This window comes from Rhodococcus sp. IEGM 1409 (genome assembly GCF_030056735.1).
Classification (GTDB): Bacteria; Actinomycetota; Actinomycetes; order Mycobacteriales; family Mycobacteriaceae; genus Rhodococcus_F.
Genome location: NZ_JASHKN010000006.1, coordinates 1 through 110955, shown reverse-complemented (window position 1 = coordinate 110955; position 110955 = coordinate 1). Strand labels below are relative to the sequence as shown.

Sequence of the window (110955 nt, the reverse complement as noted above, 5' to 3'; positions counted from 1 at the left end):
CGCCGGGACGGTTCGTGACCCAGCTCAGTGCGACCTGAGGGGGAGTTGCACCGATGTCGTCGGCGATCTGGCGGACCGCATCGAGGGTGGCCCAGTTCTGATCCTTGGCGGCGAGGTCGCCGAAGATGTGGTCGTTCATCGGATTCCCCGCCCCCGCACGGGTATCGCTTGCCGCCTTCACTCCCTTTTCGTACTTGCCGCTGAGGAATCCCGCAGCTAGCGGTGACCACGGGAGGATTCCGACGTTGTTGTGGAGTGCAGCCGGGCCGATTTCGAACTCGATCTCACGAGATACGAGGCTGTACTGCGGTTGTATGGTGACAGGCACCTGAACACCCATCGCTTTCGAAGTGGTGAGCGTGAGTTGCATCTGCCAGCCGGTGAAGTTCGACAGGCCGATGTAGTTGATCTTCCCGGCCCGTACGGCGTCGTCGAGGAAGTTGAGTGTCTCCTCGATCGGTGTCAGCGGGTCCCAACCGTGCAGCTGATAGAGATCCACGTTCTCACGGCCGAGTCGACGAAGCGAAGAAGTGAGGGCCCGGTCCAGATTGCGGCGGGATGATCCGACGTCATTGACGTCAGGGCCGGTTCCGAAGCGGGCCTTGGTGGCGAGAACGACCCGCGAGGTGACATTGTCCGGGCGGCTTGAGAACCAACGGCCGATGATCTCTTCGGATACACCGGCACCGTAGACATTCGATGTGTCGACGAGGTTGCCGTCAGCGGCGACGAATCGGTCCAGGATCGCGAACGCGTCGCTCACCTCGGTTTCGGTGCCGAACCCCATCGTGCCGAGGGCGAGGTTCGAGACGCTGATGCCGGTTCCTGGCAGGGTGCGGTATTTCATTTCCGAATCTCCATTCGTTACGAGAAGGTTGCCTATTCCTACGCTTGGGATGTGGGCATGTTCCATAGTTCGGCGACTGATGCGCGGCGGGGACGGGTCACCATGTAAGCGATGCTGTCGGCGATGTCTCCAGGCTGCAGCGGCTCGGGGATAGCATCGGAGGCTGCGAGCTCGTTCTTGATGGTGTCGTTGTTGTGCGAGACGAGTTCTGTATCCACAGCTCCTGGCTTGAGGACGCCGACGCCGGACGTGCTTTTTGGTGACTTCCTGCCGCAGCGCTTCGGTGAAACCGTTCACCCCGAACTTGGTCATGTTGTAGACGCCGAAGTTCGCTGACGCCTGTCGGCCCGCGGTGGAGGAGATGTTGACGATGTCGGCGACCCCACGGAGGTTGTCCTCTGCGGCGGTCAGCAGGTGCGGCAGGGCCGTGTTGGTCATGTAGAGCAGGCCCTTCTGATTGACGGCGATCGTTCGCTCTCACTCATCGACATCGGCGCCCCCGTCGGCTTCGATTTCGGCGACGAGGGTGTCGAGGCGGTCTTTGCGGCGGGCGATGACCGCGACGATGGCGACGGTTCCGGTCAACTGTGCATCCGCTGGAAGTGTTTCCTTTGCTGCTTGAATCGGTTCGTGCTTGCTTGTGCCTTGCAAGGCATTGGGCAACAGAGTGTTAGGCGGCTTCGATGCGCATGTCGATGTCGTCGGGCAGGCTTTCGAAAATGTTGAGGTCGGAGGTGATCTCGCCCATCTTCGTCAGGGTCGGGACGGAGCTGGTTGCCTCGTAGATGATGGTGATGCTGTCCATCGGGTTGTAGTAGACGAGGTCGCCGGGCTGCACGTCTGTGTAGAACGGGCCGGTCTCCGTCATCGGTGCGGGCAGTTCGGTGATGTATTCGATGCTTCCGTTGCGGTACCAGGGCAACGTCACAGGCAGGGTAGCTGCGAAGTCCCGCGAGACCTGGCTGTCGTTCAAGGTCGCGGTAATGACCTCATCACCGGCGGTGATGGTTATCTGCATACCATCCGTCGATGCGTCCTCGCCGGCGGCCGATGCGGACGAGGACGGCGATGCTGCGGTGGTGTCGTCGGGCGTGGGTGACGAGCATGCAGAGAGGGCAACCGCGGCGGTCGCGGCGAGGGCGATCAGAGTAAGCGATTTTTTCACGGTTGTTTTCTCGTTTCTAGTCGTTGTCGATGTTCATCAAGGAGGACAGTTCGCGGTGTGCTTTTACCTGGGAGAGCAGTAGGTGTGCTTTGTGCTCGACGCCGTCGACGACGTCCGCTCCGGCTACGAACCGCAGCGGTGGTGTATCGAGGGCTGAGATGGTGACGAGGGCTGCGCCGAGTTTGGCGGGGTCGCCACCTTGTTTGCCGTTCATGCTTTTCCACGCTGTGATGGTTTTTTCGGTGCGGTCGGCGTAGTCCGGGATGGACAGCTCGGGCCAGATGGAGGAGGCGCCCTCGACGAGTAGTTCGGTGCGGAAGAAGCCGGGCTCGACGATAGTGGTGTGGATGCCGTATGGCGCTACGTCGTACTGGAGTGATTCCATCCAGCCTTCGAGGGCGAACTTCGACGCGGCGTACGCGGCACAGAATTCTTGGCCGATGATGCCGGCGGCGGACGTAATGGTGATCACGTGGCCAGCTCGCTGGGTGCGCATGATGGGGAGGATCGCGCGGGTGACGTTGAGGGGGCCGAAGAAGTTGGTTTCCATTTGCTTACGAATCTGTTGGTCGCTGATCTCTTCGAAGTAGCCGGCGTAGAAGTTCCCGGCATTGTTGACCAGTACGTCGATGCTTCCGAATCGTTCGGTGGCTGCTTCGGCGGCGATGATCGATGCGGCGGGGTCGGTGATATCGAGGGAGAGAGCGAGGAGGTTGTCGTGTTCGCCGAGCGCTGTGGTGACTTTTGCGGCGTCGCGGGCGGTGGCGACGACGCGGTGTCCGGCGGACAGTGCGGCTGTAGCGAGGTCGACGCCCATGCCGCGGGCTGCTCCGGTGATGAACCAGACGTTGCTGCTCATGGTGATGGCCTTTCGGAAGAAATTTTGGTGACAGCTCCGGGGAACGGAGGCATGATTCGATTCAAGCCGCCTTCCCGTGTCATAGCGTGTCCCTGTCTAGAGGTGCCCTGGCAGAGACCCGCTAGGCGTGATGTGCGGGGGTAGTTTCGTTGTCATGGGTAATCACGACGGCATTGGTGACTTTCTTGTGACCCGGCGCGCGAAATTGACTCCGGGCGATGTGGGTTTGCCTGACTTCGGTGGTCGTCGGCGGGTGGCCGGGTTGCGCCGTGAGGAAGTCGCGATGGTCGCGGGCATCAGCCCGGAGTATTACAAGCGGTTGGAACGCGGCAGGGTGAATGGTGTGTCCGAGGCAGTTTTGGATGGCATCAGCCGTGCCTTGAAGTTGGACGAGGCCGAGCATGCCCACCTGTTCGACCTTGTGCGGGTCGCGAACGCCGGCGCTCACCCTCGGCGCCGAACCGCGGCCCGTAAACCGCAGGTGAGCGTGAGTATGCAGCAGACTATCGATGCGATGTCGACCGTACCGGTGTTCGTGCAGAACGGCCGACTCGATGCCGTCGCGACGAATCGGCTGGGCCGTGCATTGTTTGCTCCGATGTTCGATGACGCGCAGTTGCCGGTGAACGCTGCCCGCTTCGTTTTCTTGGATCGTCGTGCTCAGGATTTCTATCGGGATTGGGAGGCGAACACGCGTCAGATCGTGGCGTTGCTGCGTGCCGAAGCCGGCCGTGCTCCTTATGACCGTCAGTTGAGCGACTTGGTTGGTGAGCTCTCGACCCGCAGTGATCTGTTCCGGAAGCTGTGGGGCGCGCATGATGTGCGGGAACATCGCACTGGAATCAAGAGCGTGCATCACCCGGTGGTCGGTGATCTGGATTTGAGGTTCCAGGGAATGGACTTGTCATCCGACCGCGGCCTTCAGATGTTGGTGTTCTCGGCCGAACCCGGATCGGCCTCCCACAACGGTCTTCAGCTGCTATCGAGTTGGGTCGCCCCGATGAGCAACCCCGCGGACACAGACACTTCAGAATCCGCCGAGTCACCGGTATCGAGACAGCGCGAGTAAACCTGGTATGACCGATCAGGTGAACTGGAAAATCTTGCAATGGCTGGCGAAAAGTACACGGATCAGCAGAAGAAAGAATTCTTCCGGCACCCTCGCAGATCTGGTGTTGAAGGGAAAGTACGCCGCCTTGGGTTGTCCGAAGCCAGACCGGACACCATCCGGGTGCGCTCACACTGTGCACCCGCTGGCGGCACTGCAGACCGAGTACTGATTGTGGACCCGCGATCCCCAGGCTGAGCTGCCGTTGCCGTTGCGCGAGCTAGGATCCGGCTTCCTGAACGGCTAGATCCGAACGGTGAACGATCTCGTCGCCCTCGCATGGTTTGCCGATCCAAGGTGAGGACATCGCCTCCATCCAAGCACGAAACGTCTGGCGCAAGTGGAGGAGAACACCGCGGCAGACGCCGTCGAATTGACTGCCGATCAAGAACCACTGAACAACCCTGATATCAGCAGTGGGTGCCCGCCACAACGACGTGAACATGACCAGAATTGAGAACTGGCAGATGAGCAGGAAGGGTGGAAGATGAACGGTCACAAGGGTAGTGGCGATCGAGGCGACGATTCGGATGGAAAGATCGACCGCACCACCCTTTTGATCTTCGTGCCGATCATCGCACTGATCGTCGTCTTGACCTATCTGGAATCGCTTTAGCAACAACATTTTTGGGTGGTCCGTGCATCGGATCCGACTATCTTTGCCAGTTTCTCACGAATGCCGTTGTTCTGTAAGCCACCCTGCACATAAGTTATGCCGAAACAGTGGTTTGCTGGGCAGTCACATTTGATGCCGGGAACTGAAAGTGAACTTCTTGCTCGACAAGGTGCAAGCGAACCCGACGTTTTCGTCGTCATTGGCGCATGACGACGTTAGATCCGCGTACGAGAGGTATAGCGAAATGGATAGACACATGTATGCGCTGCGACGAAGGAGGCATTGGGAATGGATCAGATCGGGGACATGAATTCGACGCATAAGGAGGAACAACCTTCATCCGGCTTTGCTCTGGTAGGTGCTGCGGCGTTCGGTGTGGAGCCGCCCCTACTCACCATTCTGTTCGATCCGGATCATGTGGTTCGGTGGGCCTGGCGAACCGACGGACGCAACGCCGAGCGAATGGCCACGGTTCTTGTCGATGTGCCGTCGTTGCCGATAGTTCGGCTGCGCAGTCGCCAAGAGATCGAGGCTGTGCTCGAAGTCCTCGGCCGTCTGTCCTCAGATCGTCTGAGCTAGGCGAAATCCCAGGTCGTCGATAGCAAACGTAGGATGGCTTCGCCGCCTTACGGTAGCGCCGCAACCACGTGCGCTTTCGGCCCAACTGCCGCCGCGAAAGATCCGGTACGCGCCGTAGACCTCGGGGTCGTAGATATCCCAGCACCATTCCCAGACATTGCCGATCATGTCGTACAGGCCCCAGTTGTTGGGTGTCTTCGTTCCGACGGGATGCGCTCTACCCTCTGAATTGTCGCTGTACCAGGCAATCTCGTCGATCTCGCCGTAGCGGTAGCCGGAGGTGCCGGCCTTGCACGCGTACTGCCACTCCGCCTCGGTGGCGAGCCGGTAACCAGTTGCAGCCCGGTCCCACTGCGGAGAATCGGTGTCGACGTCCTGATATGCGGGCGTCAGACCGTCCGCGACGGACAGTGTGTTGCAGGTTGCGATGACGTCTTGCCAGGAAAGATCGACTGCGGGCTTGCTCGAATCGGCCGACGAATCACCGAGAAGCAGTGCCCGGGTCGTGAGATGGCGCGCGAGGCGGAAGGATTCGACTCTCGAGGTCCACGCAGTGCCCTTGCGGTCGTCCCGAAGATGCACTTCGCCGGCAGGGATCTCGATCATCAGCTCCGCTGCTCCGGTCATACGTCCATCATCGCAGAACGGTAGTTGCTCACCCGGGGAGACGCTCGAACGCAGCCTGCGGATCAAGGCCGGTGCGCATGCGCCATGCGGTCAGCGCAAGCCCGAGACACACCACCTGTGCCGGATCATCGAGAGAAACTCCCATCAGCTTTTCGATACGAGTCAATCGGGCATAGAGCGACTGGCGCCTGATCCCGAGCAAATCCGCGGTTCTCGCCTTGCCGCCCCGATGTGCGAGGTATGCATCGAGGGTTCGAACAAGATCTGCGGAATGTGCTGTGTCGTAGGCGATCAGCGAACCAAGTTGCTCCGTGACGAACGAGGACAGGGAAGCGGGTGTCGTGCCGGCGGCGAGCAGTCGTTGGACTCCGACGTCTCTCGCGAGGATCACGCCGGTTCGGGTGCCGAAACGCCGCGCGATCTGGACGACCTCGCGAGCCTGAGCGACTGCCGCCCCGACGCCGGACAGATCTTCGACCGGTGTCGCGACTCCGAGCGTGCGTACTGCGGAACCGCCGGGTCCGCGGCGTAGCAGCTCGTCGGCTTCGGTGAATGCCGTCCGAACTCGTGCGGGGGATGCGGCCGACCACCCGTGTGCGAGCACGATGACGTGATTCGCGGCAGTCCCGACCACACAGGAGCCGAGCACGGCCCGCACAGCGTTGCGCACTGGGTCCGCGAGCTCTCGAACCGGCGTTTGTCGATCGACGTCGACAGCGGCGACGAGGACATGTTGGCCCCCCGAAAGCGGCGTCCACCCGGCAGCTGTCAGTCGCTCGGACAAGTCGCCGTGCGATGCGAGCACTCCGCCAACCACGTCTGTGATCACCGACTGGGCGAGTGACTGACTGGGGCCGACATCGCCGTGGCGACCGAGTTCCAGAGCCACCGCCACGGCGGCGCAGTTGGCGACGGCGGTTCGGCGTGTGGTTGCCCGTCCGCTCAGGACGAGTCGACCGAGCGAGTTCGTCGGCCCGCGCACGTCGTGGATCGTCCGTTCGGTCTCGGACCGTTCTGCGTCGGTTGCGCTGCGCTCGACGGTTCTGCCATCAGCGTCGAGGAGATCGACACCGCACCCTGCGAGTCGTGACACCTTGTTGAGTAGTGCAGTCATGCCTTGGCCTGCCACCACGATCCCCAGAAGTTCTTGCCAGACAGGCTCGCCGGCTCGCGCCGAACCGAGCGTGCGGCGGAGTATGAGGTCGTGAAAGTCTTCGACCATCCGCTCGAAGGGCACTACTGCGTGCAGTGCCAGGAACGCGAGCCCGCGTCGGCGCGAAGCTTCGACGAGCTCGGGAGGGGCGGTGAGGAACGAGCGGCCGACTTCCATCGCGAGAGCGACGCATCCCGCGTCCGCCAATTGGTCGATGTAGGCGGTGAGTTGCTCGGGGGATCGCCCGTGGAGGCCGAGGCCCGTTGTCAGAAGGACCTCGCCTCCGGACAACAGCCCGCCCATCTCGTATACCTCGGACGAATGGACCCAGCGGACCACCGCGGTGTCGACGTCGCCCGCGAGCACTTCGATTGCCGCGGCCTTGAACGAGGGCATCGCAAGAACTTGTCGCAGAGTAGGCAGCATTTCTTCATCGTCCGCCAAGGGGGCACTCCGTCATAGAGCTAGTTCTGCCGAACTGACAGGTTGTCCCTTGTCGGGGTACTACGACCGTGGTCGGATTGTGACACGAGCCACATTCAAGGATTTTGGCCAGACTCCAGGAGCGCACATGAACCACCCGGCAGACACCGATGAGTATTTCCTCGGACTAGCGATCGAACAGGCGAAGATCGGTTGGGAGGAGGGCGGCGTGCCGATCGGCGCGGCACTGATTCATCGCGGCGAGGTGCTTGCAGTCGGACGCAACCGTCGGGTCCAGATGAACAGCGCCATCCGTCATGGGGAGACCGACTGCATCGAGCGAGCCGGTCGGCTACCGGCATCGGTGTATCGCGAGTGTGTCCTCTACACGACTTTGTCGCCGTGCTTCATGTGCGCCGGAACTGCTCGTCTGTACGAGATCCCTCGAATCGTAGTCGGCGAGAATCGCTCCTTCGAGTCGTCGGAAGAATGGTTGCGTAGCAGCGGGATTCAGGTCGACGTCGTCGACGACGCGGAGTGCGTGGCATTGATGGACCGCATGCTGACCGAGCGCCCGAGCCTGTGGCTCGAAGACATCGGCGAAGTTGTATGAGCAGCGCCGTCGAACCTGCTACGGTCGCAGGCGATTCGGAGAGTGCAGGCCACCCGGTCGATCCGGATTATCCCGTTACGCCGGTTCCGCTTCATGCACGAAAGCCCTTCTTCTCGCTCGCGGTGGTGTTGTTGGGGTTCACCATCTTCACGCCGACGATGTTGGCCGGAGCAGCGCTCGGTACCGCGTTCTCGTTCTGGAAACTGATGGTGGTGATCGCCGCCGGATCCGCCATCTTGGGGGTGTACGTCGCCATGATGGGGTTCGTCGGAGCCCGAACCGGACTGACAACAGTTGTGATGGCGCGCTACAGTTTCGGCACTCGCGGGTCCAAGCTCGCTTCGATCCTGCTGGGCGGTACGCAGATCGGCTGGTACGGAGTGATCATCGGAACGATCGGCGATCTCACCGCGCAGGCATTGGGCTGGGATTCCTATCTCGCTCGGGCGTCGGTGATGATTGCGGCGAGCATCTTGATGTGCATCACCGCCTGCTATGGCTACCGCGGGATGTATTGGGTCTCGCTAGTCTCGACGCCCTTGATCCTGGCGTTGGCCTGCTGGGTCGTGTTCCGGTCCCTCGAAGAAGTCGGTGGATTCTCCGGCCTGGTCTCGGTTCAACCCGCGACGACCATGACGATCGCGCTCGCGATCACCACGGTGGTCGGCACGTTTGTATCGGCGGGAACGCAAGCGCCCAACTGGACCAGATTTGCCCGTTCCGGATCACAAGCGGTGTGGGCCTGCGTTATCGGGTTCCTCCTCGGCAACGGATTGATGATCCTGTTCGGCGCGATCGGAGCGATCACGTTCCACGAGGGTGACTTCGTGTTGATTCTCTACAACCTCGGGCTTGTCGGCTGGGGTCTGGTCTTGCTGTTCGGGAATCTCTGGAAGAGCAACGCCGACACCGCATACGCCTTCGGGGTGGCCGGTGCCGAATTGTTCAGAAAACCCCGCAAGACTCCGTTCGTCATCGGTGGGTGCGTGATCGGCACTGCACTCGCTCTGACCGGTGTGCACAACCATCTCGTCGACTACCTGAGCCTGCTCGGAACATTCATCCCGCCGTTGGGCGGCGTGATCATCGCTGATTTCCTGTGCCGGTGGCGGCGCGGCATTCCCGAGGATTACACCCCGCGGCCGGTGCACTGGCGCAACCTCGCCGTTTATGCCGCCGCAGCTTTCCTCGCTTGGCTTTCAGGTGAGTTCGAGGTGGGAATCCCGCCGCTGATCGGGATCGTCGTAGCCATTGCGCTGACGATGTTCCTGCACAGGGTTTTTGGTGGTACCTCCACCAATCGGGAGGTCTCGACCTCCACCGTCTGAATCACGCTTCGGACACCAGCGAGCCCCCGGCGGTAACGACCGCGCCGGGGGCTCGTGTAATTGGTGGAAAAGGCCGATGACTGCAGACGATTCCGTCTCGTCCGTCATCGCAGAACAGGCAGGTAGGGTGCCTCGATACCCTGCTCTTCGAACGCAGTCAGTGCCGAGCGCGCAAACGCGCGCTGGACCGCCCATTGGCGCCCAGGCTTCACCTGCGCCGTCACTCGGATGGTAATCGCCTCGGCAGTAACCGAATTGACTCCCAGCATCTCCGGCTTTTCGATCATGTCCGCCCTGATCGGTTCGGACTCTGCAGCCTCGAGGACAGCTCGTGTCGCCACCTCGCACGCTTTGTGCACATTCGCGTTGTGGGCGATCGGGAGATCGAGAACCGCAGTGGCGTAACCCTGACTCATGTTGCCGACTCGCAGGATTTCACCGTTGCGGCAGTACCACAAGGTGCCGTTGACATCTCGAATCGTGGTGACACGCAAGCCCACTGTTTCGACGGTGCCGACCGCGTCACCGAGATCGACGACGTCGCCGACACCGTACTGATCCTCGAGCAGCATGAAGATGCCGGAGAGGAAGTCACGCACCAGATTTTGTGCACCGAAACCGATGGCAAGACCGATGACTCCGGCGGATGCGATGAACGGCGCGACGTTGATCCCGAGAATGCCGAGGATCTGCAGCACACACCAGACAAGGATGACGATGGACACCGTCGATTTGAGTACCGAACCGATGGTCCGCGCCCGCTGCGATCTGCGCTCGTTCACCTTGGCGTTCGGAGACTTGCGAGGCTTCGACATTCGATCGATCCCGCGGATCAGCGCGAAGCGCAGCACTACCGCGAGCGCGACGTAGATCGCGATCTCGACAGGTCGGTGAATCAGCCAGTCTCGGTTGGTGTCGGTCAGTTCCCATGCTTGTATTTCGGAAATCATCCCCATGCAGTCTACGGATTCCGGCCGATTCGGGCATCGGTGCAGGGCAGGCGGTCCAAAGCCGAACAGGCAGCTAGGCTTACGACATGGCTGCGTTCACTGGCATACCCGTTGCTGCACTCGATTTCTACGAAGACCTAGAGGCCGACAACAGCAAGACCTGGTGGGCAGCGCACAAGGAGACGTACGACGAGGTGGTTCGTCGTCCGATGGCGTCGTTGACCGCGGCGTTGGAAGACGAATTCGGCACGGCCAAGCTCTTTCGGCCATATCGTGACGTTCGATTCTCGAAGGACAAGATTCCGTACAAGACGCATCAGGGCGCGTTTGTCGGTCTCGCTGAGAGCTGTGGCTACTACGTGCAGATCGACGCGGCAGGGTTGATGGTGGCCGGCGGGTTCTACGCCAGCAGTTCGGAGACTATCGCGCGTTATCGTGCGGCTGTCGACGACGATGTTCGGGGAGCGGAGCTCGAGAAGATCCTGGCCTCCGTCGAGAAGGCCGGATTCACGATCGGCGGCGACAAGCTCAAGACGGCGCCTCGCGGGTACACGGTGGACCACCCGCGAATCGAGTTGCTGCGTCACAAGTCGCTGACCGCTGGTCGTACTTACCCGAGCCCGCCGTGGCTGGACAGCGCCAGGACATTGAAGGAAGTTCGCACGGCGTGGCGCGCACTGACGCCTTTGGTCGAGTGGTCGGGGCAGGTGCTCGGACCGAACTGACCGTTCGACAAAAAGTGTGACGCAGCCGTAGGAGAGTTCACCTCGAGTTCACCGAAACTCGAGACGCCTGGGGCTACCGTGATGTGTGTAACCCAAAGTTTCGGCCCCGCTTCGAGTCGCAGCGCCGCAGTTCGAAGCCATTTTCTCTCGATCGACATCGTGAACTACCCGTGTCAGTGGAGACCATCATGGCTATGTTTCTCGCACTCGTCCTGATCATCTCGGTTCTCGGAATCGTCGGCACCTACCTCGCGTTCAGTGCGGTCTACTTCGTCGAGATGCGCAAGCTCGACAAGTAGGGGGCTCGATTTGGCCTGATTCGACTATTTCTGGGCCGATCGCGACGACCCTCCCTGCGTACGCTGTTAGGGCATCCTTATCCGCTCGCAACAGTGGATGATTCATTTCTTCTGGAGGTTCGACACGCATGCCCGCTCAATCCACGCTCTTGCTTCCCGAGGGTTACTCCGACAACCGCCTCGTCTCGGACCTCACTCGTCGGCAATTCGGCTTCGGCGCCGGTATCGCCGGGCTGGGCGCGTTCCTGGCGGCGTGCGGTGACAGTGGAAGCAGTTCGGGTGAGTCCGAAATGCGTTCCGTGACGACACCTCTCGGAACTTACGACATTCCTGTCAATCCGAAGCGAGTGGTGGCAATCGATTCGAGGCTCGATCTCGAACCTGCTGTAGCGCTGGAACTTCCGCTCGTCGGCTACACGTACGCCCAGGCGACGCCGTGGGTGCCGATCGATTCGTCGGTACCGTTCCTGTCGGAGATCCCCAATCGCGAGCAGATTTTGGCGCTCGAACCCGACCTGATCGTGTGCCTCAACTACGAGAGCGAGTGGTGGCCGATGGCCGAGATGTCTACCATCGCACCGGTTCTGACGACAGAGTTCACCGACGACTGGCGTACCAACCTCTCGCGGCTGTCGGGCTGGCTCGGTCGAACAGCCACACTCGACCGATTGACGCTCGACTACGACAATCTGATTTCCGACATCCGCAGTCGTCATGCCGAGAAGATCGCGTCCAAGACCGTCGCAAGTGTCTCCTTCATGCCAGACACGAACACGCTGTACGTCACGAGCATCCGTACGTCCGAGAAGGGCGACAAGCCCAGCGACATGACGCTCGGCGACATCGGTGGTAAAACTGCCATTTCGGAAGGGCTTGATCCCGAGGGCGGCGTCAGCCTCGAGGGCCTCGACGTGCTGGCCGGCGTCGACGGCTTCATGATCACCGAAAGCGAGGACAGTGCGGCGTACCAGGCATTGGTGGCGAGCAAGCTGTGGCAGCGGCTCCCGGCAGTGCAGGCGGGCAACGTCACCAGTCTGGGCGGCTCCACGTTCTACGGTTCGATCTACACGATTTCCTACGTGGCGCAGGGTTGGGATGCCCTCTACAACAAAATCAGCTGAAAGCGTGCCGACTCGACCGATGATTTTCGGTAGCGCGGGCGGTCTAATCAGGTAGGCGTTGACCAGACCTGAGGAGATCGACGTGAAAACAGAGCAATCCCCAGAGCTAGTGCGATCCCGCGACGGTACGACCATCGCGTACGAACGCTCCGGTGCCGGACCAGCAGTGGTCCTGGTCGCCGGAGCGTTCTGTGACCGAGGATGGTTCGATTCTCTCGCTGCGGAGTTGGCGGCGGACTTCACGGTGTATTCGTACGACAGGCGCGGACGCGGGGACAGCGGTGACAGTCACGCGTTCTCGATCGACGACGAGGTGGAGGATTTGCGAGCAGTCGTCGCAGCCATCGTTGAAACGCCGCTGGTCTACGGATTGTCGTCGGGTGCTGCGCTGGCATTGGAAGCCGCTGCCCAGACTGTTCCGATGCGTAAGCTCGCCGTCTACGAGGCGCCGTACATGGACGACGACCAGCGGGACGAAACTGCCCAAAGTGATCTGGAGCGGTTGATTGCGGCCGGCGACAGGGAGGGTGCTGTGACCCGTTTTCTGGACCTGACCGGCGCGTCTCCGGAGATGGTCGCCGAGATCAAGCGGAGTCCCGATTGGCCCGAAATGTGCGCTATCGCGCACACCTTGCCCTATGACGTCGCCGTCTGTGATCACGGCTGTGAGTCGCTCGACTGGCTGGCCTCGATTACCGTCCCCACGTTGGTTATGTACGGCGGTGACAGTGGGCAATGGGCACCTGCTTCGGCGACGCGAATTGCCGCAAAAGTCTCGGGGACAAAGACTTTGGAGATCCCTGGCCAGGGTCACGGCGCCGCTGATGGCGCCATTCTCCCGGCTCTGCGTGAATTCTTTTCCGGTTAGTCGCTTGGCGCCGGCGAAAACGCCCGTCAACCTAGGGTTGACGTTTTCGTATGCGTCAACCTAGGGTTGACGCATGAGTAAACCAGTGGAAATGACCAACAAGGTCCGACTCGACGACCTCATCGACGCGATCAAAAAGGTGCACACCGACGCGCTCGACCAACTGTCCGACGCCGTGATCGCCGCTGATCATCTCGGTGAAGTTGCAGATCACCTGATCGGCCACTTCGTCGATCAGGCGCGCAGGTCGGGAGCTTCGTGGACGGAGATCGGCGCGAGCATGGGTGTCTCGAAGCAGGCTGCGCAGAAGCGTTTTGTTCCCAAGGCGCAGAGTGATCAGAAGCCGATGGATCCGAACGAAGGGTTCAACCGGTTCACTCCCCGGGCGAAGAACGTCGTCGTGGCCTCGCAGAACGAAGCCCGCGCTGCCGGTAATGCAGAGATTCAGCCTGAGCACCTGCTCCTGGGGCTTGTCGAGGAGCCTGCCGGGTTGGCTGCAAAGGCGATTGTCGCCCAGGGGGTGGAGCTTGGCTCCGTTCGGGCCGCGGTGGCAGGCGTACTACCGGCCCCGACTTCCGAACTGCCGGAACTCATCCCGTACGACGCTCGTGCGCGCAAGGTTTTGGAACTGACGTTCCGTGAGGCTCTTCGCCTGGGGCACAACTACATCGGAACCGAGCACATCCTGCTCGCACTACTCGAACTCGAAGACGGATCAGGTGTTCTGGCTGATCTCGGAATCTCGAAATCGGTTGCGGAGTCGTACATCGTGGGAGCTTTGGCCGTCATTCAGGATCAGTGATTCATCTGTGAGCCTGACGCAGAAGAGGGCCGCACCCTTGCGGGTACGGCCCTCTTCTTGTGTCACTGATTAGACAGCGCGCACATTGGTGGCCTGAGGACCCTTCTGGCCCTGGCCAACCTCGAACTCCACACGCTGGTTCTCGTCGAGCGACTTGTAGCCGTTGCCCGAGATTTCAGAGTAATGAACGAACACGTCCGGTGTTCCGTCGTCGGGAGCGATGAAACCAAAGCCCTTTTCGCCGTTGAACCACTTCACGATGCCCTGTGCCATACCGATACTCCCTACAAACTCGATCCGGGCCCTCACATCGAAGTCCCGATCTCGATATGTCTATCCTCCCATGCCGCGCAAGTCGAACGGTGGGCGACGTGCAGAAGCGAGTTGTCAGGGGCCGACGAGGAGGATGGGATACCGATCTTCGGCACTTGTCTGATCAATCCGCCGAAGGCCCCGATTCGTGGCTCGCATGCCGGTCTGCGGCCATAGACCAGCGCGAAGACGCCCGCTCGCTCGAGCGCAGCTGCGTTCTCGCGCTCCAATCGCTCGAAGTCGACAACGTAGGGACCCCATGCGAGCTGAGGGTGGGCTAACCTCTCATTCGCTGTGCCCTCGGCGCGCGCAGCAGACGCCGAGAAGGAGAGAGTGCGCACATGTACGGAACGATTCGCGAATCACCCAAGACTGCTGAACTTGTGGATCAGCTCAGTCGTCGTGGGTTCTTCGGCGTCGGCGCAGCGGCAGCGGCGGCCATCCTTGCGGGTTGTTCCATGTCGTCAGACGCTGCAGACGCTGCAGACGCTGCAGACGCCGGCGAGCAACGCCAGGTGATCAACGCGCTCGGGACCACGACGATCTCGGGGAAACCGGAAAGGATCGTTGTCGCCAGCGACTTCACGGATCTCGAATTCCTCCTGTCCCTTGGCGTTCACCCGGTCGCCTACGGCAATACGGGAGCGTGGGACCGCGGCGTTCTGCCCTGGCAGAGTGCCGCTGGAATAGCCGATCTCGAAAGCTTCGACACCGCAGGCGAGATCAACCCGGAAATCATCGCGCGGTACTCGCCGGACCTCATCATCGGAATGAAGACTTATCTCGAACCGGCGGCTGAGAAGCTCAGTCGGATCGCGCCGGTCGTGGCGTTGGACTGGACCACTTCGTGGCGTGATGGCATCGCCACGGTCGCGCAGGCCGCTTTTGTCGACGAGGCCGCTACTGCAGCGATCGCCCGGACCGACGCTCTGATCGCCGACACCGCCGCTTCGCTGAACGGTTTGGGTGGCAAGGCGATCATGATCGGCTCGATGTACGGCGACCAGTTGTATGTGCAAGGGGATGCCAGTGCGCCCGGAGTTCTGCTGCGCGAACTCGGACTCAATTATCGCGGATACAACGCCGATCAAATGGCTGCTCTGTCGATGGAGCAGGCCGGAGTACTCGCGCCCGCAGACATTCTGCTCAGCCTCGCGTCTGATCCGGAGGCGACGGCGAGGTTGGAGAACTTCGCAGTCTTCCAGAACCTCCCCGCGGTGAAGGCGCGAGCCTACGCGCCTGTCGAACTTCTGCTCTCGAATGCCTTCGTCGACAATTTCGGTCCACTGAGCGCCCCGTACGCATTGCCTCAACTCGCGGAGCTCTTGACCGGACTTGCGGCCGGTCAGGGAAAACAGCTCGCCTGAGCTCGCTTCCGGGCGTATGGACGCTGCGTCGGCCTAGCATCGAGGCATGGTGGACATAGATCTGACGGGCCGCGCCGCAGTAGTCGGCGGATCGCAACCGCTGCGAGCGATACTCGAAACACCCACTACCCCCGGCCCGTGGCCGGGGGTAGTGATGATTCACGAGGCCTTCGGGCTCGAAGAGGTAATGCAGCGGCAAGCCAAGCGACTGGCCGCAGCGGGGTTCTTGACGCTCGCTGTCGACCTGTACAGCGCGGGTGGGGCGAAGCGGTGCCTCGTGCCCACCATGACGTCGATGCTTCGAGGGCACGGCAAGGCGTTCACCGACATCGAAGTCGCTCGCAGTTGGCTGGTGGAATCCCCGGACTGCACCGGAAAGATCGGTGTCATCGGATTCTGCATGGGTGGCGGCTTCGCGATGGTCAGCGCCGGAGATTTCGACGCCGCCTCGGTCAACTACGGCCAGCTTCCGCGCAAACTCGATGAAGCCGTGGTGGATTCGTGCCCGATCGTCGGGAGCTTCGGAGGTAAGGATTTCTCGCTCCGGGGCGCGGCAGCGAAACTGGAGACAGCGCTGAACAATGCCGGTATCGCGAACGACGTCAAGGAGTACCCCACCGCCGGCCACGCGTTCCTCAACGACGCGGAGGCCGGCCCCAAGGTACTTCGTCCGTTGGAGCGAATCCTCGGAATCGGTCCCGATCCTGTTGCAGCGCAAGATGCTTGGAAGCGAATCGACTCGTTCTTCGAGCGTCACCTGGCATGATCAGCGACTGGTTCTCTCGCCTCCGTTGACTGCCAATACCTGACCGGTGATCTGCCGGGCACCCGGTGAGGCCAGGAAGTGGACGGCCGCCGCGATGTCGTCCGGTGTTCCGGCGCGCTTGGTGCTGGTGGATTCGATCAACATCGCGCGACGATCGTCCGTCAGAAAGTCTCGGAAGAACTCGGTGTCAGCGATGTAACCGGGGGAGACGATGTTCGCCGTGATGCCTTTGGGGCCCAGTTCGGCGGCCAGATCGATATTCCACGTCGCAACTGCGGCTTTGGCGGCGCCATACGCGCCCGCGCCCTTGTCGGCGGCTATCGATCCGATGGTGATGACGGCACCGCCGCTGGGGATTCGATCGCGAACTGCGGCTGTGGTCAAAACCGCCGAGATGAGATTGGAATCCAGATTGGCACGCCACGCGGCGGCCAGGGATTCCAGATCTGACGGTGCTTCGCGGTCGAAGTCCGTGTTGCCGCCGGCGCAGTGCACGACGACGTCGATGGTTCCCGGAAGCGAATCCTGCAGCCGCTTCAGGTCTTTCGGGTCGGAATTGTCGCACGTCACGGCGTGCACCTTGAAGCCCAACTCCTCGGCGGTCTTTTCGAGTGTTTCCGTGCGTCGGCCGGTGACAAATACTGTGTCTCCGTCTCGGGTGAACGCTTCCGCTACTGCGCGCCCGATCCCTGTTCCGCCGCCGGTTACCAGAACTGTGCGTGTCATGCCTACCTCCGTGAGCTACGTTTAGACCTATACGGAGAACGTATCATTTAGATCTAAACGAGGTGTGTAGTGGTGGGCGAATACAACCCGGACGACGCGGTGGACGCGGTTGCGTTGGCCTGGCTTCGCGAAAGGCCAGGCACGCCCGTAGAAGGTATCGGCATCGTGACCAGGCTGTGGATGTGCGCCAAGCTGCTGGGTGAGGATCGCCGACGGGTACTCGCCTCGGCCGGTGCGGACACAGCGACACTGGATCTACTCAGTGTCCTGCGGCGATCCGGCGAGCCGTATCAATTGACGACTCGCCAGATCACCGAGCAGACCGGAGTCACTGCCGGTGCGATCTCGCAGCGACTCGCGCGCGCGGAAAACGCGGGTCTGGTGGAGAGATCTCCCGCCGCGGAAGGGTCACGAATTGTGCTCGTGACACTCACTGTCGCCGGCCACGAACTGGTGGAGCAATTGGTGGACCGAGTTCTCGGCCGTGAAGCCGAACTGACGTCGATTCTTTCCGAGCAGCAGCAGGCCGAACTCACCGACCTGTTGCGTGTCTTTCTCGACGGTCTACGAGGCCAACTCGGAGACCCCGGCGTTGCACACGTCGGAGCTTGATCAGGACAGGTGCTCGAAGACCGCAGCCAAGCCCTGCCCGCCGCCGATGCACATCGTCTCGAGGCCGTAACGCGCTTCGCGACGGTCCATCTCGCGCAACAGGGTGGCCAGGATTCGTCCACCCGTGGCGCCGACCGGATGGCCGAGGGAGATGCCGGAGCCGTTGGGGTTGATGCGCGGATCGTCGGCCTCGAGTTTCCAGTTCTGCAGGACGGCAAGTGCCTGTGCGGCAAAGGCTTCGTTGAGTTCGATGACATCCATGTCCGCCAGGGTCAGCCCGAGGCGGCCGAGTGCCTTCTCCGACGCCGGGACGGGGCCGATGCCCATGGTTCGCGGCGGAACTCCTGCGACGCTCCAACTCGCCAGGCGTGCGAGTGGTCGCAGTCCGAGAGCACGGGCCTTGTCTGCAGTGGTGACGATCGCCAGCGCTGCGCCGTCGTTCTGACCGCTGGCATTACCTGCGGTCACGGTGGAGTCGGGGTCGATCTTTCCGCGCATGGGCCGAAGGCGCGCAAGCGATTCCATCGAGGTGTCGGCGCGCGGATGCTCGTCGGTGTCGACGAGCAGGGCCTCACCCTTGCTCTGCGGAACGGATACCGGAACGATTTCCTCGGCGAAGACGCCGTTCTTCTGTGCGGCAATGGCACGCTGATGCGACTGTACCGCGAGTGCGTCCTGATCCTCGCGGCTGATGGAGAACTCGGCGCGCAGGTTCTCTGCCGTTTCGATCATTCCGCCGGGGACCGGGAAGTCGCGTCCACCGGCCGTGACGCGGGCGCGAGCGAGACGATCGCTGAGTGCAACACCTTCACCCTTGACGCCCCAACGCATTCCGGTTGCGTAGAACTCGGCCTGGCTCATCGACTCGGCACCGCCGGCGAGGACCAGATCACTGGCACCGGACTGAACCTGCATGACGGCCTGGATGATTGCCTGCAATCCCGACCCGCACCGGCGATCCACCTGCATGCCAGGAACGTCCACGCCCAGACCGGCGTTCAGCGCCGCGATGCGCCCGATCGCGGGAGCCTCACCGTTCGGCGAGGCCTGGCCGAGGATGACGTCGTCGATCTCTGCGCCGGAAATGCCGGTACGCGTGACGAGTTCGGTGATCAGCGTCGAGGCGAGATCCTCCGGGGCGACGTCGCGGAATACACCGCCGAAGCGGCCTACGGGGGTGCGGAGCGGTTCACAGATGACAACGTCAGGCATTGGTTCTTCCTTGGGTATGCTCGGTCAGCGAGTGACAGCCGAGTGATTGTTGGACGACTGAGTGCGTCCGAGATCGACGGAGATGGCGTCTGCGGTGGCGACTGCGGCCGGAACCAGTTCACCGCGAACAGCTTCAGCGCTGTAGCGGGCGGCTTGGGTGGAGATGTTGACGGCCGCGACCACGTCACCGGTTGCGTCCCGGATGGGTGCGGCGAGCGAGCGCAGACCCTCTTCGAGTTCCTGATCGACTATCGCGAATCCGTCGGCGCGAATCTTCTCGAGTTCGGAACGCAGTCCGTCGGCGGTGGAGATGGTTTTGCCGGTCAGGCGGGCGAAGGACACTCGAGCGAGATAGGCGCCCAGTGCGTCGTCGGGTAGGCCTGCGAGCAGGACCCTGCCCATGGACGTCGCATAGGCGGGAAAGCGAGTGCCGATGGTGATGGAAACCGTCATGATGCGGCTGACCGGAACACGGGCCACGTATACGACGTCGTCACCGTCGAGGATCGACACTGACGTGGATTCACGAACCTTGGCGGACAAGGCTTCCAGATGTGGCCCGGCGATCTCGGGAAGAGACAGGCTGGAGAGGTAGCTGTAGCCGAGTTCGAGGACGCGCGGCGTCAACCAGAACACCGAACCGTCAGTACGTACGTATTCGAGTTCGACGAGTGTGAGTAGGAAGCGGCGAGCAGTCGCACGGGTGAGATCGGTGTGCCTGGCAACCTCGCTGAGGCTGCGACGTGGGTGTTCACCGTCGAAAGCCTTGATGACGGAAAGCCCACGGGCCAGCGACTGCACGTAGTCCGGGGACGGTCCCGGCGCTTGCTCGCTGCTGTTCTCACTCATGTTGTCTCGTTCTCCTCAGGTTCGGCCGAGAGGTCCGCGAGTGCTTGCTTTCCCAGCGCAAAAGCCAAGTTGCTGTTCGGCACACCCGCATAGACCGCGGTATGGAGAAATACTTCCACGAGTTCGTCGGGATCGATCCCGGCACGCAGCGCAGCGCGAATGTGCATGTCGAGTTCGTGTTCGTTGCCGACGGCGGTGAGGATCGCGAGAGTGAGGAGTCTGCGGGTGTGGTGATCGAGGCCGGGGCGTGACCAGATGTCGCCCCACGCCGTACGAGTGATGAAGTCCTGGAACGGGGCCGTGAACTCGGTGGCACCGGCGATGGAACGGTCGACGTGGGCGTCGCCGAGTACCTCGCGCCGTACGGTCATGCCTGCTGACACCGCGGCGCTACGTTGGGCAACTGCCGATGTGTGCGAGGCAATATGCGTAGCAAGTAGTTTGGTGACGCGCCCGGCCTGCTCGACGTTGGCGAGGTGTGCACCGGGATCAACGACGTGCAGTACCGCATCGGCGATACCGTCGGCGATTGCACTCAACGTCACCGGAGGTGTCGACGGATCCTGCTCGCCTGCGATGAGGAGCGTCGGAGCGACGATGCGGGCCAGGTCGGCGCGGCCGTCCCACACCGAAAGTGCCTCGCAGCAGGCGGCATAGCCCTCGTCAGGTGTGGCTTCGACCATCGCGACATGGCGGGCGACTAGTTCCGGATCGTTTTCGGCCAGTCCCGGCGTGAACCAGCGTGCGACCACAGCGGCCGCGATGGATGCAATACCGTCTGCACGGACAGCCTGGGCGCGATCGATCCACGGCTGAGCCGGGGCGAACTGCGAGGACGTACACATCAAGGTCAACGTCTCGACGCGGGTGGGGAGGTGCGCGGCGATCCACTGGCTGACGGCGCCGCCGAGGGAGAGCCCGACCAGATGAACGGATTCGAGTTCGAGCGAATCGAGGAGAGCGATGACATCGCCGGCGAGATCGGCGATGGAGTAGGGGCCCGCGGGAACCGGCGACTTGCCGTGACCGCGATGGTCGACGGCGATGACGCGGTACCGATTCGACAGCGCGTGAATCTGCGGCTGCCACATGGACAGATCGGATCCGAGTGAACCCAGGAGAACTACTGCGGGAGCATCAGGATTGCCGGTCTGTTGAAAGTTGAGCGCGACGCTCATCGAGATCCTCCTGTAGGGCGTTCGGCGAGGGCGCGGTCGACCAGATCGGGGGCGTGGCCCAGATAGTGTGCGGGGTCGAGTAGTTCGGAGATCTCCGCTTCGCTCAGGTGCTCGGCGATGGCGGGATCACGATCCAACCTGATTCCGGAAGTGGCTGCTGCTGTGACGATGTCGCGTGCCCGATCGGTGTGCGCGGACAGGGCCTTGGTGACACGCTCGGCGAGAATCAGGCCGCCGGTGATGTCGAGATTGCGGGCCATCGACTCGGTGTGTACTTGCAGACCGGTGAGGCTGACGGAAAGCTGGTGCGCTGCTCCGCCTGCCAGACGCAGGAGATCGGTGACGGTTTCCCACTCGGCGTGCCAGGGGCCTGCAGCGCGAGCGAATTCGTGATCCATGTTCGAGAGGGCTGTAGCGACCAGTGCGGGAGCACGTCGCGCTGCTGCGCGGGCGGTGATGGCCGCTACGGGATTCTGCTTGTGCGGCATGGCCGATGAGCCGCCCGGAGCGTTTTCGGCAACCTCGGACAGTTCGGTGGACGCCATGACGGTGATGTCGGTGGCGGGCTTGGATACAGCGCCGGCGACGATACCGAGGGTAGTCGCGAGTTCTGCGATGGTCACGCGGTCGGTGTGCCAGGGAGCAACCTGCCTGGCGAGTCCGAGTTCGTCGGCCAGTGCATCGGCGATCCTGAGTCCGTCGGGATACAGGGCAGCGAGTGTGCCTGCGGCACCGCCGAACTGAACCGGCAACGTGGACAGCACGATCTCGAGGCGAATCGCGGCGGCGTCGAGTGCCGTGAACCAACTGGAGGCCAAGAGACCGAACGTGGTCGGAAGTGCCTGTTGGCCCAGGGTTCTCGCGACCATCGGGGTCGATCGATGGATGCGAGCGAGGTGGGCGGCGGAATCGGCGGCACGTGTCAGGTCGGCCAGAACCACCGCGCCCGCACGCCGCGTCAACAGCATGAGGGCACAGTCCATGATGTCCTGGCTGGTGGCTCCCGGATGTACCACGGAGGCCGGCACACCTTCCTGTCCCACCCTTTCGCGAAGCATCTTCACCAACGGGATGACAGGATTTCCACTGGCCGCCGACGCCCGGCCGAGCGCCACGATGTCCAGACCACCCGGTTGTGAGAGTTCGGCCGCAGCAGCCGCCACCGCGGCGCAATGTTTCCCGTCCGCCAATCCGACTGTGGACATCGCGCAGCTCAGTGCAGCTTCCACGTCGAGCAACGCGGTGACCCACGCCTGGTCGGACAGGTGTTCCGCTACTCGGGTGGCCCCGAACACCGGATCGAACAGTGCACCGCGAGTGGGCATGTGTACTCCTCTTACAGCTCGAAGAAGGGCGTCTCGACGCCGTTCGCGTCCTCGTCCTGAACATAGACCGTCCAGGAGTACCCACCGTCGACCTTGGTTGCAACCAACTTCGCGCGTTCGGTTTCGCTCAGTGACGACAGGACCGGATCTGTTGCCTGTGCGTCGGCGTCCTCGGGGAAGTACAAGCGGGTGACCAGGCGGTCGAGCATGCCGCGCGCAAATACCGACACGTTGACGTGTGGGGCTTCGCTCACGTCAGCTTCGGTGGGCAGCGCACCGGGCTTGACCGTGTGGACCAGTGCGGTGCCCGTGGGATCCGCTGCGCTGCGGGCGAATCCGCGAAAACCGGCCGGAGTGAGGTCCACTGCGCCGCGGGGATCGTCCGGATGGTTGAAGCGTCCGAGGGTATCGGCCTGCCACGTTTCGATCATCGCGTCGGCGACGGGTGTACGGGCGCCGTCGATCACCGTGATGGCCAGCGTGATTCGTCCGGGGGCGTCGGTCGGGGCGGCGTCGGGGCCGTCCGTCCAGGGGAGGCCGATGTGCCAGTACGGACCGACGGTCTGAGAGGGCGTGACACCGAAGGGGGCGGTGGTGAAGTCGCCGGGGACGACGGGGTAACGCGGGGCGAGCGAAGCGACGGGGGATGTGGCCGGGGCGAGCGAAGCGACGGGGGATGTGGCCGGGGTGAGCTTTTCAGTCATCGTGGTCTTCCTCGTTCTCGAATACGGAGGCATTACGGCCGCGCAGGACGATGTCGAAGCGGAACCCGAGAGCCCAGTTGGGGACTGTGGCGTCGTAGTCGAAGACGCTGACCATGCGGTGACGTGCTGCTTCGGGTACCGCGTTGTAGATCGGGTCCTGGAAGAACATCGGATCGTCGGGGAAGTACATTTGCGTCACCAGGCGCTGCGTGAATGCCGTGCCGAACAGCGAGAAATGGATGTGTGCCGGTCGCCATGCGTTGTCGTGGTTCATCCACGGGTAGGCGCCCGGCTTGATCGTGGTGAAGCTGTAGTGGCCGTTCGCGTCGCTCACGCAGCGACCGAGCCCGTTGAAGAACGGGTCCAGCGGTGCGGGCCAGTTGTCGCCGGTGTGGCGGTAGCGTCCACCGGCGTTGGCCTGCCACACCTCGAGCAGTGTGTGGGGGACCGGCTTTCCGTCGCCGTCGAGAACACGGCCGTGGACAACGATGCGCTGTCCCTGTGCTTCGCCGCCGTTGGCAATGGTCAGGTCGTTTTCGCCGGCTCCGACACGGTCCTCGCCGAATACCGGCCCGGTGAGCTCCGTGAGGCGCTGGGGGAGCAGCTTCAGCGGTTGCTTCGGGTGGCGAAGTGAAGTGGTCTTGTAGTCCGCGAAATCGGCCGGGGCGTTGACGCCAGCCGGCCGCTGGTACCTCGGCGGTAGATGCAGCATAGGGAACCTCGTCGTTCGGTTACGTGAAGGTGTTCGCAATGTGTACATGTGTTGCGCTCTGCGAACAGGATAGTTCGTAGATGTGACCCAGGCAATGCCGGGGACGAAAAATGTTCGGGATGCGCACGAGGGTTCACAATACGTACGCCTCACGCTACTGTGATCGACATGATGGACAAAGTCATTCCCACTGCTGCCGAGGCCGTCGCCGACGTGCCGGACGGCGTCACGATCGCTGTCGGAGGTTTCGGACTCGTCGGCGTGCCGGAGATCCTCATCGATGCGCTCCTCAAGCAGGGCGCCACCTCACTCGAAACGGTGAGCAACAACTGCGGCACCGACGGGTTCGGGCTCGGAGTACTTCTGGAGAAGGGACGGATCCGCCGTACTGTCAGCTCGTACGTCGGCTCCAACAAGGAGTTCGCGCGTCAGTACCTTTCCGGTGAACTCGAAGTCGAACTGACGCCGCAGGGCACGCTCGCCGAGCGCATGCGCGCCGGGGGAGCGGGCATCCCCGCGTTCTTCACCCCGGCCGGCGTCGGCACCCAGGTTGCCGACGGTGGCCTGCCACTGCGTTACGACGGCAATGGCGGCATCGCAGTTGCCAGTCCGCCCAAGGAAACTCGCGAATTCGACGGCGTCACCTACGTGATGGAGCGCGGCATCGTCGCCGACTACGCACTTGTTCATGCTTGGAAGGGCGACCGGCACGGCAACCTCGTCTATCGCGCGAGTACCCAGAACTTCAATCCGGCTGCAGCAACGTCGGGTCGCATCACCATCGCGCAGGTCGAGCACCTCGTCGAGCCAGGCGAGCTCGATCCAGCCGAGATTCACACGCCCGGCATTCACGTTCAGCGCGTTGTCCACGTCGGCCCGGTGACGGTCGGCATCGAGAATCGGACGGTACGAGCATGACTTCTGTACTACCCACCAAACTCACCCGCGAAGAGATGGCGGCTCGCGTCGCGCGCGAACTCGAGGACGGGCAGTACGTGAACCTCGGCATCGGTATGCCGACGCTGGTTCCGAACTACCTCCCGACAGATATCACCGTCGTATTGCACTCGGAGAACGGCGTTCTGGGCGTGGGGCCGTACCCCACCGAGGACGAACTCGATCCCGAGCTGATCAATGCAGGCAAGGAGACCATCACCGTTCTCCCCGGTGCTTCGTTCTTCGACTCCTCCGCGTCGTTCGGCATGATCCGCGGCGGCCAGGTCGACGTTGCCGTGCTCGGTGCCATGCAGGTCAGTGCCACCGGGGATCTTGCGAACTGGATGATCCCCGGCCACATGGTCAAAGGCATGGGTGGCGCGATGGATCTGGTCCACGGCGCAAAGCGCGTCATCGTGATGATGGAGCACGTCTCGAAGAAGGGTGAGCACAAGATCGTCGAGGAGTGCTCACTTCCGTTGACCGGTAAGGGCTGCGTGCAGCGAATCATCACCGACATGGCCGTGATCGACGTGACTGTCGACGGTCTCCGTCTGGTGGAGACGGCGCCGGGCATCAGCGTCGACGACGTGGTTGCTGCCACCGGCGCGAAACTGATTATTTGACAGGTTGTTTCATCTCGGTACTCAGCCGCCGGGTCGTGACTTTCAACCGACCCGGCGGCTGCTTTACGCGCCGTCGTCGTTCAGTTCGCTCTCGACCGGAATCCAGAGTTCGAACCGTGCGACGGTGAAATTGTCGTTGTACTCGGTACGCATTATCTCGGGACCAGGCACGGAGCGAAAAGGGTTGGCCGGGAACCATTCCGTGTAGATATCTCGCCACAGATACTGCACAGACTCGATTGCCGATCCGTCGGCGGTGAACACGGCCCACGTGTGTGCGTCGACCGAAAGCGCGTCGAAGCCCGAGGGCGAGGTTTTGCCGGTGACCACTCCCAGGTAGTAATCCAGTTCTGTGCCTTCAGTTCTGGGATGCGCCAAATTGTCGACAACACTGACGATTCCCTCCGGTTCTTGATCGGACAGCTCGCGCAACCCTCGCAGCGCGACCTTGTCCACGGTGCGGGTGAAATCTTCGATGGCAGAATTGGGACCTTCGTGAACCAGCGGTACCCGGGTTTTGAATCCGACTACCGTCAAGGCAGGTTTGTCCACAAGCATGTAGTCCATCGGTGTGGCTCCTTCCAACGTCAAGTGAATGACAAGTTTCGGTTGTGATTTGAGAACGGCGGGAGCGCGTTTGACTGCGCCGGGACTCACTCCGTGAAATGTGGTGAACGCTCGTGTGAAGGCTTCCGCGGACGAGTACCCGTACTTCACGGCTGTCTCCAAGACTCCTGACCTGCTGACGGACAACTCGGCACCGGCCAGGGTCAGTCGACGTCGACGGATGTACTCCGACACGGGAATGCCGGCGAGGGCCGAGAACATCCTTCGAAAGTGATATTCCGAGGTGGTTGCCAGCCTTGCCATCTCGGCTGTGTCGATCTCGCCGCTCAGATTGCCTTCGATGTACTCGAGCGCGCGGTTCAGTCCGTCGATCATCGTGTCTTCCTGTTCACGGATTTCACGCTACGCAGATCACCTCGTTCGTACCCGACTATCCGTGCCCGAAAAAGTCGGGCAGGAAATGCATCTGGACAACTCAGTTAATCGTGATTATCTTGAATCGAACATTGATGGTTGACCAGGAGGCACAGTGAGCACCCGTTTTCCGCAGGCTGAATTGACCGAGGTGCCCGAGGACATCGCCACCAAGATTCTCGAGATCCAGGAGAAGTCGGGGTTCGTGCCCAATGTCTTCCTGATGTTCGCGCGGCGCCCAGCTGAGTTCCGGGCATTCTTCGCGTACCACGACGCGATCATGCTCAAGGAAGATTCCGCGCTCACCAAGGGTGATCGGGAAATGATCGTCACCACGATCTCTGCGGCCAACAAATGTACGTACTGCGTTGTCGCGCACGGCGCGATTCTGCGTATTTACGAGAAGAAGCCGCTGGTTGCCGATCAAGTTGCGGTCAACTATCGCACCGCAGAGATCTCCGATCGTCAGCGCGCGATGCTCGACTTCGCCACCAAGGTGAACTCCGCCTCGCACGAAATCGCCGACGCCGACTTCGACGCTCTCCGTGAGCACGGCTTCGGTAACGAGGACGCGTGGGACATTGCGGCGATCACTGCATTCTTCGGCCTCAGCAACCGAATGGCGAGTTTTTCCGGCATGCTGCCCAATCCGGAGTTCTACCTGATGGGGCGCGTTCCGCGGTCCTGATTCCTGCGCATCGAACACAAGCTCCCAACTTTTCGGACCGACCGGTCGTAACGCCTGGAACTCAGCCGACGAAGTAAAGGCTGTCCACGCCGGAATTGTCGTCTTCGTGAAGAAGGCCGAAAGGTTGAGCGCTATGTCGGAGAAGTCCATCGCCCATTCTCGGAGGGTCCGCTCTGCGGCCGCCGGTGCCGTACTCGCTCTCGGATTGGCGGTGGGCGGCACGGGAATTGCATCGGCAGAGCCGGAAACCGTGTGTACCCCGAGCGCGGATCCGCTTGTGACCTGCGGCGAGGAAGAAGTAGTTCCCACCACCGACGCCGACGCGGCGACAAGCACCGAGACCGCGCCCGAGAAGGCCGAAGCCGGCGCTGCAGAAGCAGGTACTGCCGGAACCGCAGGGACGGACGCCGCAGCACTGGCGGAAGCCGAAGCAAAAGCGAAAGCCGCAGCCGACGCCGCAGCGAAGGCCGCCGAAGCAGCCGCGACGGCAGGGGTCGACTCGTCAGAAGCGACAGACACTTCGGTGAAGGCGACCGAGGCAATGACTCAGGCGAGCGTCGAGGCAACCAAGGCGGCAGTCGAGTCGACCCAGGCCAAGGCAGAGGCCGGGGCTGCAGAACAGTCTGCCAAGGAAGCCGAAGAGGCAGCCAAGGTTGCGGCGTCCGCGGCGGCCGATGCCAAAGAGGTAGCAAAAACAGCTCAGGCAGAAGCTGACGCCGCCGCAGCCAAGGCTGCGGAACTCGAGGAAGCAGCGAAGGCCGCCGGTTCGGGGGCCAAGACCGAAGAGGCCGCAAAGGCGCGCGCCGAGGCTGATGCTCTGCAGGCCAAAGCCGATGACGCGAAGGCTGCCGCGGATGCGAACGCCAAACTGGTCGATGACAAGAACAAGGAAGCAGAGGAAGCTCTCAAGAACTGGGACTTCGCGAAGGCGTTCGCTGCAAAGGCCGAAGCGCTGGCAGCAGCGTGGAATGCCAAGCAGCTTGCAGTCACCGTGAGGGAGACTCAGAAGGTGGCCACCGCCGCCGAAACCACGGCCAAGGCAGCTGAGTCCGCGGCAGCCACCGAGGTAGAAGCTGCCACCGCCGCCCGTAAGGCCGCAGACGAAGCGGCTGCTACTGCGGCTTCTGCACAGAAGGACGCCGACGCTGCGGCGAAGGCTGCGCAGACGGCCCAGGCCGAAGCCGACGCTGCGGGCGAGTCGGCCACCGACAAGCGAGCAATCGCCGACGAGAAGGCTGCCGAGGCTGCCAAGAAGGCCGAAGCTGCTGAAGCGGCGAGCAAGAAGGCGCAAGACCTCTACCTGGCCGCCGAAGACGCGAAGGCCGCAGCAGACGCCGCAGCTGCAAAGGCCAAGGAAGCTCAGGCCGCTGCGGCAGCCGCAAAGGCCGAAGCGGATGCAGCGCAGAAGATCGTCGACGAGCTCAAGGCCAAGGGCGAGAAGGAGATCGACAACGGAACAGGCGTCGGCGGTGAAGTGATCATCGGTGAGCACACAGACGACGGTTCCGGAGTCACGAAGGTCGACGAGACCACGGCAGTAGTGAACAAGACCGGTGTCAAACTGGTCGGCTACTACAACAACAAGGGCGCCTTCGACGTCGTCGATTACTACGTCACCGACGCCGACGGTGATCCGGCACTTGCCGGAAGCCTTCCTCCGGTCGAGCTTGCTCTCGGTGACACTGCAAGTAGCACCAGCGGTAGCAGCAGTTCCAATCTGCCGGCTGTGCTGATCGGCGTCGGAGTCGTGGGCGCCGCGGCCGCAGCAGCTACGACGGTGGTCGTTCGTCGCAAGCGTCATGACGGTACGGGCAACACGTCTGCGTAACGCCGGTCTGTCCGCGGTAGCGATCCTCGCACTCCTCGTATCCGGATGTTCGGGCGAGAACTCGGGATCGCTACCTGACCGCTCGCCGGTGCAGTCGCACATCGCGGCTGCGCCGGCTTCGGTGAGCGTCGATCCGGCCGAACCCGACCGGATCGAAGTGAGGTCTGCGTCCGGTGTTACGTATCTGAGCAGTCCGTTGCACTCGGAGAAACTGATGCGTGGCGGCGAGAGTGGACAGCAGCTGAATCCGGTCGACGAACTGCCGGTGTGGTGGGGCGAGAGCGGACTGCCAGGAACGTCGACCACACAGACCGTTGTTGTCGTCGGGCACAACTACACCACTCGCGAAGCACCGTTCCGAGCGCTACGGGTAGTGGAGCCAGGTGATCACGTCCTGCTGGGCACACCGAACGGAGTGCTCGAGTACGACGTCGAAACCGTCGGGCCGCTGCACAAAGGTTCGCTGCTCGGCACTCACGAGTTGCGCGAATCCGTTCCGGGACGTCTGATCCTCGCCAATTGTGATGTCGTCGAGGGGGAGTCGACGCAGGACAACTACATCATTGTCGCCCAGCTGGCAACGCACTGAATCTGCGACAGTGCAACAATGGGTGCATGGATTCTCTCGGTCTTCTCTCGGAACTGGTAGCCCTCGACACGGTCTCCGGAGAGGCAGTTCCTCAGCGGAGAGCCATGGATTCGATTGTCTCGTTGGTGCTCTCGCATGCGCCGCAGGCAAAGGTGGAGTCGGACCCGACCGGCAATCACCCCTGGGCCTTGATCACCAACGAAGCAGCACCCTCGGCGGCAAGACTGCTGTTCGCCTGCCACGTCGACACGGTGCCGGTGGGCACTGTCTCCGACTGGGAGTTCGATCCGTATGCCGCGCAGGTCGACGGCGAATTGTTCCTCGGTAGAGGAACATCGGATATGAAAGCCGGTCTTGTTGCCGCTACTGCCGCGGTAGTCGACGCCTTCGAACGGGGAGTCCCGGTCGCACTTCTGCTGACGAGCGACGAGGAAATCGGATCGCTCGGTGCAGTTCGTTCGGCCGACGCCGTCGCTGATCTCGAGATCGGGGCCGTCATCGTTCCCGAGGCGACGGGCAATCGAATCAATCTGGGGCACCGCGGTGCACTGTGGCTCGAAGTGTCCGTCAAAGGAAAAGCTGCGCACGGGAGTACGCCGCAGCGCGGAACGAACGCCGTCCTCAAACTCCTTGACGTCGTCGACCGCGCTCGATGTGAGCTTCCGCTGTCGTCGGACGCGTTTCTGGGTGCCGAAACCTGGAACCTGGGCTTGGTCGGCGGGGGTTCGGCTCCGAACATCGTGCCGGACAGTGCACGTGCGGTGATCGATCACCGCACGGTGGGAGACGGCGCAGACCTGCTCGCATGGTGGCGCGCCCAACCGGAGGTCGACTCGGTCGAGACGTCGATTCACCTGGGAGGTGTGCGTACCGACGCGTCGGATCCGTGGTTGGCTACCTTGCCGATCCCTGTTGCAACCGAACCGGTTTCGTACTTCACCGACGCTTCGGTACTGGCCGCGGCCGCCCCCGGCGCTCCCGTCGTGATCTGGGGTCCGGGCACTCCCTCGCTGATGCATGCGGCCAACGAAAGCGTCAAGGTCTCGGAACTGGACGATGCAATTGCTGCTTACGGTGCGGTGGCCGCCGCTTGGCCGACGGTGGACTGACGGACAATCAGTTCAGGAGCAAGCGCAATGTGGGCTGTCGACTCGGAAGAGTTGTTCATCGCCTGATCCAGAAGGCGCACAGCTTCTTCCGCGATTCTCTCCTGCGGCTGCCCGACGGTGGTCAACGGCGGATTGCACAACTCAGAGAATGGGATGTTGTCGAAACCGGTGACCAGAACGTCGCCGGGAACGTCGATGCCCAATGTATGGCAGGTCTGCAACACGCCGAGTGCGATCAAGTCGTCGGCGCACACCAGAGCGTCGGGGCGAGTCTTGCCGGTCAGGATGGTGTTGGAGGCCGTGCGCCCCCACTCGATCGAGTACTCGCCGAGTTGTGTCCACTCGTCACGAGTTTCGATTCCCATTCGATCCGCATGGCGGAAGAATCCGGCCCGGCGAAGTTCGGTCGACGAATTGGTCAGCTCGGAACTGATGAAGGCGGCCGATCGCGCGCCACGCTCCGACAGATGCTCCATCACAAGGGATTGCGCGGCGTCGTCGTCGACACCGACCCAATCCGTTTGCGTATCCATTGCAAACCGGTCCAGTTGAACGACCGGAAGCGTTGCCGCGCTGGCTCGGACTGCTTCGGCACTCAATTCGCCGTGGCACGGGCTGATGATGATTCCGTCCACCTGCCGCGAGACGAGCGACTTGAGCCGCTGAGCTTCCACGTCGGGGTCGGAACGAGAATCGCACAGGAACAGTTGTAGTCCGCGCTGAGCAAGGACGTGTTCGACGTTGACCACCAGCGAAGTGAAGAAGGGGTTCGCGATACTCGGAACCACCATGCCGACAGTGTCCGTCCGATTGCGACGCAACGAGCTGGCGATGATGTTTCCCGAGTATCCGAGAGAATCTGCGGCTCGTTTGATCGTCGCGGCAAGCTCGTCCGAGACAGGGCGGGATCCGGACAGTGCCCGCGACACGGTGGCAGTTGACACCCCGGCCAGTTCCGCGACATCGCGAATGGTCGCCTTGCGCATGCGTCCCCCGTTTTCTGCTCGATTCGGCTCCGAGGTTATCGAACCGCACGGTCCAGTGTCCCGCATGTAACGCGATTGAGGCAATCGTTTACAAATTCGAATTGTGAAATCCTTGACACAACCCGGTGTTGATCGCATAACCTGCTAATTCATCAAGGCAATCGATTACATCGTGCGCAGATCTTGTGCATGGACATACAGCGCAAATCTTGCGCATGGAATGGGGTAGCTGAAGTGACCGCATCACCGCTCGGAGTCTTTCCGCCCAAGCCCTCGGCGTTGGCAGAGATGTTCACCGGCACGCCTTCTCTCATCGGGGCCATCCACCTCCCTGCCCTGCCGGGAAGCCCGCACTACACCGGGCAGCCGGTTTCGGAAATTGCACGCTTCGCTGTCGAGGAAGCACACGCGTACGTCGACAACGGTTTCGACGGTGTCATCGTCGAAAATCACTGGGACATACCGTTCCTGAAGCCCGGAGAACACGGATACGAGACCGCCGCCAGCATGGGAGTCATCACGGCAGCGGTGGTCGGCGAGTTCGGCAAGGCCGTCGGCGTCAGCATCCTGTCCAACGCCGGCGAGTGCGGAGTGGCCGCGGCGTGGGCGGCAGGCGCGAGTTTTGTGCGCGTCAATCAGTGGGCCAATGCCTACATTGCCAATGAGGGTTTCATCGAGGGCCAGGCCGCCAAGACGACTCGCTTCCGCCATCGCATCGGCGCAGACCCCGTCCGGATCTTCGCTGATGTGCACGTCAAGCACGGTGCGCATGCGATTGTTGCGGACCGGACCGTCGCGGAGCAGACCGAGGACGCCGAGTTCTTCGACGCAGACGTCCTGATAGCGACAGGTTCGCGCACCGGTGACGCCGCTTCGGTCGACGAAGTGTCCGTGATCCGCGACAACACGGTTCTTCCGGTGATCATCGGATCCGGCATCACGGCCGCCAACGTCGCAGCACTGATGAAGGAATGCGACGGCGCGATAGTTGCTTCTTCGGTGAAGGACAATGGACGCTGGTGGGGACGCGTCGCAGGCGAGAAGGTTCGCGAACTGTCCCGGGCTGCAGGAAAGTAACCATGATTGTCTTTTGTGGATACGCCAACAATGATGTGACGGTACATGTTCCACACGTACCGGTGCTCGGAGAGCGCGTGCAGGCAACGGCCATCAGTCAGATCGACGGTGGAATGAATGCGAATGCTGCGGTATCCGCGGCCCGAATGGGCGCGCAGGTGATCTTTGCCGGTGCCGTGGGCCCGGATGTGCGGTCCACCGAGTTTCTCGACACTCTCGAGGCTGACGGCGTCGACACCAGTTGGTCGCCGCGAGATGCGTTCCTGTCGACGGCGGTTGTTCTCATCGCTCAGGACGGTGATCGCTCCATCATCAGCCAGGACGACCCGAACGATGCCGAACGCATCGGAGTTGTCGTCACCCGATTGGCCGCTGCCGGCGGTGGACGGCTGTTCCTCGACGGATACCGTGCGGTCTTTCTCCCAGATGAATTGCCGGGAAGCGTAAGTCTGGTAATCGATCTGGACGGTTGTGAAAACAAAGCCGTGGCACTGCGCGCGTTCGCGCTGGCGGACCACGTCGTCGTGGGGCGTGCCCTGTGGGAAGGCGAGTTCGGGATCGGTTTCGATCAGTGGCAGACACTGGCCGCCGAGCACAACACCCACCTCCTGGTGACCGACGGCTCGCGAGGTTGGACACTGGCTACACCGGACGGCGAGGTGACGAGCGAACCGGCAGTAGTGGTCGACGTCGTCGATGCAGTCGGAGCCGGTGATTGCTTCGGCGGTACGTACATAGCCTTCATCGACGCCGGGCGCTCACCGGTGGACGCCGCACGACTAGCGGGAGCCTCGGCTGCTTTGGCTTGCGCCACCGCCGGACCCCGCGGATGCCCAACCCGAGATGAATTGGACAGCTTCACAGCAACATTGACCCCTCACACCCTTTTGGAGACTCGATGATGAAACGTGCTTTGCCTCTGGCGCTGGGAGCTGCAGTCGCGCTCACGCTCACCGCTTGTGACTCGGCGTCGTCGAGTGACTCGAAAGACGCATCGGGTGGCTCGTCCATCCCGCAGCCGACCCGGGTCGCCGAGAGCTGTGACGGGACGAACGGCAAGCTCAAGGTCGGTCTGGTAACCATCAACCTTCAGGCGCTGTACTTCAACCAGATCAACAATGCCGCGAAGAACGTCGCGGACAAGGCAGGCGTCGACCTGCAGATCATCAGTGGCAACGACGATTCCGTCGCACAGGCCAATGCTTTCGACAATCTGATCGCCGCCGGTGTCGACGCGATCATCGTCGACGCGATCGACACGGACGGAATCAAGCCGTCGGTGGTCAAGGCCAAGAACGCGGGCATCCCCGTCGTCGCGGTCGACGCAACCATCGACGATCCGGCACTGTCGACTCAGGTCGGTACGGCCAATGCCGAGGGCGGCGCGAAAATCGGAAACACCTTGGCCGACGTCGCGAACGACACCGGAACGGTTGGTATCGTCGGTGCGCTCAACAGCACGGTCCAGCTGGAGCGGCAGAAGGGCTTCACCGAGACCGTGACCGGCCGAGGAATGACCGTCGGCACCGTTGTGGACGGACGTAACATTCAGGAGAACGCCCAGACCGCAGCGGAGAATCTGCTGACCGGCGGCGGCGACATGAAGTACGTCTATGCAACCGGTGAGCCGGCCTTGATCGGGCTCGTCGCGGCGGTAAACAGTCAGAAGGCGCAGGATCGCATCGAGGCAGTCGGTTGGGATCTTTCGGATCAGGCGGTAGGCGGACTCAAAGCCGGTTGGCTTAAAGGCGTGGTCCAGCAGAACACCTTCGAATTCGGCCACGAGGCAATGAATTCGGCAATCGACCTGGCTTGTGGCCGCGGCGCTCCGGCGAACATCCCCGTCCCCACCCAGATCGTGACTCCGGAGAACGTCGCCGACTACATGTACTACTTGGAGAAGTAAACATGGCACCTCCACTGATCGAACTCTCGGGCATCACCAAGTCGTACGGACCGGTGAAGTCCCTTCAAGGAGTGGACCTTCGGCTGGCGAAGGGTGAAGTACTCGGAGTTGTCGGCGACAACGGCGCCGGCAAATCCACCTTGATGAAGATTCTCGCCGGCGCGGTTCAGCACGACGGCGGCGAAATGCGCGTCAACGGTGAACCCGTACGCTTTTCGACGCCGCTCGACGCGCAGCAGAAGAAGATCGGGATCGTCTACCAGGACCTGGCTCTGTGCGACACGCTCGACGTCGCCAGCAACCTGTTCCTCGGCCGAGAACCGCGAAAAGGTCCCTTTCTCGACCGGCATGCCATGCACGAGAAGGCGGCTCACATTCTCGCCGACCTGCATGTCAAGGTGAAGTCTACTTACCAGGAGATCGGGCAGCTGTCCGGCGGGCAGCGGCAAACCGTCGCGATCGCCCGCGCGGTCTCTTTCCGGCCAGACGTACTGATCCTCGACGAGCCCACCGCAGCGCTCGCCGTCGCCGAGGTCGAGTCGGTGCTCAAGCTGATCACGGACGTGGCAGCGGCCGGGGTGGGCGTCATTCTCGTGACGCACCGCCTGCAGGATCTGTTCCGCGTGTGTGACCGAATCACGGTGATGTACGAGGGGCAGAGCGTCGACGACGTTCCGATCGGCGACCTCAACATCGAGTCTCTCGTCGGACTCATCACTCGAACTCCGGTGCCGCAACGGACACCGGTAGCAGCACAGGGAGTCACGGCATGACCACTCTCGAGAAGACCCAGGCACCGGTCGAGCGAAAGCTTGCCGCAAAGCCGTCGTTGTGGGACAGCGTCAACAAGCCGACGCTTGCGATGCTCGCGGTGACGATTGCTGTCGCAGCCGTCTTCTCGGCGACCACGTCGTCGTTCCTGACGTTCACGAACCTGTCGAACCTGGCAACCCAGATCGCTCCGGTTCTGATCATCGCGGTAGCAATGACTTTCGTGATCACGGCCGGTCAGATCGACCTGTCCGTCGGTGCGATAGTCGCGTTCGTCGCGGCGATGAGTGCCGAACTGATCCAGGCGGGCGTCGATTCGTCCCTGGTCTTCGTCGCCGCCCCGGTGATGGGTGCGGCCTGGGGTCTGGTCAACGGTTGGCTGGCCGCCTATCAGGGCATTCCGCCGTTCATCGTGACTCTGGCGACGATGTCCGTGATTCGCGGTATCGCGCTGTACCGGACCGAAGGGTTCTCCGTTCCGGTCCCGGCAGACACCTACTTCGCGAAGCTCGGAACTGCCGAGTTCCTCGGATTCTCCGCCAGTGCGTGGATCGCTCTCGTCGTCGTGGTCATCGGAGCAATTGCGCTCAACCGCATGCGCTTCGGACGCTACGTCACCGGTATCGGCTCCAACGTCGAATCCGTACGACGGTCCGGCGTCAACACCCGTCGTGTGCTCATGATGACGCTCGTTTTCACCGGCCTTGCTGCCGGCATCGCGGGACTGCTGATCGCAGCTCGACTCGGCTCGGGTTCGGCCAATTCTGCAACGGGATTCGAGCTCACCGTGATCACCGCTGTGGTTCTCGGTGGCACCAACCTCTTCGGCGGTCGCGGCACCGTGATCGGTACCGTCATCGGCGCTGTCCTGACCGGAATCATCGCCAACGGTTTGACTCTGCTCGGCGTGAGCCCGTTCCTGACGCCGATCATCACCGGTGTTGTTCTGCTACTGGCCATCTGGATCAACATGCGCGGACATACACTGAGCGCGCTGTGGCGACACCTGCAGTTCGCACCGTCGGGGCCTGCACGGTCATGAGCAAGGTTCGTACCGTCACGGGAATTGTGGACAGCTCGGAACTCGGACTGGTTCTCCCACACGAACATCTGCATAACGACGTCACCGGTGCATACACCGAGGCACTGGATCCGGTTGTGGCGCAGCGGTTGGCCGGTCCGGTACGTGCCGAGAATGCCTGGCTTCTTCACGACAATCCGTACTACAGCCTCGACAATTGTCGAGTCGACGACGCAGCGGCCGTGGTGGAAGACCTTGCGGACTTCGCTCGCCTCGGTGGTCGGACGATCGTAGATCTGACGCCACCGGGGCTGGGCCGGGCGCCGGAGAAGTTGGCGGAGTTCTCGCGAAAGTCCGACGTGCGAGTGATCATGGGTTCGGGGTGGTACCTCGAGACGACCCATCCGGTGGAGGTCCACGAACTCGGCGTCGACGATCTGGCGGGTTCGCTCGTCGAGGAGTTCGATCCGGCAAAGGAATTGGCTCCGGGAGTGATCGGGGAGATCGGCGTCTCCCCGCTCTTCACTCAGAACGAGGCCAAGGCGTTGCGGGCGGCGTGCATCGCTCAGCGTGAGGTGGACGTGCCCCTGTTCGTCCACCTTCCGGGATGGCAGCGCGTCGGACATCACGTTGTCGACATCGTTGTCAACGAGATGGGTGTCGATCCGCAAGCCGTAGTTCTGTGCCACATGGACCCGTCGGGACACGACGCCGACTACCAACGATCGCTCGCCGACCGCGGAGTCTTCCTCGAGTTCGACATGATCGGAATGCCTTTCGACTTCCCCGGAGAGGGCCTTTCACCACATCCGGCGGAAACAGCTACTGCGGTAGCCGGTTTGGTGACTACCGGCCACGCCTCACAACTCCTGCTCAGTCACGACCTCTTCCTCAAATCAATGCTCAGAAAGCACGGCGGTAACGGATTCTCCTACGTACCACTCGCCTTCGCCGCACGGTTGGTGCGCGCAGGCGTAGATCCCCAGCAAGTGTCCGCACTGATGCGAGACAACCCGAGGTCGCTCTTCGAGCAGGCCGCGAAAGGAAACAGAAGCAGTCATGGGTAAACGAGTACTGATCGCCGGCGAGAGCTGGATGACGACGTCGACGCACGTCAAGGGCGTCGACGAGTTCAGTGTCCATTCCTACGTCGAGGGGGTCGGTCCACTTCGGGATGCGCTCACCTCGCGTGGCCACGACGTGACACACATGCCCGCACACCTGGTGCCGACGCAGTTCCCCGGTACCGCAGAAGCACTGTCGCAGTTCGACGTCGTCGTTCTCTCCGACATCGGAGCGAACTCACTGCAGTTGGCTCCCGGTGTGTTCGACCAGTTCCGCGCCGGCGAGGATCGCCTTGTTGCGCTTCGTGACTGGGTGAACGCCGGTGGCTCACTGATGATGATCGGTGGCTACCTCTCGTTTTCAGGATTCCAAGCACGAGCAGCTTTCCGCCAGACCGCGATCGCCGAGGTACTGCCGGTGACCATGCTGGCCGAGGACGATCGCGTCGAGACGCCGGCCGGGATTGTTCCCACCGTTGTCGATGCTGGTCATCCGGCTCTCGGTGGTGCCGGGGATTCGTGGCCGGCACTCCTGGGTTACAACCGCGTCGTCGCGAAGGACGGTGCTGCGGTTCCTGCCACCATCAACGGCGATCCGCTTGTCGCTGCGGGTGAATACGGCGCGGGACGGTCGATCGTCTTCACCTCGGACTGTTCGCCGCACTGGGCTCCGCCGGAGTTCTGTGAGCAGTGGCCCGGATACACCGACCTGTTCGACGGTTTGATCAGTTGGGTCGCCGGCGAATGAGTCGGTCCTCAGACCTGCTCGCGCGGCAGCAGAGTAACCTCGCTGCCGCGCGGGCGGTTCCATTCATCGAGGACACCATCGGCGGGACGTTGAGTGACGAGGGATTTCGCCGGTACCTCGTGATCGAAGAGGCATTCGTACTGACGGCCGTCAAGGTGTTGGGGTTGGTGGTCGCCGAATCCCCGACGCTCGACGACGCGCTCGACCACGTGACGTCGATGTCGAACCTGGTGGGCGAACAGCGCGAGTATTTTGCGCAGTTGCGTTCCCGATTCCCCTACGAGGGCGACGCAGCGGCTCTGGTCGAGGAGTCGTCTGTGCTGTCCACGCACGCCTTGACTCTCGCTCGTGACGAGGGCCGGGCAGCTGCCCTGGTGGGCATGTACGCCGCGGAGACCCTGTATCTGTCGTGGTGCCGGGAGGCTGCGGCCGTGAAGGTAGAGCGCGAACCAGCGTTGCAGGACTGGGTGGACATGCATGTCGCTCCGCCGTTCGTGTCTCAGGTGGCGGTGCTGGCGTGCGAGGTGGACACCATGCCCGAGTCCGTGACGGACGAGGACCTGGATCGTTGGTTCTCCGGCATGCTGGCCGCGGAGATCGATTTTCACAACGTGGCGGTGTGAGCCACTGCTGTGCGCCCTTATTAACCCCCGCGGTTGATAAAGGCGCACAGCAAAAGGCCCGTAGGTCGCTTTCGCAACCTACGGGCCTTTTCTTTGTAGCGGGGACAGGATTTGAACCTGCGACCTCTGGGTTATGAGCCCAGCGAGCTACCGAGCTGCTCCACCCCGCGTCGGTGTGAAACCAACAGTACACGACTTTTGGAGGTGCAATTACCACCCCCTGTCAGCGGTCGGAGTGGGCGCTTTCCGAGTAGTAGCCGCGGATGTGGCCGACTATGCGCTGACGTGCGAGTTCGCCGTCGCCCGCGTTGACCGCATCCACCAATCCGCGGTGTTCGTGACGAAGCCGCGTGCAGGTGCTCGGCCAACTGTCGATCTGCACGCCCGCAAGAACGTAGGCCTCGATCGACTCGCGCAGTCCGGTCATCATGGCTGCGATCACCTGATTGCCCGCCGCGTCGGCGAGCGCCACGTGGAACTGTGCGTCGAGTAGCAGGAATTCCTCGGCCGAGAGATCTGCGTCGTCCATCGAGTCGAGCAGTTCGACGGCCGCGCTGAGGTCGGGTGTCGGGGTCCGCGATGCCAAGGACTGCATGACCTCGGATTCGAGCACGAGTCGTGTCTTCACCACGTCAGAGACCGGAAAGCCCTGTGCTGCAACCTGCATCCGCATCAGCATGGTCATGCCGCCGGTGGGTTTGGCGACAATCATCGCGCCGGACGTCGGGCCGGAGCCAGTCTGCGCCTTGAGGAGGCCGAGTGCTTCCATGACCCGCAACGCTTCTCGGACCGATGACCGTCCGACGCCCAACTCTGCTGCCAGAATTCTCTCTCCCGGCAGGCGCTGGCCAGGAGACACCTCGCCTGAAACGAGCCGACGTTCGAGGTGGCTCAGTACTTGTTCCCACGCTCGCGGGCTCGGCTCGGTCGGCATGAGGCAAGAGCATAACCGGGTGGACGCCGTTTATGGGGTGGCCTGTCCGGGGATGTATTACTGTGGTCAGACCACACCGACAGATTGCGGGGAACCACATGCGAGTAGCGCTGTTCGCCACCTGCATCGGGGACACGATGTTTCCCGACGCCGCCAAGGCCACCGCCCTCCTGCTCACCCGTCTCGGGCACGACGTCGTGTTTCCGTCCGCGCAGACTTGCTGCGGGCAGATGCACGTCAACACCGGCTACCAGCCCGGAGCGCTGCCGCTGGTCGCGAATTACGCCGATACCTTCGGTGATGCGTCGATCGACGCCGTTGTCGCACCATCGGGATCGTGCGTCGGTTCGATCCGTCATCAACACGAGATCGTTGCCGAGCGCTACGGCACCGCGTCGCTGTGCGGGCAGGTGCAGACAGTGAAGGCAAAGACGTACGAGCTTTCGGAATTCCTCGTGGACGTTCTCGGTGTCACCGATGTGGGTGCGTACTTCCCGCACCGGGTCACCTATCACCCGACCTGTCACTCACTGCGCATGTTGAGAGTGGGAGACAAACCACTTCAGTTGCTGCGCAACGTCCGCGACATCGATCTGGTCGAACTCCCCGAAGCAGATTCCTGTTGCGGATTCGGCGGCACCTTCGCCATCAAGAACGCGGAGACCTCGACGGCCATGCTGGCGGACAAGATTCGCCACGTCGCGGACACCGGCGCCGAATTCTGCAGCGCCGGAGACTCCTCCTGCCTCATGCACATCGGCGGCGGGATGTCGCGACTGCAGATGGGCGCCAAGACCATTCACCTCGCGGAAATTCTGGCATCGGTGGAAAGCCGGGTGCACGCATGAGTGCCGTGACGTTGGGTCTGCCCAGCTTCCCGCCGAGGTCACCCGAAGGCACAGGGTTCCTGCGAGGTACTGAGAAGTTCCCCGTCGCAGCACATCACGAGCTGGCCAACGCGCAACTGCGACGCAATATCGGCAAGGCAACGCATACCATTCGTGCCAAGCGCATCAACGTGACTGGAGAGCTTCCCGATTGGGAGGAGCTGCGGGATGCGGGTTCGGCGATCAAGGCCGACGTCATGGCGCGGTTGCCGGAACTGCTCGAACAGTTCGAATCCGCAGTAATCGCTCGCGGTGGGCAGGTGCATTGGGCAGCGGATGCCAACGAGGCCAACGCCATTGTGACCGAGCTTGTCAGAGCCACCGGCTCCGACGAGGTCATCAAGGTCAAGTCGATGGCAACACAGGAGATCGGGCTCAACGAGCATCTCGAAACGCAGGGCATCACCGCCTACGAGACCGATCTCGCAGAATTGATCGTCCAGCTCGGCCACGACAAACCGTCGCACATCCTGGTTCCCGCGATCCATCGCAACAGGTCCGAGATTCGGGAGATATTCCTGCGTGAGATGCCAGATGTCGATCCGAACCTCGGGGAGAATCCGGCCGAGCTTGCCGCTGCTGCACGAAAGTTTCTGCGCCACAAGTTCATGACGACGCCGGTCGCCGTCTCCGGCGCCAACTTCGGTATCGCGGACACGGGCACACTGACCGTCGTGGAGTCCGAGGGCAACGGGCGAATGTGCCTGACGCTCCCGAAAACACTGATCACCGTCATGGGCATCGAGAAGATTCTGCCGACGTATCAGGATCTGGAAGTCTTCCTTCAATTGTTACCGCGGTCGTCGACGGGGGAGCGGATGAACCCGTACACCTCCCTGTGGACCGGCGTGACGCCCGATGACGGTCCGCAGGAATTTCACCTCGTCCTCCTCGACAACGGCCGGACCGCCGCGCTTGCCGACAAGATCGGACGGGAAGCCCTGAGCTGCATACGGTGCTCGGCGTGCCTGAACGTGTGTCCCGTCTACGAGCGCACCGGTGGTCACGCCTACGGATCTACCTATCCGGGACCGATCGGCGCGGTTCTGACTCCGCAGCTCGCGGGCATGCATGGCAAAGACGATCCCAACTCGACGCTTCCTTTTGCCTCGAGTCTGTGCGGTGCGTGCTTCGACGCCTGCCCGGTCAAGATCGACATACCGTCGCTGCTGGTCGAATTGCGGCATCAGAAAGTCGAGCAATCCGGTGTCACGGCAGAGTCTTTGGCGATGAAAGCCGCGTCTCTTGCGATGTCGACCGAGGGTCGATGGACGCTCGCTCAGAAAGCCGCCGGGCTCGGACGCGTCGTGGCCGGCAAGAAAGGGAAGATCTCCACGTTGCCACCGCCACTGAACGGTTGGACAGCTGCCAGAGACATCCCCGCACCACCCAAGCAGACCTTCCGGTCCTGGTGGGACTCCGACGAAGGCCGCGCGGCATTGGACGAGGCTCGTCGTGACAGGAAGGCGGACAAGTGAATTCACGTGAGGTGGTAATGGGACGCATTCGTGACGCCATCACCTTGGCGCCCGCCCGTGAGAGCGAGATACCGCGGAACTACCGGACTGGCAGAAGCATGTCCGACGAGAAGCGCATCGAACTGTTCGTCGATCGACTCGAGGACTACAAAGCGCACGTCTACCGATGTGCTGCAACAGAAATCGTCGAGGCTGTCAGCGGAATACTGAGCGCACACGAGCTGCGTACGCTGGGCATCCCCGCCGGACTCGACCGATCGTGGTTAGCCGGGTTCGACGGAACGCTGGTGGTGGACAGCCCGGACGTACCGGCTCCTGAACTCGAGAACCTCGACGCCGTTGTCACCGGCTCGAAGGTCTCCTGCGCCGAAACCGGCACCATCTTCCTCGACGCCGGTCCATCGCAAGGACGTCGTGCGTTGACGCTGGTACCGGACACACACATCTGCGTCGTGTATCGCAGCAGTGTGGAAGTGGGAGTGCCGGAGGCGATTGCGAAGCTGACACCGGAGCGCCCCACAACCATGATCAGCGGCCCATCGGCAACGTCCGACATCGAACTCGAGCGCGTCGAAGGCGTCCATGGTCCGAGGAATCTTCACGTCGTGATCGTGGACGGTTGATTCCCGTCGAGCGGGAACTCACAGGCAGCGGGCCACATCAGCGTCTAACGTCCCGGCCATGACACAACTCCTGGCAGGCAAGGTCGTTTTCATCACCGGTGCTGCGCGGGGTCAGGGACGCAATCATGCGATCCGGCTCGCGCAGGAAGGTGCCGCCGTCATTGCTGTCGACGTATGCGCGTCGGTGTCCGAGGACGTGGGTTACGCGGCCGCAACCGAAGCCGATCTCGATGAAACGGCGCGCCTGGTTCGAGCCGAGGGACGCGAGATCGTCACTGCTGTAGCGGACGTCCGTGATCTCGAGGCGCTCCGCGCGGCAGTGGCGTCGGGCGTCGAAAAGTTCGGCCGCCTCGACGTTGTGATCGCCAATGCGGGCATCGCAACGTGGAATCGTTTCTGGGAGATGCCGGAAGAGCAGTGGTCGACGCTCGTGGACATCAATCTCAATGGTGTGTGGCGCACGATGGCGGCGGCGGTTCCCTCGATGATCGAGGCGGGCAACGGTGGTTCGATCGTGATTGTCAGCAGCGCGGCCGGCGTCGCCGAAGCTCCCGGTTGCGCGCACTATTCGGCTGCCAAGCACGGGCTCGTCGGCTTGGCCCGCACTGCGGCAACGGAATTGGGAAGCTTCGACATTCGAGTCAACAGCATTCATCCGGGCGCAGTGGAGACCGAGATGGGTAACGACCCCAATGTCGGCAAGGTACTCACGGCGCACCCGGAGTACATGAATTCCTACAAGTGGCCGCTCACCTCGGTCCCGCGCACGACGGTCGAGGACATCTCCAATGCCGTGGTCTACCTCGCGACAGATCTATCCCGCGCGGTCACCGGGACGAAGATCGTCATCGACATGGGTCAGACGATGGCGTAGTCGGCGTAGTTGCGCTCAGAGGAGATTGAACTGCGCTACCTCGATGGTGTTCTCGACTGCCTCCGAGAGTGTGCGGATACGTTCGTCGGCGCCTGGCGCGGTCAGTATCGCCAGGCGATCGGCGTCGCCCATCGGAATGCTTCGCGCCAAGGCATACAGCCGAGAACCCAACGGATCCAAGGGATCAGGTGGGACGGGCATTCGTGGAGTCTGTTCGCCGGCTCGTAGTGCGAGCTTTCCCAACATTCCGTACATGAACTCGATGCGCTCGAGGAGTGAGTCGTATTCGTAGGCGGTGACGGGTGTTCCGTTGTTCTCGTCCGGCCACAGTGCGACCTCGGCAAGCGGAAAGGGATCGTCCGGCAGCCAGCGATTGACCCGGATGCGGCCTTCGGTCCGGCAATACAGCTGATACCGTCCGGCACCCATTGCGACATGGGACTCGATCCGAGCCAGAGTGCCGACGTCGTGGCGTGATTCGCCGCCACCGACCTCATGGCCTCGGGCGATGAGCACTACTCCGAACAGTGGGCCGTCGGCAGCTTCGAGGACGTTCTCGACGAGTGCGCGGTACCGAGGTTCGAAGATGTTCAGCGGCAACACCTCACCCGGTAGCAAAGCGGAGCCGAGCGGAAACATGGGGAAGATGGGCATCAGGGGATTCTCAACCTCGGAATCGGAGGGGCGGGGAAATCGCCGGGGCGATCGATTTCGGCGAGCAGGTGTTCGGACCACGTCAGTAGACCGGGGATGTCCAGGCCGTGTGGACTCTCGACTTCGTAGTGCCTGATGCGGTCGTGCCCCTGGCCGAGGAGTGAGACGGCGCCGGTGTCGTTGCCCCGAAGCAGATGTGTGAGTCCGACGGCCAGCTGAGCCAGTCCCTGCCACAGGTCGCGCTCCTCGGGCGGCGCGCTCTTCCACGTTCCTTCGAGAATCTCGTGTGCGTGAAAGGGCATGCCGTGGTCGAGGAGGCGCTGAGCCTCGGTGATCGACTCGTCCGGCGGCAGACGCACATCGTCCGGAATGCGCGGGACACCGCCCGCTGCGTCGCGTGGCAGTGGACGGCCGAGCCCGTCGCGGGGCCGCGAATTGAGGGGCTTCCCAGCGGCGTCCCGGTCACGTTCGGTCATACACTCAGCCTAACGGCAGCGCCTCGGACGAACCCGCCAAAAGTTTTTTCGGGTCGCCTGTCGATTTCGGGGAGAACCGTTCGTCGTCATGTTGTAAGGCAAGCAAGCCTGATGAAAAACAACAGACCAAGGAGTCAGTCATGAAGTACATGTTGCTCATCTACACCGCACCCGGCGGAGACACCGAACCCCAGTGCACGTTCGAGGACTGGCAGCAATACGACAAGGAAATGAAGGACGCCGGCATCTGGGTGTCCGGCGATGCCCTCGCCGACCTGACCACCACGACGACGGTTCGGGTCTCGCAGTCCGGGGAAAAGACCGTCACCGACGGACCCTTCGCAGAAACCCGTGAGATCCTCGGCGGCTACGACGTCATCGACGTTCCCGATCTGGATGCGGCGCTCGCGTGGGCCGCGCGGTGCCCCGGCGCGCGCGACGGTGGCAGCGTCGAGGTGCGTCCGCTGGCCGGGTTCGGGGACTGATTCGCCGTGGACGAGCAGGCTGAGAACTCCGTCGAGTCAGTGTTCCGGGAGGAACGTGGACGACTCTTGGCCTCGCTCGTCCGCCGTTTCGGTGACCTCGATCTGGCCGAGGAGGTCACCTCCGAAGCTGTCGAGGCTGCGTTGGTGCACTGGCCCGTGGACGGAGTGCCGGCCAAACCCGGCGCCTGGCTGCTGACCACGGCGCGTCGCAAAGCCGTCGACAGGCTTCGTCGTGATCAGGCTTATGCGGCGCGATTGGCCGTGATGCAGGTGGACGCCGATCGTGCCGACCCTGCGCCGCCCACGGTCGACGGAGAACTTCCCGACGAGCGGTTGCAGCTGTTCTTCACCTGCTCGCACCCAGCGCTTGCCGAGGACGACCGGATCGCGCTCACCTTGCGTTGCCTCGGAGGGTTGACGACGCCCGAAGTTGCTCGGGCCTTCCTCGTGCCCTCGGCGACGATGGCGCAGCGGATCGTGCGCGCGAAGAAGAAGATCCGTCAGGCTCGGATTCCCTTCCGAACTCCCAGCGCCGAAGAACTCCCGGAGCGTTTGCCCGGTGTTCTACAGGTGATCTATTCGGTGTTCACCGAGGGGTACGCCGCAAGTTCGGGTCCGGATCTGCAACGCGTCGACCTGGCGGTAGAGGCGATCAGGCTGGCGAGGATCTTGCGCGCATTGCTTCCCGATGAGCGCGAGATCGCCGGGTTGCTTGCGTTGATGCTTCTCGTCCACGCGCGTCGGGATGCCCGTACCGACGCCGGTGGCGGGATCGTGCTCCTCGAGGACCAGGATCGCGGGTGCTGGGACCAGCCGATGATCGAGGAAGGCAGCGATCTCGTCGTGGTCGCGTTGACCGGGGGAGCGCCGGGGCCTTACGGGGTGCAGGCCGCTATCGCCGCATTGCACGACGAGGCCGCTGATGTGGAGAGAACCGACTGGCCGCAAATCTGCGCGCTCTACGGAGTGCTGCTCACGCTGACTCCTTCGCCCGTCGTCGCCGTCAATCGGGCGGTTGCGTTGGCGATGCGAGACGGCGAGGAGGCCGGGCTGACCGCGCTGGAGGAACTGGCAGCGGAGCCCAAACTTGCCGACTACCACCCGTATCACCTCGCGCGCGCCGAACTGCTCGCAAGGTTGGGGCGGACCGACGCGGCGGCATCTGCGTACCGGCAAGCCCTGAAACTGGTTGGTACCGATCCGGAGCGGGCCTACTTGGCGCGTCGGTTGGGTGAGGTTTCCAACTGAGCGCCGCCTCAGATCAATTCGAGCCTTCGGGCCATGTCGGACACAAAAACACCTGTGGGATCGATTTTTCTGCGCATCTGGATCCACTCGTCGATTCGCGGATACATCGAGTGGAAGCTTGCTGCGGTAGTCCGAGAGTCCTTCGCGGTATAGAGGCGACCGTCGAATTCGAGTACCCGTTTGTCGAGGGAAGCGACGAACTCACCCAGTCCGGGCTTGATCGGGAAGTCGAAGGCCACGTTCCACCCGGACATCGGAAAGCTCAGTGGCGCTGCGTTTCCCTCGCCGAAAAGTTTGAAGACGTTCAGCGCTGAGTAGTGTCCCGAACGCTGGATATCGCGGATGATGCTCTTGAATTCGTCCACCGCGTCGACGGGTACCACGAACTGGTATTGCAGGAATCCCTTGGACCCGTAGGCACGGTTCCACTCCCCGATGAGGTCGAGCGGATGGTAGAACTGCGTCAGATTTTGGACCTTCCCGACGTAGTTGCCGCCGGTGCGGTAGTAGAACTCGCCGATCGCAGAGGCCGAAAGCTTGTTCATCAAGCCGTTGGGGAACACGTCCGGCGTCGTGAACAGTTGTGGCGCATCGAACTTCAACGGATTTTTCTGCAACTTCAGTGGAAGCTGGTCGACGGTCGCCAACGAACCACGCGTGATCGAGGCCCGGCCGAGCTTCGGCGGCGCACTGACCGCGTCGAACCAGGCGCTCGAATATGTGTAGTCGGCTTCGCTGCCGTCGCTGTGAAAAGCGACGGTTTCATCCAGACTCGCGGTCAGAGCGCCGTCGTTGACGAAATACGCCGTTTCGGTCGGCGTCATCGCGAGGGTGACGCGCAGGATGATCCCGGTCAGTCCGATTCCGCCGACGGTAGCCCAGAAAAGCTCGGATGTCGGGCCTTGCGGCGCCAGCGTTCGGATACTGCCGTCGGCAGTGAGCAGATCCATCGAGCGGACATGATTTCCGAAGCTGCCTTCGGTGTGGTGGTTCTTGCCGTGGATATCGCAGGCGATCGCTCCGCCGATGGTTACCTGGCGTGTTCCGGGGAGCACCGGGACCCAGAGGCCGAACGGTAGTGCCGCTCGCATCAGCTGATCGAGGGAAACTCCGGCGTCCATCTCCACCAGTCGGGTCTCGGCATCGATCTTGTGAATTCGACGGAAGGCAGTCATGTCGACTACCAAGCCGCCGGTGTTCTGCGCGTTGTCTCCGTAAGACCGACCCAGACCGCGGGCGATGACTCCGCGTCGGAGGTGCAACGGCTTGTCTGCATTGTCGTCTGCGACGCGGGCGACGGCCTTCGCGATCGCCTCTACATCAGGGGTCGAAACGACGTGCGAGGTCGTTCGGGCTGTGCGACCCCAACCGCCGAGGACGGTGGGCGCAATGATTGGCAGATCGGTGGCGTTGTCGGACACGAAATCCGAGGGTACCTGTTTGCGGACCACCCGGTCTGGAACCTTTGGTTGCGCCGGTTCGCCTATCGCGGGACGTCGAGATCGAAGTACAGGATCTCGGACCAATAGCCGAGGCCGAGCTCGCGTAGCGGTTCCTCGATGCTCTCCTGAGTCGGCGTGAACAGCCGCTCCCAGAAGCTCGGCTTGACGGGTGCGAGCGTGGCCAAAGCCGCTTCCATCTCGGCGTCGATGGTCGCCAGACCGGCCATCAGCGCCCTGCTCTGTTCGGCGAACGGTTCGTCGTCCATGTCGAAGATCTCGCCGCACTCGAGGACGAAGTAGTGGTCGGGCTCGGTGTGGCTGCGCAAGAAGCGCAGCGCTTCACCGGCCATCGCGCCGAGTTCGGGGTGGTCGATGCGGCCGAGGAAGTCTTCGAGCCGGGCGATGCCAGGACCGCACGGCGCGGTAACCGCGATCAGGTCGGGAGCGTCGTCCCAGATGATCGACTGGTGAGCGAAGGGATTCACGGACACAAGGATCCTGGGGACCAGCGGTATCGCGTACGACCACTCCGAGACTCCCTTGAGGCCCCGGGCACGAGCAGCAGCCGGATTCTCATACGGGGCAACAGGGGTGGTGTAGAGATAGGTGCGGTTGGCCACTGGCCGATTCCTTTCTGCGGTCGGCGCCACCTGATTCAGGCGGCGCCCACCATCCTCAATGCCAGGTCTCCGTACAGTTTTCCGATGTCTTCCGGCTCCGTGTAGTTGCCGGCTGGGAACCATCGGCACACGTCGACGCACAGAGACATCAAGGCAAGAGTGACGCCTTCGGCGTCGGGGATCGTGAAATCACCCGACTGGACGCCAGCGTCGACTACCTCCCGAACCACCCGCGTCGTGCTGCGGCGAAGCGCGACGACAGTTCGGTAGTGCTCGGGTGTGAGTGCAGTGAGTTCGTACTGGACAACGCGAGCGAGTGAATGGTGCCCGGCCTGCCAACTGGCGAAGGTGCTGATCAGTTCCTGCAAGCGAATGGACGGTTCTTCGCCCGGTCGGTCGGCGCCCTCGACCACTTTCAACGCTTCGGTGTGGCCTTCGAAGCTGATCGCGAAAAGCAGCTCTTCTTTCGAGCGGTAGTGCGGGTACATGGCGGCGGGACTCATGTCGAGTCGCGCAGCGATGTCACGGGTGGTAGTGCCGCCGTAGCCGGCAGAGGCAAAAGCGTCCACGGCTGCCGCGCGGATACGGGCCGCGGCTTTGGAGGGGCTGATCACCACGTCAGGTGAATCGCGCACGGTTTCCTCCAGGTGTGACGGATTTCGATGTTGACAATATCCCGCTCTCGATTCACTATAAGCAGATGCTTAGATTCTAAGCGGATGCTTAGGAACATCGTTACGTGTGGCATTGCCACGCCGAAAGGAAGCAACTCGTCATGCGTCGCACTCTGTACGGACCCGATCACGAGGCATTTCGCGAATCTGCCCGCGAATTCGTCAACCGGAACATCCTTCCGGTCGCAGAGAAGCTGATCGACCAGCGCTTCATCGATCGTGAAATCTGGCTCGAAGCGGGACGTAACGGCTTCCTCGGTCTCGAGGTTCCGGAGGCGTACGGCGGAAGCGAAGCCGGTGACTACCGCTTCAACGCGGTTCTGGCCGAAGAGCTCTCGCGTGCCAGTGCAGCTGTTGCCTCGAGCTTCGGCATTCACGCCGACGTTGTTGCTCCGTACCTCGTTCAGCTCACCACCGAGGAGCAGAAGCAGCGTTGGCTACCGAAGTTCTGCACCGGTGAGATGTTGACGGCCATCGGCATGACCGAGCCTTCCGGTGGATCCGACCTCGCCTCGCTCAAGACCACTGCGGTCAAGGACGGTGACGACTGGATCATCAACGGCTCCAAGACCTTCATCACCAACGGCTACAACGCTGATCTCGTGATCGTGGCGGCGCGGACCAGTCCCGAGAAGAAGTCCAAGGGCATCACGCTCTTTGCCGTCGAAACCGGCATGGAAGGTTTCGAGCGCGGACGCAAGCTCGACAAGGTCGGCCAGCACGAGTCCGATACCGCCGAACTGTTCTTCGAGAACGTTCGCGTGCCGTCCACCAACATCATCGGTGAGATCGACCGCGGCTTTATCCACATGATGGAAATGCTGCCGCAGGAGCGCGTCGGCGCTGCAGTGTCCAACATCGCGCACGCTGCTCCGATCCTCGAAGAGACGCTGCAATATGCCAAGGACCGCAAGGCTTTCGGTCAGCCGATCGGGTCGCTGCAGTGGAACAAATTCCTTCTCGCGGATCTCGTGACCCGCATCGAGGTCACTCAGGCCTACGTCGACAACTGCGTCGCAGCACACGCGGCCGGCGAGCTGACCGCCATCGACGCGGCCAAGGCGAAGTGGTGGACCGCGCAGGTACAGAACGAGGTCCTCGATCACTGCGTCCAGCTGCACGGCGGCTACGGCTTCATGACCGAGTACCGCGCCGCCCGCGCGTGGATGGACGCCCGCGTCACCAAGATCTGGGCCGGATCCAACGAGATCATGAAGGAACTCATCGGCCGCGATCTCGGCCTGTAATTTCGCAACTGCAGTCGATACGTCACTGAAGTCCATACGTCACTTCCCGAACCCGACGACACAGGAGCATCACCGCGCATGTCTGTTCTCGACAAGTTCTCTCTGACCGATCGAGTGGTCATCGTGACCGGTGCGTCGTCGGGCCTCGGGGTGGCGTTTGCGAAAGCCGCAGCAGAGGCCGGCGCGGACGTCGTCCTCGCAGCTCGCCGCGTCGACAAGCTCGAAGACACCGCCAAGCTCGTGCGTGACGCCGGCCGCGAAGCGTTGTGCGTGGCCACCGACATCGTCGATCCGGCACAGGTTCAGAACATGGTGGACGCAGCGATGGAGAAGTTCGGCCGCGTGGACGTCCTGGTCAACAACGCCGGCGTCGGAACCGCCGTTCCGGCAACCCGCGAGACCCCGGACCAGTTCCGCGCCGTCATCGACATCAACCTCAACGGGTCGTACTGGGCAGCGCAGGCCTGCGGCCGCGTCATGCTCCCGGGCAGCTCCATCGTCAACATATCGAGCATTCTCGGACTGACGACCGCTGGACTGCCACAGGCCGCCTACGCGGCGAGCAAGGCAGGCGTCGTCGGATTGACCCGCGACCTCGCACAGCAGTGGGGAACTCGCAAGGGCATTCGTGTCAACGCGATCGCGCCCGGCTTCTTCAAGTCGGAAATGACCGACCAATACAACGACGGCTACTTGGACGCGATGGCTCCGCGCCTGATCCTCGGACGGATGGGCGATCCGGAAGAGCTCGCGGCCACCATGGTGTGGCTCGCATCCGAGGCAGGCGGATACGTCACGGGCCAGACCATCGCCGTCGACGGAGGAATCACCATCACCTGACGCCGATGCCGAGATGTCGACGGCTTTGCCGTATAAGTAGCTGGTGACCTCTCGCGCCGAACCTCAGGAGAACTGGGAAGACCGTCCGCCACCATCCATGGCTGCGACGGAGCTTCTGCGTGACCTGCCGGTGACTGCCCGTGGCGTCCGCACCAGGGCTTCTCTGGTTGCAGCGGCTCGAACGGTGTTCGAGCGCGCCGGGTATCTCGACGCCCGTCTGACGGATATCACCAAGGAAGCGAACTGCTCCACCGGCACGTTCTACACCTATTTCGACAACAAAGAGCAGATCTTCGCCGCAGTTCTCGAAGTTGCGCAGGAAGACATGCTGCACCCCGGCATGGGTCGGGTTCGCGACGTCGAGAATCCGTATGCGGTTCTCGAATCGAGTAACCGTGCCTACCTGACCGCGTTTCGCCGCAACGCCAAACTGATGGGTCTGCTCGAGCAGGTTTCGCACATCGATCCGGCGTTCGCGAAATTGCGTCGGGACCGAGCCGAGACCTTCATTTCGCGTAATGCCCGAGCCATCGAACGCTTGCAAGCGGCTGACAAGGCAGACAGCTCGTTGGATCCGCTGCTGGCATCGCGAGCATTGTCGGCGATGGTAAGCCGTCTTGCCTACAGTTCGTTCGTCTCGGAGGAACCTGGCGCCGACGGTAACCCTGTCCCGTTCGAGGACGTAGTCAAGACAGCTACTCAGGTGTGGGCCAACGCCCTGGGCCTCGAAGGCGACCGCGGGTAGTTTCAGCCTTCGCCGCGGGCAGCGAACTGCTCCTCGAGGCTGTGGCGCAATGTCTCCTCGCTGTTCTTGACGGCGTTTTCGACGAACGGCCCGATCAAGCGGCCGAGTGCTTTGCCGGCAATGCCGCCGGGGAGTTTGTAGGCGAAGTCGACGGAGAGCTGGGTCTTGGAATCGTCGATCGCGGCGAACTCCCACGTGGAGGAGTTGGATACACCACCGAGCGAAGACAGCTTGATGATGCGATTCTTCTCCCACTCGGTGACCTCGAGCTTGGAGCGCAGCGTGCTTGGCCCGATCTGCATGGCCGCGTCGAACGTGGCGCCGAGCCCCTGATCGAACTCTCCGAACGGGGTGAACTCGGAAACACCGAACATCCACGTGGGGACGTTGCGGTAGTTGTCGATGTAGTCGAAGGCGACATCAACCGGCACGGCAGCAACCGCGGTGTGGCGAACATGGATCATGACTGGTCCCTGTCTTTCGGTGAACATCGACTGTAACCAATGGCGCCGACGTGTTCGGCGGCGGCGCAAGAGCGATCTACGGTATCGGTATGACGAACGAGCTTCCGGTACGCGGGTCCTGGCGCGATTACGAAGACCTGGGACTACCGAAACCGCTCGCCGCGGCACTGGAGGCGTTCGTCGAGCAGGGCTATCACGGGACGTCAATCCGTGACGTTGCGTCGCGGTCCGGCTTGTCTGTGCCGGGGCTCTACCACCATTACCCGTCCAAGCAGGCTCTGCTGATCGGTTTGGCGACCGTCGTGATGACGGAGTTGTTGGAGCGTAGCCGCGCCGCCGAACTCGACGCCGGTGGCGATCCTTCGGACCGCTTCGACGCGGTGATCGAATCTCTGTTGCGGTTCCATATGTTTCGACGCGAGCAGTCGTTCGTCGCTTCGTCCGAGATCCGCAGCATGGAGCCCGACAGTCGGGCGAGCTACATCGCGCAGCGCGACGAACAGCAGAAGCAGGTGGACCGGATCGTCCTCGACGGCGTCGGTTCGGGAGTGTTCGAGGCCGACCATCCCGAGGATGCCAGCCGGGCCGTGGTGACGATGTGCGTCGCCGTGGCTGTGTGGTACCGACCGGACGGTGAGCTGTCTCCGGACGAGTTGGTGGAGAGGTATCTGGGGATAGCGAGGCGCATGGTGGGGGCGACGCGGGTGGGGGAGTGATGGTGGGGGCGAAGTGGGTGGGGGAGTGACTGCTGTGTGCACAGTGTTGCGGTAGGCGCTCGCCAGCGTTTGGTATCGGCATCGACGGCCAAGTGGAAATAGACGTCTTTACGTGGGTCTGCGGTACACGACGCGTTCAACCTCGCTTTTGTTTGCCTTGGATAGTGCCTAGGTCGGTCGCATTCACCAGCGCGCGGACACGGTTTGCTGCGTTGCGAAGGCGTTCTGCAGCGATCGGATTCCGGACGGCCTCGGCGGCCAATGACTGTGCAACAGTGGTGACTTCATCGCCGCCGGGTATCAGTAGGAGGTCGGAGCCCGCCAGGAGGCTTGCAAGTGCGGTCTCTTCGAGTGACCGCCCACGCGTCGTTGCAGGGGAATCCAGATCGTCACTCACGACGACGCCGCGGAAGCCCAGGTCCTGTCGCAGTGCTCGGACCGTGATGCTCGAGGTCGTCGCCGGAGCGGTTGGATCGACAGCTTCGACGATGGCCGGTCCGACCATCATGCCGGAAACGCCGGCGTTGACGACAGCCCTGAACGGTGTGAGAGTTTCTGCGCTCCAGTCCTTTGCGGCGACGGCTGTGTCCTTCACTGCGGGGTCGTGTTCGAGTGCAGGGAACCCTGGGAAGTGTTTTGCGATTGCCGCGACTCCAGTGGTCTGGACGCCGTGAACGAAGGCCGCTGCGATGCGAGCGATTTCCGAAGGCGGTAGGTCGAGTGTGCGTTCGAACAACCAGGGATTGTTGCCTTCGAGGCGATCGAGTACGGGCGACAAGAATGCATTCACGCCCATCTCGCGGGCGGCGGACGCCACTGATCGGGCAACATTTTCGATGTCCGTATCGGTCATTTTCGTCAGTGCGTCGGCTGCGGGGAACTGGGGAACGAGCGCATGGAGGCGCTGGATACCCCAGGGTTCCTGATCGACCGCGACGAGCAACGGCGTGTCAGTGCTCGCCTCCAGGGCGCTGGTGAGCCCGCGGAGTGACCGACTGGTTTCTCTCTCGCGACGGGCTGGTGTCATCCTGCGCGCGACGTACTCTTCACGGGATTCGCCGAGTATGACCGCAACGGTTCCGGCGCGGAGTAGGTCGGCGAGCCAACTATCGACGTGGACCGCATCGAACGCTGGGAACATGACGGCGTGCGCGTCGCGCTCGAAAGCTGAGTGGTTTGACATCGAAATGCCCATTTCCGCACACAGGGGTGCTTGCTGCTGGCTGTTCAAAGCAGTGCAGGGCTCGCACCAGCTACGTCTGCACCGGCGCGGGGCGCGCCTTCGGGCGTACGGCTCGGTCGATCGTTTCCCAGTGCGCTGATTCTTGCCCTATTGACTCTTCCACGTGCGGTGATACGTTTAACCGCACGAGCATGGTGGATGGTATCCCCCGGTATCGGTACGCGCAATGATGCAGTGTGCAGTGTGGACCTGGCGGGCGTGCGACTGCGTGGACTGTTTGGCCTGCGATGTACACGATGTGTGCATATTTATGGTGAAATAGTGCTCGCACTGTGCATCGTTGTTGTGATGGTGACTCCGTAACGTGATTTGGACAACGCTGATTGCAGTACATGACGTGCCTCGCAACCCTATTGAGGGGCACGCGTGTGCAGATTGAGGACTCACAATGACTACGAACATTTCGGAAGACCCGCGGGCGCTGAGCCTCCAGCGAATTCGGCTTGCCCGGGTTGCGACATTCTTCGGATTCGCACAATTGGGAGCGGTCATGCTCACGTGGTCGACGAACACCACTGCGCTCCGTGCTCATCTGGGGTGGCAGGGGGAGGGCGGCGACTCGAATTTCGGGCTGGTGGCATTGGCGATCGGCGTCGGCGCTGCAGTCGGCTGCTTCCTCATCGGGCCGTTCGTCGACAGGTACGGTCCGCGAGCCACCTGTATGCCGACGATGATCATCTACCCGTTGATGTATATCCCGTTCGCGTTCTTACAGGGTATTGCCAGCGCAATGTTCCTCGGCGTGATGATTGGCTTGTTGAGAGGTGCCTTCGATACCGCCTTCAACACACACGGTGTGCAGGTGGAGCGTTACTACGGCAGGCCCATCATGTCTGCGTTCCACGCGGCCTATCCGGCAGGCGGATTCGTCATCGGCCTGGTGGCCAGTGCAATCGCCCGTCACTATGTCGAGAGCCCCGCCGTGGCCTACATCTCGATCGGTGTCACCATGTCGGTTCTCGGAGCTGTGTTCGGTCGCTGGCTGTTGACTCGCGATGAGCTGCTTCCCCCGGACGCCGCAGTCGCGATCGGGAAGCAATCGACAACCGGGAGATCGGCGTCGACGACGACTTTGCTGATCATGGCCGGATTCGGCCTCTTGATGCTGGCATCGATGCTCAGCGAAGGCGCAATTCTGGACTGGGGACAGGAGTTCGTCCGGCGCCATGCCGATACGAGCGCTGGTATGGCTGCGACAGCTGTGACCTTCTACTCCGGCGCGCAATTCGTGGGGCGCCTCTTCGGTGACCGGCTCGCCGAGTACTTCGGTGCGCGCGTCATCGTGGCCGTCAGTGGTGTAATCGGATTCGTCGGCGCCTTGCTTGCGATCGGGGGTGCGTCAGCTCCGTTCGCCCTGGTGGGATTCGTTCTCCTGGGGCTCGGGCTGGCATGCATGGCTCCGCTGATGCTCTCTGCTGCCGGCCGTCGTGACCCCGAGAACGCCGGAAGAAACATCGGAATTGTCAATGCGATCGGCTACGTCGGCATGCTCGTCGGGCCGGCTGCGATCACGCTCATCGTCGACGGATTCGGAATCGGCTGGATGCCGGCGCTGCCGGCAATCTTGCTCCTGCTCATCGCCGTCGGCGGTCCTGTATTGATGAAAACCGTTCCGCGATACTCGGAAACGGAACGTACGGGAAATGCTCCGAAGCCGGAGCATCACACGGTCTCCCACTGAGGTCGAACAAGGAGTGGCCCACGTGCGAGTACATCGAAATCCGGTGTACTCGCACTGGTGTCACTGAACGGAAGGAAATTCTGTTCGGGATTTGAGGAAGAAACAGGATGAGCACTGGCGGACCTTCGGAGTCGATCAGACGTTCTGCGCGAGCGCTGATAGTGGATCATTCGTATCGAATACTGTTGTGCAAGTATCGATCTAGATCCGATGAAACCTATTGGATCACGCCTGGTGGCCGTTGTGAAGAACGCGAGACCCCAAGCGGCACACTCGAGCGAGAGCTTCGAGAAGAGGTAGGGATCGAACTGCGCACGACGCAGCCGCTCGTCTGGCGCCAAACGATCATCGATCCAGAGCACTTTCCCGGATTCAGCGGCGTCGACAATTTCTATTTCCTGGTTCGAGTTCATGGATTCGAACCACGAGGGGCATTGACCGATGCAGAATTGCGCGATGAGCACCTACACGGTTTCAGATGGTGGACTCTGGAAGAGATCGAGAACTATTCGGGTTTGGCCCTTTTCGCGCCTCACGACATCGCCGAGAGACTCGATCTCACCCTTCGTTGCGGGTCGCCGTGCCAGGTAGTGTGTTTCGGCTCGGATTGATCCAGGTTGCTACTCGTACAGAATCAGGCCGCGCGATTGCTGGCGACACCGACCCTCTGCACAGGAGAATATGCCGTAACTGGGCAGCGACCCGTCGTAGACAACCCCGTGGACGACTCGTGATGCCAATGCCGTTCGAGGTCGACGCGGTTATGTTCGGCGCACCAGGACTGTGCCGTTGGTCGCAGAGTTGGTTCCAGACACGTGAAACATTGCGTGCGCCCAAGGGCGGTCCGAGTTCAGCAACGCATTCTCTTCGATCATCCTGTCGTCGTGATAGCCCTGTGGATCCTCGCCGAGCTCGACCAATCGTTGTCGCGCTGTCTCCGGTGCGGTGTCGACCCACACTGTCGCGTCGTACAACATCCGCAATGAACGGCGGATCGACCCGGCACCTTCCACGAGCAGCAACGTCGTCTGGTCAGGGACCGCGATATCGCGAGGCTTGTCGTGGTTCGGCTGGAAGGTGAATGGAAGCCCAGTTCGCCTTATCGGTTCAAGTAATTCCTTGGCGAGCAAGGTGTCCCAGCCAAAGAATGTTCGACTGCACGCGATGTCATCTGTGTGCACGATGACCACCCCAGTGCAGTTTGCCGACAACAGTGCGGCCAGCGTCGACTTGCCGGAACCACCCCTCCCGTCGATCCCTACGATTGCCGGGCCGCGCCCAACTGAACCAGACCGCAGAAGTTCCACGAATTGTGGGATGGCGAATCTATTCCAATCCGTATTTTCGTCATGCTCAGTGGGACGTTTCATGAACATCTACCTTGGATCGAACCAGCTCCGAGTGTGAATTGTGAACGGTTACTGTCCTCAGAAGTCGACTGTGACCCGGCTGCCAGTCCTGGCCGACTCGAGTATCGAGATGCTCACTGCCAGTGCGTTGGTCGCGTCGAGTCCGTCGACGACGGGTCGGCCGTCACCGCGCGTGGCACGGGTGAAGTGTTCCAGAGTGATGTCGTACGTGTGCCGGCGGTCTTCGACGTCGATCTCGTGCGATCCCCGGCCATCGTGCAGAACGACCGAGCCGATGGGTTCCGGAGTCATGACGTCGGCAGCATGAAGGCTGCCGTCTGTCCCGTGCACCTCCAGATACGTGGGTGCGAAGGGTGTAGTGAAAGTGTCGTGGAATCGTACGAGGACGTTGTTCTCGTAGAGAATCGACGAGGAGGCTGCATCTTCGGCTTCGGTCACCCAATCTCCTTGAGTCACAGTGATCGCGCTCGCCGTCAGTGCTCTGGTACCGAGTAGCGGATTCACGACTGAGGCGTTGTGGCAGGAAAGATCCATGACGGCGCCTGATCCCGGCGCGCTACCGAGTCGCCACCCTCGCAACCGTTCGGGTAGGAGCGACGTGTGGCGAACACTGACCGACAAGATGCGGCCGATGTCGCCGCGCGCCACTGTGCGTCGAATTGCCTGGTGCGTACCTGCGGCGGGCAGGTGGTGGTTGACACCTAGGACTATGCCGGCGGATTCGCAAGCGGCGGTCATCTTCCGCGCATTGTCGATGCTCGTCGACAGCGGCTTCTCGCAGAGAACGTGTTTTCCGGCTGCTGCCGCCGCGCACACCTGCTCGAGATGGTGATCATTTGCACTGGAGATGTAGACCGCATCGATGAGGGAATCGCTGAGCAGATCGTTCAGGTTGTTCGTTCGGTTCGATATCTCGTTCCGCTGTGCGTACTGCTCGGCGTGGTCCGCATTTCCGCTGTACACGGAACTGATGTGGTGGCCGGTCCTTCGCAGTGCGGGAATCATTCGCGTTTCGGCGATGTCACTCGCACCGACGATTCCCCAGACCAGATGCGGTTGTTCGCTCATCGAAGTATTCCTTCTCGGGCATCGACGATGTCGAATAGACAGCGACGGCTCCGGGTATTGGCCGACTCGACGTCAGGAGTTCGGCGCGGATGAAATCTGGTAGGTCAACCCTACGAAGTGGCGATGAATATCAACAGCGCCAAAACGTGCAAGCGTGAGCTGCTGATCGACCAGTGTGAGCAGGTGCGAGTGTTGAACCTGCTCTGGCCGTGAGCTTTCGAACGACCTGCACATCATGCACGGATTGGGCAGAATTTGACAGAAGTGCTTCCCTCTATGTGTCTGTTCGCTGGATCACTTCGCAGGAAAGCTAGGGCTATCAGTTTGATTTCATGCCTCACCTCGAAGGAGTAACCCGCCAATGTCGTTCGTTCTCAAAGCAGCAGTCGGCGAACCAGCGCAGCGTGCCAGCAATCCGGCGGTGGTCGACACTGTCGCGGGTGTGATCGCAGACATTCGTGCCAACGGTGACGACGCTGTCCGCAAGTACTCTGACCGTTTCGACCGGTGGTCACCGGATTCGTTCCGGCTCGACGAAGATCAGATCCGCGAGATCGTGAAGTCCGTTCCGACAACGGTCCTCGAAGACCTGCAGTTCGCGCAGCGCCAGATTCGCGACTTCGCGCAGGCACAGCGCGATACCATCACAGACCTCGAGGTCGAGACCCTGCCCGGCGTGTTCTTGGGGCACCGGAACGTTCCGATCGACGCGGCCGCAGCCTACGTTCCGGGTGGCAGGTACCCGCTGACGGCGTCGGCGCACATGACGGTGCTGACCGCGAAGGTCGCAGGCGTCGAACGCGTCGCGGCCACGACGCCCCCGAACGACGGGCTGCCGCCCCAGATCAGCATCACCGCAATGCATCTCGCCGGGGCCGACGAGATCTTTGTGCTCGGTGGCGTGCAGGCGATCGCAGCGCTGGCTCTCGGTACCGAGACGATCGATCCTGTCTCGATCCTCACGGGGCCGGGCAACGCATACGTTGCAGAGGCGAAGCGTCAACTCTTCGGTGAGGTCGGAATCGATCTCTTTGCAGGCCCCACCGAAACACTGATTGTTGCCGACGAGTACGCCGACCCGTTCACTATCGCAGTGGATCTACTCAGCCAGGCGGAGCACGGTCCGGATTCACCGTGTGTGTTGATCACGACGTCCGAGGCTGTGGGCAACGAGGTGATCAAACACATCGACGCATTGCTACCCGGTCTGGAGACGAACGCGATCGCCGGGCCCGCCTGGCGCGACCACGGACAGATCCACGTTGTCGAGACTCTCTCCGAAGCATACGAACTCGCGGACAAGTTTGCCTCCGAGCACGTACAGATCCTCACGCAGAATCCTCGTGAAGCGCTCTACAACATGAGCAACTACGGTGCCCTTTTCCTCGGGGAAGGAACGTGTGTTCCTTACGGCGACAAAGTGATCGGGACCAACCATGTACTTCCTACTCTTGGCGCTGCGCGCTACACCGGAGGACTCTGGGTAGGGAAGTTCCTCAAAACCCTCACTTTCCAGGAGGTGCGCGACCCGGCGGCGAGTGCCAGGATCGGCGAGATCGCTGCGCGACTGTCCCGATTGGAACGCTTCGAAGGGCACGCCCGTTCGGGTGACCTGCGTGCGGCGAAGTTCGGTGGAGCCGAACTGCCGTGGGGCGAGATCCCGGTGGCGGCAAACCTCAAATGACGATGCGCATCGAGCACGACTTACTCGGTGATCGTGAAGTGCCTGCGGAGGCCTACTACGGCATCCATACGCTGAGGGCACTGGAGAACTTCCCGATCACCGGTATTCCTCTCTCGGTCCACCCGGACATGGTATCGGCGTTGGCCGCGGTCAAGCAGGCCGCTGCTCGGGCGAACGCCGACCTCGGAATCCTCTCGCCGGAGCATGCAGCAGCGATCGAGCAAGCTTGCGAGGAGATTCGCGCGGGCAGGTTCGCCGACCAGTTCGTCGTCGACGTCATTCAGGGAGGTGCCGGCACGTCCTCGAACATGAACGCCAACGAAGTGGTCGCGAACCGCGCGCTCGAAATGCTCGGCCGCGAGCGGGGGCAGTACCAATTCCTCCATCCGCTCGAACACGTCAACATGAGTCAGAGCACCAACGACGTCTACCCCACCGCGATCAAAATCGGCTTGCAAGGTGCGGTCACCAGGCTTCGAGGTGCGATGGACGAACTTGCAGACGCATTCGCGGAGAAAGCAGCCGAGTTCTCCCACGTGCTCAAAGTCGGGCGGACACAATTGCAAGACGCGGTCCCGATGACTCTCGGTCAAGAGATCGTCACGTTTGCCGTGATGATCAAGGAGGACTCTCAGAGACTGGAAGAGGCCGCTCGGTTGATCTCGGAGATCAACCTGGGAGGGACGGCGATAGGTACCGGTCTCAATGCGCACCCGAAGTACGCCAGACGTGTGCGTGAGCATCTGGTGTCGATCACCGGTCTCGACATCTCGACGGCATCGGATCTCATCGAAGCAACCCAGGACGTCGGGGCCTTCGTCCAGCTGTCGGGAGTGCTCAAGCGCACCGCGGTCAAGCTGTCCAAGATCTGCAACGATCTGAGATTGCTGTCCTCGGGCCCACGAGCAGGGCTGGGTGAGATCAATTTACCTGCGGTGCAGGCGGGTTCGTCGATCATGCCCGGCAAGGTCAATCCGGTCATTCCCGAAGTGGTCAATCAGATTGCCTACCGGGTGGTGGGAAACGATCTGACCATCACCATGGCTGCCGAGGCGGGTCAACTGCAGCTCAACGCATTCGAACCGGTCATTGCACACAGCTTGTTCGAGACTGCAGAACTCCTCACGCGGGGCTGCACTGTGTTGCGCGAGCGATGCGTGATCGGCATTACCGCCAACGTCGAGCATCTCGAACGAACGGTCGCGGCTTCGATCGGTGTCGTGACCGCGCTCAATCCCTACATCGGCTACACAGCCGCGACGGAATTGGCGGCGGACGCGCTTGCTTCCGGTCGTACCGTCGTGGAGTTGGTGCTCGAACGCGGGTTGTTGGGCAAGGAGGATCTGGACGCGATCATGGAGCCTGTGAATTTGGCACGAACTGCGATCGTGTCGGCTCCCGATTTCGATCCGCTCGTCCCGTCGACCTGACCAGGTCTTCAGGGCGGTTGACACCGCACATGTGGGCGGTATCGTTTAGTGATACGTATAACTACTTGCAGTCCTGTTGCGTCAGGATTGACAGAAGCTGAGTCGGCACGGTTCAAGGACGTACAGCGTCAAGCCAGCCAGGAGACGGAAACCATGTTCGAAAAGACACGAATGGACAGTCATCCCCCCTGTAAGAGCAACTACGACGTCATCGTCGTGGGAAGCGGAATGGGGGGTGGAACGATGGCATACGCTCTCAAGGATTCCGGCCTCGATGTGCTCTTGATCGAGAGGGGAGACTTCCTTCCACAGGAACGTCAGAATTGGGACCCCCGAGCGGTGTTCGAGAAAGATCGGTACAAGAACGCCGAAAAATGGGTCGACACCGAAGGGCGGGAGTTCGCCCCCGGCACCTACTATTACGTCGGCGGAAACACCAAATTCTACGGTGGCTCGCTGGTCAGGTTCAGGAGAGAGGATTTTCAGTCCTCACGGCATCACGACGGTGAATCGCCGGCATGGCCGTTCTCGTACGACGATCTCGAACCCTACTACGCACGTGCCGAGCAGGTGTACAAGGTTCACGGCGACCACACCGACGACCCGACGTTGCCACGCGACGAACCGTTTCCGTACCCTCCCGTAGGGCACGAGCCGGCGATACAGCAGGTCGCCGACGACATGCGTAAGGCGGGTTTCACCCCTTCCAATCTCCCTCTCGGAGTCGACCTACGGCAGGGTGGGGCATGCATTCGATGCAAGACATGCGACGGGTTCCCTTGCCGTACCTTGGCGAAATCGGATGCCGATGTCTGTTGCGTGAGACCCGCACTCGATTCGGGCAACGTCGAAATCGTCACAAACGGGTACGTGGAGAAGGTGCTGACCGACGATTCCGGACGTCGAGCATCCGGCGTCGAAGTGACTCATCGTGGCGTCACCTCGACAGTACGGGCGGATACGGTCGTCATCTCCTGCGGCGCGGTCAATTCTGCAGCGCTGCTGCTACGTTCGGCCACGTCTGTCCATCCTGACGGGCTTGCAAATTCCTCCGGAATGGTCGGTCGTAACTACATGGTGCATATGAACTCGATCATGGTGGCCATCGACCCACTCAAGAAGAACAAGTCCGAGTTTCAAAAGACGTTGTACTTCAACGACTTCTACCTGCGCGGCACTGACGATCATCCGTATCCGCTAGGTCACGTGCAACTGATCGGGAAGCTCCAGGCGGAGATGATCAAGGGGCAACGGCCCTACATCCCCAAATGGGCGTTGAGCCTTGCCACGAACCGTAGTACCGATTGGTGGCTGTTCACGGAGGATCTGCCCAACCCTGAAAATCGTGTCACGCTGACTCCCGGAGGGCGTATCCAGATCGCGTGGGAACCGAATAACGTCCGGGCGCACGAGGTTCTGGTTCGCGAGACGCGAAAAATGCTTCGCAAGATCGGATTTCCGGTGGTCATCAGTGAAGGAACAGGGATAGAGGTCAACTCGCATCAGGCCGGAACCGTTCGGCTCGGTACCGACCCGGCTACATCGGTCCTCGATCCAAGTTGCCAGGCACACGATGTCGACAACCTGTATGTCGTCGACTCCTCCTTCTTTCCATCGCTCCCGGTGATGAATCCGGCGCTGTCGATCGCGGCGAACGCGTTGCGTGTTGCAGATTCGATCATCGCTCGAAGCGGCGACTCCGCGGCGGGTGTATCGCACGGCTCGTCGATCCCTGCATAAATCGCTCACCCCCAATTCTTTTCGATTCGAAAGTGAAGAACATGACTGTGCAAAAGCTCACCGGTGGCCAGATGGTGGTCGACATACTGATCCGTGAAGGAGTTGAAAAGGTATTCGCTATCCCGGGACACGGCAATACGGCGTTGCTCGATGCGTTCGTCGACCGGTCGGATGAAATCGAGTTGGTTCCCGCCATCCACGAGCAGGGCGCCGCACACATGGCCGACGGCTACTACCGCGCATCGGGCAAGATCGCGGCCGTCTGTACTTCCATCGGACCGGGAGCGACCAACACCGTAACCGGAATCGCGACTGCGTTCGCGGACTCGCAGCCGATGATTCTGATCACCGGCGCCGTTCACACGTACATGGAGAACCGCGGTGTACTCCAGGAGATCGATCGCCCGCACGGGAACAATTTCCCACGGATGGTCGAGCCGGTCGTCAAGCGCTGGTGGCAGCCCGGTCGACTGGAGCAGCTACCTTCCGCGATGGCTCAGGCTTTCAACACGATGCTCGAAGGGCGCAGAGGGCCTGTCCTGGTGGATATCCCGCAGGATCTGCAGGCTGAGTACGGCGACTATGTTCCGGAGTTGTACTCGCGCCGAGCTCAGACCCGGGCGACTGGTGATCCCGTCGCCATCGCCGAGGCGGCCAAGCTACTGGCGGGGGCTAAGCGTCCGGTGATCCTCGCAGGCGGTGGCGTCATCGCAGCCGAGGCCGGTGCGGAACTCCTCACACTGGCGGAACGTCTCGGCGCTCCCGTGACGCACTCCTTCCAAGGCAAAGGCGCATTCCCTGCAGACCACGATCTGTACGCGTGGCCGTGCGGCGACATGGGATCGATTCCGGGTAACGGAGTCACCAAGACCGCCGACGTCATTCTTGCAGTGGGTTGCCGGTTCAGCGATCGCATCACGTCCTCGTACCGCCCGGGAGTCACATTCGACATCCCTAACACGAAACTCGTTCACATAGACATCGACGGATTCGAGATCGGCCGCAACTACCCGGTCGAGGTCGGGATCGTCGGCGACGCCAAGACCTCGCTCGCGTCTCTGATCGACGAACTCGGCGCACCGGCAGCGGATTACGACTTCCGAGCAACCGACTACTACGCCGAACTTCAGGACTTGAAGGCGCAGTGGGACGAGCACCTGCGCCCTATGCGTGAGACCGACTACTTGCCGATGACCAACTCGCGGGCAATGGTCGAGATCCGAAAGGTTCTTCCGCGTAACGGAATTCTGGTCACCGATTCCAGCAACCCGGCAAACCAGGCGTTCAACGAATTCCCGATCTACGAGCCGAAGAGCAACATCGTTGCCGGCGGATTCTCCGGAATCGGATTCGGTGTACCTGCCGCGATCGGCGCCGCGATCGGCGCACCGGACAAGCCGGTTCTCGCGCTCGTCGGCGATGGCGCGTTCCTACAGACCGGCACGGAGATCGCAGCTGCCGCCATGAGCGGCGTCAATGTCGTCTTCGTCGTTCTGAACAACGGTGGCTGGGAAGCAATCAAGGACCTTCAGATCAATCTCTTCGGCGCGGAACGGGAAATCATCTCAGGCTGGAAGTTGCCGGATGGATCCCCGTACTTCGCCGATATCACTGCGTTCGCCCAGTCCCTCGGATGCAAGTCCGAGCGTGTCGAGGATCCGGCAAAGCTCGGCGCCGCTGTTCAGCGCGCATTCGAGACCGAGGGCCCCGTAGTCATCGAGGCGATCAGTGCTCGCGAGCTGCCCTGGACCGAGATGCATGCAATGGGTTGGTGGGACATCACCGTACCGGCCTACCACGGCGAAGTTCGAGACGACTACGTGAACCAGCGCGGCTTCTGACCCACCCCTCACCGGAAAGTAGTTGTAAGTCATGGGCAACATCAAACTCGGACTTAATCTGGAGTTCGCGCGATACGAGAACGGCTCTTTCGATTGGGCCATGGACCAAGCTGCTGAGATCGGCTACAAGTACGTCGAGCCGATGGTGCACTGGGGTCGTGAACTGCTCAGTGCAGCAGGATATTTCCACAGTCGTTCCATGCTCGACGATCCGTTGATCCTACGGAATGCGGCCGAAGATCGCGGTCTCAGCATCTCGTCGCTGTCGAGCCACGCGCCACTCGCCAAGCCGGAGGTGGCAGTGGAGTACTTCCGCCAGGCCATCCGCTACGCCGCGGAGGCAGGTTCTCCGATGATCATGGTCGACGATGGACCCACCCCGTCTTGGACCACGGAGGAAGAGAACTACACGCTCATGCGGTACACCCTGAAGGAAGCAGCGCTGGTCGCGGAACCCCGGGGTATCAAGATCGCAATCGAGACCCACGGGCCGTACACCGCGACTCCGGAGCGCCTCGACAAGATCATGAAATTGGTCGACAGTCCTGCCCTGACGATCAACCTCGATACCGGAAACAGCTACCTGAGTGAGAACGATCCGCACGAGTGGCTCGAAGCCATCATCGGTCAGGTCACGCACCTGCACGCCAAGGACATTGCGTTAGACGACGCGAAACGTCTACGCGGAAAAGTGCGAGGCATGCTGGGATGCGCATGCGGTGAAGGCGTCATCGACTGGAAGCGCATCGTCGACACACTCGCCGCGGCCGACCACGACGTCGTCTTGTCGGTGGAGTGCGGCACGCTCGACGCCGCGAAGAAGAGCTACACCCACCTCAGCGGATTGATCGAAGCCGTCGACGGCCGAATACAGATCAACTAACCGAACACCGAAAGTGCTCGGGCCCAACCTCATCAGGTTGGGCCCGAGCACTTTTCGTCTCGGCGGCTGTAGTTCTGCCTCGTCTGGGGCGGTGGGGGCCAGATGGGTGATGGAAAGGGTCTCGGATGTCCGACGCCGACGGTGACGGTGAGACAGTGAGTCTCGGATCCGCGACACGAACAGGCCCGTCGACAGTCGTGGTGACTTCAGACGGGCCTGTACGTCGATCTGCTTGCAGCTACAGCTGCTTACGTGACGGCTTCTGCTGGTCGGGCGCCGGTGATCATCGAGACGATCTCGTCGGCGGTGGTTTCCTTGGTGTTTCGGCACCCGACGACCTGGCCTCGCCGGAAAACGTACACCCGGTCGGTCAGTTCCAGCACCTGTTGCATGTTGTGGCTGACGATGATGACCGCGACTCCGCGTTGTTTGAGGCGTTTGATGATGTCGTGGACGTGGGCGGTCTCCTGCAGGCCCAATGCCGCTGTGGGTTCGTCCATGATTATGAGCTTCGAGCCCCAACCGGATGCGCGGGCGATGGCGATACCTTGGCGCTGGCCACCGGAGAGACCCCGAACGGTCCGGTGTACCTCGGGCACGTTCACTCCGATCTCCGTGAGCAATTCGGTTGCACGCTTGGCCATCTTGCGTCTGTTGAGCACGCTCAAGTCGCCCAGGTTGATCAGCTTCTCTTCACGCCCGAGGAACAGGTTGGTCAGGACGTCGAGGTCGTCTGCGAGTGAAAGATCCTGATAGACGGTTTCGATCCCGGCTTCGCGTGCATCGATCGGGCTTTGGAATTCACAGTCGGTACCGTCGAATCGGATGGTGCCATCACTCGACGGTTGTGCGCCGGAAAGGATCTTGACGAAGGTGGACTTGCCTGCGCCGTTGTCGCCCATGATGGCGATGTGCTCACCGTGTCCGACGCTGATGGAGGCGCCTTGCAACGCTTTGACGCCGCCATAGAACTTTGAGAGGTTCGTGGTCTGGAGAAGAGGCTCGGTGGTGTTGGTGATAGTACTCATTGAGGTGGTTCCGATCTGGGGGTCGTCTCGAATCAGTACGCTGCGGGGGAGTCGGCGACGTTGGCGGATGTGACGGGCGGGATCGGGACGAAGATCTTCGGTTGCACCGTGCCGCCGTCCAAAAGGGTCAGCATGGCGGCGACAGCTTCTCGCGCCATCTCTTTGGGATCGCCGTTGATTGTTCCGTACGTGTCTCCCGCGAGGATGCTCTCGCGCATCTCTTCCGGATAGTCGTTGCCGACGAAGACGATTTCGCTTCGGCCCATCGACTTGGCCAGGCGGGCGCCCGCAGCCAATTCGGGTCCTTGCGCGACAACGGCGTTGATCTGCCCTGCCGGATACTTGGCGAGCCAGTCCTGGGTCAGGCTGATGGTCTTGTCGTTCGCCCAGTTGTTCGGCTGCTCTTCGACGAGCTTGACGTCGGGGAAGTTCTCCTGCAGTTCGGCACGGAATCCTTCCGACCGACCGATCTGCGGCCCACTGCCGAGGATGCCGGTCATCAAGGCGACGTTTCCCCGATTGCCTATTGCTCCTGCGACCATCTTCGCTTGCTCGCGTCCGACCTGAACGTCGTCTGTTCCGACGAATGAGGAGATCGGGGCGTCTTCGGACAGTGCCATGGAGAATGCGATGACCGGGATTCCGGCTGCCTCGGCGCGTTTGATGGACGGCGTCATGCTGTCCTGGTCGCTGGGGGCGAGGAGAATTGCGTCGACCTTCTGCGCGACGAGCTGGTCCATTCCGCTGCTCATCTGAGCGATGTCGTTGTGCCCGTTGACAACACTGAGCTTGTATCCCGCAGCTTCAGCTTCTTCTTGCACAGTCGAGATGGCTACGTTCATCCACGGGTCGACGCCGATGTCGTACACCACGAAGCCCAGTGTCTTGTTTGCACCCGAGGAAGGTGCGGTTCCGCAGGCCGTGAGTGCGACGGCGACGAACGCAGCCAGACAAAGGGCAAATGCGGTTTTGATCGTTCGGGAAGTTCTTCTTACGGTCATATGTTGTCACTCCTGGAATGTGGTTGGCTGCGAGGGGAATCGGACGTATCAGCGTTTGCGGGCGCTGCGGAACGCTTCGAAGCCGACTGCGAGCAGAACGGCCGTACCCGTCAGCGCCGGCTGCCAGTAAGCGGACACGCTGTACAGGTTCAGTGCGTTTGTGAGGACGGTGAGCGACAGGATGCCGATCACCGCGGAGCTGATGCCGCCGACTCCGCCGGTGAGTGGTGTGCCGCCGATGATGACGGCGGCGATGGCGAGAAGTGCCCACTGTGTACCTGTTGCCGGACTCCCGATTCCCGAGATCGAGACGAGAAGAATTCCGGCGATGGCAGCGCACAGTCCGCCGATGGCATAGACGGCAATCAGAACCCGATCGACATGGATTCCGGCGCGACGCGAGCCTTCCTTGTTGCTCCCGACGGCGTAGATGTGCTGGCCGAAGAGCGTGCATCGTAAGACGAACAACAGAATCAGGACGACCACGATGAATGTGAGACTGGCAAAGGAGATGCCGGCGATGTTCTTCAAGCCCAGATCGGTCCATCCGGAAGGAAGAGGAGCGATCGGGGTGGCGCCCGTTGCGGCGTACAGCAGTCCGGTGACGACAGCTTGTGTACCGAACGTGGCCACGAATGGGTTGATGCCGATCTTGGCTACGAGGATGCCGTTAACGAAGCCGACGAGTAAACCGGCGACTAACCCGACGAGAATTCCGATGGCTATACCGTGCTGGAGACTGACGTACGCTGCCGCGCATCCGGCTGCCGCCGCCACGATTCCGACCGAGAGATCGAAGCCACCTGAGATAATCATCAGTTGCATACCGCCGGCAATGATTCCGACCATCGCCGCCTGTTGCAGCACGTTGAGCAGGTTGTCCGACTGCCGGAAGATCGGGTTGGCGATGCACAGAATCACCACCGATGCGACCAGTACAGTCAGCATCACCCGCTGAACGACCTGCGACGGTGTGCTCGGCACAATGCGTTTGAGCAGAGCGGGTAGCCATTCCTGCGAGGAGGCGTGGGGCGGCTGGGGTGCCGCGGAACGAGTGGAACGGCCGACGTCATCGACAGAGATTCCCGCGCTTGGCGGCCGTTTCTGCTGGTCTTCGGTCAGGGGCATTGAGGACTCCTCGAAAAGGGTGTGTCGGTGTTCGGTCGAAAGAGCGGAATCAGCTCGTCCGGGCGCACGGCGTTGTGCGTGTCGAGATTCGGATCGGTGCCCTGCAGTTCGCGTTCGGTTCGTGAACCGGTAGCGATGACTCGGACGGTGGGCCGGGCGTATATGGGCGCTGAAACAAATCTTCGGACAGGTAGGAAGCGGGAGCGCCATGTGTCTCAACTCTGTTTGACGACCCCTGGCGAAGCCCTGGGGTTGTAGAAATACTGTCCTGTGACTGCATTCACAGCTAGACGCAAGGCGGGAAAGATGTCTCGGCTGGACGACACGTTTTGTGTAGTGTCTTTGACATGTCTTTCACGGTTGCGGACGCTCTGGAACTCTCACTGATCCGCGCGGCCGGTCCTCACGTACTCACCAACGGAACGGATCTGGATCAACGCGAAGTCCGATGGGTTCACTCGTCCGAGATTCCCGATATCGCAGGATTTCTCAGCGGCGGCGAATTGTTGCTGACGGCGGGCCTCGGTATAGGGGAAACAGAAGCTGAGCAGCGCGCTTACGTGAAGGCGGTTTCTCGAGCCGGTGCGGCAGCACTGGTGATCGAAGAATCCGGTCGCATGTTCGATCGAGTTCCTGAAGCTGTTGTGCAGGAAGCCCAGCAAATGCTGCTTCCGGTAATCGCCTTGGCTCGCGAAGTGTCGTTTGCCGGGGTGTCGGCACAAGTGCACGAGATTCTGACCGAAACTCGACTACGAAGCCTAACTCGCGAGCGTGAGGTAGAAGCAACGTTCTCCGGACTGTTGCTCGATGGCGCAGATCATCTTGCAATCGTCGAGACGCTGGCGGGGCTGACTGACAGTACGGTGGTCCTGGAAAATATCGCCCACAGAGTGACCGTGTACTTTTCGATCGACGGCGTCGAGTTCGACGACGACGAGTGGAATCGTCACGCCAGAGTATCCCACGACAATGAAACTGATTGTGTCCGAAGGCCCGTCGTCATGCGTGGTCAACCGTGGGGGTGGATACACGTGCTCCAGGGCCAGTCGCCGAACGTGCAGGTCTCTGCTGAATTCGCGGCGGAGCGGGCAGCAGCAGCGATCGCGATCTCGCTTCTCACCGATCGTAGCCGCGAGGCGCGTGACGATCAGCGCAGTACCGCATTGATGACACACCTGATGCTGGGAGAAATTTCCGGCGATGAGTTCGTGAAGCAGGCCAGTCGTCTGGGGTATCGGCTCGGATCTGGCCTGATGCGAGTGTTCGTTGCCAACAAGAACATTCGTGATGATTCTACCGGCAACCGACCGAAGCGTAAGACCAGCCCCAACGCCATCAGTGCCGACATGGGGGATTACATCGTCACCGTGGCACCAGAAGTAAGTAGTTCCCCTCCTGACATCGAGGATCTGGTCGGTGTCGTCAACGCCGGTGTTGGTGTGAGTCGGGCGGTTTCACGCGACATGGTCGCGGTCGCGCTCACTCAAGCGCGCAGCGCGGCGGCGGTCGCCCGTGCATCCGGCAGCGTCCTCTACTTCGACGAACTCGGAGTCGAGAGAATCTTGGTGACCCTTGCGCAGGGGCCCGAACTAGCGAACTTCGTAGAGGACGAGCTGGGTCCGTTGTTGACGAAAGACGCGCAGTCGGCGAGTGCTCTGTTGCCAACGCTGCGTGCATTTCTCAGCGTCGACGGACGTAAGACTGAAGCGGCGGACAAGCTTTACGTCCAGCGCAGAACTTTGTACAACAGGCTGGAGCGGATCTCGAAGATTCTCGGCAAATCCCTCGACGAGCCGGAAACGCGTCAGCGCCTTCTTTTGGCGGTCAAGGGGCTTGAATTGCTAGAGGGCTCGGCAGTCAGCTCGTCCAGATTCTCGAAGAGGCGCTGAATGAGAACCGACAATCGACATCTGTCCGTATCGACCTAAGTCGAAGGATATTTGAAGATTTTGCAATGCTCACTGTGTGCACATATGGCGGAGTGAAATGCCCTTGGTGCACATCGCGCATGATTTGACCAGGTCCTACGCTGAAAGAAACTGAACTCGAGGCCGTTCTCGGCGTGTGTCGAGAAGGCGAGCCTCGCGGGTATGACAGGATTCGGACGAAAAATGACTGGCCATCGCATTGTGGACGAAGCGGGTTACATCTGTGTCACGTGTCGCCATATCGGTTCCTCGTTGCCAATGCCCCAAGTGTTCGAAACGGTAGGCGCACAAGCTCGATGTCATCTCTGCGGCCAGCTCGACACCAACTGTTTGGGGCGGAACGCGAAGGCGCCGTACCCAATCGAATTCATCCGCGGGATCCGCCGGACTTGGAGGCATGCAGTCCAGTGCGGGCGATTGTGTGAACACCACCAACTGTGATCACAGTTCAACCGAAGCCAACACTCAGTTGAAATAGGACCACGATAGAATTCGTGAGACCGTCAAGGGTCATGTCGGGGTGATGTGTCAGGAGCAAGGGGAGTCGGCTTCAGTGGTTACGATGAAGGACGTGGCGCGGGCAGCAGGTGTTTCGCAAGCTGCTGTCTCATACGCGTTCAGTAACTCTCCGAAAGTTTCTGCATCGCAGCGTGATCACATCTACGCAGTCGCTCAGTCTCTGTCCTATGCCGGGCCGAACATCGTCGGCAGTAGCCTCCGTTCCGGCCGAGTCGGAGCGGTAGGCATCATGGTGATGGAGTCGTTGGGGCACGCCCTGGAAGACCCGTCGACCATGCTGTTGATGAAGGGGGTAGTCGAAGTCAACGAACTCGCCGACGTTGCCCTCACTTTGTTGCCGTTAGTCTCCAGTAGGGAAGAAGGATTCAATTCTCCCGCGGTCAGAGGTTTGGTTGACGGAGTAGTCCTGCACAATGTGACTCCTACCCATCCGATCATTGCGGCCCTGATTCACTCCGGGACGCCGGCAGTTGCGATCGATTCGCCCGCGGACTGCGGCTTGCCGTTCATCGGAATCGATGATCGCGCTGCGGGATTCAAGCAGATGGCCCATCTCTTGGATCTCGGGCACCGAAGAATCGGTGTGGTCTGCGAACGTTTGAACATCGGTGGCACCGACGGGTCGATCTCCAAGGCAGTTGTCGAACACTCTTCCGAGCGGGTCCAGCGAGATCGGATCCTCGGGTACTTCGATGCTGCAACTGCACGGGGAGATGCCGGTATCTCGATCGAGGTTTACGAGGCTTCAGGTATCGATCGTGACAGCGGCGTCCGTGCTGTTCGCTCGATGGTCGAGAAACTGAATCCGACCGCAATAGCCACGACGTCAGATGTCTTTGCCGTCGCTGCCTTGAGCGTGCTCCGTAGCATGAATATCCCAGTACCTGAGGTTGTTTCGGTTGTCGGATTCGACGATGCCCCCATCGCCGAACTCATGGATCTGACCACTGTGCGTCAACCGCTGGTGGAGAAGGGGCGCGCCGCAGCCTCCATGCTGCTCGACAATATCGACGGCGCCAAGCGGAGGCAGAAAATCTTCAAAACCAAGCTGATCGTCCGAAACTCGACAGGCCCGGTCAGCACAGTCTGAACGAGACCACGCTGACCGGGCCGAAGTGGTCAGGATCGATAGACTTTCCGGTACAGTTCGGCGATTTCCTGTGCGCTGGGCACCACCGGGTTGTTCGACGGAGAACCCGACGCCAACGCCTGTTCTGCCATCAGTGGAATGAGCTCCTCCCAGCGGGTCTCGTCGATGCCGAAGGTGCGCGGACTGGGTACCTCTACGTCGACGCACAAAGTATCGATGAAGTCGACCAGCTTGTGCGAGGCCGCCTCGTCTGAGTCGCCGCGATCGGCCGCGCCCAGCTGCCTGGCGCAATCAGCGTATCGATCACGCGCCCCGGGTATGGAGAACGCGGTGATCGCCGGAAGCAGCATCGCATTGGAAAGTCCATGCGCCACATGGAAATGTGCGCCGATCGGACGACTCATCCCGTGTACCAAACACACGCTCGCATTGGAGAATGCCATACCCGCCTGAGTGGAAGCATGCATCATCTGTTCGCGTGCCTCTTGATCTGAGCCGTCACGGTACGCGCGCAAGAGGTAGGCCCCGATTGTCTTCATCGCAGACAGTGCGAGCCCGTCCGAGATGGGGTTTGCCTTCTTGCTGACGTAGGCCTCGATCGCGTGTGTAAGTGCGTCGACACCTGTGTCGGCCGTCAGTCTCGGCGGCATCGACATCGTGAGGTCGGAATCGACGATCGAGGCGATCGGAAGAAATGCAAGCCCGGGGCATAGCATCTTCTCGTCGGTGGCAACATCAGTGATGATCGTGAATTGTGTTGCTTCCGAGCCACTTCCTGCCGTCGTCGGGATGGCGATGATCGGAAGCGCCGGCCCCGCGTACACCCGAGGGGCTTTGAAATCGCGCATGGCGCCGCCCTGCTTGAACAAGACGGCAAGTGCTTTTGCCGTGTCCATCGGGCTGCCGCCGCCGAAGCCGATGATCGAGTCGGCATCGTGGGCGGTCAGAGCGTCGAGACCAGCCTGTAGAGAATCGGTAGTGGGGTCGGGAACCGTCTCGGAGAAGAGAGCGGCCTTCTTTCCTGCTGCTGCAACGATCTTCAGCAATCGATCGGCTGAACCGTTGCTGACCATGAACGCGTCGGTGACAAGAAGCGGACGCTCGATGTTCAGATCCGTCAGCACCTCGCCGAGACTCTCGACGGACCCGGGACCAAGTTTCAAGAACCGGGGAAATGAAATGTTGGCGACCATGACTGCCCTTCGAATGGTGTGAATATGTCTCTTTGCCAGTATTTCTCAGCTGTTTTCGGGAAAGCCGAGGTTGATACCGCCGTGGCTGGGATCGAGCCAGCGGGTAGTGACGACCTTCCCACGGGTGAAGAAGTGGACACCTTCGGTACCGTGAGCGTGCGTGTCGCCGAACAGGCTGTTCTTCCAACCGCCGAAGCTGTAGTAGGCCATGGGGACGGGAATGGGGACGTTGATCCCGACCATGCCGACCTCGATCTCGTTCTGGAAGCGACGTGCTGCGCCACCGTCATTGGTGAAGATCGCGGTGCCATTCCCGAATGCACTCGAATTCACCAGGTCGAGTGCTTCGTCGTAGGAGTTCACCCGCACGACCGAGAGCACAGGGCCGAAGATTTCGTCTGTGTAGACGCTCATGTCGGTGGTGACGTGGTCGATCAGGGTCGGGCCGAGCCAGAATCCGCCCTCGCCACCGTTCGCCTGCACTTGCCTGCCATCGACGACGAGCGTCGCGCCGGCGGCCTCACCGGCGTCGACGTAGGAGGCGACCTTGTCGCGGTGGGCCTTGGTTACCAGAGGACCCATGTCTGAGTTCTTAGTGCCGTCACCGGTTTTCAGGGTGCGGGTCCGCTCGGCGATCTTGCCAACGAGTTCATCGGCGATGTCGCCGACGGCGACCAGTGCCGAGATCGCCATGCAGCGCTCGCCGGCCGAGCCGAATCCGGCGTTGACCATGGCGTCGGCCGCCAGATCGAGGTCTGCGTCAGGCAAGACGATCGCGTGGTTCTTCGCTCCTCCGAGAGCCTGAACGCGCTTTCCGTGGCTGGTGCCGGTGCTGTAGACGTACTGGGCTATGGGGGTTGAACCGACAAACGAAACGGCCTTGATCGCAGGGTTGGTCAGAAGTTCGTCGACAGCTGTCTTGTCGCCTTGCAGGACGTTGAACACGCCCGCCGGAAGTCCTGCCTCGGCCCAGAGCGCCGCGATCCACAGCGAAGCAGATGGAACTTTTTCGGACGGCTTGAGTACGACCGTGTTTCCGGTGGCGATCGCGATGGGGAAAAACCACATCGGGACCATCGCAGGGAAATTGAACGGCGAGATTATCGCGACGGGGCCGAGTGGTTGACGGATCGAGGTGACGTCGACGTTCGTCGAGGCATTCTCGGTCATACCGCCTTTGAGCAGGTGCGCGATGCCACAAGCGAATTCGACGACTTCCTGGCCCCTTGACACCTCACCGAGTGCGTCGGAGAGTACCTTGCCGTGCTCAGCGGTGATGATCTCTGCGAGTTCGTGCTTGCGGTCATTGAGCAGTTCGCGGAACGCGAAGAGGACTGCGGTGCGCTTGGCGAGCGAACTGTCGCGCCAATCGGGAAACGCAGCAGCGGCAGCGTCGATAACGGCGCGTGCGTCATGCATGCTGGCGAGCGCGACGCTGCCGGTGACGGCGCCCGTCGCAGGGTTCGTGACCGGAGCGGAGTTTCCGCTCGAACCGGGGGCGATCTTGTTGTCGATCCAATGTGCGATGACAGTCATGACTATTCACTCCTGAGGCTGGGGTTGCTTCGAGTCTGTGCCGCAGAATTGCCGTCGTCAACAAGTAAGATCGCAGTACTCAATGCAAAATTGCAGCTAAGAACGGGGATGGCGATGTTCACTTCTGACAACCTGCGCTTTTTGCTGGAACTGTCACGCACGGGACGTATCTCGGATACGTCGAAGCGGCTGGGGGTCGATCAGACCACTGTCTCCAGGAGGATCTCCAGGCTTGAAAAAGACATGGGTGCAAGACTTTTCGATCGAGGCGTCTCGGGTTGGCAGCTGACCGAGGCGGGTAGGCGATTGGTTCCCTATGCGGAGAGCATCGAGTCGACGCTTCTTTCTGCGCTCGGTGAGACGACCGCCTCGGCGTCGCCGAGCCTCAACGGGACTGTCCGGATCCTGACCCCAGACGGCTTCGGTGCCTTTGTATTGGTTCCAGGCCTGCGCTCTGTCCGTGCCCGGCACCCGGATCTGTTCACCGAAGTGCTGACTTCGACTACCCACGATGTGTTGACCGGGCGGGATTTCGACGTCGCCGTCACATTGGAGCGTCCCTCTCCCCGATCTGTGGTCGTCAGCAAACTTGCGGACTACAACTTGCGGCTTTACGCCTCGCGTCGGTATCTGGAGACGCACGAGTCGATCTCGTCGGTGGACGACCTACGACATCACACGCTCGTCTGGTATGTGGACGCGTTCTTGGATGTCGAACCTCTGCGTATTCTCGATCGGATACTGCCCACCGGGCGAGCGCAGATCCAGACTAATAACATCGCTGGTCACTATGAGGCGGTCAAGCACGGTGTGGGAATCGCGCCCTTGCCGACGTACATCGGCGCGACCGACGATGACCTCGTGCCGGTGCTGCGTGACGAGTTCGTAATTCGGAGGTCGTACTGGCTCGTTGTCCCGCGTGAGCTGATCAGATTGGCCCGTGTGCGGGCGATAACCGATGCCTTGCATGAGATTGTCGCCAGGAACCCCGATCTCCAGGCGGGGTGATGTGCGGGCTCCCTGCGTTTGCCTGACTACGAAAGGTAAATGATCAGCTTTGATGTTCGAATGATCAAAATCAATGTATCATTCGCTCATGGTGATTGACGGTAGACAGGTCGAGATAGTGCGAGCTCTGAAGGCCTCCGAGTCTGTGTCGGTGGCAGATCTGGCACGCGATCTGAATACTTCCGAGGTCACAATCCGTCGAGATCTCGCCGAATTGGAAACTGCCGGGCTGCTCCGAAGGGTACGCGGTGGTGCGGTTAGTGCAGTGTTGCGTGGTGACGAGCTTCCGTTCGTCCTGCGTGAGATGGAGGGGGCGGCGGAGAAGGCGCGAATCGCGGCCACCGCAGTCAATTTGATTGCCGATGGTGAAGCAGTGCTGCTCGACGGTGGTACGACGGGGCTGGCAGCAGCCCACGAGTTGTCGTCCCGCAATGTCACCGTGATGCCGTTGGCGGCGCACGCGATTCCCGTTCTCTTGGAGGCTGCAACGGTGAGATTGTTACTGCCTGGGGGAACGGTCCGTAGTGGGGAGACCTCCATGGTGGGTCCGATGGTGGAGCAGAACCTCGCTACGCTGAGATTCGACACAGTCTTGCTGACCTGCTGCGGACTGAGTCGAAAGAGCGGGGTTACTGCCTACGACATGCAGGATGCGGCGGTCAAACGGGCTGCTCTGGCGTCGTCTACGCGAGTGATCGCCATGGCCGATTCGAGCAAGTTCACTCGTACCGCACTGGCGGTCGTTTGTGCGCTCGATCGGATCGACGTGTTGGTCACAGATGTCGGGGCTCCTCAGGACGTGGTGGCAGAGTTGAGGGACGAGGGGATCCAGGTTCTCTGTGTCTGAGTATCGGACTGTATTGAAGCTGGATGCCGACTGACTGGGCGCATCGTGGAGTCGGCGGGCCTAACCTGACCTTCGAAGAGACGTCGAATTATCTTGTGGTGAAACAAATCCAATGTTCTTTGGCGGAGGTGGCGGCGTGGTGATCGTGGACCGGTTCAGTGAACGATTTTTGGTTTTCCGCATTCGCGTAGCTCTGCGGCGTGCCAACAACGAGCGCGTACGAAATCTGCTGCGTGAGTTGGGTGACTTCGTCGGCGTAGATGAGGGCGCGGATATCGACGCTGTGCTCGATCTCGCAGGCTCGAATGTGTATACGGAGGAACGAGCGTTTCTGGTTGGTTTGCGTTTGGCGGCCGCAACGAGCTCTAAGCGCCGCTGACGGCTCCCGTTCGGGTTGATCACTGTTTCTGTGGCACGGTTATGGGTGTGCGCAACTTCCTAGTTGATCCTCCTTCGGTGGCGAGCTTTAATTGCGGTCGGCAAGGTTCGCAAAGGTGGATTTTCCGATGTACAGGTGAGCTTGCATCCCGTATTGCTTTGCAGCAGATATATTTTCAGCTCTATCATCGATGAAGATGATGTCTTCCGCGCAGCCGCCTATTGCGGTGTGTGCCTGCGAGAAGATTTCCAGGTTGGGTTTGACCATCTTCAGGCTCGCGCTGAAGATGAGTTGATCGAAGAATCGGGCTAGCTCGGAACCTGCAATCGCTGAGGCCAATTCGTTTGGCGCGTTCGACAGTAGATGTAGTTTCGAGCCGCGGCGGTGTTGATTCTCGATCCATGCGACGCTATCTCGATCGAAGTGCATCCACCCTGCGATATCGATCTCCACAAGAGTTTTCAATGTGTTCGGATCGATTGGAACTGATTGCGCTAGAACATTTTTCCAGTATCCGTGTGCGGACTGGCCCGCGTCATACGCCGGGCGAAAAGCCCAGTAGTTGGCAGTGAAGTCGATTCGATCCATTCCTGTGACGGCGATCAGTTCGTCGATGGATCGTGGATCCTGGGGTTGAGAGATGACCTCGCCGTAGTCGATCAAATATGTGGGCACTAGAGACTCCTTCAAGTTCTGCTTGTAGCAATGCGATGTTCGTTGCCGGGGCCTGAACAGAGAGCGACGCCGTGGGGTCCCGGGCCGCGGCTGGCGCACCGGTGTGGCCGCGACCCAATCGTACATCTATTGTGATCAAACGAAAACAGCGAATGATCAATATGGAGCCTATGGACTTCGATTCTGATCGCTTGGACTGAAGATCAATCGGTAGCGCTTGCGAGGAATCGTCGCGATGCCAGGTGCAGATTCCGTCGAACGGTCTGCCGGAATGTGCGTAGGGGGATCACGCGGAGTTCTTCAGCAATTCGAGGGCTGCGTCCCGGCCGACGTCGAAGGGGTCGGTGCCGATACCGATCCCGTCTGCGACGAGGGCACCTTCGTGAAGCAGCATTATTGCCTCGACGAGACGTTCGTCGGTTTGCCCTTCCGTCGCCAGAATGCGCCGAAAAAGGTCCAACATCTCCCGCTTCTGTTCGGCGATGACAGCGAACACCTGATGTGAACGATCACTGAACTCGGCGTGGGCGTTGATCATGCTGCACCCCTTGCCTCCGCTCGCCCCAGACCAGGAGGCGGAAGCATCGAATACCGCACTCAACTGTTCGGCGCGACTTTCTCCGGCTGATTCGATCTTCTTGTCGCGAAAGGCTCGCCACCGCCGATCTCGGTCCTTCAGGTACTCCACGACGAGACCGTCCTTCGATCCGAACCGCTCGTACAGAGTTTTCTTAGTGACCCCGGCGTCCAGTGCGAGGGTATCCACGCCTACGGCGTGAATACCCTTTTCGTAGAACAACTTCGACGCAGACTCCAGGATGCGACGCGCTTTCGGCGTCAATTCGGGTACGGATTCTTCTGCCATGGACAAAAGTATACCGATCTGTATAGTCGAGTCCATGAGTAAACAGATCGGTATACCTCGGATCGTCACCTCGAGATCTGCCGTGACGGCTACCTTGTCGGTCCTGTTCGTCGCGTGCTGGAGCTCGGGTTTCATCGGAGCCAAACTCGGGGCCGGCAGTGCCGAGATCCCCACGTTGCTGATGTGGCGGTTCCTTCCGCTCGCGGCGGTACTCGTCCCGATTGTCTGGCTGTCCGCCCGGCGCCGGAACATGGTGCCGACACCGCGGGCTCTCGGCAGGCAGGTGGTGATCGGGATGCTCTCTCAGAGCGGCTACCTGTTGTCGGTGTACTGGGCAGTCGATCTGGGCGTGAACACCGGGACAACTGCGTTGATCGACGGTATTCAGCCGCTGGTGGCAGCCGCGCTGCTCGGTCCGGTCCTCGGTGTCGCAGTCCCGCGGATGCAGTGGATCGGATTGGCGATCGGACTGGGCGGCGTCGCGATGGTCACGGCAGCCGACGCCGGAGCTGGTACATCGGCGCCGTGGTGGGCGTACGCGATTCCGTTCCTGGGGATGGTGAGCCTGGTTGCATCCACCTTCGTCCAGCAACGCGCTCCCACGTCCACGCCACCTCTGCAGGCTCTGGCCATCCACTGCTCGACCAGTGCAATAGTTTTCACGACACTGGCGGTGGCCTCAGGTGTCGCCGTACCGCCAAGCGTCAACGCATTCTGGATTGCATTGCTCTGGTTAGTCGTGCTGTCCACCTTCGGCGGTTACGGGCTGTACTGGTTATTGCTCCGTCGCATCGGCATCACGTCCGTCAACACGTTGATGTTCTTGATCGCCCCCGTCACCGCGGTCTGGGGCGCGTTGATGTTCGGAGAATCCTTCACTCCGTTCACCGCGCTCGGCTTGGCGGTGGGCATCCTTGCTGTCGTCGTGGTCACGAGGGTGGACAATCGCTCGAAGAAGCGGGGCGAGAGTACGGATTCCTGCCCGGTCAGAACTCCGATCACGTCGCGCTGACGAAGCCCGATCGGGATGTGAACCGCTCGCGAAGCGCGGTGAGTTGTTCTGCGGTGAGCTTCAGTCCGTTGATTGCGTAGCCTTCGACTGTGCCGAAGTGCGTGCGCATTTCGTCGAGAGCGGCGTCGAAGTAGCTGTCACGGACTCCGCGGAGGGGTCGTAGCAGTTCTGCGTCAACGCCTTTGCTGGCGGCGAAGTCGAGTATAGGTTCCGTCATGGGAGCCAGATCGGTATTCCGTCTCCAGATAGTCGGGCGTCGAGTGCGGCCGGCAGGCTGACGAAGTTGCGGTTCGCTTCTTCCATCTGTGCGATCCCACGGCCGCCGCTGACGGTCTCGACGTACGCGACCGGGTCCGTCATGAGTAGTCCGGTGGCCGCAGCATTTTGGGCATTGTCGGCGAGTGCGTCGAGCCAGCTCTCTGCCCCACTCGCCGGAGTCCTGACGGAACGTGAGAACGAAATCCTCATCTTTCTGCGCACCACGATGACTGCAGACGAGATCGCTGCGCATCTCGGCATTGCCTATCGCACCGTGAAGACACATATTCGCTCGATCTACCGCAAATTGGGTGTGACCAAAAGGCGCGCCGCTGTTCAAGCAGCCGACAACCTAGACCGCGGGATCGGGCGCGATTCCGCGGCGGAGGCTGCGAACCGTCAGGTCCAAGGCCTGTAGTCGCGTCCCGGAACCGCGGTTCACGTAGTCCATGGACGTGTAGAGCAGTGACCACAGAAGGTTCTGCACCCAGTCCGAACCCATGTCGGGGTCGATGGACCCGTCGGAGTGTCCGCGCTCGATGGCGTCGGTGACTTCGTCGTCGTTCGACGCGGACTCGGCAAACGAATCTTCTTGATACACGCCGGGAGTGAAGAACAGGACCGTCAAAAGGTCGGCCAGTTCGAAGTACTCGTGGCACAGGCGAACCAGTGCCTCGGCTCCGGTGCCCTCACCGAGTCGCGCCGCCGCTGCGGCCTCACCGACGGCGCGGGTGGCCTCGGCGGCGACTGCGTCGACCAGGTCTGACCGTTCGGGAAAGTAGCGGTGCAAAGTGGTGCGGCCGACCTTCGCGGCCGAAGCGATCTCGCTGAGCGTCGCGGCAGGCTTGGATGCGAACACCGAAACGGCAGCATCGAGGATGGCCTTCCGGGTGCGCTCGCGGGTCGCGCTTTGTTCTGGTGCGCTGTGGATCGTTGTCACGAATTCGAAGCGTAGCCGGGTCCGGTTTCGGTATCCAGTGTTTCCGTATCGGAATTCCTCTTGCCCTTTATGGAACATTCGTGTTCCATAAATTCATGCTTGAATCCGATGCTCCTCAGCCCGCGCCGAAATGGAGCAATCTCCGCGTCCTCTCGGAGTTCGCTCGTCCTCATCTGCCCTCTCTCCTGCTCGGGTTGGTCTTGGCTCTGTGCGGCTCCGCGGCAACGCTGGCAACGCCGATGGTCACCAAGTGGGTTCTCGACACGCTCGATACCGGTGCGTCGCTGCAAGGGCCGATCCTCACGCTCGTCGTTCTTCTGGTCGTCGGTGCGGTGCTCGGCTGTGCTCAGTGGATCGTTCTCGGAACCGCCGCTGAGAAGGTTGTGTTCGACGCCCGATCTTCGCTGGTGAGGCGATTCCTCGCCGCGACCGTACCTTCGCTGCAATCGCGGTCGGTCGGTGAATTGGTCACCCGGGTCACGTCGGACACCTTGCTGCTGCGGGAGGCGGCGTCGTCGGCCGCGGTGAATATTTTGAACGCAGCCGCGTTGACCATCGGGACGATTGTTCTGATGGGCGTTCTGGATCTGCCGTTGTTGGGCGTGACCATGGTGGCAATCGTGTTCGCCTCCGTACTCTTTGCCGTTCTGATGCCCCGGATCTCCGCAGCCGAAGCGCGAACTCAGGAATCGCTCGGTCAGCTCGGCGGCGTTCTCGAGGGTGGCTTGCGTGCGATCCGGACGGTCAAGGTTTCCCTCGCCGAGGATCGCGTCGGCGCTCTGGTGACGAACAATGCGTCCGATGCGAAAAAGCATGCGATCACGGCGGTGCGCGTGTCGGCAACCGCGTGGACTGTCGCGTGGACCGCCATTCAAGGCTCGATCATTGCCATCCTCGGCTTCGGTGCTTGGCGAGTCGCCGACGGCGAAATGGCAGTCTCGACACTCATCGCGTTTCTGCTCTACGCCTTCACCCTGATGGGGCCGGTGTCGGAGCTTGCGCAGAACGTGACCTCCGTTCAGTCAGGAATTGCGGCTGCGATTCGGATCCGCGAGATGCAGTCGTTGCCCACCGAGCAGTACGACGAGGTCGTGAACGTCGTCGAGAACACGAACGCTGCCGCGCCACTCGTCGAGTTGCGCGACGTCACCGTGAGCTACCACGGCTCGAACCGGCCGGCGTTGCGTGATGTCTCGCTCGTCATTCCGGAGCGCGGGCACATGGCCATCGTCGGCCCGTCGGGCGCGGGCAAGACGACGTTGCTCTCGACGGTGCTGCGATTCGTCGAACCGAGCTCGGGTGAGGTTCTCCTGCACGGAGTTGGTTACGACGCGCTCGATCACCGCGCCGTACGCGAGAGTCTCGCGTACGTGGAGCAGGAGACACCGGTGGTACCCGGAACTATTCGGGAGAACGTCGTCTTCAGTCACCCCGACGCAACGGACGAAGAAGTGCAGTCTGTTTTGCGCTTGCTCCGGCTCGACGACGCGATCGAGGCCCTGCCCAACGGACTCGACACCGCTCTGACGGCCACCTCGCTGTCGGGCGGCCAACGTCAGCGGATCGCGATGGCGCGCGCAGTTCTGCGGCCGAGCGCGCTACTTCTGCTCGACGAAGCCACTGCCCAGGTCGACACGCTCACCGAAGCCGCGATAGTCGACGCGATCAACGAACGTGCACGCACCGGGGCTGTGGTGACCATCGCTCACCGGCTTTCGACCGTGCGCGACGCAGACTGGATCGTGGTGATGGAAGACGGGCGGATTCGGAACATCGGCAACCATGACGAGCTCATGGACAAGGACGATCTGTACCGCGACATGGTGGTTGCCGGCCGGCTCGATCAGGGCGAGGCAATGCTGGAGGATTGTTGACCCGACGCGTCGGCGTGTGCGAGAGTGCTCGTACCGAGCGATCGCTCGGTCGGGATGTTCTTTCGGAGGTGGCTGGTGGCAATCGATCTGACGTACGCGCCCGAGGTGGTGGCGCTGATCGAGAAGACGCGCGACTTCACTCGCAACGTAGTGCTCCCTATCGAAGACGAACATGCCGGAGACATCGCGGTTGCGGGTGGCGATAGCATCCGCATCGAGATGCAGGCTGCGGCAAAAGAAGCCGGTGTCTTCGCTCCGCATGCGCCGATCGAGTACGGCGGTCACGGACTCAACATGAGTGACCGCGCGCCGGTCTTCGAGGAAGCCGGCTACTCGCTCTTCGGGCCGACGGCGCTCAACATCGCTGCGCCGGACGAGGGCAATGTTCACATGCTTGCGCACGTCGCGAACGAAGCGCAGAAACAGCAGTTCCTCGCGCCGCTCGCGAGCGGGGACATGCGGTCGGCATTCGCCATGACCGAACCCGCGCCCGGAGCCGGATCCGATCCCTCGGCCTTGAACACCCGCGCGGAGAAGGTTCCCGGCGGCTGGAAGATCAACGGTAAGAAATGGTTCATCACCGGCGCCGACGGTGCCGGATTCTTCATCATCATGGCGCGCACCTCCGGCGAACCAGGGCAGCGCGGCGGAGCGACCATGTTCCTGGCGCCGACGGACACTGCAGGCCTGATCGTGGGTCGACACATCGACACCCTCGACAAGGCCATGATCGGCGGGCACTGCGAGGTCACGTTCGAAGATCTCTTCGTTCCCGGCGAGGCAGTTCTCGGCGAGGTTGATCAGGGTTTCGCCTACGCGCAGGTTCGGCTCGGCCCCGCCCGCATGACGCACGTGATGCGCTGGCTCGGTGCGGCGCGCCGCGGCCACGACGTTGCCGTGGCCAGGGTTGCCGAACGCGAAGGTTTCGGCTCGAAACTCGGTGATCTCGGAATGGTCCAGAAGATGGTCGCTGACAACGAGATCGACATCGCAGCCAGCCGCGCACTTCTGGTGCAGGCCTGCTTCGAACTCGATCGAGGTGGGCACGCAAGCAACGCGACGTCCATCGCCAAAACCTATGCGGCCGAGGCGATCTTCCGGATCGTCGATCGCTCCATTCAGATGTGTGGCGGAATGGGTGTGTCCGGCGATCTGCCGCTGGCGCGGTTGTCCCGCGAAGTGCGTCCCTTCCGCGTCTACGACGGCCCGTCCGAGGTTCATCGCTGGGCCATTGCGAAACGTGTTGTCGGAGCTGCGAAGCGCGCGGCGCGGGAGGAGTCGAAGTGACGGACTTTCCAGGACTCGATCTGGCGGCGCTGCACAAATATCTGCAAGCCTCCGACGTCACTGTCAGCGGTGAGTTGCGAGCCGAACTGATTTCGGGCGGCAAATCCAACCTCACGTACGGAATCTTCGACGACAACTCGAAGTGGATTCTGCGTCGTCCACCCACTGCTGGTCTCACACCGTCGGCGCATGACGTCGCGCGCGAGTTCCGAATCACCTCGGCGTTGCAGAACACTGCAGTACCCGTCGCTCCGACTGTCGTGCTGTGCGAGGACGCCTCGGTGATGGGTGCGTCGTTCACGGTGGTCGAATTTGTCACCGGCCAAGTGATCCGGACCAAAACTGAACTGGAAGCTGTTCCGGCAGAGCAGGTCACGCAGTGCACTGACGAGTTGGTGCGCGTCCTGGCTGCCCTGCACGACGTCGACTACAACGCGGTCGGTCTCGGCGAACTCGGCCGACCCAACGGCTACGTGGCCCGACAGGTCAAGTTGTGGGCCGGTCAATGGTCACGCGTCAAGACCGAGGACTCGGCGGACGTGGACAGATTGGCGTCGAGCCTCGCGGACATGATTCCGGCCGAATCCGCTTCGTCGATCGTGCACGGCGACTACCGAATCGACAACACGATTCTCGCGGCGAACGACGTCACCAAGGTTGCCGCAGTGGTGGACTGGGAACTCTCGACGCTGGGAGATCCGCTGGCCGACATCGCGATGATGTGCGTCTACCGCCACCCCGCGTTGGACCTGGTTCTGGGTGAGCCCGCCGCGTGGACCAGTCTCTCGCTACCCTCCGTTGTCGATCTGGCGCAACGGTATTCGGTCGTGTCAGGTCGAGAACTGGCGCACTGGAATTTCTATATGGCGCTCGGATTCTTCAAACTCGCAGTCGTGGCGCAAGGTATCGATCACCGATTCCGAGCAGGCGCCACCGTCGGGGGAGGATTCGACAAGGCTGGATCTTCTGTGCCGGAACTGATCTCGGCTGGGCTCAACGCACTGCAAGGGAAATTCGAATGAGTCGATCAGCACTGGTTACCGGTGCCTCCAAGGGAATCGGGCTTGGCATCGCAACACGCTTGGCGTCGCAAGGGTATGGGCTGACCATCACCGCCCGCGACGCCGAACGACTCGCCGTCGTCGCCGAAGAACTTACGCGTGCCGGGTCGCCGGACGTCGTAGTCTCCGCCGGCGACATGGCGGACGAGAACTTCGCCGAAGCACTCGTGGCCACGCACGGCGAGCGGTTCGGCTCCATGCGGGCCCTCATCCTCAACGCCGGAGTGGGAACCAGTGGGCGAGTAGCGGACTACCCCATGCGACGTTTCGACAAGACCGTCGCCGTCAATCTCCGGACACCGTTCGCACTCCTGCAAGCATCGCTGCCGCTCCTGCGCAATGCGGCGGACGCGGACCTCGCCGGCGGGGCAAAGGTGATCGCCCTCGCCTCGATGGCCGGCGTGTATGCCGAGAGCGGCCTGGCCGTCTACGGAGCCACCAAAGCTGCGCTCATTTCGATGGTCGAGGCACTCAACGCCGAGGAATCCGGCAACGGCGTCAGCGCCACGGCCATCGCTCCCGGCTACGTCGACACGGATATGTCAGCGTGGACGCACGATCGGATCACACCCGACAAAATGATCAAGGTCGACGACATCGTCGAGTTGGTGGACGGACTGCTCAAGCTCTCGTCTCGAGCAGTGGTTCCGAAGGTCGTCATGACGAGGGCCGGAACCAACGGCTACTCCGCCTGATCAATCCAGCTTGGCTTCGCCGCGCTTGCGGAAGAAGTGGAACCCTGGCACTCCGACAATCGCCTGCCGCAGGTCCTTGACCACTCCGAGGAGTTCGTGGATCTCGGGCGAGACGGAGTCCAGGGTTCCGAGGATGGGCAGCACTGCGGCCACTCGGTCGGTGAGCTCGGGCAGTTGGTCGATCAGTTTGATCGCGGCGCTGACCTCCGCCTCGGAAAGGTCGTCGGCGAATCTGGCGGCCAGCGGCGCGAGCTGCAACGCAATGGGCTCGTAGATCTCGAGGAGTTCTCCCGCGATGTCCGAGGTCTGCTCGACTGCTTCGACCAACGTCTCCGCTCGAACGGTCACGGCGGCGGCTCCGATGACCACACGGTCGACGTTGTCAGCGATCTGGTTGATGCGTGCCACCAACCTCTCGACGGCGAAGAGGAGCGCCTCGAGTCGAGTGGGCAGGGTGACCGCAAAAGCGGCCGTGGACAGGGACCAGTGCACCACGTCGCCGACGGAGCGGACGACGGTGGAGCTTCCGGGTAAAACTAGAGCCATCCCTCGATACTGCCTGATGTGACGTCAAAGTACAGGTAAATCTCACATTCACGAGGGGCGCGGCGTCTTCGAGGTGTCGGTGCCGGCGCGGACAATCAATTCACCCGCTGCCTGCTGCACCGCGCAACCTGGAAGGATCGAGACATGACGGCAATCCGGACGCATACCGTGATCGACTCGCCGATCGGGGCGTTGACGCTGGTAGCGGCAGGTGAGAACCTCTGCGGGCTGTACATGGCGGAGCATCGTCACAAGCCGGACGAGTCCACGTTCGGTGATCGTTCCGCGGCGGTCTTCGGTGAAGTCGAGTCGCAGCTCACGGAGTACTTCGAGGGTGATCGCACGGAGTTCTCCGTGCCGCTGGCGCCCGTGGGTACGGAGTTCCAGAAGCGGGTGTGGGATGTCTTGCGAACAATCCCGTACGGCGAAACCTGGACCTACATGGAGCTCGCGCAAACTTTGGGTAACCCACTTGTGATCCGTGCGGCCGCTGCGGCAAACGGTAAGAATCCGATCAGCATCATCGTTCCCTGCCATCGTGTGGTCGGAAGCGACGGAAGCCTGACCGGTTTCGCCGGCGGCCTCGAGCGCAAGCGGTTTCTGCTCGACCGCGAGCACGGCGGCGAATCGGATGTCCTCTTCTGATGCGCTCGACTCACAATTCGGTGATCGGGAACGTCTACCGATCGTGACACTGAAACCGTTCGAAGACGTCGTGACCGAATACGGTGCTGTGGTCCTTCGGGTCTGCCGTGCGGTGGTCGGCCCCGTCGACGCCGAGGACGCGTGGTCCGAGACGTTCATCGCAGCGATGCGGGCCTATCCGGATCTGAACCCGGGCGCGAACATCGAAGCTTGGCTGGTGACCATCGCGCATCGGAAGGCGATCGACATCACCCGGGTTCGTGCCCGCGTGGCCGTACCGACAGACGACGTTCCGGAATTGCCGACGCGAATCGGCGTACCGGGAACGTGGGATCACGAATTGTGGGACGCACTCGAACAACTACCGCTCAAACAACGCGCGGCGGTTGCCTATCACTTTCTGGGTGGGCTGCCGTACGCAGAGATCGCGGACATCCTCGGTAATACTCCGGCGGCCGCCAGACGTGCGGGCGCCGACGGTATCGCCACCTTACGAAGAACCTACTTGTCCGCGACTGCTGCGGAAGGGAGTCACTCATGAGTACCGATGTGTTCGGGGCACTTCCAGTCGTTGACGCCGACGCTCTGATCCGCCTACGCGCACGCCTCGCTGCGCAGGCGTCCGAAGCCGAATTGATCGACGTGGCGTATCGAACCGTCGATTCACCTGTTGGAAAGCTACTGCTGGCGGCGACCGATGTGGGTTTGGTGCGGGTTGCTTTTGCCGTCGAAGGGCACGATCTGGTTCTGGAACGGTTGGCCGACACGGTCAGCCCCCGAGTTCTGCATTACCCGCGAAGGCTCGACAACGTCGCTCGGGAGCTGGACGAGTACTTTGCCGGTGTGCGTAGAGAATTCGATCTGAACTTGGATTTCCGACTCGCGAAGGGATTCCGACGCGAAGTGTTGCGCCATCTCCCCGAAATTGAATACGGCCACACCGCAAGCTATTCGGTGGTCGCAGCAGCGTCGGGTAGCCCACGTGCCGTGCGTGCCGTGGGGACAGCATGCGCCAAGAACCCGCTGCCGTTGGTGGTCCCGTGCCACCGGGTGGTGCGCAGCGACGGCAGCCTCGGACAGTATGCGGGTGGCCCCGAACTGAAAGCGATTCTGCTGGATCTGGAATCGAACCGGTGAGCGAGGTGAAGCTGCACTTTCAGTCACCGTATGCGGTCGAACCGCTCACTGGCGCATTGCGGGCTCACTGCGTCGCCGGCTTGGAGCGTCACGACGACGGTGTTCACACCAGGGTCATACCGTTGCCTTCCGGCCGGGCAGTCGTGTCGGTGTCGTGGAGTGACGACTGCGTGGTGGTAAATGCTGATGCACCAGAATCGGATTCCGAGGTGCTCGAGGCGACCGTGCGTCGTTGGCTCGACCTCGACGCCGATCACACCGCTATCGAGGAAGCGTTCGGCAGCGACGAGTTGTTGGCCCCACTCGTGGCTGCCCGTCCGGGATTGCGGGTGCTCGGCTCGGTGGACGGGTTCGAGACTGCGGTGCTCACCGTTCTGGGACAACAGGTTTCGCTCGGCGCGGCGAGGACGTTCGGTGGACGCTTTGTCGGCGCATTCGGGGAGTCGGTGGAAGGGGAGTTTCTGGCCTTCCCTCATCCGGGCGCGGTGGCGGCGCAATCGCCGGAGAACATTCAGAAAGCCGTTGGATTGACCACCGCGCGCGCAAAAACTGTGCACACGTTGGCAACTGCGGCAGCGAACGGCCTCGAACTCACCTGGGATGCGGATCCCGTCAAATTTCGACAAGAGTTGTTGGCGCTACCGGGAATCGGGCCGTGGACCGCCGACTATCTCACCGTTCGAATTCTCGGTGATCGCGACGCATTCGTACCCGATGATCTTGTGTTGAAACGTGCATTGGGGGTTTCGTCAGGCAAAGAGGCCGCAGCGTTGTCGGAGCGATGGCGACCCTGGCGAGCCTATGCGCTCTTTCATCTGTGGACCAAAGAAGCGTTTCTGTAGTCGATCAGTCTTTGGCGCGGGCCAGTTCGGACGGCCACCAGATGCGTTTTCCGATGTCATGTGAGAGCGCCGGAACCAGGACGCTGCGCACGATGATCGTATCGAGCAGCACGCCGAAGGCCACGGCGAAACCGATCTCGGCGAGGAAGACCAGCGGCAGGATGCCCAGTACGGCAAATGTTGCGGCCAAGACGATTCCGGCTGAGGTGATCACACCGCCCGTCACTGCAAGGCCGCGCAGAACACCTGTGCGGGTGCCGAATTCTCCCGTCTCTTCCCGCACTCGGGTCATGAGGAAGATGTTGTAGTCGATGCCCAACGCGACCAGGAACACGAAGGCGAACAGCGGGAACGATTGATCCGCCCCGGCGAACCCGAATACGTGTGTGAAGAAGAATCCGCTCACACCGAGTGTCGCCGCGAAGGAAAGCACCACGGTGACAATGAGAATCACCGGGATCAACAGAGCACGAAGCAAAGCGGCCAAGACCAGGAAGATCACCACCAGCACGATCGGGATGATCAGGTTTCTGTCGCGGATCGAGGCAGCCTGGACATCAAGGGTGGTGGCCGTGCTGCCGCCGACAAGAGCGTCGGCACCAGGCACGTCGTGCACCGCCGTCCGCAGTCGCTTGACAGTGTCGACTGCCTGCGGTGAATCATAGGAGTCGGCGAGGGTCGCGTTGATCATGGTTCGGCCGTCGATCGGTGCAACGGCGAAAGCTGCAGGGGCGCAACCCGCAGCGGCGGCTTGTGCAACGGCAGCGGGGTTGGTCTTGATCAGCTCGCTGACCTTCGCGACGTCCACCTGCGTGCAGACTGCGCCGGGATCCTGCGAGATACCTTCGACACCGCTGGCAGCCTTGATGACGGCATCAGCTTGGTCGGCGTTTGTGGTGATCACGGCCGGCGCGCCCGCTCCGGGATCAAATTTCGAGTCGTAGAGTTCTTGTCCGACAACGGCGTCGGGACGATTGGTGAAGCTCTCGGTGGACGTCAGACCGTCGGTCTTGAGACTGCCGATCCCGGCGGCGAACAAGATGATCAGCAGAACTGTCGCACCGATCCACAGCGGTCGGTCCTTGCTGCCGACGGCCTCGGCGATCTTGCCCCACAACCCGTGCGTCGTAAGGTCTGCGGCGTGATCGACCTTGGGCTTGCGTGGCCAGAAGACCCACCGACCGGTGGCAGCCAGAGCGACCGGCATGAACGTCATCATCACCAGGTAAGTGCACGCGATGCCGATGGCGGCAACGGGTCCGAGGCTCTTGTTGGAGTTGAGCTGGGAGAACGTCAAGCAGAGCAGACCGAGAATTACTGTGACAGCTGAAGCCGTGATTGCGGGCGCAGATTCACGCCAGGCCTTGATCATCGCGTCGAATCGATTGGGATACACGTGTAGTTCTTCGCGGTAGCGCGAGATCAAGAGCAAGGCGTAGTCGGTACCTGCACCGATCACCAGGACGAAGAGGATGCCTTGAGATTGGCCGGTCAACGTGAGTACTTCGGCCTTCGCGAGGAAGTAGATCACCATCGAGGACAAGCCGATTGCGAGGAGTGCGGAGAACAGCGGAAAGAACCACAGGACAGGCGACCGGTACACGACAAGCAGGATGAGGATCACGACCAGAAGTGCCGCACCCAGCAGTGCTCCGTCCAGACCGGCAAAGGCGTCGATGAAGGCAACGAGTAGCCCACCTGGTCCGGCGGGAAGTACCTCGACATCACCGGCAGCCTGCTTCGCGGCGTCGATGACGTTCTGTTCGGTGGTCGCCAGGACATCGCCTGCCACGGCGGTGTCGCCGTCTTTGGCGACGAGTGGCACGAAGATCGACGCAGTTGTGCCGTCGGCGGAGTACTGGGTGGGCTGCATCCCGTCGGCGTCTACTCCGGAGATGCCGGCAATAGCGCCGTACGCCGAGTTGATTGCAGACTTGTCTGCCTCGGTGAGGGCCGAATCCCGATGGAACAGAACAAAACCAGGGATTGTCTCGACGGCAAGGAAGTTCGCGGATTGGTTGCTGACAATCGTCGATTCGGCGGAACTCGGGAGGTACGAGGCGTTGTCGTTCTTTTGAACCTCGGCGAGTTTTCCTTGGAACGAACCACCGAATCCGCCTGCGACGAAGGCGAAGATCGCAAGGGCGATCACGGTGAAGATCGGCAGGCGAAGGCGTTTGACCGCTCCGCGCTCGTTCCGTTCTGCGTCAGTTGTATCCAGCTTGGTCATGGTTCTCCTCGAACGCAGTCGACCAGCACCAACAAAGCAACGTTTTCCAGTAGAACACGCAATACGGGCGTGGTGGAACCACTTGGCGCTGATCGATCACGCCGTCCGACCTGATGGAGCTAAGTCAGAAGAACTCGTCGAGGAGTGTGTAGAAGGCAATTCGGTCCGGGTCGATCAGGTCTGAGCCGTATCGGTTCGTGAACCGCTTCACGTATCTCGGGCCGAACCACGGTTCGTCCTCGATTGCCAACTCACGGATGGTGAGGGCGAGATCGAGGTGTCGATCTGCTCGGCCCAGACGACCCACATCGATCACGCCGGTTACTCGGCAGGTTGTCGGGTCGAGCAGGATGTTTTCCGGTGTCAGATCGCCGTGACATACGACCACGTCTTCGACGACGGGGCGTGTCCGGTGCAGTTCGGCGAGCAGTTCTTCGCCGGGCCAGTCCAGGTAGTCGTTCTCGAGTTCGTGGAGATCGATGAGACGTAGAACCGAGGAGCGTCGGATTGTTCGGGCGTCAGACGGTACACCGATGCGCCGGACTGACCAGCAGTGACGGAGGCCCACGTGTAGTGCGGGAACATCTCTCGCAACTTTGCGTGCATCATTTCACTCTTCCTGAGGGGAACTGCCCTTGCCGTAACTCTCTCTGACGCCGACGTCCATGGGGAAACGGACGACTGTGTCGCCGAACAACAATCGAGTTGCCGAAGCAGCTGCGGCCAGCACGTGCGCGGTACCGGTTTCGGGGTTCCGGGTATGCACGACCACTTCGTCGTGCTGGAAGAAGACCAATTCGCCGTCCGGATCTTCGGCGAGTCGGCGTCTGAGGTCGGCCAGGAGGCACAGCGCCCACTCGGATGCCGTGGCCTGCACGACGAAGTTTCGCGTGAAACGGCCGCGGGCATGAGCGTCGCCGTGGGAGTAGAAGTCGGGAGACGTTGGGGGACAGGCTCGGCCGAGCAGTGACCGAACCACCTCGCCGCGCTCGCCTGCCTTGGCAGCTTGCTCGACGTACTCGACGGCGACCGGGAATCGCTTCCGCAGCAAGATGAGTAGTGCTTTGGCTTCACCCGCCGTCGCCCCGTACAGGACGCCGAGGATTGCGACCTTGGCTTTTGCGCGGTCGCCGCCGAAGGCTTCGGCACCGACAAGCGCGTACAGATCGTCGTCGCCGGCGGCGGCCATCATGCGGCGGTCGCCGGACATGGCGGCCAGAATTCGGGGTTCGAGTTGACCGGCGTCGGCGACGACGAACACGTGACCGGGATCGGCGACGACGCTCGAGCGCATGGTTTTAGGAATCTGCAGGGCTCCGCCGCCTCGGCTCGCCCACCTGCCGGAGACGACACCACCGGGAACGTAGATGGGGCGGAATCGATCGCCCCGTACCCAACTGTCCATCCACTGCCAACCGTTGGTGCTGTACAGCTTGGCGAGTTCGCGATGACGCAGGAGCAACGGCACCGCAGGATGATCGATCTCCTGCAGAAACCACTTGCGCGTCGACGGCAGTTCGATGCCCTGGCGCCCGAACGCCTCGGTGATTTCCACCGACGACGAAGGATTGACCGTGCGCCCGAAGACCTCACTGATCTGGGCGGCAAGTTCCTGCATACGAGCGGGGAGGTCGTAGCCGGTCGGGCGAGGCCCCAGCCGTTCTTCGAGAAGGGCACGGTGCTTCTGGGTCGAGAACGGCAGACCGGTATGCGTCATCTCCGCGGCGCTGAGTGCCCCGGCCGACTCTGCTGCGATCAACAAATCCAAGCGCGCATCCGTGCCGATGGTTGCGCGCTGCTCGGCGAACTCGGTGGCGACAGCGAGGGGATCGAGAACGGGGGCGGTGTCGAAGAGACCGAGGCGATCGTCGTCGAACTCGTCGGCAGGAGGTGACGGTTTGCCGACGCGCATCCCGAGGATCGCGCGGGTCAGGGAGATGTCGTGGCACCGCTGCACCCGTACGCCTGCCCGCAGTAGGGGTGGGTACACGGTTGCCGTACTCGGCCACACCCACCGCGGGTGCTCAGCTTCCTCGATGGTGCGTACCGCTGCAATCAGGTCGGGATACTCGACGGGATCGGCAAGCGGCGTTCCACCGGGATCGGTCCGTAGGACAGTTGCCGTCACAGCTCCCGTGGACGTCGTACTACCGGGGACCAGGACAACTCGCACGGGATCAGTGTGACGGCAAGGTCCGACACGACAACGCTCGACGCTGCTCAGGCACCGACGAACCGGATGTGCTGACCCGGGCGGGCTTGGCCGAGCCGGTCGATATCCGCGTCCGCGACCACTCCGACCACCGGATAACCGCCGGTTATGGGGTGATCGGCGAGGAACACAACAGGTTGGCCGCTGGGCGGGACTTGGATCGATCCGAGTGCCACGCCTTCGGTGGGCAGTTCGGTGTCATCTGTTCGTCGAAGCAGTTCTTTGGCGCCGACGCGATCGAGGCGTGCACCGATGCGGTCCGAGTCGGTCGAAACCGCCCATCGTCCCTGGACGAGTGTTTCGGGGTTGGTGAATCGATCTGCACGAGGACCGAACACGACTCGAATGTCGAGAGTCTCGTTTGTCATCGGCGGCACCGGTGCGAGGTCGACGAGTGAGAACACGGTCGGCAAAGGTCCGATCGGGAGAACGACGCCAGGCTCGACAGGCGCCGGACCGATCCCGGACATGGTGTCGGTGCTGCGCGATCCCAGGATCTCGGGAACCACAATGCCGCCCCTGACGGTCAGATACGTCCGCAGTCCATTCGGTGCGTAGTTCAGGCGGACAGTCTGACCAGGCCGAACATCGATCACGCTCGAATGCCCGACCGGAATGGCGTCGAGGTAGGCCTGTGCGGGGGCCCCGGTGAACGCGATCGTTGTCGGTTGCTGCGCCCGAAGACTCAGCCCACCCAGGAGGATTTCGACGCCTGCAGCGTCCTCGTTGTTACCGACGAGCCGATTGCCGAGTCTGAGCGATCGCCTGTCTGCCGCACCGGAAACTCCGACGCCCGAGCGAAGGTGCCCGGTCCGTCCAAGGTCCTGGATCAGGCTCAGCGGTCCGGTTTCGAGTATCTCCAGGCCGTTCATCGTTGATCCTCGTCCACGAAGCGCACGCGTCTTCCGGGCTGAACAGTGGCCGGTGGTGTGGCGTTCAGGTCCCACATCACGGCGTCGGTGCTGCCGATGATCTGCCAGCCGCCCGGCGATGCCCGCGGGTAGACCGCGCTGTATCCAGCGGCCAGGGCGACGGAACCGGCAGGCACTGCGGTTCGTGATTGAGTTCGACGGGGTACGTCGAGCCGAGTGTCGCCTGAAGTCAGGTAGGCGAAGCCGGGTGCGAATCCGATGAAGGCGCAACGCCACATTGCCCCGGTATGAGCCGCAACCACCTCGGATCGGGTCATACCGAGTGACTGTGCGACGTCGTCGAGGTCGGGCCCGTCGTACCTGACGGAGATGGTGAGCAGGTCGGTCTCGGAATGCGCGTCCACGATCGCGGCGGACTTTGACTGCTCCAGATCGTTCAAGCACTGCCGGACGTACGCGAGATCTGCAGTCGGGCTGCAGGTGACCAGAACGGTCCGCGCTGCGGGTAGGAAATCTTCTACCCCGACCGGGGTGTTTCGCGTCAGCGCTTCGGTGAACGCGAGCACGTCGGCTTCGGAATCGAGGTCCACGAGGAGGGCGCGTTCTCCTGCGGGAAGTATGCCAGTCACCGGGAGGGCTCCATATCGATGCGAGCCCGCTCCACGTCCGCTCGCATGGCCACGATGAATCTCGCGATGGTGGCTCGCTCGGTGGCCGTGTAATTGCCGACGGTGTTCACCGCCCGTGAAATGAGTGGGCCGAAGAAGTCCTCGCCGAGTGTGACCGCAGCTGGTGTGACCTGCAAGAGCACCCGCCGCCGGTCTGCAGAGTCTCGCTCCCGCGCCACGTGGCCCGCTTTGACCAACCGGTCAACCAGCGCAGTCACGGACGCCGAGTTGATACCCAACTGCGAGCCCAGCCAACCCGGCGTTGCCGGTGTGCTCGCGCGCTCGGCGTCGAGAAGGCAGATCAGCGCGCGCACGTCGGTGGAGTGCATCGTGTATTTGGTCGCAAATCCGGAAACCGCCACGTTCAAGTCGACGGTCAGCGCGCGAAGCGAGTGGACGATCGCCATCGCTTCGTCTTCTGTATCGCCGACGCTCATGGATATCTCCCAGCCCTGGTGTGTTGTCTCTCGATTGTCTATTATCTCGATAGTCGAGAGAAAATGGGGGTGGGGAATGGACTTCAATCGGGCATACGACGCCGTGTTGACGAAATGGCCGCAGAAACCGCTGGGTGTCGATCTCGCAGGTCGGTTCGGCAGCACACATGTGAACGTCTGTGGACCCGAAGACGGGGAGCCATTGATCCTTCTGTCCGGGGGAGGCGCCACCTCGACGGTGTGGTTCGACAACGTTGCGGCGCTGTCGAAATCCCGGCGTGTTTTTGCCGTCGACACCCTGGGCGATGCCGGACTCAGCATTCCGAATGGTGATCGGATGAAGTCCGTCGACGATCTGATCGAGTGGATGGACTCGATTATCGAATACACCGGCGCCGACACCGTCGATGTGATCGGACATTCCTACGGCGCGATGATTGCGTTGGCCTTTGCGCTGCATCGACCGAATCGTGTCGGGAAACTTGTTCTGCTCGATCCCAATTCGAGTTTCTCCGGCATGAAGGCCGGCTACCTTCTGCGTGCGCTTCCTCTGTTGCTCAAGCCGTCGCGAGCACGCCGACGGCGACTGTTGGAGTGGGAGACAGGCGAGTTGAGCATCGACTCCGACTGGCTCTCACTTGCGGAATTGGGCACTTCGGATCTGCCCCGACCCAATCTGGTAGTGCCTCGACGTCCTTCGGAGCAGGACTTGAGCGCTCTTGATGTCGAGTTGTTGGTGGTCTTCGCGCGGGGCGGGCGGGTGCATGATGCGGCAACAGTGGCGAAGGTAGTACGTGAGCGTGTTCCCGTAGCACGCGTCGAGGTGTTGGAAGATGCTTCACACCACAGCATTCCGATGGTTCCCGCCGATGAACTGAACCGGGTGCTCGTCGATTTCTTGGAGAGTTGACGGGCGTGTTCAGGGCGCGACGATGCCCCCGGGCCGATCGGGGTGGCCGGATTGACGTTGACCGTTGCGACCGGCCCGCCAGCGGATGTCTGGTAGGCCATCAGAGAGTGCTCACCGGGTGCAGTCGGAGTCCACGGCGCGACAGCATGGCCGAGAACCGCCGGCAAGGTGAAATAGGGAACGATCGTGACGTCGACGACCTCCGCGGACGCTGACGTCGCGGAACAGATAGCAGCGCTCGCGCAGAGAGTGGCGGCAAGCGTGGTGGTACGAGCAATTCGTGAAAGTGCCATACCAGTAGGTCGGTTTTATCTGGGTGGGCATTGCAACAGGAAGGCCCTGACCTCCATCAAGGTCAGGGCCTTTCTTTGTGTCGAGCTACTTCTCTGTCGAGCTACTTCTTGGAGACGCGGATCAGCTTCTTGTTGACGAACTCGTCCATTCCCCACGGGCCGAGCTCACGGCCAACTCCGGAGCGCTTGACTCCGCCGAAGGGCAGACCGGGCAACGTCGTACCGTGCTCGTTGACAAAAGCCATCCCCACGTCGAGATCGGCAGCGACCGACCGCGCGGAATCAAGATCGCTGCTCCAGACGGATCCGCTCAGTCCGTAGACCGACGAATTGGCAAGTTCCACAGCCTCGGTGGCCGACTTGACCTTGTAGACGACGCCGGCAGGTCCGAACAGTTCTTCGCTGTAGGCCCGCATGTCCGGGGTCACGTCTGCGAGCAACGTCGGTTGAACGTAGGCGCCAGGGCCGTCGATCTTCTTTCCACCGGTCAGTAGCGTTGCGCCCTTGGACACAGCGTCGTCGATCTGCTCGATCAGAGTGTCTGCCGCGCTCTGTGAAGAGAGCGGACCCAAGACTGTGGATTCGTCCAACGGGTCACCGGCAGTGACGGATTCGAAGGAGGTCGCCAACTTGCGGGTGAAGTCTTCGTAGAAATCTTCGGTGACGATGAAACGCTTGGCCGCATTGCAAGCCTGGCCGGCATTGGACAGCCGCGCCTTGGTTGCTGACTTGACGGTGGCATCCAAGTCGTCGGAATCGAGGACGATGAACACGTCGGATCCGCCGAGTTCGAGAACTACCTTCTTGAGATTGCGTCCAGCAGTTTCCGCGACACTGGTGCCTGCGCGTTCGCTGCCGGTCAGTGACACACCTTGAACGCGCGGATCGGCGATCATGTCCGCGATCTGCTCGTTGGTCGCGAAGACGTTGACATAGGCGTCGTCCGGCAATCCGGCTTGTCGCAGAATCTCTTCCATCAACAACGCCGACTGTGGACAGTTCGATGCGTGCTTGAGAATGATCGTGTTGCCGAGCATCAGATTCGGTGCCGCGAAGCGGGCGACTTGGTAGTACGGGAAGTTCCACGGCATGACGCCGATGAGAGCGCCGATCGGTCGCCGGTACACAACCGACTCCTCGGCCCCGGGAACGTCGAGTCGTTCTTCCTCGAGCAGCGCCGGACCGTGATCTGCGTACCACTGATAGATCGCGGCCGAGAGCTGTACTTCGCCCTTGGCCTCGCGGACCGGCTTACCCATCTCCAACGAGATCATTCGGGCCAATTCGTCGGCGCGCTCTGTGTACAGTTCGGCGGTCTTGCTCAGGACTGCCGCACGTTGCTGTGGCGCACTGTTGCGCCAGGTCAAGTAGCCGCGATGCGTGTTCGCAAGTGCGGCTTCAACTCCGGCGTCATCCAAAGTATCGAATTCCCTGACGGTTTCACCTGTCGCGGGATTGACTGTTTTGTAATTAGCCATAGTTGTACAACGTGCGGAGGGGGCTCGAAGATTCCCGAAATGCGCAATCGAAATGAATCGGCTCAACAGGTTTCGATCACATACCGGTTGGGTACCATGTCACGCCACTTTGGGTCGATGAGTACGGTCGTAGCCTTTACGGTCGTAGAAACGGGTGGTCACGATGCCGAGTACGACACCGATCAGTAGACCCACCAACGTCATCCAGATGGCATGCAGCAGGCCGGCCTCACCGCGCGCACCGAAGAACAGGATCGACCGTGTGCCCATGTAAATCTGGTGCATCGGCTCGAACTGGGCAAGCCAGGCATACAGCCTGGGGCTGGCTTCGAGGGGGATGGTGCCGCCGGAAGAGGGCAGCGCGAGAATGACGAAGACGAACAGGTTGATCAACATGCCCAACGAGCCGAACGCGGCCATCACCGACATTGCCGTGATGCCGACCGCAGTAATGACCAACGCCCCGTACTCCCACAATGCAAGCCCATGAGTGACCGGCATACCGAGGGCGCGACTGATCCACTGGAACAACGCGGAGACGATGCCGGACAGCACGATCATGAACGCCCATTTCACGAGCAGCGTCCGAAACCTGTTGATACCCACAACATCGTTCTGAACGAAGAGCGGACCGAATTCGGTGGGCGCATAACCGAGCATGCCGTCCACCAGAGAATTGACGACGGTTGCTCCGGTGAACCCGGCAAGGACCAACAGCAGCGCGAAATAGAATGCAACCAAACCGAATCCGGTGCCGTCGGGAAGCGGATCGTGGGCCACGGTGAGTACGTTCACCGGATTCTTGAGCAGCAGGCGGCTCGCTCCGGAGATCTGGGTTCCGGTGCCTCCCGCCTCCAACTGCGCGGTGACAAGGGTGGTGAGCTGCTCGCCCATGTTCTTGTTGAGCGACGCGAGGGCTGTAGTACCGATCGATTGGACCAGAGATGCGGAGACGGAACCGGCTCGGGGATTGGTGTAGATCGTGATGATCGGTTGTTCTACATCACCGGCGACGACGCTCGCCTCCGCCAGGATGATCGTCCTCTTCGTGAAATCACTGGGAATCGCGATCGCGCCGTACAGCGTGCCGGAGTTCAGCCGTGATTGCGCTTCGGCGATACCGATCTGCTGCAGGTCGATCTTCTGGTGGTCGATCCCGCTTTCGAGGCCGGCGACTATGTCGTTTCCGAAATTCTTGCGGTCGGCGGGATCACCACCCGGGAGGGTGTCGCCTTCGTCCTGGTTGACGAGGGCGATCGGAAACTGGTCCAGATGTTTCTTGGGGTCGAGTATCCCACCCATGTAGAGCGCTGCCAGCGCAGACATCAAGAGGGTGACCACTATCAATGGTGTCAACCAGAATCGTGGTGTGTGCATGACGGTGCGGGCAGACGGCTCCGTGTTCTTGCTCATCGTCAGTCGACCGGCTTTCTTTCGCGCGGAGTTCCTCGGGCTGAGCGTAAACGCAAAGGTGCGCCGGGGCGGTCTTTCGATCTGCCCGGCGCGCTAGGGACCTGTCCGTCGTGCTCGGGACCTGCCCGGCCGGCGACGGGCCGGCAGTCTGATCCGAAAAGGCTGAGAACGGATCGGTAGGGTATGGCGCGCGGCAACCCTGCCGAGACGATTTCGGAGAAACCGTTGACCAACGTGCTGATAGTTGTCCTGATACTTGTGGTGATCGCTGCCGTCGCGTTTGTGGTCCTGCGTGGACGCCAGGGCAAGCCGAATGCCCGCGTCGACCCCCTCGCCGACTATCCCGAGGTGTACGACCCCCACAAGATCGGGGTCGGCGACATCATCACGTACGCGGGTATCGACCACGTTGTTCGAGGGAGCATCACGCTCGACGAAGAGGGGTACATCTGGCGTGAGCATCTTCTCGACGGGTCGACCGGTCGCCGCTGGCTGACGGTCGAGGACGACGAGGGAGAACTGGAGATGACTCTCTGGATGCGTCGAGAAGGAACCAACCTGGTCCCGAACGGCGACGTCATTCTCGACGACAAGGTTCACCGCAAGATCGAAAGTGGAACGGCGAAGTTCACTGCCGAAGGTACGACGGGTACGGCCCCTGCCGGTTCGATGGAATACGCGGACTACGCAACCGCCGACAAGACCGGCCTGATCGCGTTCGAGAAGTGGGCGCGCGGACAGTCGTGGGAGGTTTCCACGGGACGAGCGGTGACGCGCAGCGAACTCACCGTCATCCACTCGGGCCCACCGGAATGAGTCTGTATCTACTCGACGTGGAACCGACCGACGTGGATGCCGCTGCACTGGGATTGGTACTGGGGGCTCCTGCGCCGCCGGCCCTCGCCGAGTTGGTGATCGAAACTGCCGATGCGGCGTTGACGCTGGGGGTACTCGGGGCGTCGCACGTGGTGACGGCCTGGGCGTCGGGAAAGAAGCTGACCGAACAGGTTTCGTGTGATGCTCTTGCAGCCGGCGGTGAACCGTTGCCCGCAGCGGAGTCCACGGACAACTACCGGTTCGAGTCTTCCTCAACGGTTCTGGACCGATCCGAATTCGATTCGGAAGCTGCGTCGTTGAGAGAATCCGCCGGTCAGGACGGTTGGATCTGCGGATCGTTTCCCGGCGACGACACGGCATTGACCGCTTTGTGCGGCGTGCGAGACCGACAGGGATGGAGTTGGCAGAGTTGGCATTTGTACCCGGGGGAGGGGACAGGAGTGATCGTGAAGACACGCAGCAGGTGGCAGCCGTGAGGGGGCGGACGTGGTTGGCGCCGGTGATGGTGGCGGCCGCAATTGTGTTGTCCGCGTGCGGTGGTGGCGCCAAGGACTTCATCGCGGACAACTATTCCAAGTCGTCTCAGAACGGTGACGTCGTTTTGTACTCGTCGAAAGATCCAGTAGGGACGACGGTGTCGCGAATCGTCGACGCTGACGAACCGGCGGCGCGAAGTGCTGACGGCGGCAACGAATACCTGCGCTACGACGACGACATCGTCACTGTCAGTTCAGCTTCGGGCGGTGGCAGCACCATCAAAGTGGAGGACATCGACGGCACGTATCGCAGCGGCGGATACGCGTACCTGGGACCGGGTTTCAACCCGGGATCCCCGGCGGGCGGAAGCAGCGGCAGTGGCGGCTCGGGTAGTGCTAAATGACGGTAGTGCTCAATGACAGGGAGATTCGCGTGAATAACATCTTTGCATCCACTTCCGTCGAGATCGGAACGGTGGATCCGGCACTGCTCGTCGGTGGCGTTCTCGGCACTCTCGCCTATTTCGTCGTCGGCGTAGCGGTCCTGGCCACGGGTTTCCTGGTTCTCGACCTCGTGACACCCGGAAATCTCCGCCATCAGGTTTACGTCGACAAGAACCCGAACGCTGCGATTCTGTTGGCTTCCAACCATCTTGCGCTGGCGATCATCGTGGTGACGGCAATCCTGACCAGTTCGGACGGTTTTGCTCAGGGGCTCGCTGACTCTGCGGTGTACGGACTGTTCGCGATCGTGTTGCAAGCGATCGCGCTGCGTTTGATGAACGCATTCCTTCCCGGCAAGCTGGTTGCGCTGGTGCAAGATCCGAAGATGTGTGGCGCCGCGTGGGCTGTGGGTGTGAGCTTGCTGTCCATCGGTTTGGTGAACGCCGCAGCGCTCACCTGATGGTTGCCGCTGATCCCGATGTGAAGGTTGCCGAGCGTTCGACGATGCTCGGCTCACGTGCACGTGTGCTTCTTCTTGCCGCTGTTGCCGCGTGCGCGGCGTGCGGCCTGATCTACGAGCTGGCGCTGTTGACACTCAGCGTCAGTCTGACCGGCGGCGGCATCACCCAGACGTCGTTGATCGTCGCGGGATTTGTTGCGGCTCTGGGTATCGGAGCGCTGGCCGCCAAACCTCTGCTGGGGCACGCTGCCGTTTCGTTTGTGACGGTCGAGATACTGCTCGGCCTGATCGGTGGATTCAGTGCCGTCACGCTGTACGTGACCTTCACGTTCTTCGGCTCCAGCGCAGCAGTTCTGGTGGCAGCAACGGCGCTGATCGGCATCCTCGTCGGTGCTGAAGTGCCTCTGCTGATGACGCTCCTGCAATCTGGTCGGAGCGACAACGACGCACAGAGCACCGGAAAAGTGCTGGCCAACCTCAATGCCGCCGACTACCTCGGCGCGTTGATCGGTGGTCTGCTGTGGCCGTTCGTACTGTTGCCGTGGGCGGGCATGATTCGCGGCGCCGCACTCACCGGCATGATCAATCTCGTGGCCGCGGCGGTTGTGGCGCTGATCCTTCTTCGGTGGCAGCTCAGCCTGCGCGCACGATTGATCGCCGTCGTCGCAATGCTGTTGGCGGCGAGCTTGATCGGATGGCTGCTGATCGCGGCATCGGACATCGAGACCACGTCGAGGCAGCGGCTGTACACCGATCCGGTGGTGGCCGCCGATCGGTCGGTGTACCAGGAAATCGTCGTCACCGAGCGAGGCAACGACGTGCGCTTGTTCCTCGACGGAGATCTGCAGTTCTCCAGTGTCGACGAGCATCGGTATACCGAGTCGCTGGTGTATCCGGCACTGGTGAAGGATCCGCGGCGGGTGCTGATTCTGGGCGGCGGTGACGGCCTCGCTGCACGGGAAGTGCTGCGGATGAACAGCGTCGAGCAGATCGTGCAGGTCGAACTCGATCCGGCCGTGATCGAGTTGGCCAACACCCGTCTTCGCGATCTGAACGCGGGAGCACTCGAGGATCCGCGGGTGGACGTCGTTATCGACGACGCGTTCCGGTGGTTGCGAGAAAGCCCGGAACCGGGTTTCGACGCGGTCATCGTCGACCTCCCGGATCCTGACACCCCAGCACTGGGTCGGTTGTATTCCATGGAGTTCTACGGACTTGCCGCTGCCGCGATGAATCCGGGCGGGTTGATGGTCGTCCAGTCCGGCAGTCCGTACTCGACACCGGACGCGTACTGGAGGACGGTGTCGACGGTATCGGCTGTCGGACTGAGTGTCTCGCCCTACCACGTCTTCGTGCCGAGCTTCGGTGATTGGGGATATGTACTCGCGCAAGCAGGATCCACCCCGCCCGAGCTTCGTCTGCCCGCTGATGTGCCGGAACTACGGTTCCTCGACGAGCCGACGCTGGCGTCGGCGTCGGTGTTTCCGCGCGATCGCCCGAGGCGGGAGTTGGAGCCTTCGACCCTCGACCGGCCACGCATTGTCGACGATATGCGCAAGGGCTACGAACGCTGAACTCCGGACCGAGTAGCTTGAATCGAGACTCTCGGCTACGACGGAGGTACGGATGACTGTTCGGATCGAGGAGCGCGCACCGGGAGTCCGGTTGCTTACGATGGATCGCCAGGAGAGGCGCAACGCTCTCGACCCCAAGACGTACCGCGAACTCACGGAGGCGATCCGGGATTCGGACGGCGACGATGCAGTGCGGGTTTCGGTGCTGACGGGTGCCGGCGGTGTCTTCACCAGTGGTAACGACATCGGAAGTTTCCAGGACACGGCCGGGAAAGACGGCGGTGAGGCCAAGGATCTGTTGATCGCACTTGTCACCGCGCGCAAACCGATTGTCGCAGCGGTCGAAGGGTTTGCAGTCGGGATCGGCACCACGATGTTGTTGCACTGCGACCTGGCGTTTGCCGGACGAGGTACACGGTTCCGCTTGCCGTTCGTTCCGCTGGGGCTCTCACCTGAGGGCGGATCGAGCTATTTGTTGCCGCAGATCGCGGGTCTCAAACGCGCAACAGAACTGCTGATGCTCGGAGATATGTTCGACGCCGACGAGGCTGCAGAAGCCGGTCTGATCAATCGCGTCGTGGAGGCTGGCACCGCACTCGACGTGGCGCTGGACCGTGCAGTACGCATTGCAGACTCCCCGGCTGAATCGGTAGCGCTCACGAAGATGCTGCTCCGTCGGCCGCATCTTGACGCCCTGCTGGAAACCATCGACGTGGAGACGGATCATTTCGCGAGACGGCGACGATCCGATGAAGCGCAAGAAGCATTCGCGGCTTTCATGAAGAAGAGGTGACCGAAATGAATGGTGCACAGTCACTTATCCAGAGTCTGGTCGACTCGGGTGTCGAGGTGTGCTTCGGCAATCCCGGAACGTCCGAGATGCATTTTGTTGCCGCACTCGATTCCGTTCCCCAGATGCGAGCCGTACTCGGCCTGTTCGAGGGCGCTGTGACCGGTGCCGCGGACGGCTACGCACGGATCGCCGGAAAGCCTGCCGCGACGCTGCTCCATCTCGGCCCCGGAATGGCGAACGGACTGGCGAACCTTCACAACGCGCGCCGCGCCCACACACCGATCGTGAACATCGTCGGGGACCACGCGACCTGTCACCACGGTTTCGACGCTCCTCTCGAATCGAACATCGATGCGCTGACCGAGTGGCTGGAGGGGTGGAGTCGACGTTCCGAATCCACCGCGACCGTCGGTAGCGATGCGGCGGACGCCGTTGCCGCGTCAATGGATTCGCCCGGAAGAATCGCGACACTGGTCCTACCTGCCGACGTCTCGTGGGGCGAAGGCGGAGTGCTTGCGGAGCCTCGGGACGTACCGCCGCTGGCGGAAGTTTCTGCAGCACAGATCGACTCGGTGGTAGGCGCGCTCAATGCCGAGGGCCGCGCGACTCTACTGCTGGGCGGCGCAGCGTGTTCCGAAGCCGGACTGCGCGCCGCTTCCCGTATCGCCGTCGCGACCGGTGCGCAGATTCTGGTCGAGACCTTTCCGGCCAGGCTTCAACGGGGCGCGGGGCTACCGTCATTCGAGCGATTGGGGTACTTCGCCGAGCACGCCACCGAACAACTTCGCGGAACAACTCAGCTGGTTCTGGCCGGCGCGGTTTCGCCGGTCTCGTTCTTTGCATATCCCGGAAAACCGAGCGATCTGGCACCGGAGGGCGCCGCGGTGACAACGCTGGCGAGCGTCGGCGACGATGTTGCCGGTGCTCTGGAAGCGGTGGCAGAACTCGTGGCACCGGGAGTCGAACCTGTTTTGCAGGAAGCGAATCGGCCAGCGCTGCCGAGTGGGCCTCTGAACGTTCGAAATTGGGCCGACGTGATCGGTGCCCTGCTGCCAGGCGACGCCATCATCTCCGGCGAGGCTGCCACTTCCGGTTGGGCGATTCCGATCGCCCTTGCCGGAGCGCCGCGCCACGACGTGCTTACCCTCACCGGAGGTGCCATCGGCCAGGGCATCCCGGTGGCGACGGGCGCCGCGGTTGCCGCGCCGGAGCGACCGGTGATCAATCTCCAAGCCGACGGAAGCGCTATGTACACCATCACGGCGTTGTGGACGCAGGCGCGAGAGCAGTTGAACGTCACGACGATTCTGCTCAACAATCGCGCTTACGCCATCCTGCGTGGCGAACTGCAACGAGTCGGTGCAGAAGGCGCCGGCGTCGTCGCACAGTCGATGTTGGATCTGTCGTCTCCGAATATGGACTACGTGAAGATCTCCGAGGGGTTGGGTGTGCCGGCGTCACGGGCGAGCACGGCGGAGGAGTTGGCGGAGCAGTTTGCCGCAGCGTTGGCGGAACCAGGTCCGCATCTCATCGAGGTCATGCTGCCACCCCCGTCATGATTTCGCGTCGGTCAACGATCGTGCATTCAACTGGAGGTTTTTGGTGCTAGCCGCGATCGGTCTGTCACTCCCGCTTGCCCTCGGTCTGCTTTTTGTCTCGATGCCCATGGCGGTGATCGTGCTCGTGATGGTCAGCGCCGGAGCGAATCGCGGGGCGGCGTCCTTTTTACTCGGGTGGGTGCTCGGAATATCTGCAGTTGTCGCGGTGACTATCGTGATCGCGGACTACTCGTTTGCGGAGTCGGAGTCATCGCAGACCTCGGTGTGGTCGAGCGTCGTGCGAATCGTGTTGGGCCTCGTGCTGTTCGGTTTGGCGCTCCGACAGTGGCGAGCGCGTCCGCGAAGCGGGAGTGAGCCGGCAGTTCCGAAGTGGATGAAGAGCATCGACGGGTTGACCCCGCGGAAGGCGTTCGGGTTGGCGTTCTTGTCCGCTGCCGTCAATCCCAAGAATGCTGCGCTGGCGGTATCCGGTGCGGCAACTATCGCGGTCGCCACGAATGTCGTTGCTCACCAGATTGCTGCGGCGGTCATCTTCACGGTGATCGCCAGCGTCGGCATCGCGTCGCCGATCCTGGTGAAGGTGTTCTCCGGCAAGCGAGCCGACGAGATCCTCGCATCAGCGAAGGCATGGATGACCGCGAACAACGCAGTGATGATGGCGGTCATCCTGGCGATCCTCGGTGCTACCGTGCTGGGCGAGGGGCTCAATGGACTGCCATAAGTCGCCTACCATTGGCGGGTGACTGATTTCGACGACGACGCTGCTGGTTCCATTGCCTCCGCTGCTTTGGCTGTTCTGCGTGAGCAAGGCCCGCTGAGTCTCGACGAGTGGGCGACCCAACTCGAGGAGTACGGAACTGCGACCGAGTTGGCCGATGTGCTCGAGTATCTGTCCGAACCGATGCTCGGGTACCTGCCGAACGGAAAGTACGTCGCCCTCGACACGGTCCTCGAAGGGCTCGTGTTCACTCACCGGCTCAGTGAGCTCGAGATTGCATCCGACGTCCTCGACGCGAGCCCCGACCTGGAACCGATCTTGGCATTCGGCGTCGGCGAGGACGAGGCGATCCGAGTGGTCGCGGCGGAAGAAGCAGTGCTGGAACGCGGAGCAACTCCCTTCCGGAGTCGACGAGTCGTGGTTCTCCCGGCCGGAACCCTGGGCGAGTGTGCCGAGGGTGATCTCGTCGGTCTTGCTGTCGAAGACGGAAGACTTGCTTTTCGCCTGATGGAGATCGAGGACGAGCCCGATCTTGCTCCCGCCCTCGACGGGCTTTTCGAGGAAGACGGAGTCGAGGCCCTGGATTCCGTGTGCTGGCAACTCCTGCTCGATAACCCGTCGCTTTTCACGATTCCCATTGCGCCACTGGGCGAGCTCTTCGAGGCGGTAGGCTACGAACACGAGCGAGAATTACTGGCTCACCGTGGATTCGACTTCGACGCTTACGATCTGCAGATTCGGACAGCCTTGGTCGCGAGCACCTACGACCTGACCCACGACGAGGCGGTCTCAGCCGTCGCGTTTGTCGATCTGGCGGATCGCGGATACACCGACGCCGTCATCGCCGATTTCGATATCGCGGACTGGGCCCACCGTCATGTGAGCGCTGCTCCGGATTCTTTTGTCTCACTCGCGGATCCGGGTGCAGCGGTAGCAGTGTTCGATCTCGGATTTCGGAATCAGGATCCGGTGACCGATGCGATTCTCGAAGCGCTTGCGGCCGAACTGGCCGAGCGAGGGCCACGGTCGGTGCGGGCGGCGGCTCATTGGCTGGCCGGTAAGGCCGTCGATCGCCTGGGACGCGTCCTCGATGCGGAAGCGCACTACGAGAAGGCGCTACTTGCCGAATCTGGTTGGGGTCCTGCCTTGTTCGAATTGGCTCAGTTCGCGTCGGACCGCGGGGACGCGATCCGGGCACTGTCACTGCTCGGGCGGATCGACGGCGGAAGTGAAGAGAATCTCTACGCCCTACTGCAGGACTTCGTCCCAGTCGATCACCCGGAACTCGGGCGAAACGACAAGTGTTGGTGCGGTTCCGGCCGCAAGTACAAGGTTTGCCATCTCGGAAAGGCTGATGAGTCCGTGAAGGCGGACGGTCGGTGGTTGTACAAGAAGGCATGTCTGTTTGCCTTTGCCTCCGAGTTCGTCGACACCGTGACCGGGCTCGACGATCTCGAAAACGAAAATCTCTCCGAGGACGAACTGATCGCCGCCACGATTTTCGACGGCTCGGCACTGGATGTGGCTCTGTTCGAGGGTGGGATCTTTGCCGACTTCGTGGCGAGACGCAGCGAACTACTTCCGGAGACGGAAGTAGTGACAGCCGCGCAGTGGCTCGGAACCAGGAGGTCGGTGTACGAGGTGGTCGAAACTTCCGACACCGGCGTCGTGCTGCTCGATCGTGGGTCCAAGGAGACCGTCACGGTTGCTCACTCGGTCGAAGGCAAGCCCGGTGATGTGATCAGTGCTCGGGTCCTGCCGGCCCCCACCGGAGCGCTTGCGGTGGGCGTAATTGCCATGGCTTCGGAATCGCAGGCCGCGAGGGTTCTCGAGGTTCTTGCTTCCGACGATCTCGACGCCGACGAACTGGTGCGCGAGTCGCGTGGAGGCGCCGATCACTCGACCGATGACCGGTGACGATGTATCGAGTCGACCCCGTTAAAGTTGGATAGGTGAACGAACCGATGGATGCCAATGACTTGATCGCCGAAGCCGCGATGGAGTTGTTGCGTGAGCACGGCCCGCAGACAGCGGCGGACTGGGGCACCCTGTTGGCTGACGCCGGGCACGGCACGGCCGAGGACATGGCCGAATTTGTCGAGTACGTCGAGGACCCACTGCTCGGATACTTGAGTGAGGAGCGGTACGCCGCACTCGACACGCTGTTCGAGCATCGAGTGTTGACCCATCGCCTCACCGAGGCGGAGATCAAGTCCGGCGTTCTCGACGCCAACCCGGATCTGATGATGCTGCGGGTTTTCCTCGATCGTGACGACGACGAGATCCACGGCATCAGCGTCGTGCATCGCGGGATCGACGACGATCTGTTGGCCGATCGTGGGATCGAAGACCCCGAGTTCCCTCACGACGAAGGTTTCCTGCTCGACACCGACACCCTTGCCGAGTGCTCGGCAGGTGACTTGATCGGATTGTTCGTCGCTGACCGTGAGTTGACGCTCTGCACCATCCCCGAGGTACTGGATCCCGCACCCGGATTCGGCGAGAACCTGGCGACGGTCCTTGCCGACATCGGTGCTGACACCCTCGACGCCATTGTCTGGCAGTTGATGCTCGACGAGCCGTCGCTGTTCCGTCAGCCGACCGCCCCGCTGGGCGAGATGCTCGAGGCGGCAGGTTACGTCCGCGACGGTGATTACGTTGCGGTGGACGGTTTCGATTTCGAGGCATACCACCTGGCGAATCGCGCTCGGATGCTCGAGATTCGAGAGAACCTGCACCCCGAAGAAGCCGCGTCGGTGATCGCCTTCGTCGATGTGGTCATGGCCGCGAAAGCCGAAGGCGCCGAGGATGTCTCGGATTGGGCGCGCAAGCAGGTCAAGGAGTACCCGCAGACCTTCGCCGGCATCGCCGAGCCGCCTGCGGCTGCGGCAGCATTGGAACTGTTGTCCGAACTCGATGATCATGATTCCGCATTGCACTCTGTTGCAACTGCTCTCGCGGAGAAGGGGCCGCGTCGAGTCAAGCCGGCAGCGCATTGGCTGGCAGGCAAAGCTGCGGACCGTCTCGGCAAGATCCTTGCCGCTGAGGCGTCGTACGAATCAGCACACGATCTTGATCCCGACTGGACTCCCGCGATCTTCGATCTGGCGCTACTGGCGGCCGATCGAAGCGACGTGACGCGGGCTCTGGCTTTGCTGGGCCGGATCGAGGGTGGCGAGTCCGAAGTTCTGCACGAAGTTCTCCAGCGTTACGCACCGGCCGAGCACCCCGAACTCGGTCGAAATGACAAGTGCTGGTGCGGTTCCGGTCGAAAGTTCAAGGTTTGCCATCTCGGTAAGTCCGAGGTGTCTTTCGACGATCGGGCCAGCTGGCTCTACGTCAAGGCTCAGTTGTTCTCGCGCACGCCGGAGTACTTCGACGCCGTATTCGATCTTGCGCTCATTCGTGCCGAGCAGTTCAACAGCGAAGAAGCACTGACGCTGGCCGTCGAAGGCGGTTTGGCCGTCGATGCTGCCTTGTTCGACGCAGGTATTTTCGAGGCTTTTGTCGAGCGCCGCGGAGAACTGCTGCCCTCCGACGAGCGGGAACTGGCCGACGAGTGGTTGAAGATTGCGCGCTCGGTGTACAAGGTTGCCTCGACGGAGCCGGGACAGTCGGTGACCCTCAGCGACGTGCGCAACGGGCATCTGGTGAAGGTCACAGACGAGTGGGGCTCGCTGAACCTCGAGCCAGGCACACTCGTGTGTGCGCGTGTTCTTCCGGCAGGGTCCACGATGCGCACCTTCGGTGGCATCGAACCGCTTGCGGTAGAAGACAAGAAAGAGCTGATCCAACTGATCGAGTCGGACGACACTGAGCCGGGTCAGCTGGTGGAGTTCCTCAGCCGCGGCCTTGCCGGTGCGCCTTTCCGGTAGCGCGAACTACCTGTGAAGTGTCAGGACATCGTGGACACTTTCATGTGTCATGACCTTCTGGACGGT

Annotated in this window: 114 protein-coding genes, 1 tRNA gene and 2 pseudogenes (1 of these 117 only partly in view); 69 read left to right on the top strand and 48 right to left on the bottom strand. The window is 61.8% G+C overall.

The window, feature by feature from the left end; all coding sequences use genetic code 11:
- The 5 genes and pseudogenes from QM716_RS17365 to QM716_RS17345 all read right to left on the bottom strand — a co-directional run.
- Positions 1–847, bottom strand: the 5' portion of a protein-coding gene (locus QM716_RS17365; protein ID WP_283305485.1) for an aldo/keto reductase. The gene continues 209 nt to the left of window position 1, outside the view; only the first 847 of its 1056 coding nucleotides appear in the window; the start codon lies at positions 845–847; the stop codon falls past the left edge of the window.
- 38 nt (positions 848–885) lie between these two features.
- Complete coding sequence (locus QM716_RS17360; RefSeq protein ID WP_283305494.1) at positions 886–1065, bottom strand: Rossmann-fold NAD(P)-binding domain-containing protein; 180 nt, start codon at positions 1063–1065, stop codon at positions 886–888.
- 85 nt (positions 1066–1150) lie between these two features.
- A pseudogene (locus QM716_RS17355) lies at positions 1151–1285 on the bottom strand (oxidoreductase); the annotation flags it as partial.
- Between the two features lie 232 nt (positions 1286–1517).
- On the bottom strand, positions 1518–2012 hold the full coding sequence (locus QM716_RS17350; protein WP_283305261.1) for a cyclophilin-like fold protein: 495 nt from the start codon (positions 2010–2012) through the stop codon (positions 1518–1520).
- A 16-nt stretch (positions 2013–2028) separates the two neighbouring features.
- Positions 2029–2871 carry an SDR family NAD(P)-dependent oxidoreductase gene (locus QM716_RS17345; RefSeq protein ID WP_283305260.1) on the bottom strand — a complete coding sequence of 281 codons (843 nt, stop codon included), beginning with the start codon at positions 2869–2871 and terminating at the stop codon, positions 2029–2031.
- Between the two features lie 154 nt (positions 2872–3025).
- On the opposite strand from QM716_RS17345, the gene QM716_RS17340 reads away from it, so the two are divergent.
- From QM716_RS17340 to QM716_RS17330, 3 genes are all read left to right on the top strand, one after another.
- On the top strand, positions 3026–3940 hold the full coding sequence (locus QM716_RS17340) for a helix-turn-helix transcriptional regulator (protein WP_283305259.1): 915 nt from the start codon (positions 3026–3028) through the stop codon (positions 3938–3940).
- 526 nt (positions 3941–4466) lie between these two features.
- Positions 4467–4595 (top strand): hypothetical protein, encoded by a 129-nt coding sequence (locus QM716_RS17335; RefSeq protein WP_283305258.1) that lies wholly within the window; start codon positions 4467–4469, stop codon positions 4593–4595.
- Between the two features lie 288 nt (positions 4596–4883).
- Positions 4884–5174: a hypothetical protein gene (locus QM716_RS17330; RefSeq protein WP_283305257.1), complete on the top strand. Its 291-nt coding sequence runs from the start codon at positions 4884–4886 to the stop codon at positions 5172–5174.
- Here QM716_RS17330 and QM716_RS17325 read toward each other — a convergent pair.
- Together QM716_RS17325 and QM716_RS17320 are read right to left on the bottom strand one after the other, a co-directional pair.
- Complete coding sequence (locus QM716_RS17325; RefSeq protein WP_283305256.1) at positions 5157–5801, bottom strand: formylglycine-generating enzyme family protein; 645 nt, start codon at positions 5799–5801, stop codon at positions 5157–5159. The genes QM716_RS17330 and QM716_RS17325 overlap by 18 nt on opposite strands.
- A gap of 28 nt (positions 5802–5829) precedes the next feature.
- Positions 5830–7350, bottom strand: a complete 1521-nt coding sequence (locus QM716_RS17320) for a PucR family transcriptional regulator (protein ID WP_283305255.1) — start codon at positions 7348–7350, stop codon at positions 5830–5832.
- Positions 7351–7525: 175 nt separating this feature from the next.
- On the opposite strand from QM716_RS17320, the gene QM716_RS17315 reads away from it, so the two are divergent.
- Together QM716_RS17315 and codB are read left to right on the top strand one after the other, a co-directional pair.
- The gene (locus QM716_RS17315; protein ID WP_283305254.1) at positions 7526–7990 is read left to right on the top strand and encodes a nucleoside deaminase; all 465 of its coding nucleotides are present in this window, start codon (positions 7526–7528) and stop codon (positions 7988–7990) included.
- A complete protein-coding gene (gene codB, locus QM716_RS17310; protein WP_283305253.1) occupies positions 7987–9318 on the top strand; it encodes a cytosine permease in 1332 nt (443 codons plus the stop codon). Before QM716_RS17315 ends, codB begins: the two co-directional genes overlap by 4 nt.
- 104 nt (positions 9319–9422) lie before the next feature.
- Here the strand turns inward: codB and QM716_RS17305 are convergent, their stop codons facing one another.
- Entirely contained in the window at positions 9423–10274 is an 852-nt protein-coding gene (locus QM716_RS17305; RefSeq protein WP_502942070.1) for a mechanosensitive ion channel family protein, read from the bottom strand.
- Positions 10275–10354: 80 nt separating this feature from the next.
- Between QM716_RS17305 and QM716_RS17300 the strand changes: the two genes are divergently transcribed.
- The 4 genes from QM716_RS17300 to QM716_RS17285 all read left to right on the top strand — a co-directional run bounded on the left by QM716_RS17300 (position 10355) and on the right by QM716_RS17285 (position 14083).
- Positions 10355–10993, top strand: coding sequence for a DUF2461 domain-containing protein (locus QM716_RS17300; protein WP_283305251.1), 639 nt, complete (start codon positions 10355–10357; stop codon positions 10991–10993).
- Positions 10994–11420: 427 nt separating this feature from the next.
- On the top strand, positions 11421–12413 hold the full coding sequence (locus QM716_RS17295; RefSeq protein ID WP_283305250.1) for an ABC transporter substrate-binding protein: 993 nt from the start codon (positions 11421–11423) through the stop codon (positions 12411–12413).
- Between the two features lie 82 nt (positions 12414–12495).
- Entirely contained in the window at positions 12496–13281 is a 786-nt protein-coding gene (locus QM716_RS17290) for an alpha/beta fold hydrolase (RefSeq protein WP_283305249.1), read from the top strand.
- 73 nt (positions 13282–13354) lie between these two features.
- Positions 13355–14083, top strand: a complete 729-nt coding sequence (locus tag QM716_RS17285; RefSeq protein WP_283305248.1) for a Clp protease N-terminal domain-containing protein — start codon at positions 13355–13357, stop codon at positions 14081–14083.
- 69 nt (positions 14084–14152) lie between these two features.
- Here the strand turns inward: QM716_RS17285 and QM716_RS17280 are convergent, their stop codons facing one another.
- Entirely contained in the window at positions 14153–14356 is a 204-nt protein-coding gene (locus QM716_RS17280; protein ID WP_003939930.1) for a cold-shock protein, read from the bottom strand.
- 380 nt (positions 14357–14736) lie between these two features.
- Between QM716_RS17280 and QM716_RS17275 the strand changes: the two genes are divergently transcribed.
- Positions 14737–15762 (top strand): ABC transporter substrate-binding protein, encoded by a 1026-nt coding sequence (locus tag QM716_RS17275; protein ID WP_283305247.1) that lies wholly within the window; start codon positions 14737–14739, stop codon positions 15760–15762.
- Between the two features lie 46 nt (positions 15763–15808).
- A complete protein-coding gene (locus QM716_RS17270; RefSeq protein ID WP_283305246.1) occupies positions 15809–16528 on the top strand; it encodes a dienelactone hydrolase family protein in 720 nt (239 codons plus the stop codon).
- Here QM716_RS17270 and QM716_RS17265 read toward each other — a convergent pair whose 3' ends face one another.
- Entirely contained in the window at positions 16529–17254 is a 726-nt protein-coding gene (locus tag QM716_RS17265) for an SDR family NAD(P)-dependent oxidoreductase (RefSeq protein WP_283305245.1), read from the bottom strand.
- Between the two features lie 72 nt (positions 17255–17326).
- Here QM716_RS17265 and QM716_RS17260 point away from each other — a divergent pair, with 72 nt between their 5' ends.
- Positions 17327–17866 (top strand): MarR family winged helix-turn-helix transcriptional regulator, encoded by a 540-nt coding sequence (locus QM716_RS17260; RefSeq protein WP_283305244.1) that lies wholly within the window; start codon positions 17327–17329, stop codon positions 17864–17866.
- Here QM716_RS17260 and QM716_RS17255 read toward each other — a convergent pair whose 3' ends face one another.
- From QM716_RS17255 to pcaH, 6 genes are read right to left on the bottom strand one after another with little or no spacing between them, the layout of a single operon-like run.
- On the bottom strand, positions 17867–19078 hold the full coding sequence (locus QM716_RS17255; protein ID WP_283305243.1) for an acetyl-CoA C-acetyltransferase: 1212 nt from the start codon (positions 19076–19078) through the stop codon (positions 17867–17869).
- Positions 19079–19102: 24 nt separating this feature from the next.
- Positions 19103–19927, bottom strand: a complete 825-nt coding sequence (locus QM716_RS17250; RefSeq protein ID WP_283305242.1) for an IclR family transcriptional regulator domain-containing protein — start codon at positions 19925–19927, stop codon at positions 19103–19105.
- On the bottom strand, positions 19924–21105 hold the full coding sequence (gene pcaDC, locus QM716_RS17245) for a bifunctional 3-oxoadipate enol-lactonase/4-carboxymuconolactone decarboxylase PcaDC (protein WP_283305241.1): 1182 nt from the start codon (positions 21103–21105) through the stop codon (positions 19924–19926). The genes QM716_RS17250 and pcaDC overlap by 4 nt, the downstream gene beginning before the upstream one ends.
- A complete protein-coding gene (pcaB, locus tag QM716_RS17240; RefSeq protein ID WP_283305240.1) occupies positions 21102–22430 on the bottom strand; it encodes a 3-carboxy-cis,cis-muconate cycloisomerase in 1329 nt (442 codons plus the stop codon). The genes pcaDC and pcaB overlap by 4 nt, the downstream gene beginning before the upstream one ends.
- Before the next feature lie 11 nt (positions 22431–22441).
- Positions 22442–23134 (bottom strand): protocatechuate 3,4-dioxygenase subunit alpha, encoded by a 693-nt coding sequence (gene pcaG / locus QM716_RS17235; protein ID WP_283305239.1) that lies wholly within the window; start codon positions 23132–23134, stop codon positions 22442–22444.
- Entirely contained in the window at positions 23127–23846 is a 720-nt protein-coding gene (gene pcaH, locus QM716_RS17230; protein ID WP_283305238.1) for a protocatechuate 3,4-dioxygenase subunit beta, read from the bottom strand. Before pcaH ends, pcaG begins: the two co-directional genes overlap by 8 nt.
- Positions 23847–24017: 171 nt before the next feature.
- On the opposite strand from pcaH, the gene QM716_RS17225 reads away from it, so the two are divergent.
- A complete protein-coding gene (locus QM716_RS17225) occupies positions 24018–24764 on the top strand; it encodes a CoA transferase subunit A (RefSeq protein WP_283305484.1) in 747 nt (248 codons plus the stop codon).
- Complete coding sequence (locus QM716_RS17220; RefSeq protein WP_283305237.1) at positions 24761–25408, top strand: CoA transferase subunit B; 648 nt, start codon at positions 24761–24763, stop codon at positions 25406–25408. Before QM716_RS17225 ends, QM716_RS17220 begins: the two co-directional genes overlap by 4 nt.
- A 63-nt stretch (positions 25409–25471) precedes the next feature.
- Here QM716_RS17220 and QM716_RS17215 read toward each other — a convergent pair whose 3' ends face one another.
- On the bottom strand, positions 25472–26350 hold the full coding sequence (locus QM716_RS17215) for an AraC family transcriptional regulator (protein ID WP_283305236.1): 879 nt from the start codon (positions 26348–26350) through the stop codon (positions 25472–25474).
- Between the two features lie 154 nt (positions 26351–26504).
- On the opposite strand from QM716_RS17215, the gene QM716_RS17210 reads away from it, so the two are divergent.
- The 4 genes from QM716_RS17210 to QM716_RS17195 all read left to right on the top strand — a co-directional run bounded on the left by QM716_RS17210 (position 26505) and on the right by QM716_RS17195 (position 30603).
- A complete protein-coding gene (locus QM716_RS17210; protein ID WP_283305235.1) occupies positions 26505–27077 on the top strand; it encodes a peroxidase-related enzyme in 573 nt (190 codons plus the stop codon).
- A gap of 106 nt (positions 27078–27183) precedes the next feature.
- Positions 27184–28905: a hypothetical protein gene (locus QM716_RS17205; protein ID WP_283305234.1), complete on the top strand. Its 1722-nt coding sequence runs from the start codon at positions 27184–27186 to the stop codon at positions 28903–28905.
- On the top strand, positions 28877–29494 hold the full coding sequence (locus QM716_RS17200) for a sortase domain-containing protein (RefSeq protein WP_283305233.1): 618 nt from the start codon (positions 28877–28879) through the stop codon (positions 29492–29494). The genes QM716_RS17205 and QM716_RS17200 overlap by 29 nt, the downstream gene beginning before the upstream one ends.
- Before the next feature lie 26 nt (positions 29495–29520).
- Positions 29521–30603 carry a M20 family metallopeptidase gene (locus QM716_RS17195; protein WP_283305232.1) on the top strand — a complete coding sequence of 361 codons (1083 nt, stop codon included), beginning with the start codon at positions 29521–29523 and terminating at the stop codon, positions 30601–30603.
- On the opposite strand, the gene QM716_RS17190 is transcribed toward QM716_RS17195, so the two are convergent.
- Positions 30564–31589 (bottom strand): LacI family DNA-binding transcriptional regulator, encoded by a 1026-nt coding sequence (locus QM716_RS17190; protein ID WP_141488323.1) that lies wholly within the window; start codon positions 31587–31589, stop codon positions 30564–30566. The genes QM716_RS17195 and QM716_RS17190 overlap by 40 nt on opposite strands.
- Positions 31590–31823: 234 nt before the next feature.
- Here QM716_RS17190 and QM716_RS17185 point away from each other — a divergent pair, with 234 nt between their 5' ends.
- From QM716_RS17185 to QM716_RS17150, 8 genes are read left to right on the top strand one after another with little or no spacing between them, the layout of a single operon-like run.
- Entirely contained in the window at positions 31824–32666 is an 843-nt protein-coding gene (locus QM716_RS17185) for a BtpA/SgcQ family protein (protein ID WP_003940276.1), read from the top strand.
- A gap of 2 nt (positions 32667–32668) precedes the next feature.
- Positions 32669–33568 (top strand): carbohydrate kinase family protein, encoded by a 900-nt coding sequence (locus QM716_RS17180; protein WP_283305231.1) that lies wholly within the window; start codon positions 32669–32671, stop codon positions 33566–33568.
- Positions 33565–34572 (top strand): substrate-binding domain-containing protein, encoded by a 1008-nt coding sequence (locus QM716_RS17175; protein ID WP_283305230.1) that lies wholly within the window; start codon positions 33565–33567, stop codon positions 34570–34572. Before QM716_RS17180 ends, QM716_RS17175 begins: the two co-directional genes overlap by 4 nt.
- Before the next feature lie 2 nt (positions 34573–34574).
- Positions 34575–35345, top strand: coding sequence for an ATP-binding cassette domain-containing protein (locus QM716_RS17170; RefSeq protein WP_283305229.1), 771 nt, complete (start codon positions 34575–34577; stop codon positions 35343–35345).
- Entirely contained in the window at positions 35342–36385 is a 1044-nt protein-coding gene (locus QM716_RS17165) for an ABC transporter permease (RefSeq protein ID WP_283305228.1), read from the top strand. Before QM716_RS17170 ends, QM716_RS17165 begins: the two co-directional genes overlap by 4 nt.
- Entirely contained in the window at positions 36340–37431 is a 1092-nt protein-coding gene (locus QM716_RS17160; protein WP_283305227.1) for a phosphotriesterase family protein, read from the top strand. The genes QM716_RS17165 and QM716_RS17160 overlap by 46 nt, the downstream gene beginning before the upstream one ends.
- Positions 37424–38176, top strand: a complete 753-nt coding sequence (locus tag QM716_RS17155; RefSeq protein WP_283305226.1) for a glutamine amidotransferase — start codon at positions 37424–37426, stop codon at positions 38174–38176. Before QM716_RS17160 ends, QM716_RS17155 begins: the two co-directional genes overlap by 8 nt.
- Positions 38173–38799, top strand: a complete 627-nt coding sequence (locus tag QM716_RS17150) for a TenA family protein (RefSeq protein ID WP_283305225.1) — start codon at positions 38173–38175, stop codon at positions 38797–38799. Before QM716_RS17155 ends, QM716_RS17150 begins: the two co-directional genes overlap by 4 nt.
- Positions 38800–38895: 96 nt before the next feature.
- On the opposite strand, the gene QM716_RS17145 is transcribed toward QM716_RS17150, so the two are convergent.
- Both QM716_RS17145 and QM716_RS17140 read right to left on the bottom strand, forming a co-directional pair.
- Positions 38896–38969: transfer RNA gene (locus tag QM716_RS17145), tRNA-Met, on the bottom strand.
- Between the two features lie 53 nt (positions 38970–39022).
- Positions 39023–39733, bottom strand: a complete 711-nt coding sequence (locus tag QM716_RS17140) for a FadR/GntR family transcriptional regulator (protein WP_283305224.1) — start codon at positions 39731–39733, stop codon at positions 39023–39025.
- Positions 39734–39831: 98 nt separating this feature from the next.
- On the opposite strand from QM716_RS17140, the gene QM716_RS17135 reads away from it, so the two are divergent.
- Genes QM716_RS17135 through QM716_RS17120 form a run of 4 tightly spaced genes read left to right on the top strand, consistent with a single transcriptional unit; the run spans position 39832 to position 43595 of the window.
- On the top strand, positions 39832–40581 hold the full coding sequence (locus tag QM716_RS17135; RefSeq protein WP_283305223.1) for a (Fe-S)-binding protein: 750 nt from the start codon (positions 39832–39834) through the stop codon (positions 40579–40581).
- Positions 40578–42098 carry a LutB/LldF family L-lactate oxidation iron-sulfur protein gene (locus QM716_RS17130; protein ID WP_283305222.1) on the top strand — a complete coding sequence of 507 codons (1521 nt, stop codon included), beginning with the start codon at positions 40578–40580 and terminating at the stop codon, positions 42096–42098. The genes QM716_RS17135 and QM716_RS17130 overlap by 4 nt, the downstream gene beginning before the upstream one ends.
- Positions 42095–42721 carry a LutC/YkgG family protein gene (locus tag QM716_RS17125; RefSeq protein WP_283305221.1) on the top strand — a complete coding sequence of 209 codons (627 nt, stop codon included), beginning with the start codon at positions 42095–42097 and terminating at the stop codon, positions 42719–42721. Before QM716_RS17130 ends, QM716_RS17125 begins: the two co-directional genes overlap by 4 nt.
- A gap of 58 nt (positions 42722–42779) precedes the next feature.
- Positions 42780–43595: a mycofactocin-coupled SDR family oxidoreductase gene (locus QM716_RS17120; RefSeq protein WP_283305220.1), complete on the top strand. Its 816-nt coding sequence runs from the start codon at positions 42780–42782 to the stop codon at positions 43593–43595.
- Positions 43596–43610: 15 nt separating this feature from the next.
- Here QM716_RS17120 and QM716_RS17115 read toward each other — a convergent pair whose 3' ends face one another.
- Together QM716_RS17115 and QM716_RS17110 are read right to left on the bottom strand one after the other, a co-directional pair.
- A complete protein-coding gene (locus tag QM716_RS17115) occupies positions 43611–44249 on the bottom strand; it encodes an LON peptidase substrate-binding domain-containing protein (protein ID WP_283305219.1) in 639 nt (212 codons plus the stop codon).
- On the bottom strand, positions 44249–44725 hold the full coding sequence (locus QM716_RS17110) for a DUF309 domain-containing protein (protein WP_283305218.1): 477 nt from the start codon (positions 44723–44725) through the stop codon (positions 44249–44251). The genes QM716_RS17115 and QM716_RS17110 overlap by 1 nt, the downstream gene beginning before the upstream one ends.
- A 140-nt stretch (positions 44726–44865) precedes the next feature.
- On the opposite strand from QM716_RS17110, the gene QM716_RS17105 reads away from it, so the two are divergent.
- Both QM716_RS17105 and QM716_RS17100 read left to right on the top strand, forming a co-directional pair.
- Positions 44866–45210 carry a YciI family protein gene (locus QM716_RS17105; RefSeq protein WP_007730031.1) on the top strand — a complete coding sequence of 115 codons (345 nt, stop codon included), beginning with the start codon at positions 44866–44868 and terminating at the stop codon, positions 45208–45210.
- A gap of 6 nt (positions 45211–45216) precedes the next feature.
- Entirely contained in the window at positions 45217–46458 is a 1242-nt protein-coding gene (locus QM716_RS17100) for an RNA polymerase sigma factor (protein ID WP_283305217.1), read from the top strand.
- An 8-nt stretch (positions 46459–46466) separates the two neighbouring features.
- On the opposite strand, the gene dprE1 is transcribed toward QM716_RS17100, so the two are convergent.
- The 3 genes from dprE1 to QM716_RS17085 all read right to left on the bottom strand — a co-directional run bounded on the left by dprE1 (position 46467) and on the right by QM716_RS17085 (position 49155).
- Positions 46467–47879, bottom strand: coding sequence for a decaprenylphosphoryl-beta-D-ribose oxidase (dprE1, locus tag QM716_RS17095; protein ID WP_283305216.1), 1413 nt, complete (start codon positions 47877–47879; stop codon positions 46467–46469).
- Between the two features lie 62 nt (positions 47880–47941).
- Positions 47942–48520, bottom strand: coding sequence for a DUF7822 domain-containing protein (locus QM716_RS17090; RefSeq protein ID WP_283305215.1), 579 nt, complete (start codon positions 48518–48520; stop codon positions 47942–47944).
- Between the two features lie 35 nt (positions 48521–48555).
- A complete protein-coding gene (locus tag QM716_RS17085) occupies positions 48556–49155 on the bottom strand; it encodes a TetR/AcrR family transcriptional regulator (protein ID WP_283305214.1) in 600 nt (199 codons plus the stop codon).
- A 140-nt stretch (positions 49156–49295) separates the two neighbouring features.
- Between QM716_RS17085 and QM716_RS17080 the strand changes: the two genes are divergently transcribed.
- From QM716_RS17080 to QM716_RS17070, 3 genes are all read left to right on the top strand, one after another.
- Complete coding sequence (locus QM716_RS17080; protein WP_007730036.1) at positions 49296–50441, top strand: acyl-CoA dehydrogenase family protein; 1146 nt, start codon at positions 49296–49298, stop codon at positions 50439–50441.
- A gap of 78 nt (positions 50442–50519) precedes the next feature.
- Positions 50520–51281 carry an SDR family NAD(P)-dependent oxidoreductase gene (locus QM716_RS17075; protein ID WP_283305213.1) on the top strand — a complete coding sequence of 254 codons (762 nt, stop codon included), beginning with the start codon at positions 50520–50522 and terminating at the stop codon, positions 51279–51281.
- Between the two features lie 97 nt (positions 51282–51378).
- Entirely contained in the window at positions 51379–52026 is a 648-nt protein-coding gene (locus QM716_RS17070) for a TetR/AcrR family transcriptional regulator (RefSeq protein WP_283305483.1), read from the top strand.
- A 2-nt stretch (positions 52027–52028) separates the two neighbouring features.
- On the opposite strand, the gene QM716_RS17065 is transcribed toward QM716_RS17070, so the two are convergent.
- Positions 52029–52490: an SRPBCC family protein gene (locus tag QM716_RS17065; RefSeq protein ID WP_214880126.1), complete on the bottom strand. Its 462-nt coding sequence runs from the start codon at positions 52488–52490 to the stop codon at positions 52029–52031.
- An 89-nt stretch (positions 52491–52579) separates the two neighbouring features.
- Here QM716_RS17065 and QM716_RS17060 point away from each other — a divergent pair, with 89 nt between their 5' ends.
- Positions 52580–53206, top strand: a complete 627-nt coding sequence (locus tag QM716_RS17060) for a TetR/AcrR family transcriptional regulator (protein ID WP_283305212.1) — start codon at positions 52580–52582, stop codon at positions 53204–53206.
- A gap of 136 nt (positions 53207–53342) precedes the next feature.
- Here QM716_RS17060 and QM716_RS17055 read toward each other — a convergent pair whose 3' ends face one another.
- Complete coding sequence (locus QM716_RS17055; RefSeq protein ID WP_283305211.1) at positions 53343–54389, bottom strand: glycoside hydrolase family 3 N-terminal domain-containing protein; 1047 nt, start codon at positions 54387–54389, stop codon at positions 53343–53345.
- A gap of 448 nt (positions 54390–54837) precedes the next feature.
- On the opposite strand from QM716_RS17055, the gene QM716_RS17050 reads away from it, so the two are divergent.
- Both QM716_RS17050 and QM716_RS17045 read left to right on the top strand, forming a co-directional pair.
- The gene (locus QM716_RS17050; RefSeq protein ID WP_283305210.1) at positions 54838–56130 is read left to right on the top strand and encodes an MFS transporter; all 1293 of its coding nucleotides are present in this window, start codon (positions 54838–54840) and stop codon (positions 56128–56130) included.
- A gap of 107 nt (positions 56131–56237) precedes the next feature.
- A complete protein-coding gene (locus tag QM716_RS17045) occupies positions 56238–56741 on the top strand; it encodes an NUDIX domain-containing protein (RefSeq protein ID WP_283305209.1) in 504 nt (167 codons plus the stop codon).
- A gap of 150 nt (positions 56742–56891) precedes the next feature.
- Here the strand turns inward: QM716_RS17045 and QM716_RS17040 are convergent, their stop codons facing one another.
- The gene (locus QM716_RS17040; RefSeq protein ID WP_283305208.1) at positions 56892–57311 is read right to left on the bottom strand and encodes a nucleoside/nucleotide kinase family protein; all 420 of its coding nucleotides are present in this window, start codon (positions 57309–57311) and stop codon (positions 56892–56894) included.
- A gap of 246 nt (positions 57312–57557) precedes the next feature.
- Positions 57558–58568 carry a Gfo/Idh/MocA family protein gene (locus tag QM716_RS17035; protein WP_283305207.1) on the bottom strand — a complete coding sequence of 337 codons (1011 nt, stop codon included), beginning with the start codon at positions 58566–58568 and terminating at the stop codon, positions 57558–57560.
- Between the two features lie 361 nt (positions 58569–58929).
- On the opposite strand from QM716_RS17035, the gene hisD reads away from it, so the two are divergent.
- From hisD to QM716_RS17010, 5 genes are all read left to right on the top strand, one after another.
- The gene (hisD, locus tag QM716_RS17030; RefSeq protein ID WP_283305206.1) at positions 58930–60252 is read left to right on the top strand and encodes a histidinol dehydrogenase; all 1323 of its coding nucleotides are present in this window, start codon (positions 58930–58932) and stop codon (positions 60250–60252) included.
- Positions 60249–61682: an aspartate ammonia-lyase gene (locus tag QM716_RS17025; protein WP_283305482.1), complete on the top strand. Its 1434-nt coding sequence runs from the start codon at positions 60249–60251 to the stop codon at positions 61680–61682. Before hisD ends, QM716_RS17025 begins: the two co-directional genes overlap by 4 nt.
- A gap of 153 nt (positions 61683–61835) precedes the next feature.
- The gene (locus QM716_RS17020) at positions 61836–63422 is read left to right on the top strand and encodes a GMC family oxidoreductase (protein ID WP_283305205.1); all 1587 of its coding nucleotides are present in this window, start codon (positions 61836–61838) and stop codon (positions 63420–63422) included.
- Positions 63423–63463: 41 nt separating this feature from the next.
- Complete coding sequence (locus QM716_RS17015) at positions 63464–65263, top strand: thiamine pyrophosphate-binding protein (protein WP_283305204.1); 1800 nt, start codon at positions 63464–63466, stop codon at positions 65261–65263.
- 31 nt (positions 65264–65294) lie between these two features.
- Positions 65295–66146 (top strand): sugar phosphate isomerase/epimerase family protein, encoded by an 852-nt coding sequence (locus QM716_RS17010; protein WP_283305203.1) that lies wholly within the window; start codon positions 65295–65297, stop codon positions 66144–66146.
- Positions 66147–66394: 248 nt separating this feature from the next.
- Here QM716_RS17010 and QM716_RS17005 read toward each other — a convergent pair whose 3' ends face one another.
- From QM716_RS17005 to QM716_RS16995, 3 genes are read right to left on the bottom strand one after another with little or no spacing between them, the layout of a single operon-like run.
- A complete protein-coding gene (locus QM716_RS17005) occupies positions 66395–67174 on the bottom strand; it encodes an ATP-binding cassette domain-containing protein (protein WP_283305202.1) in 780 nt (259 codons plus the stop codon).
- Positions 67175–67206: 32 nt separating this feature from the next.
- Positions 67207–68175, bottom strand: coding sequence for a sugar ABC transporter substrate-binding protein (locus QM716_RS17000; RefSeq protein WP_283305201.1), 969 nt, complete (start codon positions 68173–68175; stop codon positions 67207–67209).
- 48 nt (positions 68176–68223) lie between these two features.
- Complete coding sequence (locus QM716_RS16995; protein ID WP_283305200.1) at positions 68224–69303, bottom strand: ABC transporter permease; 1080 nt, start codon at positions 69301–69303, stop codon at positions 68224–68226.
- A 347-nt stretch (positions 69304–69650) separates the two neighbouring features.
- On the opposite strand from QM716_RS16995, the gene QM716_RS16990 reads away from it, so the two are divergent.
- Complete coding sequence (locus tag QM716_RS16990) at positions 69651–71192, top strand: PucR family transcriptional regulator (protein ID WP_283305199.1); 1542 nt, start codon at positions 69651–69653, stop codon at positions 71190–71192.
- 601 nt (positions 71193–71793) lie between these two features.
- On the top strand, positions 71794–72840 hold the full coding sequence (locus QM716_RS16985) for a LacI family DNA-binding transcriptional regulator (protein WP_283305481.1): 1047 nt from the start codon (positions 71794–71796) through the stop codon (positions 72838–72840).
- Between the two features lie 29 nt (positions 72841–72869).
- On the opposite strand, the gene QM716_RS16980 is transcribed toward QM716_RS16985, so the two are convergent.
- Positions 72870–74033: an iron-containing alcohol dehydrogenase gene (locus QM716_RS16980; RefSeq protein WP_283305198.1), complete on the bottom strand. Its 1164-nt coding sequence runs from the start codon at positions 74031–74033 to the stop codon at positions 72870–72872.
- Positions 74034–74078: 45 nt separating this feature from the next.
- Positions 74079–75569 (bottom strand): CoA-acylating methylmalonate-semialdehyde dehydrogenase, encoded by a 1491-nt coding sequence (locus tag QM716_RS16975; RefSeq protein ID WP_283305197.1) that lies wholly within the window; start codon positions 75567–75569, stop codon positions 74079–74081.
- A 114-nt stretch (positions 75570–75683) separates the two neighbouring features.
- On the opposite strand from QM716_RS16975, the gene QM716_RS16970 reads away from it, so the two are divergent.
- The 3 genes from QM716_RS16970 (at position 75684) to QM716_RS16960 (ending at position 77803) form a co-directional block, all read left to right on the top strand.
- Positions 75684–76577 carry a LysR family transcriptional regulator gene (locus tag QM716_RS16970; protein ID WP_283305196.1) on the top strand — a complete coding sequence of 298 codons (894 nt, stop codon included), beginning with the start codon at positions 75684–75686 and terminating at the stop codon, positions 76575–76577.
- 88 nt (positions 76578–76665) lie between these two features.
- Entirely contained in the window at positions 76666–77424 is a 759-nt protein-coding gene (locus QM716_RS16965) for a DeoR/GlpR family DNA-binding transcription regulator (RefSeq protein WP_283305195.1), read from the top strand.
- A 136-nt stretch (positions 77425–77560) separates the two neighbouring features.
- Positions 77561–77803: a hypothetical protein gene (locus QM716_RS16960; RefSeq protein ID WP_283305194.1), complete on the top strand. Its 243-nt coding sequence runs from the start codon at positions 77561–77563 to the stop codon at positions 77801–77803.
- Positions 77804–77890: 87 nt separating this feature from the next.
- Here the strand turns inward: QM716_RS16960 and QM716_RS16955 are convergent, their stop codons facing one another.
- Positions 77891–78478, bottom strand: coding sequence for an HAD-IA family hydrolase (locus tag QM716_RS16955; protein WP_283305193.1), 588 nt, complete (start codon positions 78476–78478; stop codon positions 77891–77893).
- 286 nt (positions 78479–78764) lie between these two features.
- Entirely contained in the window at positions 78765–79343 is a 579-nt protein-coding gene (locus tag QM716_RS16950; RefSeq protein WP_283305192.1) for a TetR/AcrR family transcriptional regulator, read from the bottom strand.
- 82 nt (positions 79344–79425) lie between these two features.
- Between QM716_RS16950 and QM716_RS16945 the strand changes: the two genes are divergently transcribed.
- On the top strand, positions 79426–80355 hold the full coding sequence (locus QM716_RS16945) for a DMT family transporter (protein ID WP_502942083.1): 930 nt from the start codon (positions 79426–79428) through the stop codon (positions 80353–80355).
- Here the strand turns inward: QM716_RS16945 and QM716_RS16940 are convergent.
- Positions 80342–80572, bottom strand: a complete 231-nt coding sequence (locus QM716_RS16940) for a tyrosine-protein phosphatase (protein ID WP_283305190.1) — start codon at positions 80570–80572, stop codon at positions 80342–80344. The genes QM716_RS16945 and QM716_RS16940 overlap by 14 nt on opposite strands.
- Positions 80569–80715, bottom strand: coding sequence for a hypothetical protein (locus QM716_RS16935; RefSeq protein ID WP_283305189.1), 147 nt, complete (start codon positions 80713–80715; stop codon positions 80569–80571). Before QM716_RS16935 ends, QM716_RS16940 begins: the two co-directional genes overlap by 4 nt.
- On the opposite strand from QM716_RS16935, the gene QM716_RS16930 reads away from it, so the two are divergent.
- Positions 80714–81031, top strand: a complete 318-nt coding sequence (locus tag QM716_RS16930; protein ID WP_283305188.1) for a helix-turn-helix domain-containing protein — start codon at positions 80714–80716, stop codon at positions 81029–81031. The genes QM716_RS16935 and QM716_RS16930 overlap by 2 nt on opposite strands.
- Here QM716_RS16930 and QM716_RS16925 read toward each other — a convergent pair.
- Positions 80966–81553: a TetR/AcrR family transcriptional regulator gene (locus QM716_RS16925; protein WP_283305187.1), complete on the bottom strand. Its 588-nt coding sequence runs from the start codon at positions 81551–81553 to the stop codon at positions 80966–80968. The two genes, QM716_RS16930 and QM716_RS16925, sit on opposite strands and share 66 nt — an antisense overlap.
- Before the next feature lie 95 nt (positions 81554–81648).
- On the opposite strand from QM716_RS16925, the gene QM716_RS16920 reads away from it, so the two are divergent.
- The 4 genes from QM716_RS16920 (at position 81649) to QM716_RS16905 (ending at position 86470) form a co-directional block, all read left to right on the top strand.
- Positions 81649–83427 carry an ABC transporter ATP-binding protein gene (locus QM716_RS16920; protein ID WP_283305186.1) on the top strand — a complete coding sequence of 593 codons (1779 nt, stop codon included), beginning with the start codon at positions 81649–81651 and terminating at the stop codon, positions 83425–83427.
- A 75-nt stretch (positions 83428–83502) separates the two neighbouring features.
- On the top strand, positions 83503–84714 hold the full coding sequence (locus QM716_RS16915) for an acyl-CoA dehydrogenase family protein (protein WP_283305185.1): 1212 nt from the start codon (positions 83503–83505) through the stop codon (positions 84712–84714).
- Entirely contained in the window at positions 84711–85736 is a 1026-nt protein-coding gene (locus tag QM716_RS16910) for a phosphotransferase family protein (RefSeq protein ID WP_283305184.1), read from the top strand. The genes QM716_RS16915 and QM716_RS16910 overlap by 4 nt, the downstream gene beginning before the upstream one ends.
- On the top strand, positions 85733–86470 hold the full coding sequence (locus QM716_RS16905; protein WP_283305183.1) for an SDR family NAD(P)-dependent oxidoreductase: 738 nt from the start codon (positions 85733–85735) through the stop codon (positions 86468–86470). The genes QM716_RS16910 and QM716_RS16905 overlap by 4 nt, the downstream gene beginning before the upstream one ends.
- Here the strand turns inward: QM716_RS16905 and QM716_RS16900 are convergent, their stop codons facing one another.
- Positions 86471–87016 (bottom strand): ribulose 1,5-bisphosphate carboxylase large subunit, encoded by a 546-nt coding sequence (locus QM716_RS16900; protein ID WP_283305182.1) that lies wholly within the window; start codon positions 87014–87016, stop codon positions 86471–86473.
- A 144-nt stretch (positions 87017–87160) separates the two neighbouring features.
- Here QM716_RS16900 and QM716_RS16895 point away from each other — a divergent pair, with 144 nt between their 5' ends.
- The 4 genes from QM716_RS16895 to QM716_RS16880 are packed head-to-tail and all read left to right on the top strand — an operon-like array spanning position 87161 to position 89640.
- Positions 87161–87661 (top strand): methylated-DNA--[protein]-cysteine S-methyltransferase, encoded by a 501-nt coding sequence (locus QM716_RS16895; protein WP_283305181.1) that lies wholly within the window; start codon positions 87161–87163, stop codon positions 87659–87661.
- Positions 87648–88202: an RNA polymerase sigma factor gene (locus QM716_RS16890; RefSeq protein ID WP_283305180.1), complete on the top strand. Its 555-nt coding sequence runs from the start codon at positions 87648–87650 to the stop codon at positions 88200–88202. Before QM716_RS16895 ends, QM716_RS16890 begins: the two co-directional genes overlap by 14 nt.
- Positions 88199–88798, top strand: a complete 600-nt coding sequence (locus tag QM716_RS16885) for a methylated-DNA--[protein]-cysteine S-methyltransferase (protein ID WP_283305179.1) — start codon at positions 88199–88201, stop codon at positions 88796–88798. Before QM716_RS16890 ends, QM716_RS16885 begins: the two co-directional genes overlap by 4 nt.
- Positions 88795–89640: a DNA-3-methyladenine glycosylase family protein gene (locus tag QM716_RS16880; RefSeq protein ID WP_283305178.1), complete on the top strand. Its 846-nt coding sequence runs from the start codon at positions 88795–88797 to the stop codon at positions 89638–89640. The genes QM716_RS16885 and QM716_RS16880 overlap by 4 nt, the downstream gene beginning before the upstream one ends.
- Positions 89641–89644: 4 nt before the next feature.
- Here QM716_RS16880 and QM716_RS16875 read toward each other — a convergent pair whose 3' ends face one another.
- From QM716_RS16875 to QM716_RS16850, 6 genes and pseudogenes are all read right to left on the bottom strand, one after another.
- Entirely contained in the window at positions 89645–91870 is a 2226-nt protein-coding gene (locus QM716_RS16875) for an MMPL family transporter (protein ID WP_283305177.1), read from the bottom strand.
- Positions 91871–91994: 124 nt separating this feature from the next.
- Positions 91995–92375, bottom strand: a pseudogene (locus tag QM716_RS16870) (phosphotransferase); the annotation flags it as partial.
- 105 nt (positions 92376–92480) lie between these two features.
- Positions 92481–94043 (bottom strand): bifunctional 3'-5' exonuclease/DNA polymerase, encoded by a 1563-nt coding sequence (locus QM716_RS16865; RefSeq protein WP_283305175.1) that lies wholly within the window; start codon positions 94041–94043, stop codon positions 92481–92483.
- Between the two features lie 47 nt (positions 94044–94090).
- A complete protein-coding gene (locus tag QM716_RS16860; RefSeq protein ID WP_283305174.1) occupies positions 94091–94954 on the bottom strand; it encodes a 5-oxoprolinase subunit C family protein in 864 nt (287 codons plus the stop codon).
- Positions 94951–95583 carry a 5-oxoprolinase subunit B family protein gene (locus tag QM716_RS16855; RefSeq protein WP_283305173.1) on the bottom strand — a complete coding sequence of 211 codons (633 nt, stop codon included), beginning with the start codon at positions 95581–95583 and terminating at the stop codon, positions 94951–94953. The genes QM716_RS16860 and QM716_RS16855 overlap by 4 nt, the downstream gene beginning before the upstream one ends.
- Positions 95580–96059, bottom strand: coding sequence for a MarR family winged helix-turn-helix transcriptional regulator (locus QM716_RS16850; protein WP_283305172.1), 480 nt, complete (start codon positions 96057–96059; stop codon positions 95580–95582). The genes QM716_RS16855 and QM716_RS16850 overlap by 4 nt, the downstream gene beginning before the upstream one ends.
- A gap of 76 nt (positions 96060–96135) precedes the next feature.
- Between QM716_RS16850 and QM716_RS16845 the strand changes: the two genes are divergently transcribed.
- Complete coding sequence (locus QM716_RS16845; protein ID WP_283305171.1) at positions 96136–96969, top strand: alpha/beta fold hydrolase; 834 nt, start codon at positions 96136–96138, stop codon at positions 96967–96969.
- A gap of 394 nt (positions 96970–97363) precedes the next feature.
- On the opposite strand, the gene QM716_RS16840 is transcribed toward QM716_RS16845, so the two are convergent.
- Entirely contained in the window at positions 97364–98740 is a 1377-nt protein-coding gene (locus QM716_RS16840; protein ID WP_283305170.1) for an NAD-dependent succinate-semialdehyde dehydrogenase, read from the bottom strand.
- Positions 98741–98839: 99 nt separating this feature from the next.
- Complete coding sequence (locus tag QM716_RS16835) at positions 98840–100153, bottom strand: YhgE/Pip domain-containing protein (RefSeq protein ID WP_283305169.1); 1314 nt, start codon at positions 100151–100153, stop codon at positions 98840–98842.
- A 183-nt stretch (positions 100154–100336) separates the two neighbouring features.
- On the opposite strand from QM716_RS16835, the gene QM716_RS16830 reads away from it, so the two are divergent.
- From QM716_RS16830 to QM716_RS16785, 10 genes are read left to right on the top strand one after another with little or no spacing between them, the layout of a single operon-like run.
- A complete protein-coding gene (locus QM716_RS16830) occupies positions 100337–100969 on the top strand; it encodes a DUF4178 domain-containing protein (RefSeq protein WP_283305168.1) in 633 nt (210 codons plus the stop codon).
- Positions 100966–101466, top strand: coding sequence for a DUF2617 family protein (locus QM716_RS16825; RefSeq protein ID WP_283305167.1), 501 nt, complete (start codon positions 100966–100968; stop codon positions 101464–101466). The genes QM716_RS16830 and QM716_RS16825 overlap by 4 nt, the downstream gene beginning before the upstream one ends.
- A complete protein-coding gene (locus QM716_RS16820) occupies positions 101454–101870 on the top strand; it encodes a DUF4247 domain-containing protein (protein ID WP_502942068.1) in 417 nt (138 codons plus the stop codon). Before QM716_RS16825 ends, QM716_RS16820 begins: the two co-directional genes overlap by 13 nt.
- Positions 101867–102370 (top strand): DUF350 domain-containing protein, encoded by a 504-nt coding sequence (locus QM716_RS16815; protein WP_502942067.1) that lies wholly within the window; start codon positions 101867–101869, stop codon positions 102368–102370. Before QM716_RS16820 ends, QM716_RS16815 begins: the two co-directional genes overlap by 4 nt.
- Positions 102370–103944, top strand: a complete 1575-nt coding sequence (locus tag QM716_RS16810; RefSeq protein WP_283305165.1) for a polyamine aminopropyltransferase — start codon at positions 102370–102372, stop codon at positions 103942–103944. The genes QM716_RS16815 and QM716_RS16810 overlap by 1 nt, the downstream gene beginning before the upstream one ends.
- 52 nt (positions 103945–103996) lie before the next feature.
- Complete coding sequence (locus tag QM716_RS16805) at positions 103997–104737, top strand: enoyl-CoA hydratase/isomerase family protein (protein ID WP_283305164.1); 741 nt, start codon at positions 103997–103999, stop codon at positions 104735–104737.
- 5 nt (positions 104738–104742) lie between these two features.
- Entirely contained in the window at positions 104743–106296 is a 1554-nt protein-coding gene (locus QM716_RS16800) for an acetolactate synthase large subunit (RefSeq protein WP_283305163.1), read from the top strand.
- Positions 106297–106339: 43 nt separating this feature from the next.
- On the top strand, positions 106340–107017 hold the full coding sequence (locus tag QM716_RS16795; protein WP_283305162.1) for a GAP family protein: 678 nt from the start codon (positions 106340–106342) through the stop codon (positions 107015–107017).
- Between the two features lie 18 nt (positions 107018–107035).
- On the top strand, positions 107036–108931 hold the full coding sequence (locus tag QM716_RS16790; protein ID WP_283305161.1) for an SEC-C metal-binding domain-containing protein: 1896 nt from the start codon (positions 107036–107038) through the stop codon (positions 108929–108931).
- A gap of 35 nt (positions 108932–108966) precedes the next feature.
- Positions 108967–110889, top strand: a complete 1923-nt coding sequence (locus QM716_RS16785; protein ID WP_283305160.1) for an SEC-C domain-containing protein — start codon at positions 108967–108969, stop codon at positions 110887–110889.
- The last annotated feature ends 66 nt before the right edge of the window (positions 110890–110955 follow it).

What these genes read in the sequence shown, in the direction of transcription:
- QM716_RS17275 (WP_283305247.1), top strand. Translation starts at nt 14,737, where the DNA reads ATGTACGGAACGATTCGCGAATCACCCAAGACTGCTGAACTTGTGGAT.
- QM716_RS16900 (WP_283305182.1), bottom strand. Translation starts at nt 87,016, where the DNA reads ATGGCTCTAGTTTTACCCGGAAGCTCCACCGTCGTCCGCTCCGTCGGC.
- QM716_RS16940 (WP_283305190.1), bottom strand. Translation starts at nt 80,572, where the DNA reads ATGACGGAACCTATACTCGACTTCGCCGCCAGCAAAGGCGTTGACGCA.
- QM716_RS16875 (WP_283305177.1), bottom strand. Translation starts at nt 91,870, where the DNA reads ATGACCAAGCTGGATACAACTGACGCAGAACGGAACGAGCGCGGAGCG.
- QM716_RS16905 (WP_283305183.1), top strand. Translation starts at nt 85,733, where the DNA reads ATGAGTCGATCAGCACTGGTTACCGGTGCCTCCAAGGGAATCGGGCTT.
- QM716_RS17140 (WP_283305224.1), bottom strand. Translation starts at nt 39,733, where the DNA reads ATGCCGACCGAGCCGAGCCCGCGAGCGTGGGAACAAGTACTGAGCCAC.
- QM716_RS16920 (WP_283305186.1), top strand. Translation starts at nt 81,649, where the DNA reads ATGCTTGAATCCGATGCTCCTCAGCCCGCGCCGAAATGGAGCAATCTC.
- QM716_RS17115 (WP_283305219.1), bottom strand. Translation starts at nt 44,249, where the DNA reads ATGCCCATCTTCCCCATGTTTCCGCTCGGCTCCGCTTTGCTACCGGGT.
- QM716_RS17170 (WP_283305229.1), top strand. Translation starts at nt 34,575, where the DNA reads ATGGCACCTCCACTGATCGAACTCTCGGGCATCACCAAGTCGTACGGA.
- pcaH (WP_283305238.1), bottom strand. Translation starts at nt 23,846, where the DNA reads ATGCTGCATCTACCGCCGAGGTACCAGCGGCCGGCTGGCGTCAACGCC.
- QM716_RS17215 (WP_283305236.1), bottom strand. Translation starts at nt 26,350, where the DNA reads ATGATCGACGGACTGAACCGCGCGCTCGAGTACATCGAAGGCAATCTG.
- QM716_RS17075 (WP_283305213.1), top strand. Translation starts at nt 50,520, where the DNA reads ATGTCTGTTCTCGACAAGTTCTCTCTGACCGATCGAGTGGTCATCGTG.
- QM716_RS16980 (WP_283305198.1), bottom strand. Translation starts at nt 74,033, where the DNA reads ATGGTCGCCAACATTTCATTTCCCCGGTTCTTGAAACTTGGTCCCGGG.
- QM716_RS17285 (WP_283305248.1), top strand. Translation starts at nt 13,355, where the DNA reads ATGAGTAAACCAGTGGAAATGACCAACAAGGTCCGACTCGACGACCTC.
- QM716_RS16885 (WP_283305179.1), top strand. Translation starts at nt 88,199, where the DNA reads ATGAGTACCGATGTGTTCGGGGCACTTCCAGTCGTTGACGCCGACGCT.
- QM716_RS17175 (WP_283305230.1), top strand. Translation starts at nt 33,565, where the DNA reads ATGATGAAACGTGCTTTGCCTCTGGCGCTGGGAGCTGCAGTCGCGCTC.
- QM716_RS17345 (WP_283305260.1), bottom strand. Translation starts at nt 2,871, where the DNA reads ATGAGCAGCAACGTCTGGTTCATCACCGGAGCAGCCCGCGGCATGGGC.
- QM716_RS16835 (WP_283305169.1), bottom strand. Translation starts at nt 100,153, where the DNA reads ATGAGCAAGAACACGGAGCCGTCTGCCCGCACCGTCATGCACACACCA.
- QM716_RS17035 (WP_283305207.1), bottom strand. Translation starts at nt 58,568, where the DNA reads ATGAGCGAACAACCGCATCTGGTCTGGGGAATCGTCGGTGCGAGTGAC.
- QM716_RS16860 (WP_283305174.1), bottom strand. Translation starts at nt 94,954, where the DNA reads ATGAACGGCCTGGAGATACTCGAAACCGGACCGCTGAGCCTGATCCAG.
- QM716_RS16815 (WP_502942067.1), top strand. Translation starts at nt 101,867, where the DNA reads ATGACGGTAGTGCTCAATGACAGGGAGATTCGCGTGAATAACATCTTT.
- QM716_RS16965 (WP_283305195.1), top strand. Translation starts at nt 76,666, where the DNA reads ATGGTGATTGACGGTAGACAGGTCGAGATAGTGCGAGCTCTGAAGGCC.
- pcaB (WP_283305240.1), bottom strand. Translation starts at nt 22,430, where the DNA reads ATGCCCACTCGCGGTGCACTGTTCGATCCGGTGTTCGGGGCCACCCGA.
- QM716_RS17055 (WP_283305211.1), bottom strand. Translation starts at nt 54,389, where the DNA reads ATGTCAAACCACTCAGCTTTCGAGCGCGACGCGCACGCCGTCATGTTC.
- QM716_RS17110 (WP_283305218.1), bottom strand. Translation starts at nt 44,725, where the DNA reads ATGACCGAACGTGACCGGGACGCCGCTGGGAAGCCCCTCAATTCGCGG.
- QM716_RS17120 (WP_283305220.1), top strand. Translation starts at nt 42,780, where the DNA reads ATGACACAACTCCTGGCAGGCAAGGTCGTTTTCATCACCGGTGCTGCG.
- QM716_RS16935 (WP_283305189.1), bottom strand. Translation starts at nt 80,715, where the DNA reads ATGACGGACCCGGTCGCGTACGTCGAGACCGTCAGCGGCGGCCGTGGG.
- QM716_RS16845 (WP_283305171.1), top strand. Translation starts at nt 96,136, where the DNA reads ATGGACTTCAATCGGGCATACGACGCCGTGTTGACGAAATGGCCGCAG.
- QM716_RS16800 (WP_283305163.1), top strand. Translation starts at nt 104,743, where the DNA reads ATGAATGGTGCACAGTCACTTATCCAGAGTCTGGTCGACTCGGGTGTC.
- QM716_RS16950 (WP_283305192.1), bottom strand. Translation starts at nt 79,343, where the DNA reads ATGGCAGAAGAATCCGTACCCGAATTGACGCCGAAAGCGCGTCGCATC.
- QM716_RS17050 (WP_283305210.1), top strand. Translation starts at nt 54,838, where the DNA reads ATGACTACGAACATTTCGGAAGACCCGCGGGCGCTGAGCCTCCAGCGA.
- QM716_RS16890 (WP_283305180.1), top strand. Translation starts at nt 87,648, where the DNA reads ATGTCCTCTTCTGATGCGCTCGACTCACAATTCGGTGATCGGGAACGT.
- QM716_RS16825 (WP_283305167.1), top strand. Translation starts at nt 100,966, where the DNA reads ATGAGTCTGTATCTACTCGACGTGGAACCGACCGACGTGGATGCCGCT.
- QM716_RS16985 (WP_283305481.1), top strand. Translation starts at nt 71,794, where the DNA reads ATGAAGGACGTGGCGCGGGCAGCAGGTGTTTCGCAAGCTGCTGTCTCA.
- QM716_RS16810 (WP_283305165.1), top strand. Translation starts at nt 102,370, where the DNA reads ATGGTTGCCGCTGATCCCGATGTGAAGGTTGCCGAGCGTTCGACGATG.
- QM716_RS16930 (WP_283305188.1), top strand. Translation starts at nt 80,714, where the DNA reads ATGAGTAGTCCGGTGGCCGCAGCATTTTGGGCATTGTCGGCGAGTGCG.
- QM716_RS17165 (WP_283305228.1), top strand. Translation starts at nt 35,342, where the DNA reads ATGACCACTCTCGAGAAGACCCAGGCACCGGTCGAGCGAAAGCTTGCC.
- QM716_RS17225 (WP_283305484.1), top strand. Translation starts at nt 24,018, where the DNA reads ATGGACAAAGTCATTCCCACTGCTGCCGAGGCCGTCGCCGACGTGCCG.
- QM716_RS17265 (WP_283305245.1), bottom strand. Translation starts at nt 17,254, where the DNA reads ATGACACGCACAGTTCTGGTAACCGGCGGCGGAACAGGGATCGGGCGC.
- QM716_RS16840 (WP_283305170.1), bottom strand. Translation starts at nt 98,740, where the DNA reads ATGGCTAATTACAAAACAGTCAATCCCGCGACAGGTGAAACCGTCAGG.
- QM716_RS17130 (WP_283305222.1), top strand. Translation starts at nt 40,578, where the DNA reads ATGAGTGCCGTGACGTTGGGTCTGCCCAGCTTCCCGCCGAGGTCACCC.
- QM716_RS16805 (WP_283305164.1), top strand. Translation starts at nt 103,997, where the DNA reads ATGACTGTTCGGATCGAGGAGCGCGCACCGGGAGTCCGGTTGCTTACG.
- QM716_RS17065 (WP_214880126.1), bottom strand. Translation starts at nt 52,490, where the DNA reads ATGATCCATGTTCGCCACACCGCGGTTGCTGCCGTGCCGGTTGATGTC.
- QM716_RS17270 (WP_283305246.1), top strand. Translation starts at nt 15,809, where the DNA reads ATGGTGGACATAGATCTGACGGGCCGCGCCGCAGTAGTCGGCGGATCG.
- QM716_RS17295 (WP_283305250.1), top strand. Translation starts at nt 11,421, where the DNA reads ATGCCCGCTCAATCCACGCTCTTGCTTCCCGAGGGTTACTCCGACAAC.
- QM716_RS17305 (WP_502942070.1), bottom strand. Translation starts at nt 10,274, where the DNA reads ATGGGGATGATTTCCGAAATACAAGCATGGGAACTGACCGACACCAAC.
- QM716_RS17220 (WP_283305237.1), top strand. Translation starts at nt 24,761, where the DNA reads ATGACTTCTGTACTACCCACCAAACTCACCCGCGAAGAGATGGCGGCT.
- QM716_RS16970 (WP_283305196.1), top strand. Translation starts at nt 75,684, where the DNA reads ATGTTCACTTCTGACAACCTGCGCTTTTTGCTGGAACTGTCACGCACG.
- QM716_RS16975 (WP_283305197.1), bottom strand. Translation starts at nt 75,569, where the DNA reads ATGACTGTCATCGCACATTGGATCGACAACAAGATCGCCCCCGGTTCG.
- QM716_RS17150 (WP_283305225.1), top strand. Translation starts at nt 38,173, where the DNA reads ATGAGTCGGTCCTCAGACCTGCTCGCGCGGCAGCAGAGTAACCTCGCT.
- QM716_RS17015 (WP_283305204.1), top strand. Translation starts at nt 63,464, where the DNA reads ATGACTGTGCAAAAGCTCACCGGTGGCCAGATGGTGGTCGACATACTG.
- QM716_RS17195 (WP_283305232.1), top strand. Translation starts at nt 29,521, where the DNA reads ATGGATTCTCTCGGTCTTCTCTCGGAACTGGTAGCCCTCGACACGGTC.
- QM716_RS17280 (WP_003939930.1), bottom strand. Translation starts at nt 14,356, where the DNA reads ATGGCACAGGGCATCGTGAAGTGGTTCAACGGCGAAAAGGGCTTTGGT.
- QM716_RS17045 (WP_283305209.1), top strand. Translation starts at nt 56,238, where the DNA reads ATGAGCACTGGCGGACCTTCGGAGTCGATCAGACGTTCTGCGCGAGCG.
- QM716_RS17320 (WP_283305255.1), bottom strand. Translation starts at nt 7,350, where the DNA reads ATGCCCTCGTTCAAGGCCGCGGCAATCGAAGTGCTCGCGGGCGACGTC.
- QM716_RS17010 (WP_283305203.1), top strand. Translation starts at nt 65,295, where the DNA reads ATGGGCAACATCAAACTCGGACTTAATCTGGAGTTCGCGCGATACGAG.
- QM716_RS16830 (WP_283305168.1), top strand. Translation starts at nt 100,337, where the DNA reads ATGGCGCGCGGCAACCCTGCCGAGACGATTTCGGAGAAACCGTTGACC.
- QM716_RS17080 (WP_007730036.1), top strand. Translation starts at nt 49,296, where the DNA reads ATGCGTCGCACTCTGTACGGACCCGATCACGAGGCATTTCGCGAATCT.
- QM716_RS17105 (WP_007730031.1), top strand. Translation starts at nt 44,866, where the DNA reads ATGAAGTACATGTTGCTCATCTACACCGCACCCGGCGGAGACACCGAA.
- QM716_RS17070 (WP_283305483.1), top strand. Translation starts at nt 51,379, where the DNA reads ATGGCTGCGACGGAGCTTCTGCGTGACCTGCCGGTGACTGCCCGTGGC.
- QM716_RS17330 (WP_283305257.1), top strand. Translation starts at nt 4,884, where the DNA reads ATGGATCAGATCGGGGACATGAATTCGACGCATAAGGAGGAACAACCT.
- hisD (WP_283305206.1), top strand. Translation starts at nt 58,930, where the DNA reads ATGTCGTTCGTTCTCAAAGCAGCAGTCGGCGAACCAGCGCAGCGTGCC.
- QM716_RS17000 (WP_283305201.1), bottom strand. Translation starts at nt 68,175, where the DNA reads ATGACCGTAAGAAGAACTTCCCGAACGATCAAAACCGCATTTGCCCTT.
- QM716_RS17135 (WP_283305223.1), top strand. Translation starts at nt 39,832, where the DNA reads ATGCGAGTAGCGCTGTTCGCCACCTGCATCGGGGACACGATGTTTCCC.
- QM716_RS16995 (WP_283305200.1), bottom strand. Translation starts at nt 69,303, where the DNA reads ATGCCCCTGACCGAAGACCAGCAGAAACGGCCGCCAAGCGCGGGAATC.
- QM716_RS17335 (WP_283305258.1), top strand. Translation starts at nt 4,467, where the DNA reads ATGAACGGTCACAAGGGTAGTGGCGATCGAGGCGACGATTCGGATGGA.
- QM716_RS17300 (WP_283305251.1), top strand. Translation starts at nt 10,355, where the DNA reads ATGGCTGCGTTCACTGGCATACCCGTTGCTGCACTCGATTTCTACGAA.
- QM716_RS17255 (WP_283305243.1), bottom strand. Translation starts at nt 19,078, where the DNA reads ATGCCTGACGTTGTCATCTGTGAACCGCTCCGCACCCCCGTAGGCCGC.
- QM716_RS17020 (WP_283305205.1), top strand. Translation starts at nt 61,836, where the DNA reads ATGTTCGAAAAGACACGAATGGACAGTCATCCCCCCTGTAAGAGCAAC.
- QM716_RS17190 (WP_141488323.1), bottom strand. Translation starts at nt 31,589, where the DNA reads ATGCGCAAGGCGACCATTCGCGATGTCGCGGAACTGGCCGGGGTGTCA.
- QM716_RS17250 (WP_283305242.1), bottom strand. Translation starts at nt 19,927, where the DNA reads ATGAGTGAGAACAGCAGCGAGCAAGCGCCGGGACCGTCCCCGGACTAC.
- QM716_RS17005 (WP_283305202.1), bottom strand. Translation starts at nt 67,174, where the DNA reads ATGAGTACTATCACCAACACCACCGAGCCTCTTCTCCAGACCACGAAC.
- QM716_RS17200 (WP_283305233.1), top strand. Translation starts at nt 28,877, where the DNA reads ATGACGGTACGGGCAACACGTCTGCGTAACGCCGGTCTGTCCGCGGTA.
- QM716_RS17325 (WP_283305256.1), bottom strand. Translation starts at nt 5,801, where the DNA reads ATGACCGGAGCAGCGGAGCTGATGATCGAGATCCCTGCCGGCGAAGTG.
- QM716_RS16990 (WP_283305199.1), top strand. Translation starts at nt 69,651, where the DNA reads ATGTCTTTCACGGTTGCGGACGCTCTGGAACTCTCACTGATCCGCGCG.
- QM716_RS17340 (WP_283305259.1), top strand. Translation starts at nt 3,026, where the DNA reads ATGGGTAATCACGACGGCATTGGTGACTTTCTTGTGACCCGGCGCGCG.
- QM716_RS16850 (WP_283305172.1), bottom strand. Translation starts at nt 96,059, where the DNA reads ATGAGCGTCGGCGATACAGAAGACGAAGCGATGGCGATCGTCCACTCG.
- QM716_RS17060 (WP_283305212.1), top strand. Translation starts at nt 52,580, where the DNA reads ATGACGAACGAGCTTCCGGTACGCGGGTCCTGGCGCGATTACGAAGAC.
- pcaG (WP_283305239.1), bottom strand. Translation starts at nt 23,134, where the DNA reads ATGACTGAAAAGCTCACCCCGGCCACATCCCCCGTCGCTTCGCTCGCC.
- QM716_RS17025 (WP_283305482.1), top strand. Translation starts at nt 60,249, where the DNA reads ATGACGATGCGCATCGAGCACGACTTACTCGGTGATCGTGAAGTGCCT.
- codB (WP_283305253.1), top strand. Translation starts at nt 7,987, where the DNA reads ATGAGCAGCGCCGTCGAACCTGCTACGGTCGCAGGCGATTCGGAGAGT.
- QM716_RS16895 (WP_283305181.1), top strand. Translation starts at nt 87,161, where the DNA reads ATGACGGCAATCCGGACGCATACCGTGATCGACTCGCCGATCGGGGCG.
- pcaDC (WP_283305241.1), bottom strand. Translation starts at nt 21,105, where the DNA reads ATGAGCGTCGCGCTCAACTTTCAACAGACCGGCAATCCTGATGCTCCC.
- QM716_RS17315 (WP_283305254.1), top strand. Translation starts at nt 7,526, where the DNA reads ATGAACCACCCGGCAGACACCGATGAGTATTTCCTCGGACTAGCGATC.
- QM716_RS17180 (WP_283305231.1), top strand. Translation starts at nt 32,669, where the DNA reads ATGATTGTCTTTTGTGGATACGCCAACAATGATGTGACGGTACATGTT.
- QM716_RS17155 (WP_283305226.1), top strand. Translation starts at nt 37,424, where the DNA reads ATGGGTAAACGAGTACTGATCGCCGGCGAGAGCTGGATGACGACGTCG.